This window comes from Dulcicalothrix desertica PCC 7102 (assembly GCF_003991905.1).
In the GTDB taxonomy this organism is placed as follows: Bacteria; Cyanobacteriota; Cyanobacteriia; order Cyanobacteriales; family Nostocaceae; genus Dulcicalothrix; species Dulcicalothrix desertica.
On sequence record NZ_RSCL01000031.1, the window covers coordinates 1 to 107485 of the forward strand.

Sequence of the window (107485 nt, forward strand, 5' to 3'; positions counted from 1 at the left end):
TATGTTTATTTACTAATGCCAGTACGTATTTATGTAATATTTTATGCGACATTCTGAAGTGCGGAATATGGGATATAACGATACTGTTTCGTACACGTAGTCATGAAGCTGCAAAAAACTGGCTTGATGCGACTTTTGGTGTGCAGCGTCAAAGCAATTATATAGATAACCGTATTATTTGGTATTTTGTGCAGTTAGTAGGTTGGTTAGTCGCACTCGGCGCCATTGCCCCTATTTTTCATATTAGCTTGAACGAGAAAAGTCCAAAAATACTTAATTGGGCAGGTTTATTGGCGGCGCCGTTTTTTGGCAGCGGTGCGCTAATGCTGTTTAATAACTTTGGTAATATCGACGGTTTGGGTGGAGTGTTGGTTGGTGGAGCAGTAAGTATTTGGTATGGTGTCGCTGGTATAACTTGGCTACTTATTATGGCACGTTTACCAAGACTGAGAATACAGGCATTTTTTGCTGGAATTGCTCTATTTGCCCTGCTGTGGATAGCTTTTGGAGCAATGGCGCAGGTCGTATGGTTACAATGGTTGTTGGCGCCTGTTAGGTTACAATTATTTCCCATTCTCACAATTACTTGTTTTCCTTGGTTTTTAGCATCGGGAATAACGCAGCAACATCTCACGTTTGGAAAACGAGTTTTATGGTGGTTAGGACAAAGCATAGTGTTAATAGGTGGATTTATTTTGGTGCTTTACCTCTTGCCTCAACTTAGTTTTATTGCATTATTACTACCCGTTTTCCCTGTGTTGCTGGCTATATTTTCTTTCACAGCTAGCGTACTGAACGAGGCTTGGAGTTATGCTATTGGTAATGCCTTGTTTTTTGGATGGGCACTAGCTGCTACTTTTCCTTTAGCGAGTTAAAGTATTATGTGCAGGTGTTAATTTATAAAGCTGGATTAACAAAATGATACCAGCAGATGGTCAAAATCTCCCTATTTGTGAAACCCAAGTGACACCAGAATGGTTGACCCCGGAGTCCATTCAGTACGTAGCTGAATGTATCAATGATTGCGAAAATGCCCAAATGCTAGCAGAATTAAGACATATCTTTCCACGGCAAGTTCTAACCGAGGCATCGCGATATGTCAAACCGCACCAACGTCAAAACATACGACTGTGGCTCACAGAACTTAATAAGTAAAAAAACCCGGTTTCTACGCATTCATTGTCGCAGACAAATCCTCGTTTTTATTACAATATGTCAAATAAGAAACCGGGTTTCTAAGAATTTATAAATACGTATAATAAAAGCTGATTTGAAACTTTTGATTAATAAATACCTTCCATAAGTCAGACCCAAAAATCAAGCACTAGATAGAGGCATCAGGCGCCTGTATTTATTTATTCTCAGCAATATACTAACAAGTTTCACATGAACAAGGCTACTATTACTCAACCACTACAAGATTTTGCCCTGGCTCAATGGCAAAGTCATAACATTACTCAAGTTCTCACACGCGCACAAGAAATTGCTGACTTTTGTGCAGCAAACGCAGCTAATGTAGATGTAAATGGCGCCTTTCCGCAACGCGAGTTTGAATTAATAGCGAATAAGGGTTTACTCGCAGCACCGTTGCAGCGAGAATTAGGTGGGTGGGGTGCTGGCTTTGATGCTTCTGTAACTCATGAAACATTAATGTTACTCAAGCATGTTGGACGCGGTAATTTAGCAGTCGGTCGAGTTTACGAAGGACACGTCAACGCACTGCAATTAATTCAAACTTTGGGCAGTAATGAACAAATACAAATGTATGCTTCAGATGCCCGCAATGGTAAAATATTTGGTGTTTGGAATGCTGAAGCCAACGATGGTGTAAAAGTAATTCCCCTTGATAACGGTAAATATAGACTATCCGGCTCTAAAACATTTTGTTCTGGCGCCGGTTTTGTAGAAAGACCATTTGTAAATGGCGCCTTACCAGATGGAACTTGGCAGATGTGTATTGTGCCAATGGAGGAAGTGTCCACTGTGAGTGACCCTAGTTGGTGGCAACCAAATGGAATGCGTGCGACTGCTAGTTATAAAATAGATTTTACTGGAGTTGAATTAGAACAAAGTTCATTAATTGCCAACCCAGGAGATTATTACCGTCAACCTTGGCTATCTGCAGGAGTTGTACGTTTTGCCGCTGTTCAACTAGGTGGCGCCGAAGCGTTGTTTAACCTAACGCGCGAATATCTTCAAAAATTGGACTATACAAACGACCCATACCAAAAAGAACGTGTGGGTAAAATGGCAATGGCTATTGAAAGTGGTAACCTTTGGTTGAAAGGCGCCGCACAGGTAATAGAAAACTATGCTCCAATTTTTGGCGGTTATCCAACACAACCACATCCGAAAGTGGATCAGTTGGTCGCCTACGCCAACATGGTACGAAGTACAATTGAACAAATCTGTATTGATGTAATTCAGATGTGTACACGTTCGGTTGGTACTCGTGGTTTACTACCACCGCATCAAATGGAACGGGTAATAAGAGATTTAACGCTGTACCTGCGTCAACCAGCATTTGATGCAGCAGTTTCCAGTGTTGGACAATACGTATTGAGTGATAATAATCCTGCCCATTCTTTGTGGTATGAATAATCAGGTTCTCGAAATATCCCCCCTGGCGAATCCTTATGTCTTATCTATAAAGACAATAGAGGAAATTGCCGCAAGTCCAGCATTAATTGTTGCACCTCACCCTGACGATGAGACGTTAGGTTGTGGAGGCGCCATTGCTTTATTACGTGCGCTAAATTACGATGTGCGCGTATTAATAGTTAGCGATGGTACATTATCGCATCCTAATTCTAAAAAATATCCGCCGCCAGAACTTAAAGCATTGCGAGAAAGTGAAACACTTGCAGCTTTAAATTTGTTAGGAGTGGAAAAAAAATCTGTAACTTTCTTAGGCTTACAAGACGGTTCAGTATCAAAACAGTATAAAAATATAACTGATACTTGTCGTATGTATTTAGCGGGATTAAAACCGCAAATTATATTTTTACCGTGGCGCCAAGACCCCCATCCAGACCATCGTGCGACTTGGAATTTAATTCATGACGCCACTAATGTACTTAAAAAACCACGTATAATTGAATATCCTATCTGGGACTGGGATCCATCTCAACGGGGATTTATGAGCCAAGTACAGTGCTGGCGCCTGGATATAAGTAAAATGCTGACATTAAAAGAAAAAGCAATAACAGCTTACCGTTCCCAAACCACAAACCTAATAGACGACGACCCCGAAGCATTTATTCTCACACCCGAAATGCTCTCAAACTTCACCCACCCTTGGGAAATGTATATAGAAGTAAGCAGTTAGCTTCTGAAATACATAAGAGTGGAATGGGCATTGTATTGTGGAATGGGCATTGTATTGTGGAATGGGCATCCTTGCCCGTTCCATTCTAAATTCAGGGGGCAGGCAGGGATGCCCGCTCCACAAGAAATAAAAAAATATGAAATTGATAGTATTCGATATTGACGGAACGTTGACCAAAACCAACGATGTAGACACAGAGTGCTTCGTCCAAGCTTTTAAAGATGTATTTGAAATCACCCAAATAAATACAAACTGGAGTACGTATGGACACACTACAGACTCTGGCATCACCTTACAAATATTCCATGAACAATTTGAAAGGGCGCCGTCTCAAGAAGAGTTATCAAAGCTTCAAGATTGTTTTGTTGAATTATTAAACCAACGTTATTCAACAAATCCAGATATGTTTGCAAAAATACCTGCTGCATCTGTAATATTACATAAAATATCTTCATTACCAGATTGGAAAATAGCACTTGCAACAGGAGGATGGCGCCTCAGTGCTTTAATGAAGCTACAAGCAGCAGGTTTAGACGTTACACAATTTCCAATTGCAACTGCTGACGATAGTTACTCGCGCGAAGTAATTGTTACAACAGCAATAAAAGCAGCCCAAAAAGCATATAATCAACAAGAATTCGAGAAAATCGTTTGTGTCGGTGATGGTATTTGGGATGTACTCACAGCTATACAACTACAATTACCTTTTGTAGGCGCCACAGATTTTCTGGATATTGAAGCATTTTTTGAAGCCTTAAATACAGCTACCGTTCCCAAACCGCATAAACCCGAAGAAGTACAAAAGAATTCCCTGCCACCAAGTTATTTTGAAACTCTATATACTACTAACCCTGACCCTTGGCAGTTTGAAACAAGTGAATACGAAGCTAAAAAATATACTAACACTATTAATGCCCTAGCTAAACCGCGTTATCAATCAGCATTAGAAATAGGCGGTTCTATTGGAATATTAACAGAGAAACTGGCGCCTTACTGTGATTCATTACTATCAGTAGAAGTATCAAAAATAGCACAAAAACAAGCACGTACACGCTGTAAAAAACTATCCCAAGTCCGCTTTGAACTTATGCGGATACCAGAACAATTTCCTCAAGAAACCTTTGATTTAGTTTTAATCTCAGAAGTTGGTTACTACTGGTGTCGCAAAGATTTACAGAAATCACAAACCCTTATTTTAAAAAATCTAGCTAAAGGAGGACATTTGCTACTGGTACACTGGACAGAATACGCGCGTGACTATCCTTTGAATGGTAATGAAGTACATGACTCGTTTTTAGAATTGGCGCCAACCCAACTAAAACACCTTAAAAGTCAACGCGAACAACAATATCGACTAGACTTATTTGAACGAGTATAGCGTTTCGTAGTTTCGTAGGTTGGGTGGAGGCTTTGCGGAACCCAACATAAATATTTATTGTTATATTGATATTAATTTTATTTAATTCTTAGAAATTTCCACTTCTGTGTTTGATTATCCCAGGATAATGTGTAGTTTAAAGAAATACGCATAGTGTTACCTGCCTTCATATTATAAGCAACACGAGTATTCACTACAGCATTATTAGAATTGGTTTTTATTACGTCTACCTGCTGCACATCAATTGATTTAACTGTTTTCCACCAATCTGCAAAGGATGCATATCCGTTTGGGTGTACTTTTGTATCTGACTGCAATGCTTTAGGTAATCTATCCCATGCAACTTCATAGTTACCGCTGTTAATATCATTATAGTAATTCACTACTTCAGTTTTTGGAGATGGTAAAGAAGTATTAAGACTTGTTTGATTGTTACCCAACTTGGTTTCTTGCTGTACAGAATTTGGTAGGGGTGATGGTGTTATTGCTGTTTTATTAGTCGTAGTGTTTTGAGTAGCTTGAGTTTGCTCAAGAGGATTTGGTACTGGTAATGATGTTGTTGCTGTTTGATTAGTCGTAGTGCTTTGAGAAGCTTGAGTTTGCTCAACAGAACTTGGTCGGGGTGATCGTATTATTGCTGTTTGATTAGTCGTAGTGCTTTGAGAAGCTTGAGTTTGCTGAGGATAATTTGGTACGGGTGATGATGTTATTGCTGTTTGATTAGTCGTAGTGCTTTGAGAAGCTTGAGTTTGCTCAGTAGTTTTTGGAGTGTTTAATGCTGGTAATTGGGTATTTTGAGAGGGTTGAGGGTTTTTTGTTGAATCTAATTCGCTTGGTGATTGTTGTACTACTGTCTGTGAGGTTTTTGTTAGCATCATGCTGGCAATAACAGAAGTACTAATTAAGGCGCCTGCACTCAAGATACCTATAATAATAGGATTTATTCCCTTTGATTTATTGACAGAAGCATAAATAGGATTCGGTTGAACTACGGCTGTTTTTACTACTGTTTGCTCAGGTAAGTGTACGTAACCATTCTGTAATGCATCAAGCATTTCTTTTGCAGTAGCAAAGCGCTCCCGTGGATGATAATATATTGCTTTATCAACTACAAATTTAAGTGTAGGGCTAACATTCAAAGCATGGTGATGCCAAATAATTTCGCCTGTGCGAGAATCTGTTTCTAATTCTTCTGGGTATTTACCAGTTAGTAAATAAATTGCAGTAATACCTAAACTATATAAGTCACTAGAAAAAACTGGTCTACCCATTGCCTGTTCACTTGGCATATATCCAGGAGTACCAATCACTATTGTACTTGTTGGATTACCTTGAGAGTTAACTGCTGTTCCCATAACTTCCCTTACCGCACCAAAATCAATCAGCACTGGTAAACCATCTTGATAGCGCAAAATAATATTATCAGGTTTAATATCTCGGTGAATAATTCGCCTGGAATGAATATAATCAAGTAATTGCAATAAGCTTAATAATATTTCTCGAACAATACTTTCACTTATAGTTCCTTGTTTTGATACTTTAGTCGCTAGAGTGTCGCCATCAATATATTCTTGAACTAAATAAAATAAGCCATTCGATTCAAAGTAAGCATATAAATTCGGAATTTGATTGTGCTTACCACCTAGCTCCTCTAATATTGCTGCTTCACGTTGAAAGCGCTCTTGAACTAGCTGATAAATTTGAGGATTATTTTGAATTAGTTTTAATTGTTTAATTACGCAAGAGCGATTTGAAGGCATTTGAATATCTTCGGCTAAGAAAGTTTCACCAAATCCCCCAGTTGCTAATGTTTTTTTTATTTGATAGCGATTGTTAAGTAGCATCTTTATAAATTTTTTATTTGTAATACTCGTATAGTTACATTTAGTTACTGTAGCTTGACGAAAACAATTAACCATAACAGTCGTGACAATATATTTAGCAATAATTTTAATTAGATAATTGTCACTAAAACTTTTAATCGCGCTGTCACTTATATAATTGCCGTATACCACCCATTATTAATACGCAAATCATTGACTACTGCCTTATTCTCAAATCTTAGCATAAATTTAACCTAAGTATCTGTCAAGATAAATTAGTAATTAAATTTACAATTAATCTACGTAAATATTTATTCTACATTTAACCAGTTATTATATCAAGTCAGGATGATTAGTTATAATACAATTAGTTCACGTAGGTTGGGTAAAAACTTATAGTAGTGAAACCTAACCTACATAAATTATAAGTATTTAGCGCGCACATCATTATTACTTGTCATAAGCGTCTTTGTCATATTCCACGGCGCCTAAAACTTTAAGATGCTACCATCCGGGAAAACTGCGCCCTTCGTACCTCAGCATGACATAAGTTCAAATTTTACTTGTTTGCAGTATAATAACTATTCAAATACTACAGTTCTATCACCATAAACCAGCACTCTATTTTGTAAATGCACCCGCACTGCTCTAGCTAAAACCATTCTTTCTAAATCTTTACCCTTACGAATTAAATCAGCTACATCATCACGGTGACTTATTCGCACTACTTCTTGCTCGATAATGGGTCCTTGGTCTAAATCTGCTGTAACATAGTGAGCAGTGGCGCCTATAATTTTAACTCCCCGTTGATACGCACGCTCATAAGGATTGGCGCCAACAAAGGCAGGTAAAAATGAATGATGGATATTAATAACCTGTGGAAATTTACTAACAAAGTCGAAGCTCAGAATCCTCATATACTTTGCCAAAACCACTAAGTCAATATTATATTGTCGTAGAAGTTCTAACTGTTTAGCTTCCTGTTCGAGTTTATTTTCGTTATTTATTGGAACATAATGATAATCAATACCAAACTGGTTTGCAATAATTTGTAAATCAGGATGATTGCTGATAATTAAAGGAATTTCTGCCGCTAACTCGGACGCGCGCTGGCGCCAAATTAAATCTAACAAACAATGGTCTTGACGACTTACCCAAATTGCAATTCGTGGTACAGTGTCAGAAAAATGAAGCTCCCATTTGGCATCTAAAGGTTGAGCAATCGCGTTGAAAGCTGGACTAATTAGTTCGCGGGGTAAGTGAAAACCCTCTAGCTGCCATTCAATTCGTGTCAAAAATAACCCGACGGCAAAATCTGTATGCTGGTCGGCGTGAACAATGTTACCACCGTTGGCATAAATAAAATTAGCGAATTTTGCTACCAACCCTCGTTGGTCAGGACAAGAAATGAGCAGAGTTGCAGTCGCGGTCATACAATTTTAAACTACATACGTTGTAGAGACGCGATGAAATAGCGTCTCTACGAGGATATATTTTTACATTATGTTGAAAAGGCGCCTTCCATTGCAATAGAAGTATGCCTTCATGCGTTTGTGCTTTGATTGCATTCCAAATTAGTGCATATGAACTATAAGCGCAGAAGTATTAAATCACAGGGATTTGCTTAACAAAATAATAACTCTTAAGTAAGATTATTTTGATTTATCTTTTAATTATTATAGGTTATTAAATTAGTGTAAACAAATACAAATATGTTTATTGTAATAATCCGTTCAGGAATTGTCAAAAGTTCCCAAATGTAGATGTTCCGTTATTGAGTGTTCTACATTTGGGAATTTTACGTTGAGTTATGCTGATTGCTATACAACCATTTTAAAAGCTAAAAAAGTTGATTTATATTGTCAACTTTCTTTTTTTGCTTAGAGTCAAATGATTCCTTTATATAAGACTTTGTGCTGTTTAATATGTCTAATAACCAAGGTGACGACTTTTTAACAGAAGTAACTTCTCTTCCCATTCACGAAATATCGCAAGATGTAGTAGTGATGGAAAAGGTACTTCCTGTAACTTCAAAACTACCTTTGAAAATTACTAAGCCGGAAATTCGGACAAGTCTTAAAGCGTTAACTGTCGAAAGCATCTTTGCTACTGTTTTTTACAGTATTATTGGTGGTGCCTTGCTGACTAATTTCTTGTTAGAGCAAGGTGCTGATTGTGTGCAAATTGGTCTGCTTGCTTCTATTCCTCAACTGGTGAATCTAGCCCAACCGTTGGGAGCATACTTGTTAGAGCGATTTACTAGCTTCCGCTGGTATACTTTAATCATTTTTGCTTCGTCGCGATTAATGTGGCTGATTCTTTTACCACTGATTTGGTTAGTTACTTCGTCTCGAATTACAGGTTGTCAAGTAGTGCAGTTGACGTTGGGAGTTGTCTGGATAACTAACATCATTGAAGCTTTTGGTCGCGCTCCCTGGTCAGGCTGGACAGCTATATTAGTACCACGACAGTTACGGGGACGGTACTTTGGTTTTCGCAATAGTCTTTTAAGCGGTTCAGGTCTTCTAAGTGTGCCATTGTTAGGTTTTACTGTGTCAGCTTGGCCTGGTGGAACAGCTCAAGGTTTCGGCGCCGTACTGACATTAGGAATTGTGCTTGGGGTTATCAGTCTGGCGAGTCAGTTCTGGATGAAAGATGTTAACCCACAGTTATTAAAAGCCAAACATGACAATACTTCATCGCAACCGAAGAAAATAGATACTACCGTTTTGAAAGATGGCAATTTTATGAAGTTTGCCTTCTACCTGGCTATATGGTGTTTTGCTGTTAATGTCAGCGCTCCCTTCTTTAACCTCTATATGCTTGATAACTTACATATAGATATTAGTGTAGTCACAATTTATAACGGTTTAGCAGGGGCAGCTAACATGCTGATGCTGCCACTTTGGGGCAAACTAGCCGACCGCACTGGGAACCGTCCGCTGCTATTATTGGTAGGAGTTTTGGTGGCAGTGATACCTGTGTTATGGCTCTTTACTGGAAAGCATGAAATGACTATGTGGGTATTGTTTCCTTTGTTGCATGTGCTTCACGGTGCAACGTGGGCAGCGATTGATTTATGTACTAACAATATCATCATGGGATTGGCGCCCTTACAACATCAATCGTCTTATTTTGGGCTTTCGGGCGCCGTTGCTGGTCTGACTGGAGCAGCGGGAATTACTGCGGGCAGCTTTTTTGCAACAGGACTTGGTGCTGGTGGTTTGTTAGTGCTATTCGCTATCTCCAGTGTTTTACGACTAGTTGCACTACTGCCCTTAATGTTTGTTGATGAACAGCGTTCTTTAGCTTTAGGTCAGTTTATAAAAGTTTTGTTTCCTGAGTGGAAAAAAGCAGAACCATTAGCGGCAAATGATTAACTGATAGTATGCAACGGATGCAACGGATGTAACGGATAAGTTATTGCTGTATCCGGGCTTGAAGTATCTGACGTGCTATCTCAAACAAAATCTACTTATTTAAGATCAACCATCCGTTACATCCGTTCATTATCCGTTGCCAAGTTAACCCCAAAGTCTTCTGCCTGCTTTGCCTTTGAGTTGTTCGTGAGTGTCGTATAGCAGGGTGGGAATATCTAAATTCTCTGGACACTTGGGTAAACATTCTCCACATTCTGTAAACTTGTTTGCTTTCATTCCTGGAAACCAGTGTCCAGCATTTTCAAACATGCCGTAGCGATATTGTCCATAATCGGTCATATCATACGCTACGGCTAAGTTTCTTAATCGCAATACTTCAGGAATATTAATGTTCTCAGGACATGGTAAACAAGCATAGCATTGACTACATTTGTCGGCGCCTAAGCTCAAGGAAAGTTGATTTTCCAAACGCTGCAAAGCTTCAATTTCATCTTGTGTAAGTTTATCTACGCTATCAGCAATACGCAACGGTTCGATTAACTCTTCTGGGGTTGCAGGTCCAACACTTAATGTCGTAATTCTCGAATTGCTAAGTAAAAAGCGGTAGTTTAATTCTAATGGTGTAAAAGGATGACAAATCTCTTGGAGCTTGGAAGGCGCCGTATATAATTTTCCACCTTTGTCAGCAGGTGAGATAATAAAAATACCCATATCTTTCTCTAGCGCGCGCTCAATAGCTGCTGCGTGACGTTGAAAAAAATAGTAATAATGTATATTGACAAATTCAAATAAATCTGTATTTATAGCGGCAAGAATTAGTTCGAGCGAACCGTGGGTAGAAAAGCCAACATGTCGAACTCGACCATCTATAACAGCTTCTTGTACCGCGTGCATACAACCGTCTTCAGCTTTTACCCAGTCAAGGTGTTCCCAAGTATTTAAACCATGAATGCCTAAACAGTCTAAATAATCAAGATTTAGCCGTTCTAAAGATTCGTTAATGTACCGACGCATCGAAGTCGCATCTGGTGTGGGTGGGATTTTGGTGGTGATATAAACTTGGTCGCGAGATACTGACCCAGAAGCAATAGCACCACCGAGATGCTCCTCACTACTACCGTAACCCCTGGCTGTTTCAATATGATTTATTCCCAACTCCACCGCTAGTGAGATAGTCTGCTGCGCGACTTCCTTTGAACCCAAGTAGCGCATAGTCCCTAAAGAAAAAACAGACAAACTAAGATTAGTTTTCCCAAAGCGTCGGTATTGCATGTTAAAAAGTTATGAGTTAAGAGTTAGGAGTTAGGAGTTAGGAATTAACAATTATAACTTTTCTTCTTACTCAACACCCAGCACAGACGCGATAAATCGCATCTCTACACTCAGCACTCAGCACTCAGCACTTTTAACTATTACTTCCAAAACGTTTAATTAAATCTTCGGGTCGGAGGTTAGAGACGAAATCGCGGAAAGCTTGCTGTTCAGCTTCGTCGGCATCTCGGTCTACGGGTATTGATGCATCAGCGACTACTTCCTCCATCACCCAAATAGGCGCATTTGTACGGAGAGCCACAGCAATTGCATCGCTTGGACGCGCGTCGATTTCTTTACGGGTTTCCCCTTGTTGCAAGATTAAAGACGCATAAAAAGTGTCTTTTTGCAGCGAGTGAATAATAACCTTTTCTAGCGTCATATTCAATGCTTCAATAATACTGACTATTAAATCGTGCGTTAAGGGTCGAGGAGGTTTCTGGTTCTCCAACGGCGCCATAATTGCTCGCGCTTGTTCCTGACCAATGTAAATGGGCAAAGCACGACGGTCTGTACTATCCTTGAGGAGTACTATTGGGCTGCGGGTGATGGCATCTAATGCTATACCAGCGACTTTCATTTCAATCATCTGTCAAGCCTCTACAATCCTTTGAGCGCTTCGTGAAGTATGTAACAAATCATACCCATTTCTAGGAATGATGAAGGTGAACGTAAACATAAGCTTTTACTCGCTATAATTGCTTCTATTAAACTCCCTATTTGATGTAAATACCAGAGTAAGTCTAGTTAGTTTAGTTTGACAATAATCTACTTACCCAAGTATGCCTTGAATTCCTTGTTCATGTATTGATAACCGTATACAAAATCGCGTTAGAAATTATACTTAAACAATTGAGCGCAACGCGATATTTACTAGTTTATAGCAGCTAGAATTCATAGTAAATCAAGTAAGAATCAAGAAAAGCCGTGTTTACAGGATTAATTCAAGCGTTAGGAACGATTAAGCCCCTAGGGGGGGATTTTTGGAAGGTATCATTTATCAGCCATTCGTTAGATGTTATTTTACAAGATTTAGCGTATGGCGATAGTGTAGCAGTTGATGGGGTCTGTTTAACAGTCGAGAAAATATCAAATGATGGATTTGTGGCAACTGCTTCACCTGAGACGCTAAAAAGAACAACTTTAGGTACTATGTCAACGCAAAACCGATACGTTAACCTTGAAGCTTCCCTAAAAGTTGGTAGTAAAATTGGTGGTCACTTTGTCATGGGACATGTTGATGGTGTTGGGGAGTTATTAGAGTCCCGGCAAACAGCTACTTCCTGGGAAATGACTTTTCAGGCGCCGAGTTCCATAGCTAGGTATATAGTGCCTAAAGGAAGTATTGCCATAAACGGTATTAGCTTAACTGTTGCTGAGTATGACAGTGAGACAATGCTGTTTAAAGTTGCTGTTATTCCAATAACCTACAAAGAAACCAATTTAAGCCAATTGGTGCCTGGTAGTTCAGTAAATCTCGAAGGTGATATTCTGGGCAAATACGTCGAAAAATTCTTGATTTCAGGCAGAAACACTCACAATTTAACCGAAAACGCCGACGATTATAACATTACGTCAGCGTTTTTAGCAGAAAACGGATATATGTAACAAATGTAGAGACGCGATTAATCGCGTCTCTACGACTACACTTTTTACTGTTGCTGCTGATTTTGAGGTACTTGTGCGGTACGTATGGACTGCATTAATTGCGTAAGAGCGTATTGTAAGTGTATACCTGGGTCTGTCGCTACCCAACCTTCGGGTGTAAGCTGACGAATTTCAAAGTGTAGGTGAGGACCCGTTGAAGCTCCTGTACTGCCAACTAAACCAATGACTGTACCTTGCTGTACCCATTGACCTGGTTGCACAAAGAGTTGCGACATGTGAGCGTAAAGTGTTTGTACGGCGCCGTTATGGTTCAGAACAGCAGTCAAACCGTAACCACCAACAAAGTCAGCGACTTCAACTTGACCTGTAAAAGCGGCAATTACTGGTGTACCCGTTGCAGCACCTAAGTCAGTACCAGAGTGGAATCTACTCTCGCCTGTAATTGGATGATTCCGCCAACCAAATATCGAGGTAATGGATGCTGGTATTGACAGAGGGAATATTAAGCCGTTGGGGTTGTAAGCAATTGTGGAACCCGAATAAGGTACACGAGGCAAAGTTGATTCTAAGGGAATGTTATATGCGACTCTACTTTCACGCGGCACCACGTTTACTGCGTTAACAGGTGGTGGTAGTGCTGCTCCATCTTGTGTAGGGGCGCCACCTAATGGCATAGGTGATGGAGCAAAATTATTTGGGGAAGGAATAAATCGATTTGGATGGTAAGCACTTTTGTTTGATGAAATTGCAGCGCTTGCTACAGATAATGGAGCGCGGGGTACACTGCGAGTTACATGAACAGTATTTACATTACTTACATTTTGATTCGTCGATGCAATTCGAGTTCGCCAACTAGCTTGCCCACTAGCTTGATATCTAGTTGTTAAGTTTGTTGTACTAGTAATAGTAGGGCGCCTTACGTTTACTGTGCTTGCAATGCTAACGTTTTGACTTTTTCTTATCCAGCTTGGCTTGCTGGCAGTTTGGGCATTATTATCGTTATCAACTTTAGAACCAGTTATACCTCTTCTTAACGAAGCAGCGATAGGTGTCTTGAGACAATCAGCACGCACTCCACCGGCTGCTAAAATGGCACGGCAACCACTGGAACGCTCGGTTAAAACTACTGTGTCTGGAGATTCGTATTTGGCTGTATTCCCTGTACTGTAGTCTGTAGGGTCAATATAAGCGTTGTTGTAATCTTTAACAGGTTTATCTGTATCAGCAGTATTAACTGGTTTGTTATTTCGCGATATCTCAGGTAACTTATTTGGCACTTGAGTATTTTGTTCGCGCTTCGATTCTCTGGGTTGCGATGTCGCTTCAATACTTCTACGAATACGTACTTCAGGCGCCTGATTGCGTGGAGACTCAGCAATTTTGGGTCTTAAGTTTCTAATTGGGGGAATTTGTTGTGCTGACTCGTTTTGGTTTGTTTTCCGGGCTTGGCGTAAACGTTGTATAGTTTCTGATGCTTGTTGTGAAGTACGTACTCTGGAACTATTGGAATTTTGTGCCTGTACTTTTCTTCTTAATCTGTCACGAAGCCTTGCACGACGAGAAGAAAAATCATTTTCATTTGATGGTTGTTTAGACGAAGTACTGCTACGTTCTATTGTGACTTTTGGCGCCGATTCTCTAGAGGATTGCGTATTTTCCGTAGTCGGCACAATATTATCAATTGCCGATTCGGTCTGAGCAAGCACCAACCCACTGCTCATTAGACTAATACTACTTAGCCAACAAAGGCTCTGGGCACCTAGAGAGCGATGCCATAAAATTTTTGAGTTACGGGCGTTTTTGCGCTGCGTCATGTGTCCTACTGGTATATTTCGAGTGATTACTTTTAACTGGTACTTCCGGAAATTTAATTAAAATTTATTCTTATTTGATTCAAATTTAATTCACAGCTTTTGTGAATTGCGATAACCCAAACTGATTGTACCTGGAGGCAAGAATAAATCTGGTGTATCTACTGATTTTGAATCAAAATTTAAGGTGCGAACATGGAGACATCCTGTAGATGTTACCCCAATTACAGTGCCTGAAACATTTTTCAAGTACACTCTTTCTCCAATATTTGTCAATAAACTTGTGTATTTCGGCAAGAGTACATCTACTCCATGTTGGCTAAGACATTCAATACCGGATTCTATACCAAGCAAAACCTTTTCGGCGAGTATTTCAATACTATAAATTGTTTGGGGTAATGCTTTAGTGGCGCCAACAAGCCAAGATTCCATATTAATTCCAGTTGTAGGAACTGGGTTTGAGTAGTTAATACCAACACCTATCACAGCTTGAGTGATTTTGCCATGACTAATTTTTGTTTCCGTTAGAATACCTCCCAACTTCAACTTATTTAAAAGTAAATCGTTGGGCCATTTAATCTCCACAGGAATATTCCAGTTTCGCAGTTGTTGAGTAATTCCCCAAGCAGTAGCAAAAGTTAACAGGTAACTATCACGCGCTTCAATATTTGGTGCTATTGCTACAGAAAGATACAAACCACCTTGAGATGAAACCCACTGTCGTCCCCACTGTCCGCGTCCTGCTGTTTGTTGTGTCGCAATTACTACCGTTCCAGCAGGCATACCTTCTTGCATTAATTGCCATAAAACTTGATTCGTTGAAGTGACACTATCATATATATGTAGCGAAAATGACAAAAAATGACTTAAGCGCGCGTCTAAAGCTGCTTCTATGCTTCGTTTATCAACCACAGCACGTTATACAATCAGGACGCTTGCTAAATTAGCATAGAATTTCATCATTAAAGACCCAAACAGTTCCATTTTATAAAGTGGGCGCCTAAATTAGTAGTCTGTGTCATAAAATTTGGTGTGTTGGTTTGCAACGGATGTAACGGATGTAACGGATGATTTATTTGCTACAAACTTGCGTCCAGTTATTTAAAATTACTTATCCGTTACATCCTAGAATCATCCGTTGCCAATTTTCTTACTCCCCAAAACTTTTGACATGAAGTACTAGTCTTTCATCAGCAGTGCAAAATTAAAGAACTTACCATTGGGAGAGTGTAAAATTTCCGACTATCAAGATAAACTGAGTTGGCGTAATTTTACTTGATTTTTGGGGTAAGTTAACGATGCATGAATGGCAGTGGCGTACTTGGCAAGAATTGCCTTATTTAACTTGTAGTTTACTAGAAGGCTTTCCACATGGTTTTTTTACTCAACAGTTTGTAGGAAGACCACCGTTAGAATTAACACATGTACTACACAGTGAAGCATCGGGATATCGACTTAAGCAAGTGCATGGCAATGTCGTCTTAACACCACAGGAAATTACTAGTAAGTTAGCAACAGGTGGCGATGATGTTGGAACAGATGAAAATTCAGCACTTGTAGATGGCGATGGTATAGCAAGTGACAACTCTTCTCAAGCAGTATGGGTAGCCAGTGCAGACTGTACACCAGCATTAATAGCGGATATAAAAACAGGCGCCGTTGCAGCAGTACACGCAGGATGGCGAGGAACATCGAAAAAAATTATACCAATTGCAATCGGGCGCCTAGTTTCGCAAGGTAGCTTCTTAGAAGACTTACGCATCGCACTTGGCCCAGCAATAGCAGGTGAAGTCTACCAAGTTTCAACGCAAACTGCTGCTGAAGTAGGCGCCACAATATCATCAGAAAATGAAGATAAAATTGTAGAAGCGTTACTAGAACAACCAAACTCACCAATACTAAACGACCCAGAACCAGGTAAAGTGCGTTTAGATGTGCGAAGAGTAAACGTACTACAAATGGAAAATATGGGAATAGACGCAGAACAAATAGCTATCGCACCCTACTGCACTTTTCAAACTCCCCAATACTTTTTCTCTTACCGTCGCGAAAAAGAAAAGAAAATCCAATGGTCGGGGATAGTTAGTAAATAGTTATGAGTGCTGAGTACTGAGTGCTGAGTAAATAAATTTTACTTCTTACTCAGCACTTTCTACTCAGCACTTTTTGTGAGCCAATTTCCTATTTCTTGCACTAACCATTTGCTTTCATAGTCACTTAAGTTAGTATGGTTATTAAAATTTAGTACTTTTATGCCAGAAACCATTAATAATAGTTCAAATTTAAATTGTTCATAATTTAAATTTGATATTATCTTGACTTCAGATTTTGTACTTGTGTTAACAAAATATTTACGGTGCCGTTTAAACCAAAGTATTTTATGAATTATAGTAACATCTTGTGCTGTTATTAATACATGTGTTTCCTTAAATAAAGCCACTAGAATTAAACGAACGAGTATTGCAAAGGTGAATAGTTGAAAAATTAAATATAATGAACCCCATACTGAAATACTCCTTTGTGTCATTAACAATTCAAATAAATTGAAAATATTAACTTCCTGAGAATGAATTCCGACACTAAAAGGTGTGAGTATAGAAATAAACGAAATTAAACCAACACTAAAGCCTTTTGGTTTTATAATAATTTCTACATTTTCATCTGTTTTCTTCAAGGCAATTTGTGTATTATATGGTTTATCTAATAATTGCTGTGTAATAATGGCTTGCATTCTTGGTGGTGGATTATTGATAACTTCGAGAGCTAGATGTGCTGATGAAAATCTTTTATTTAAACTTGGTTCTGTCAACCATTCTAACCAGTCAGCAAATTCTGGATTTATATCAGCAAATTTACGAAATTGAATTTGCAAGTCTTGTTGAGGTAGTTCGGTTGGATGCATTCCAGTTACTAAATATATCATAGTGGCGCCTAAACTATATAAATCTGAAGCTGGTTTGGTTCTACCACCAAACTGTTCAGGTGGCATATATCCATAAGTACCTACTACAGTAATTGTGCCACCTTCTTGTGCGGCGATATTTTGCACTGAGCCAAAATCAACTAAATAAACTTGACCAACACTGTTACCTGAACGGTTTGTAAGTAAAATATTACTAGGCTTAATATCACGGTGAATTATAGGCGGTTCTTGGTCATGGAGATAAGTTAAAATTTCTAATATTGTGCGTGCAAGCTCTTTGACTTCTGTTGTACTAAATCTTCTTCCTGCTTCCACATGTTGTTCTAACGATTTTGCATCAACATAAGTTTGAACTAATCCAAAACCTTTATCATTTAGTGTATCAAACTCAAAATAATCTAAATATTGAGGAATCGCTGGATGATTTAAAGTTTTTAATGTTTCTGCCTCACGTTGGAATAATTTTAATTCTTGCCAATCAAAATCTTTTCCTAGATATAAAACTTTCACAACAACTTGAGAATTAGATTCTAAATCTTGAGCAAGCAATGTGCGTCTACCAGTTTGTCTACCTAACTCATATATGATTTTATATCTATCGTTTAATACTTCGTTATTCATATATTTTTTTCTTTATCAAAATACTATCTCTAATAATTGTTATTGTTAATTTCTTTATGTTGTTTTACATAAAAATAAGCTATTGACCGGCTAGCTGTCGCCATACATAATCCGGTAATTACTGATGGCGCCACTATCCAAAATAATAAAAGTGAAATATTTATATTACTTGCATTAGAACTAATATTCTTGAAATAGATAAGCGCAACAGTAGTTCCAAGTATAGTGCTAGTCATAATGACTACACGTCGATACAAGTAAATATATTTTAGTCGAAAGAAAAATAATCTTGTAATTAATGTAATTAAAATTCCATTCACAAAACCCAAAGGAAAACCAAGTAAAGCACCCAAAAATCCCCCTAGAGCAGTTCCGAGAACTGGTATAACAGCTGTGCTGTACAACCCTGCGGTGAATGTAACCATTCCACCACCAATTACTGTACTACGCCATAAAGCTTCCCAAAATAACTTTGCTAAATTTACAGGTTGGGCAATAGCACTGTCATCATTACCACTTCGCATTTGTCCTGTAAGTAAAGCTTGTAGCGCTGCCATTGGGGTTTTGAGTCTGCGTTCAGCGCTTGGTTCAGTTAACCACTCTAACCATTCAAAAAATGGGGGTGCAAAGTTAACAAGCGATGCAAATTCTATACGCATGTCTTTTTGTGGTAGGTCAGCAGGGTGAGTTGCTGTTGCCAAAGCTATTAATGTTGCTCCTAAACCATATAAATCTGATGCTGGTGTTGCATAACCGCCAAATTGCTCAGGTGGCATATAACCATATGTACCCACAACGGTAACTGTTTTACCTGCCTTAGAAGCAAGTGTCTGTACTGAGCCAAAATCTACTAAATATACTTTTCCAACTTTCCCCTTTAAATTTTCAACCAAAATAATATTGCTCGGTTTGATATCACGATGAATTACAGGTGGGTGTTGTTCGTGTAAATATATAAGTATTTGAAGTAACTGTTCTGCAATATCTCGAAGTTCATCCTCTATAAATATCCTTCCAGTTTGCATGTACTGTTCGAGCGATTGACCCTCTATATAAGTTTGTACTAGCGCACAACTTCGATTACCTTCTTCAACCTCAAAATAGTCAATATAACTAGGAATAGCAGGGTGTGCGAGTGATTTTAAAGTTTCAGCTTCCCGTTCAAATAGCTTTAAGTCTTCCCAAACAAAATCGCTACTGAAATTTAGCAGCTTAATAATCACCATTTGCCCAGTTTGGGCATCTTGCGCTAGTACAGTTTTTCTACCAGCTTTTTTACCTAGCTGCTTCTGTACCTCATAGCGTTGCAAAATTTGCTCGCTCATTTGCTTTTCTGTTATCAGGTTATACAACAGTTGTATTACAATTTATATATAACTACCTACTAACGCTTGTAGATTCCCTGTAAAGTTGTGTTAAAGATTTACTTTATAAATGAGTTTTAAGTCTTTTTCAACCAATTTTTTATTTCTTGTGCTAACCATCCACGTTCAGATTCAGTTAAATTACTGTAGTTATTAAAATTTAGCAAAGTTATACCAGATGCTATTAACAATAGTTCTGGCTTTGATTTGATTTGCTTTAAATTTAACGTGATGTTGACGTGAGATATTGTACTTGTATCAAGAGAATATTTCCGGCACCATTTAAAGCAAAGTAGTTTATGAATTACAGTAATAGATTTTGCAGTCATTACTATCTGTGTGTTTTTAAACAAACCCCATGCAATTAAATAAATTAAATATCCAAGTGCAGATAATTGAAAAAGTAAGTATAATACATTCCCAAATGAAATATCTGTTTGTCTTAATAATGCAAATATATTGAAAATATTAATTTCCTGAGAATGAATTCCTAAAGTAAAAGGTGTAACTAGAGAAATAAGCGCAATTAAACCAGCACTAAAGCCTTTTGGAGGCATAATAATTTCTAATTTATCGTCTGTTTTATTTAAGACAATTTCTGTACTGGGTGGTTTATCTGGTAATTGCTCTTTGATAATAGCTTTTGTTCTCGGCGCCGGATTGTCAATAGCTTCGAGAGCTATATGTGCTGAGGAATATCTTTGGTTTAAACTTGCCTCAGTCATCCATTCTAGCCAGTCACCTAATTCTGAAGTAATATCAGCAAATTGGCGAAATTGAATTTGTAAGTCTTGCTGAGGTAACTCTGTTGGATGCATTCCAGTAACTAAAAAAATTAAAGTGGCGCCTAAACTATATAAATCTGATGCGGGTTTAGTTCTACCACCAAACTGTTCAGGTGGCATATATCCATAAGTACCTACTACAGTAATTGTGCCACCTCCCTGCGCTGCAATATTTTGTACTGAGCCAAAATCTACTAAATACACTTTACCAACGCTATTACCTGAACGGTTTGTAAGTAAAATATTGCTAGGTTTGATATCTCGGTGAATTATAGGCGGTTGTTGGGTATGGAGATAATCTAGAATTTCTAAAATAGCGTGCGCGAGTTCTTTTACCTCTTTTGTACTAAATCTTCTCCCCGCTTCGACATGTTGTTCTAAAGATTTTGCTGCAACATAACTTTGAACTAACCCAAAACCTTTATCATTTGCTGTATCAAACTCAAAATAATCTAAATATTGAGGAATTGCTGGATGATTAAGACTTTTCAAAGTTTCTGCTTCGCGCTGGAATAATTTCAATTCTTGCCAATCGAAATCTTTACCTAAATATAATATTTTAACAACAACTTGAGAATTAGATACTAAATCCTTAGCTAGCAGCGTGCGTCTACCAGTTTGCCTTCCTAGCTCACTTTGAATCTGATATCGGTTGTTTAATACTTCGTTATTCATATATAATTTAATATCTATTCTTCTTCTTGAGCTTGAAAGTAGCTATAAAACCTTTGACTCCTAATTTTTCGATGTCGATTCTCGTAAAAATTCACAATAGACCGACTAGCAACACCCATGCATAGTGCAGTAATTAGTGATGGTGCTACAGTCAAAAATAATAATTCTTGAATATTTACATTAGCATGATTATAAAGAAGAGCCTTAAAATAGTAAAGCGCGCTAGCAGTGCTAAATATAGCGCTAGTCATGTTAACTACACGTCGATACAAGTAAGCATTTTTAAGTGGAAAGAAAAATAATCTTGTAATTAATGCAATTAAAATTCCATTGACAATACCTAAAGGAATACCGAGTAAAGCACCAACATATCCCCCAAAAATAGTTCCAATACCTGGCGCCCAAATTGTAGTATACAATCCTGCTGTGAGTGTAACCATTCCACCACCATAGACTACACTACGCCATACAGTTTCCCAAAATAACTGAGTTGAATTTATAGGTTGAGCAATAGCACTGTGAGAAATTGTATCTATTGCTGTATAGTCACCATCGCTTCGCATTTGTCCTGTTAGCAAAGCCTGTAAAGCTGCCATTGGGGTTTTGAGTCTTTTGTCAGCACTTGGTTCAGTTAACCACTCTAGCCATTCTATAAATGCAGGTGTAAAGTTAACAAGCTCCGCAAATTCAAGTCGCATGTCTTTTTGTGGCAAGTCAGCAGGATGAGTTGCTGTTGCCAAAGCAATTAATGTTGCTCCTAAACCATATAAATCTGATGCTGGTGTTGCATAACCGCCAAATTGCTCAGGTGGCATATAACCATATGTACCCACAACTGTGACTGTTTTACCTGCCTTAGAAGCAAGCGTCTGTACTGAACCAAAATCTACTAAATATACTTTTCCAATTTCATCCTTAGAATTTTCTACTAAAACGATATTACTAGGTTTGATATCGCGATGAATTACAGGTGGGTGCTGCTCGTGTAAATATATAAGTATTTGAAGTAATTGTTCTGCAATATCATGAAGCTCATCTTCGGTAAATAACCGCTTGGTTTGCATGTACTGTTCGAGCGATTGACCTTCTATATATGTTTGTACAAGCGCGCAACTTCGACTGCCTTCTTCGACTTCAAAGTAGTCGATATAACTGGGAATAGCTGGATGCGCGAGTGATTTCAACGTCTCTGCTTCTCGTTCAAATAGCTTTAAATCGTCCCAGACAAAATCGCTGCTGAAACTTAGCAACTTGATAATTACCATTTGCCCAGTTTGGCTATCTCGCGCTAGTACAGTCTTTCTACCAGCTTTTTTACCTAGCTGCTTCTGTACCTCGTAGCGCTGCAAAATTTGCTCGCCCATTTGCTTATCTGTCATGTTTGTTATACAACAGTTGTATTCCAGTTTATATGTAGCTACCTACTGGCGCCGTTCCATTCCGTGTAAAGTTGTCTTAAAGTTTTGTAGATAAATACCTACCTTCGTTGAGTTAGGCAGTAAAAAGTAGGTGTGCAGATTGCGCTTACTAGGGATAAGAGCTTTAAATATAATACATGCCCTTTTCTTATCTGGAGCCTGAATGTCGGAACAGCAAAATACTCAACCTCGCTTGGGATGGTCATTACAGGAACGAGACACAAATTTTATTAAATTATTAATGCCAATTTGGGAGTTGCTGTACCGCTATTACTTTCGTGTACAAACGAGTGGTTGGGAAAATATACCTAGTCAAGACAAAGTTTTACTTGTCGGGTCGCATAACGGTGGAATTGCGGCGCCGGATATGCACATGATGATGTACGACTGGTTTCGTCGCTTTGGTGCAGAACGTCCGGTTTATGGGTTAATGCATCCTAAAGCTTGGCAAGTTAGTCCAGAAATAGGGCAACTAGCAGCAAAAGTTGGGGCAATTATTGCACGTCCACGGATAGCTGCTGCTGCATTGCGTAGTGGCGCCAGTTTATTAGTATATCCTGGTGGTCCTCAAGATTTATTTAGGCTACACTCACAGCGTCATCAAATATACTTTGCTGGCAGAAAAGCTTTTATTAAATTGGCACTGCGTGAAAATGTACCTATTATTCCTGTGATTTCTACAGGCGCCCATGATACATTAATTATACTTTCAGATATATATCCTTTCGTTGAGCAAATACACAAAATGGGAATGCCTTGGCTGTTTAATGTAGACCCCGAAGTTTTTCCTGTATATTTAGGCTTACCGTGGGGATTAAGTATTGGACCTTTACCAAATATTCCTTTGCCTGTAACTATTCATACTAGAGTATGTCCACCAATTGTATTTGAAAAGTATGGTGCAGAAGCAGCGTTAGATAAAATTTATGTGAATGATTGTTATGAGATGGTGGTTAGTAAAATGCAGTTTGAGTTGGATATGTTGGTGAGAGAAACTGTTGATCCCTCCCTAACCCCCCCTTAATAAGGGGGGGAACAAGAAACACAATCTAAAGCCCCCCGAATTTCGGGGGGTTGGGGGGATTTTATTATGATTTCAAACGTTTTTGCGCTGATACCATCAACTTTTGTGCATCAGTATAAGCAGTCGTACCAGGTTTAATAGTTTTTAACTGTTTAATCAAATCTTGTAACTCTAATATATATGATTCTCTATCAGTCGGTGGAGATTGTGCTAAAGATTCAGCACGGTTATAAATATCATCTAATGTATCTGTGGCATTTGCCTCAAGTTGCATACGATATTGAATAACTTTAAGATTATTTTGATAAGTTGGAAGTAGCTTCTGTGCCTCAGCATAACCAGGTTCACCCTGATTAATTCTTTCTAATTCATTTGTTGCTTTATACCAAAACTGTTCAATAGCTTCCCAAGTTTCAACAGGATGCGGTGGTTTTTGTGAAGCTTTGGCAGCAGCAAATGCATATTGCTTCGCTTGCCCAATACGCGCGACATTTTCCGTTACCCATTCTTTTTTGTTTTCAAGCTGTTGATTCAAATCTTCCGCTTTTGCACGCAAGTGAGCATATTTATCATCATAAACCGTTTCAGTTTCAACATCGACATCATAATGCTTAGTTCTAGAACGTGAACGTTTCGATGAAGAACGGCGCCTTCGCGATGATTTTCTCTCAACTTCTACACTAGTTGTAGTATATGAAGTTGGTAGATACTCCAAATGCGCTTTAATTTCATTCAACTTAGTTTCGCTTAACTGTAAATGCTGTGTGCTTGTACCGTTCACAATTAATTGTTCTGTTTCTTTTAATAATGCAGTAACTTTTTGCGCGCGTTCATCTACACTCAAGGCGCCGGACTGTTGCGCGTCAGTTTTGCTAATAACAGACGCATCAAGCAGCGAACAACCACTGCTCAATAAAGCAATAGACAATAAAGGGATAATTCCCACGGTTGATATAAGCTTTTTAAAATTGAACATACACCCAACTGGTACTTGGCTGCCCTTAGTATTCCCAGATAATGCCAGAGCAGTTATAGTAAGATATACGGATTTTTATTTGTAAAAATTATATTCGCTGTATAATTATAATCATTATTAATCCGTTACCCTCAAGGGTGCGGCTATACGAGCGAAGCCCGCCTTCGCGGGCTAAATGGGTAAATGTTATTTATTTGTATTATTAGGGAAATATAAAATTAGCATCTTTGAAATTAATTAAAACAAATATGACAAGAAATTTTACGCAATTATACTTACATTGCGTTTGGGGAACATGGGATAGACTTCCGTTGGTTACTCCAGATATACAGAATATTATTTATAACGCTATTGTTAAACAATGCAATGATTTGGGATGTACGGTTATAGCTATTGGTGGCGTAGCAGACCATGTACATCTTCTTACAGGTTATCCACCTAATCTGACAGTATCAGAGCTAATAGGTAAAGCGAAAGGAAGTTCATCGCATCTTGTTACTCATGAAATTAAGCCAGGTACATTTTTTAAATGGCAAGGAGGCTACGGCGCCTTTACCGTTAGCGAGCGCGGTATTGATACAGTAGCAAACTATATCAGAAATCAAGCTCAACACCACAGTGGGAAAAACTTAGTCTCTGACTGGGAAATATAACTAAATTAGCCCGCGCAGGCGGGCTTCGTTCGTCTAGTCCACCATGCACGGGTGTAAATACTCACCGAAATATAAAATTATGAAAATTGAATTTCGTCTCACCTTAAAAGATGTTCAAGAAGCAATCAAAATTCGCAATAAGAAGATTTTGATGATATGCGATGGGGAGCATCCACTTTTGGAAGAAACATAATTATCTGGTGCCAAAAACCTTACTATACGCTTAGTCTAAAAAAGTCGATCTGCCAAAACTGGATGCTCCCTATGCGATGTGTCAATTGGAGCAAGTATGTTATTTGTGTTACTACGATTTGCTCAAATTGTAATAACGAATGTTAACGCTCCAATAATTAATATTTTTATAGCAAAAATAGTTCCGCATATTATTGAATGTATAAGTTTATATATACTTGCTCGTGTTATTCAGTATTTTTTGATCCGCAGGGCATGGGAAAATAGCCATCATTGGAAGTATGATTTTTGCGTAGAAACTATAGAGAAAGGACTATTAATAAGCACTTCTGGTGAAGAGTCAAAAATTCAGTGGTCAATGTTTACGCATTATAGAGAAACAAATAATTTGTTTCTACTTTATTTCTCATCAAACTACTATAACTTATTTCCAAAACGTGCTTTTGAAAATCAAGAAGTTAATCAATTCAGAGACTTGTTGCGTCAAAATATTCAACAAATCAAGTAACATTATTATACATTTCACATTTAATGCAGGTAAAATCATACATACAGGCTAATACACAACATTATAGACCTAAAAAGAAACATAAAAAATAGCCCGCGAAGGCGGGCTTTGTTCGTGTAGCCGCACCCTTGAGGGTGACGGATGATGTATGACCGATAATGTGTGACGGGTTCTACCCAACCAACTCCATCCCCCGTTTAACCAAAGCATCAGCAGTCAACCCATTAAACGCCATCAACTCACCTGCACTAGCGGTAGTTTCCCCACGCTTCCAAGCAAAAGTATCCCGCACACAATTACTGCGTAACATAATAGGTTCCAACATAGCCGAGGCGCCACCAGTAACACCAATTAAAGCATCTCCTCCAAACAACTGATTAAATTTTGCATCATCAATAAACCCACCATCAGCTTCAGAACATGTATCCCAAGCTACATCCGAAGCACGATACAAACGACGAGGATTAATTACAGAAACAATACGACTTCCTACACCTTGTGCTTGAAGTGACTTAGCAGCTTCGTAAACAGGAATTAATGTCATATCACCGATAACTGCAAATACCACTGTCTTATTTCCAGAAGTTTCTTGTAAAACTACGGCGCCATTTTCTAAACCTTCGCGTGTTTGTGCAAAAGTAGTTCTAATTGCCAAAGGTGATTTACTAGCAGTAATTACAATTCCTTTATTCTTAGTAGTTAATGCCCAGTCGTAACAAACCTGGATACTATTAGCATCAGGTGGGAATACAGGGAAAACGTTTCCATTACGCATCATCGAGGCAAAGTAAGCTTCGATTTCGGGACGTTGGTGAGTCCAACCGTTACGTCCTTGTTCTAAGGCGCCTGCTGTATATAAAGTAATTGTAGACGGTGTTTGGCGCCGTAATTCAGCCATTGCTTGCGTAACTGTCTGAAAAATGGGCAACCCATTAATTGCAAAGGACTCGTAAGAACACCATAATGTTCTGGCGCCCATTAATGCCAAACCTACTGCTAAACCTGCACAAGCGTCTTCACTCAATGGTTCATAAACTTGACCACCAGGTGCTTGGTTATACAAATCATCTTTGACAGGGTGATTAATTTTTAAAGCTTGGTTGATATTGGCAATACCTGATGCTTCGTTACCATCAGCGTTAGTGACAAGGAAGTTTTTGTCTTTTTGTCCAACTATACCTACTAATCTTCCCATTGCTGTAGTAGAAACTTTCGCTTCGCCACCTACTTCATATTCTTCTAAAGGTAAGGCGCCGATATCAGCTAATGGTAACTCAAATTCGGTGACAGCAGTCTTGGATGCTGGCCCACCACCTGCTTTTTCAAGGTTGGTTCTAACTAACTGCCAAGCTTCCTGAGTCAGCGCGCGTTCTTTAAGCGCACTTATAATATGTGGAGCATCAAGTGTATCTTTAGCATACAAGTTGTGTGACTTGGCGCCACGTGCGTGAACTCCAGCACCTTTTAATTGTTTAATAATAAAGACGGTTAATTTGCCACCAAGTGCTGACTTCGCTGCTTTATCGACATTTTCTAAAATAGCTTTAGTAAACTCAATCCTTTTAGAGAACGAAAAAGCTGTACTATCAACATAATCACCAGGCTGGTTTTTATCGTCAAAGTCCTTTGCGTCAACTAATATAACTTCCTCAAAACCATTACCTTGCCAGTACGCTATCATCTCTGCGTTAGATTTAGTTGAGACCATACTGTGGTGTTCTTGGCTAAAACCATTCCATACCAACACGGGTAAGAAATTTGTCACATCTGGGTATGCAGTATGAAAATGACTCATCGAACTCATAATGTAAGGTTCACCCAAACCACCATCACCCACAGTGAACGGGAAAAGCTTATCACGATGAAGTAATGCTGCTGACATTGCAAAGTGTTGCCCTTGCCCTAATGGCCCAGCAGGCGCCAAAATACCAGGAATATATCCAGAAAGGTGTCCGAGAAGTCCATGCTTTTCACGGAAACGGTCGCGTAGTTGCTGCACAGTGGAAATGCCCATATCTTCGAGCGAACGGTCGAGGAACATGGCACTATAAAAACCGGGAGCATGGTGTCCGACTTCGGTAACAATATTTTTGTGACCAAGCATGACTAAAGCAGCATAAGCTTCAGCTTGACTTGCGAAACCACCTGGGTGCCCTGAAGCTTTGGAACCAGTGACTTGTAAAGTTAAGTAACGGAGTGCATCGGCATAGAGAAGTGTCTGGTATACTGCCGCATCATCACTGGGGTTAACGACATTACCAGTTAATGCACTTTCTTTTCCATACTTATCAAAGTCCGGCAAAGGTTCCCCAAAATATTGTATGCCTTCACAAAAATTGGGAATAACTGAAGTTGGCTTTGGGGTTGTTGCTGTCATGCTAGGTACCTTAAAGATGCTTATTACAAAGAGAAGCCGATCATAAACTCACCATCGGGAACCGACTGGTGCGCTTGTCCAATTTAACAAAGATTTTACAACTTCCCGGTTCCCTCAGTTATTTGTTTTCCGCAATACAATAATAAGTAAGCTTGAGGAATACATGTATTTGCTAGCTACATACAAGCTCTTGCGGGATAGGGGTCTCGCCTGTCCCTACATAAAGATACAATAAACGTACATTTGTACCTTTACCTATGACAAATACTATCACCACAACAGAAGCGCGGGCAAACTTCCAAGACGTGCTTAACCGAGTCGAGCATGGAGGTGAACGCATCGTAATTGAGCGACATGGTAAAGCAGCAGCTGCCATTGTGACGGTAGAAGACTTCAAGCGACTAGAAGACCTAGAAGATGTTATTGCATCCAGACAATTACAACAAGCAGTCGAACAAAACAATGGTTTTACGACTTTAGAGGCAATTGTTGCTCAAAGAGGTTTATAAAAACCTGCAACCACCACGTAGAGACGTTACATGTAACGTCTCTACTACATAAATTATTAATTTCAGAGTTAGAATTGATTATATATATCAATATCTAGGTAAAAGCGATGACCTACGGAGACATCATTACTATTGAACCAGGTAAGCGTGGTGGTAAACCCTGTATTCGAGGAATGAGAATTACAGTGTATGATATTTTAGAATATCTTGCAGCAGGAATGTCTCATCAAGAAATTCTTGAAGATTTTCCGTACCTAACTGAGGACGATATTCGAGCTTGCCTTAGTTATGCTGCTGATAGAGAAAAAATGTTAATGGTTGTAAAAGTGTGAAGTTGCTCTTTGATCATAATTTATCCCCAACATTAGTAAATCGTTTGCAAGACCTTTATCCTGATTCCAATCACCTTTACAGTTTAGGTCTTGATCGAGTACCAGATACAGAAGTTTGGGAATATGCACAACAAGAAAACTTTTTAATTGTTACTAAAGATGCTGATTTTAGCGACCTCTGTTTGCTTCGTGGCTTTCCACCCAAAGTTATTTGGATTCGACGGGGTAATTGTAAAACAGCCGATATTGAAGCAATACTGCGAAGCCACTATGATGATATTACTAAATTGAATAATGAAGGAACAGTTGGTGTACTGACATTATTTTAGTCAAAAAGAAGTCTTAATATAACAGAGGTAAAAAAAGGCTTCGGTACATTGAATTTCAAACCAAAGTCAAAAATGGCTGAATCCAAGTTACTGATGAGTATAAACAAGAACTTAATAAGTTAGACGATATTAAAGTCATAATTTTAGTGAATAATAAATTACATAGGCAAAAAGATATTATTGATGAGTTAACAGAAAATCCCGTTCCAGTTGATGGTTTTCTTAGCCGCGAAGAAGTTTACAGTAAATAGTTATGACTAATGGTTATTTGTGCCATAAAGTACTAACTATTAGAACTTACGATACTATTACAACTATAAGTTGGTGCGTGACGCTACAAGTCTTATAACTACGTTGAAATCTTTTCGTAGCGTCACGCACCCTACTAATTACCAAGAACATAGGTTAAATTGGCTACTTTTTAAAAATATTGTAACAAAACTTAATAATTAATTTGGGGTTTCAATGGCACAACAGAAGTAATACTTCTCTACATACAAGTATGAAACTTCCAAACGGTCCGCAAACTCCTGCAATTGTACAAATGCTTCAATGGGTTGCTACTCCCATGTGGTTTATGGAAGATTGTGCAAAGCGTTATGGTGATATTTTTACGCTACAGTTAAATATGCCACTTGTATTGATTAGTAACCCGCAAGCGCTACAGCAAATTTTAACAGGTGATGGTAAAGAATTTGCGGCGCCTAGCAATTTAAATTCGGTGTTTGAACCACTTCTAGGAAAAAACTCTGTAATTACAGTTAGCGGTGAAACGCATAAACGTCAGCGACAGTTATTAACACCACCTTTTCACGGTGAACGAATGCATAATTATGCTCAAACTATTAGTAATATTACCCAAGAAGTTATTAAAAGCTGGCAAGTTTCGGAAGTTGTTTGTATTCGTTCGGTGATGCAAACTATAACTTTACGGGTGATAATGCAAGCTGTATTTGGATTATATAACGGTGCCCGTGCCCAGGAACTTGAGAAAGTTATTAGCATTATGATGGATGCAGGTGGAAGTTCACCTTTACGCGCGCTTATGTTATATTACCCTGCTCTGCAACGCGATTTGGGTAAGTTAACACCGTGGGGGATTTTTTTAAGGCGCCGGGAAATGGTAGATAAGTTAATATACGCCGAAATTGCCGAACGTCGAGAAAACCCTGACCCATCATGTACTGATATTTTAAGTTTATTAATGGCAGCGCGCGATGAAAACGGTGAACCGATGACTGATGTGGAGTTGCGTGATGAGTTGATAACACTGTTAAGTGCTGGACATGAGACAACCGCAACAGCTTTAACTTGGGCATTTTACTGGATACATAAAACACCATCGGTACGTTATAAGTTATTAACTGAACTTGATGGTTTGGATAATATGGACTTTAATGCTGTTAATAAGCTGCCGTATTTAAGTGCTGTTTGTAACGAAACCCTGCGAATTTATCCTGTAGGAATGCTGACTTTTCCGCGCGAGGTGAGAGAACCTGTAAATTTGTGTGGCTATGATTTAGAACCAGGTACTTATATTATGGGTTCGATTTATTTAACTCATCGACGTGAGGATATATATCCAGAAGCAAACCAATTTAGTCCAGAAAGATTTTTGGAGAAACAATTTTCTCCGTATGAATTTTTACCTTTTGGTGGTGGTGTACGTCGATGTATTGGTAATGCTTTTGCAATGTTGGAAATGAAGGTTGTTTTAGCTACGGTTATGAAGTTGGTAGAGTTGGAGCTTGTTACTACTGAGGATGTTAGACCACGACGACGCGGTTTGGTAACGGGTCCAAATCGTGCCATTAATATGAGTGTTAAAGAAATGAGGGAAGCGCGCGTGCTTAGTACGAGCGTTTAATTGGGTTAATTTTGATAGGGGTATGTTTACTTGTGTAAAATTGAAATGTAGCTTAATATCCCTAAACCCTAATTTTACCAGATATGCATTTACCACCATCACCTCGTACTCCTGGCGCCATACAGTTGTTACGCTGGATATTTACACCGATGTCTTATATGGACGAATGCGCTTCTGCGTATGGTGATATTTATGGTTTGAATATACGTCCTGATTATCCATCAGTTTTAACGAGCAATCCTAATGCCTTGCAAACTATTTTGACTAGTGATACAAAAGAATTATCATCTCCTGGTGAGTTAAATGGGATATTTATACCCATATCGGGAACGCAGTCGCTAATTACTGCTAGTGGAAAACAGCATCAGCGTAAAAGACAGTTAGTTATGCCCGCATTACATGGTGAACGTATGCGCGCGTATGCAAATATTATTAATCAAGTTACAGATGAAGTTATATCTACATTACAAATTGGTGTTTCTTTTTCGATTCGCAACGTAACGCAAACCATTACGCTCAAAATTATCATGCAAGCTGTGTTTGGACTATATAATAGTCCGCGCGCTATAGAGTTAGAACGGGTATTAAGCTATATTTTAGAATCTACAAGTTCACCATTATCTCTTGCTGCTGGCGTTTTTCCAATTTTAGGCAAAGTATTAGGCAAATTAAACCCTGCCCGCGACTTTGAGACCTTGCTACAACAAGCCGATAAAATAATTTATGAAGAAATTCAAGAACGACGCAATAACCCAGACTCAGAGCGCGTCGATATTTTAAGCTTATTAATGTCGGCACGCGATGAAGACGGACAAGGAATGACTAATGTCGAACTGCGTGATGAACTTATGACATTATTAACAGCAGGTCACGAAACAACAGCAACCGCTTTGGCATGGGCAGTATATTTCATTTATAAAGATGAGACCATCAAAACCAAATTACTGAACGAACTTAATAGCTTAGGAAAAAATCCTGATTCAAACACTATTTTCAAACTACCTTACCTTACTGCCGTTTGTAACGAAACACTCCGTATTTATCCTGTAGCACTGACGACTTTTCCTCGTCAAGTAGAAAAACCCATATCCCTATGCGGTTATGATTTAGAACCAGGAACATTAGTTTACGGTTCCATATACGACACTCATCGTCGTCAAGATTTATACCCAAATCCAGAGCAATTTAAACCAGAAAGATTTTTAGAACGGCAATATTCAGCTTATGAATTTTTACCATTTGGTGGAGGCGCCAGACGTTGTATTGGACTAGCATTTGCCCAGTTTGAAATGAAACTAGTACTAGCGAGAATTCTTACATCAGTACAATTAGAACTAGTCACAAAAACCAAAGTAAACGCCAAACGTCGAGGTTTAGTTTCGGCTCCCGACCGTCCTATCTACATGAGTAGGTTAAACTAGTACAGGGCAGTTTTTATTACAATTCACTGAAAACACATTCAGTATTCAAACCCGCCCCTACAAATGTTTTTGTCTTTTGGGGTAAATATAAGTTATGTTTTCCACCGATACCGCCTATTTCATAAATTGTAATTTGTTCTTTAATTCCCTTCGGTTGTACTTGCATTTCTCCATCGACCCGCACTATTTCTTTTAGTGATTTTAAAGTATCAGCGGAAATCAGAATTTGTCCGCCTGCTGTGTACTTTTCGATACGAGCAGCTAAGTTCACATTACTACCCATCACTGTATATTTGGCATACTTTTGGGAGCCAATATTGCCAGCAATAACGGCGCCTGTATGTATACCAATACCCATTGCCAAAGATGGAAATCCTAAAATGGTTAGTTGCTTATTAATATCATCCATCGCTAATTGCATTTCAATTGCACAGCTTACTGCCTGTTCTTCAGAATTCGCAATCTCTACAGGGGCGCCGAACATCACAAAAATTCCATCCCCAATCAAATCATTTATAGTTCCATTGTACTTGTGAATAATACTCGTCATTACCTCAAAATAAAGATTGATAATTTCAACGATTTGTTCTAAAGATAATTGTTCCGATAATGCTGAAAACCCACGTAAATCGGAAATAAGTAAAGTTACAATTCGCTTCTGTCCACCTAATTTTAAACCTTCTTGCGTCTGCAATAAGGTAGTTACTACTTCGTCAGTCAAATAACGTCTAAAAGTTTTCCGCATTCTTCTGTTGCTGTGAACAGCATATGTCGTTACCGCAATTACACCACCATATAATGCCAAAATTGATGGTAGCACTTGACTCAAATACCCACATATAAATGCAAAATAGCTAGAAGCCACGCTTACACCTCCCATAGTAATTAAAATTGTGGTGTAAGTTATTTCTGCCGTTATTCTTAGATTATTTTCTTGTATCGAACTGAACATATAGCCACCTATTATTCTAAGTAAAATATATTTTAAGTAGAGTGACGGAAACCAACACTTTTATACTAATTAGCGAGAAGACTCATAGATAATGGCAACGCCAAAGAAACAAAAGATGAAAACTGCCGCACGTCCTAGCCACTCCCACAAACTTAAACTTGAAAGTATCTGAACAATAGCAGAAGCTCCAAAAACTTGAGATACTACACAGGCAATTACAAAACCAAACAGAGTTAACAGAAAATATTTCAGGTTTCTACAAGCCCATCGAAATAACAGGTTATGGTTGTCAGGTAAATTATTTTTCATGGCTTTGTCCTTTTTGACACTTAAATAGAGAAGTAAACAATGACACAGACAGCCAGTACTAAAGAGTGCAACTTCCAACAAAAAAGCTGGTCGCGCAAAAACAGAGCGCGAACCAGCATGTGATTAGTGTGTAATCCTCGAAACGCTAGTTGGATAGTTAATCAAAACCTATTCAATTGTTTATAGTGTCAGCTGTGTAAGCTGCTCAAATTAAAAACTTAGAAATATAACAGGTTGTTACAGCTTCTTTCGTCGCTGCCCTCTGTAAGATATTTCGACTGTGCCAATAAATGATTTAGAGTCACAGTATTCCACTCTCACGTTGCCAAAACCACTGATTATTGCGACAACAATAACTCTAGAACGAAAAAAATCAATAGGGTTATGTAGAGGTTGCGGCAACAACAAGGTTGTCATTTCAGAAGGTGATAAAGGGAGACTATACTCAGAAGCTATATCTAGCATTTCCTTACAAGAACAAGTAATTAGGCAACCATTTGGAAAAATTATCCTTTGGTTATCTCTTCCAACTCTTTCCAGAAAGGCATAATATGAACTTCCTTCAATTAACTTGGACAAACTCTCGAAATATGTTTTTAACGACAGTTGTGTCATAAATTTGACGTTGCCCTTGCCTAAGCGAGTATAACTCACCTTTATGGCTTATTTTTTAGTATATTAGCGTACTGCTCTTTATTTTGCAACTATGCTAGCTTATTCGTTAATTATGTCTGTTTATCATAGCATAAGCTGGTAAAAAAAACTAGCATGTTCGTTTATTGTTGCTTATAATTGCAGAATGTACCCCCCTAACCGTTACCGCAATGGCCAAACCCTCTCTAAAAGTTTCTCAACAAGGACAAAAGCTTGCACACGAGGCTTTTACTAAGAAAGGATTTACGCAGGAGTCCTTAGCTGCTAAACTCGGTTGCAACCGCTCTGTTGTCAGCAAGTTTTTCAACGGTGAGAACGTCTGGGAGAAGTACTTTACAAGCATTTGTGACTCGTTAGGCATTAACTACAAAGAAGTTTCATACGGATATATTCCCCCTGAAGTTAAGTCCTCTGTTGACAAGGTACGCAATAAGGTCAGAGAACTTACCCAAGAGTTATGCGGAACGATGCGTATATTGGATATGACGCAACCAATTGAGTTAAGTCATATATATACCGATGTCAATATTTTGGAAAAGCTAACAGCACTTAGACGCAGAACAATTGACGAACTGCTCTCTGAATGTGGATATGATGACTTTGACAGGTTTGGATTGGGTAAGGTTGTAGAGAAGCGAATTTTTGGTACACAAGCAGTAGAAAAATATAAAAAGTTAATTGTATTAGGGAAACCTGGTGCTGGGAAAACTACCTTTTTAAGATACCTAGCAATTCAATGTAACCAAGGGAGTTTTCTCTCGAACCTTGTTCCTATTTTTATTCCTCTGAAATATTTTGCTGAAGACCCAAACCGACCTATTTTATTAGAATATATTAGTCAGCAGTATTCTGGATGTGATGTTACAGAAGACGAACTAACTGAGTTATTGAAGCGGGGTTCTGCTCTAATTTTATTTGATGGATTAGATGAGGTTAGTACTGAATATCAAGAATACACATTAAAAGAAGTTAGGAGTTTTTCTAGAATATATTTCGATAATCATTTTGTTATTGCTTGTCGTATTGCAGCATGGGAATATACCTTTGATAAATTTACAGAAGTTGAAATAGCTGACTTTGATGATAAACAAATTCATGAATTTGCAAATAATTGGTTTAAAAATAAAGATATCAAATCAGATGAGTTTATTCGGCGCCTAAAACAAAACAACCGTGTCTACCAGCTTGCGGTTACTCCTTTATTACTAACTCTTTTATGTCTAGTATATGAAGAATCTGGTAGTTTACCACATAACCGTTCAGAATCTTATCACGAAGGGTTAGATGTTTTATTAAAAAAATGGGATGCAAAACGAGGAATTAATCGAGACCCAATCTATGAAAAACTATCATTGAAGCGTAAGAAAGATTTACTCAGGCAAATTGCTTATAGTAGTTTTGAAGAAGAAAAATATTTTTTTACAATTTTAGAAATTAAAAGTATTATTAATAATTTTATTAGCAAAATTATAAATCAAGACGATGATTCAAATATTTCACAAGAAGAGATTGAAAAGCTTTTAAAGTCTATGGAATCTCAACATGGTATTATTATTGAGCGAGCCAAAGGAATTTTTTCATTTTCTCATTTGACTTTTCATGAGTACTTTGTTGCAAAAAGAATCGTAAGCTTAATCCCTCAAAAAGAAGAAGACTGTAACCCATCAGTTAGTAAAGACAATCAAAATTCACAAAGAATTAAAGAATTAAGAAAACTAACTGAGCATTTAACCAATTATAAATGGAGAGAAATATTTTTACTAGTATCAGAAATTTTACTTGATACTAGCGAATTATTTAAATTAATGCAAGAAAAAATTGCTAATATTTTAGATAGCAAAGAACATTTACAAGAATATGTAAGAAGCGCAAATAAAAGTTCTCAAGCAATGTTAGGCTTATTTGTAATGAATAGCAATCTGGAAAATAAAAAGTTTCAGGCTGCTGTACGTGCATTTTTTTTTGATATCGATTATGATATTGATTCAGAAAGAAAACTTTGCTTTGTATTAGAACCACGTACCAAATATTTAACTTGTGGTAATTGTTTTACTCGTATATTTAAAGATGTGAATACTTTGGAAGAAGGAGTGATTTTAGCTCAACAATACGATAATATGATAACTGATTCAAATCTAAAAATAATTAATGCAAAATCTACTGACCAAATTATGAGAATAGCTGTTAATTATGGCATTCAAACTAAAAAACTTATCAAAAGTAATAAAAATGAACTAGAGGAGATTAAGAATAATTTTTTTGAAGAAGACAATTTTGAAGAAGATAAATTGAAATATGGGGCCAATGAAGTGAGAAAAATAGCAAGTAAAAAACTATTATCTCATCAGTTACTAGGAATCAGTTTTAAAGATTTTAGTAAGGAAGACCAAGAAATACTTAAAAGCTACTATTATGCAAATAACTTATTAATAGATTGTTTGCTTCAAACAGATTGTGTCACAAGCAGTCAATTACGTAATGAAATCTTTGACACATTATTCATACAGTAATCAAAATAAAAATATTAATCTAAATGTTTTTAAATACACAAGCAAGTTCCAAAAGCGAGAAATTAATTAATCAAACCTCATCTGATAAAAATATAAGCACACTGTCACAACAAGTTGCTTATCTTCTTTCTGATAACCATCAAGCATTACCTTTATCGGAGACAATCCTCAATGATTTATACCAAGAATTGCCTACAATTATATATTCAGCATTTCAAGACGAAGATAAATTAGCCTTGTTAGAAATTCATAAAACTCTTTATACTATCTATGAAATAAACTTTAGTCATCCTTTATCACCAGTTTGCTTACACGAGCATAGTTCTTGGCTCTTAAGAATTCGTAATCAACTTGAAAGTGCATGGCTAAATTACGAAATAGCACGTATTCAAAAACAATTACCTTCCTATTCTGAAGCAGAAGACCCAAAATTACTTCGTGATTGGTTTATTGAACAGGCACTTTTAGAGTCAAAGATTGATAAAAATGTATTAGGATTTTTAAAAAACCAGGCATCCATTGAGCAATTCAATATATTTATACTTTCAGATGCGACTTTAAACTATCGCTTTTGCGATGCTTTAGCTCTATCATTACCCTACTCTTCAGAAAAAGTAAAAGCAGAAATTTCTCAAAATATATGGGATGAGTGTGGTCATGGAATAGCTGAAAAATCACACGTTAGACAATTTGTGCGGATGCTTACTGAACTAGGTTTACAACAACCAACATACCCTATTTGGCAAGATTGGCGCCCTTATGCAGGTCATAATATATACTTTTGCTTTGGTTTGAACCGGAAACATTACTTCAAAGCAATTGGAAATTTAGCAATGCCTGAAATTTTCGATTCAAGTCGCAATCGTAAAGTTGTTGCTGGTTTAGAGCGCTTATATTCAGATGCGCGGGTAAAATGCGAATATTTTTATAATCATCTAGAAGCAGACGAAAAACATGGTTTAGATTGGTTGAATAATGTAATTACTCCTATTGTTGAAGCACAACCAGAAGCTGGAATTGAATTAGCAATTGGCGGCGCCATTCGCATGGAAGCAATGAGACGCTATAATGAGTATCTAGCAGACAGGTTTGGCTTATTGTAATATAGTAAAATGCCATTCATAACATAACATAACCAGAATATTATTAAATTATTATGGCAATAATACAAGCTAGAGACATCACCTTACTAGAGTTAAAAACAAAATTTGGACTGCGACTACTCGAAGACGAACAACTGTTTCGGGAATGGCAAGACGACTTACCAGAAATTACAGATAGTGAAAAGCTACGACTTGATCGGGCAAAAGCTGGTTACTCAAATTTACTCGAATACCCTCCGTTGCTTGAAAACACGGTCAAGATGGTAGTCTTATCATCACTTTTGGATTTAGCTGACTTTTATTTATCTCCATTCCACGTCAAATCTGAACAGTCAGTGCAAATATCTGCTGAGGACGAAGGAGTAATATTTAAAGGAAATATAGACGTATTAGTTTTATTAGACGAGTTAACAGTAGCGGTAATTGAGTCGAAACAAGCGGCTTTTTCTGTGGAAGTTGCAAAACCACAACTTTTGTCTTATATGCTAGCAGTTTCTAATTCTGATAAACCAGTATACGGATTAATCACTAACGGCGCCAGTTTCTTGTTCGTAAAACTGATTAGACAGGAGGCGCCTAGATATCTATTATCTAGATTATTCTATATTTTCAATCCGGGAAATGATTTGTATATAGTTCTTAGTATTTTAAAACGCTTAGGACAATTAGCAACTGGTGGCGCCACAGCAAAGGTAAACTAACTTTAAGCACAATTAACGATACTTCGTTGGAAAGACGTAATATTGACGCTCCTTTTTTAGAATTGTAAGCGTTGTTATATGTAGAAGTATAAAATAATGAATTCATCAATTATACCTTTGGCTGTTGTAACTGGCGCCTCTAATGGTATAGGTTACGAGCTTGCGAAACAGTTCGCTAAAAATGGTTATGATTTGCTGATTACTGCCACAGGTTCAAATATAGAGGAAGTTGCAAAAGAAATCGCTCAAACTTCAAAGGCTGAAATTGAGACGGTGCAAGCTGACCTTGCGACTTATGAAGGTGTTGAGACTCTTTATAACAAGATAAAAGCGCTTAACCGACCTGTGGATGCTATCGCTATTAATGCGGGTGTCGGTGTTGGTGGTGACTTTGCGCGCGAAACTGACCTACAAGACGAACTTAATCTTATCAACCTGAACGTTGTATCGTCTGTTCATCTTGCTAAAAAAGTAGTAAAGGATATGCTCGAACGTGGCAAAGGTAAAATTCTCTTTACTTCATCGATTGCTGCTATAATGCCCGGACCATTCGAGGCAGTTTATGCAGCTTCCAAGGCGTTTATACAATCTTTCTCACTGTCGCTACGTAATGAGTTGAAAGATACAGGTATAACCGTTACAGCACTTCAGCCCGGTCCGACCGATACCAACTTCTTCCACCGCGCGGATATGGACGATACAAAAGCAGGTGCAGGTCCAAAGGATGACCCGGCAGAAGTGGCAAGACAAGGTTTTGAAGCTTTAATGGCTGGTAAAGAAAGTGTTGTTGCTGGTTCAATTATGACAAAAATTCAAGGTGCAGTAGCTAAGGTTCTACCCGATGGCGCTAAGACTGAAATGCACCGTCAGATAGCTGAACCAGGTTCTGCTAATTAAGATTGAACCCCCTAGAGGTATCTCTTTCGGGATAATTTTGTAGGATGATCTTGTGGGGTGGGCATCCTTGCCCGCCCACTCATCAGGAACAGATGAACATGAGTATACTTAATCGGCAGAAGTGGTTACTGACATGATGTGCGACCAAAGGTTATCGGCATTTACGAAAAAGACAACGGTATACTTTGGAAACACGACGAATATAATACAAAGCGTAATGATGTTCGTCGCAGTCGAGAACTAGTAGTGACGACAACAACAGCGTTGGAAAACTATGATTACGGCATTAGCTGGATTTTTCACCAAGATGGAACTCTAGAACTGCAAAGCGATTTAACAGGTATTGTACTGCCACAGGGAACAGCTTCTATAAACCAATCTGAAAGTCAGCCTTACGGTAAATTGGTCGCAAAAAACATCATAGGGGTAAATCATCAACACTTCTTTAACTTCCGTTTAGATATGGATGTCGATGGTCAGGCAAATGAGGTAATGGAAATGAATGTAAAACCCTTACCTGTAAATGAAAATGCTTTAGGAAATGCATTTGTAGCTCTTGAAACTCCACTGACAACAGAAACGGTTGCTGTGCGTGATTTAGAAATGAAGCAAAGTCGTAAATGGATGATTATGAGTGCTGATAAAAAAAATGCTTTGGGCGCCGCAACTGCATATATGCTAATGCCGGGAGGCAATGCTGTATTTTTACCTACAGAGTCAGCAGAAATTCGCTCCAAAGCTGCCTTTGCAACTTATCATGTTTGGGTAACTAATTATAATGCAAGTGAATTATATGCTGCTGGAAATTATCCCAATCAAGCTAAACCCGGAAAAGGTTTACCAGAGTATATTTCAAATGATGAGTCTTTGATAGGTAAAGATATTGTATTGTGGTATTCAACTATGTTGGGCAATATTCAGTTGAAGATTAATCTTGTCGGATAATCTTGTAAAATAATCTTGTAAAATAATCTTGTGGGATGGGCATCCCTGCCCGTCCCAACAAGCTTAAAAAGCATATTATAATGACTTCTTTAATACAAACTCTTCAACTAATCGCTAACCCTACCAATTTCCTAGATAAATGCGCCACAAAATACGGCGATACTTTTACAATCAGGGTACTAGGTATAAACTCTCCACCAGTTGTATTTTTTGCTCATCCGCAAGCTATATCTGAATGTTTCGCTATTCCTGCACAAAAATTAGACTTTAAAAAAGCAACCCACGTCTTTAAACCATTGTTCGGCGCCAATTCGATTGTCCTTCAAGAAGGTCAACAGCACAACCGTCAGCGTAGTTTACTAATGCCACCTTTTCATGGTGATAGGATGAAGTCTTACGGTGACACTATATATAGTATTACTCAAGATGTCACCAAAAACTGGCTTGAAGGGAGAGTAGTGTCAATGCAGCATGTAATGCCCGATATTACTTTACAAATTATTTTACAAGTAGTATTCGGTATTAGCCCAGGCGTCAGGTATAAAAAGCTCAAGCAACTTCTCAGTGCTTTGTTAGATGATATTACTACACCTTGGTACTCTAGCTTATTTTTCTTTCCACCGCTACAACAAGACTTAGGCGCCTGGAGTCCTTGGGGAAATTATCTAAAACGTAAGCAAGATATAGATAATCTTGTCTATGCTGAAATTTCTGAAAGACGAAGCGTAGAAGATAATTCACTTACTGATATTTTAAGCTTATTAATGTCCGCGCGTGATGAAGACGGACAAGCGATGAGTGATGAAGAGTTAAAAGACCAACTCATATCGCTTCTACTTTTAGGCTATGAAACAACTGCTGGGGTTTTACAGTGGCTATTTTATCTCATTCATGCACATCCGAATGTAAAAGCAAAAATTGTTGATGAACTCAAAGGTGTAGCAGTAAGCGAAATTACTAAATTGCCGTATCTTTCTGCTGTTTGTCAAGAAACAATGCGACTCCACCCCATAGCATTAATTTGTACTCCACGTATGACAAAAGAAACAGTAGAAATAAGTGGTGTTGAATATGCAACTGGTACTGTTTTAGTTCCTTGTATTCATTTAGCGCATCATCGTAGTGAAACTTATATAGAACCAGAAAAGTTTAATCCTGATAGATTTTTACATCAAAAATATTCTGCAACTGAATATTTACCTTTTGGAGGTGGGTATCGGGGATGTATAGGTTCTGCTTTTTCTATGTATGAATTAAAGCTAGTAGTCGCACGAATTTTATCTCAATTTGACCTTGAACTTGTTGATAGGCGCCCTGTTTCACCAGTGCGTCGCGGTATTACTATTGTTCCATCTTCAGGTGTACCAATGAAAATAAAACAAATAAACTCTTGTGGAGCGGGCATCCTTGCCCGCCCTTAATGTAGAGAAGAAACAGGCAGGGATGCCTGTTCCACAAGATAATTGCCTGTTTTACAAGATAAAAATAAGGCGCCTTCTATCAATTGGTAGAATAAGCAAAATAATATATTACCTTCGCAATGTAGATTAATTTTAATTTCATAGCGTCTAGATTTACAGAGTTGACGAAATCTTAAGGGTAAAATTGTGAAAACTGAACAAAATATCGAAGGAACGCTAGTCTCTAAAGCGATTGAAACAAGTGTGGGTCTTGCGTTTGATAATGTTGAAGAAATTGACGTTGATATTCAAACTGATATATTGAAACTTCTTCAAGGACAAGTTGATGGAGTTGGGGTACAGGGACAGGGTTTGGAAATACAAGGTGTTCGCATACAAGAACTTCAGTTGCAAACCGATACTGTTTCAGTTAATCCTTTAAACGCTGTTTTTGGTAAAGTCGAATTTGATCAACCTGTTAATGCTAATGCCCGTGTGGTATTGACCGAGGATGATTTAAACCGTGCGATGACTACTGACTGGGTTCGTAGCTTCCTACAAAAGGGACTAGCTTTAAATTTGAACGGTGAAGATATAACCTTTAAACCCCAACTTATCCGTATTCATTTACCTGAACCAAACAAAATAAAGGTTGTCGGTAAAATTTTACTCGAACAAGGTGGCGCCACACGCCCATTAACGTTTCAATCTATTTTTTGTCCTCGCACTGAAACCTCACCAATTATACTCGAAAGCTTTGTCTGTGCTGAAAATGAAGGTGTTACCCTTGATTTCGTCACAGCTTTTATCAAAAAAATTAAAGAATTGACAGAAGCACCTCATCTAGAAATAGATGGGACTGCTTTTCGTGTTAAAAATATGGAGGTAGAAAAAGGCACTATGACCTTAATAGTACAAGTGCATTTACGCAAAATCCCTTCGTCTAATAAAGTAGAATCATGCAACTAGATGTAAAATTATTTACCCTAACAAAACGTTTCCCGCTCAAAATTAGTTATGGCACAACGGCGCAGACAACGAATGCATGGGTAAAGATTTTACATGATGGTATTGAAGGTTGGGGTGAGGCATCACCATTTAGTGCTGGAGGTGATGCTTTAACTACCGACATGATTCACTCTTCTTTACTTAAGCTGGCGCCAACTTTAGAAAAATTTACTCCCTATGAGCGTCAGCGTATAGAACAAGTTTTAATTGAAGCTAATATTATCAGCCCAGTACGCACGGCAATAGATATCGCTTTACACGACTGGTTTGGCAAAAGTGTTAATTTACCCCTTTGGAAAATATGGGGTTTAGATAGAAGTTCTATTGTTCCAACTTCCGTAACAATTGGTATAAATACACCTGATGGTGCAAGAGAACGAGTTAAAAAATGGTTGGAATATGCTGATATTCAGGTTTTGAAAGTAAAGCTTGGCAGCAAAGAAGGCATAGAAGCTGACAAACAAATGTTACTTGCTGTACGTGATGAGGTGCCAAATCTTGAGATATTTGCCGATGCCAACGGTGGTTGGAGTTTGGAGAATGCCATTATAATGGGTAAATGGTTAGCAGATTTAAATATTAAGTATATTGAACAACCACTAGCAAAAGGAAAAGAGGCAGAATTACCGGAATTGAAAGCTAAACAGCCATTACCGATATTTTTAGACGAAAGTTGTTTTAATAGTCTTGATGTTCCTGACTTGGCAAATAGCATCGATGGTATTAATATCAAGCTGATGAAGTCGGGTGGCTTAACCGAGGCAATACGGATGATACATGTAGCGCGCGCCTATGAATTACAAGTTATGTTTGGTTGTTATTCAGATAGCGCATTAACTAATACCGCTGCTGCACAAATTTCTCCGTTAGCAGACTATCTAGATTTAGACAGTCATCTTAATCTTATAGATGACCCTTTTTGTGGTGCGGTTCTGCAATCTGGGCGCCTGTTTCCTAATGATTTACCAGGTTTAGGAGTAGAATATCGTGCGGTTAGCGCTTAATCAAAGGGTTGCAATTCTTTTACACGGTGGAATTACTGGAACGATTGGAAAAACTGGGCTGTCGCTTTTGCGATATAGCGAAGCTCCGATAGTTGCCGCAATTGATAAAGAATGTGTTGGTAAATCAGTAGTTGAGTTAACGGGTATCAAACGCGATGTACCAATAGTCGCTTCGGTTGCAGAGTCTTTGAAATATCAACCCGAAGTTTTAGTCATTGCTATTGCTCCTAAAGGTGGCGCCTTACCAGATGATTATTGGCACGAATTAAAAGATGCTATTAAAGCAGGAATGTCTATAGTTAATGGGTTACATACTCCTTTAGAAAATATCCCTGAACTCAAAGCACTCCTCAAACCTGGTCAGCTAATTTGGGATGTGCGAAAGGAACCATCTAATTTAGGTATAGGAACAGCACAAGCACGCAATTTACCTTGTCGTCGTGTATTAACGATTGGCACTGACATGGCTGTAGGCAAAATGTCTACTAGTATCGAATTACACCATGCATCTCGATTAAGAGGTTGGCGTTCTAAGTTTTTAGCAACCGGGCAAACTGGGTTAATGCTCGAAGGTGACGGAGTTCCTTTAGACGCTATACGGGTAGATTATGCAGCCGGCGCCGTTGAACAAATGGTAATGCGATATGGAAAAAATTATGATATTTTGCACATCGAAGGACAAGGTTCGCTATTACATCCAGCATCAACGGCAACATTACCTTTAATACGAGGCTCACAACCAACGCAAATGATTCTCGTACATCGGGCAGGGCAAACCGAAGTAATGGAAGGTATACCGATTCCTCCGTTGAACGAAGTTATCAAGCTGTACGAAATAGTCGCAAAAGGTGCAGGAGCATTTACAGGCGCCTCTGTTGTAGGTATTGCTTTGAATACAGCACATCTAGATGAAGCCACAGCTAAACAAGAAATAGCTAAAGTACAAACAGAAACTGGTTTACCTTGTACTGATGTAATTAGATATGGTGGTGCTAAGTTATTAGATGCCGTAATGCGAAGTTAGAAACCCGGTTTCTACGCTAAATCCTTATTTGTATTACAAGATATCGACCAAGAAACCGGGTTTCTTATGTGTGTCGTAAGTTAGAGATAGTGAACCTACTGAGTTTCTATAATAGAATTTATGTTCTTAGAATATAACAGTTGGTTAAGAATGCAGATTTTTAAATTTTTTAAGCATATCAAGCAACGGCACTTAAATTTTGTAGTTAACCCATTGGTAATTTTAGGAGCCAGTGCTGGTGTTCTACTTTTTAGCACCAATGCGAATGCTGCCGAACAAGTGATTTTAAAATACGGCTCCTTCCAAGGAAAAGTCTCTACCAACGAATTGAATCAGTTTGTACAAACTGGTCAGACTACACCTGTACTAAAAGCTTATTTACAAGCATCTCAACAAACTCCTGCGGTTGCTCGTAAAGCACTAACAGCAGGTATAAAAGCCGACCCAGCGTTTTTAGATAGCTTATTATCAAGCTGGGCAGGGCCAGTTTTGGTAGACCAAATTGGCTCAGTAGTTAGTCCTCCTGGAAAAGAATTAGACCAACGCACACTGCGAACAGCTTTGAGTGAGTCTATAAAGCAAAATGGTGAAGTAACTTTGCTAGGAGCTATTCGGAACTATCCCACTGCTGCTGTTGAACTTCGTGGAGATAGACTCGTCTCTGTTTATGAACGTTTAAGCACGTTTGCGAAATTGTTCTAATCTATAGTAACTGTAAGGTGGGCAGTGCCCACCCTACGTACTATTTTTATTTATATTATCCGTTTCATCCGTTCTATCCGTTGCCAATTTTCACAATCTACAGCCAATTGTAAAAACTATCACGCTTCAAACCCAGAGGTAATTGCAAACTACGTAATTAATAATGTAACTCCAGGCGCCATAAATTCCAAACAGTGTCACAAATGCTCAAATAATCTACACTCGAAAGGTAAGACCCGATTATTTGATGCCGTTGCTATGTCGTTTTCGATAGAATCATTGCCACCGTCCTTGGCGAAAATCGTCCAACGTTTCCAACGCGCGACAGACCAAAAGCGACGGTACGAACAGTTAATTTGGTACGGAACCAAGCTCAACCCACTTTCTGAAGAAGATAAAGTACCAGAAAATAAAGTCCCAGGTTGTGTCTCGCAAGTTTTTATTACTGCTGCACTCGATGATGGGAAGGTTACATATAGTGGTGACTCTGACTCACAACTCACCAAGGGTTTAGTTGGTTTATTGGTTGAAGGACTCAACGGACTGACCCCAGCAGAAATTATTCAACTGACTCCCGACTTTATTCAAGAAACTGGTTTAAACGTTAGTCTTACCCCATCGCGCGCTAATGGTTTTTACAATATTTTTAAAACCATGCAAAAAAAAGCTTTGGAAACAGGGAGCAATAACTGATGACAAATTTATTATCTCAAGACACCGCAGTTAAATTTAATATTGGTGGCGCCGTTCACGAATACACGTGGAACTACCAAAACCAAAGCGTTCGCGTAGTTTACGAAATTCTCGGCAACGGGACTCCAGTACTGCTATTACCAGCATTTAGCACCGTCTCAATGCGTTCAGAAATGAGTGGTATAGCCAAGCAGCTATCACCCCACTTCCAAACTATCGCAGTTGATTTTCCTGGTTTCGGTGATTCATCGCGACCTGCTTTTGACTATCAACCAGCAATTTATCATCAATTTCTTCGAGACTTCATTATAAATTGCCTACAAACTCCTATTGCCGTTGTTGCTGCGGGACATAGTAGTGCTTATGTTTTAGAACTTGCCAATAAACAGCCAAGTTTATTTTCGCGGATTGTATTAGTGGCGCCAACTTGGCGTGGACCTCTACCCACAATGGGGTTAAGTCGCGACCAAGCTGATATTGGTAAAAATTTAGTGCGTTCTCCAATTGTTGGACAACTATTATATAAACTCAACACCGCACCATCTTTTTTAAGCTGGATGTATCGGCGCCATGTATACGTTGATGCAAATAAGCTTACACCCGAATTTGTAGAACACAAGTGGCGTAACACTCAGAAATCAGGAGCGAGGTTTGCACCAGCAGCATTTGTTACAGGTAATCTAGATGCAGTTCATAGTCGAACAGAATATTTAGAATTAGCAAGTCGTTTAAATATACCTTTAATGGTAATAATTGGAGAATCGTCTCCACCAAAATCGCGTGCTGATATGGATGCACTAGCAGCATTGCCCAATGTTATTAGCGTCACCCTTCCGGGTACACTAGGAATGCACGAAGAATATTCCCAAGAAGTTGTTGAAGCAATAACTCCATTCTTGTAGGTTGGGTGGAGGAACGGAACCCAACAAAATCTTAAATTATCCAGAAAAAATGCCCATCGACTTGAAAATTGTATTTGACTAACAGGTAAACTTCTCACTCCCCACTCTGCAATATTATGACAACAACTGATATTACTCCCTCAGTCCCTGTAACAGTTTTAACTGGCTACCTAGGCGCCGGCAAAACAACACTCTTAAACCGAATACTCACGCACGAACACGGTAAAAAAGTTGCCGTTATTGTGAACGAGTTTGGAGAAGTAGGTATTGACAACCAATTAGTTATCGATGCTGATGAAGAAATCTTTGAAATGAACAACGGTTGTATTTGTTGTACAGTGCGTGGTGACTTGATACGCATTATCGGCAACTTGATGAAGCGTCGTAACAAATTTGACCACCTCGTCATTGAAACTACTGGATTAGCAGACCCGGCGCCTGTAATTCAAACTTTCTTTGTCGATGAAGACATGAAAGAAAAATTAGAACTAGATGCAGTCGTTACAGTAGTAGATGCGAAGCATATTTGGCAACATTGGGATGCAGATGAAGCGCAAGAGCAAATAGCATTTGCCGATGTTATATTATTAAATAAAACCGATTTAGTCGAACTCGAAGAACTCGAAGAACTCGAAAAACGAATTCGGTCGATGAACATCATGGCTAAAATTTACCGCACCCGCAACTCCGAGTTAGAAATGGATGCACTGTTAGGTGTAAAAGCGTTTGATTTAGAACGTGCGTTAGAAATAGAGCCAGAGTTTTTAACCGAAGAACACGACCATGAACACGATGAAACAGTAACATCAGTCGCACTCGTCGAAAAAGGCGCCTTAGATGGAGAAAAACTCAACGCTTGGTTAAGCGAATTGTTACAAACTCAAGGAACTGATATCTTTCGGATGAAGGGGATATTGAATATTGAGGGTGAAGATGAGCGCTTTGTTTTTCAAGGAGTACATATGTTGTTTGAAGGCAAACCAGACCGTGCTTGGAAAGAAAGCGAAACTCGCAAAAATGAATTAGTTTTTATTGGACGTAACCTAGACGAAGCCAAATTAAAACAAGACTTCTTAAGCTGCCTCACCTCTAACTAAAATATTACCCTTCTCTTGTGGAGCGGGCATCCCTGCCCGCCCTTGTAGATTTTATTTACAATTTGATGTTAAACGGGCGGGTTTAGATGATTGTAATTTAGTTTTAGGTTACGGGTTAACCCGCCCCTACGGTATCACGATTGTGCGGCGCCTCGAAATCTATGTTTGGTCCTTTGGGTACGATGCGGGTGGGGTTGACTTTGGGATGGCTTTTGTAATAATGGCGTTTGATGTGGTCGAGGTTACAGGTTACTTTGACTCCTGGATATTGATATAAATCTTTAAGATAGTTCCATAGATTTGGGTAGTCGATAATGCGGTTGATATTACATTTGAAGTGGACGTAATATACTGCATCAAATCTAAATAGCGTTGTGAACATGCACCAGTCTGCTTCGGTAATTTGGGCGCCACATAAATAACGCTGTGTTTTTAGTAATTTTTCCCAATGTTCTAATGCTGTAAATAATTCATTTACGGCTTCGTCGTATGCTGTTTGAGATGTAGCAAAACCCGCGCGGTATACACCATTATTTATCGGTTGATATATTTTATCGATGGTTTCGTCTATTTTGTCTTGTAAATGCTTCGGGTAAAAATCAACGTCTTGGTGCGCGAACTCGTTAAATTCGGTGTCTAACATTTTGATGATTTCGCGTGATTCGTTATTTACTATTGTCGAAGTTTGTTTATCCCATAAAACGGGTACTGTAACACGACCGCTGTAATTAGGGTCAGCTTTAAGATAAATTTGCCATAGATACTGGGCATTGTTTACAGTATCGGGAATGCTACCTGGTTCGTCTGTAAATTCCCAACTGTTATCTTTTATTTCTGCTCCTACTACTGACATACTAACAACGTCTTGCAGTCCCTTGAGTTCTCGTAAAATAGCTGTGCGACAAGCCCACGGACATGCCCAAGATATATATAAGTGATATCTTCCTGGTTCTGCTTTAAATTTACTTGAACCATCTGCGGTGATTTTGTCGCGGAATGTGGTAGATGGACGGATAAATTTACCTTCTGTGTCTTCTTGCTCCCGCTCTGGTATCCATTTACCGTCTTTGAGAATTCCTAAACCCATGATTTTTAACCTACATGCAAATATATTAGTCTGTTATTCATTGATGCAGGTTGTAGTATTTAATTCATCTTTCTGTGGGTTAGTTATGAAACAGTTCGTGATGCCAGAAACCGGGTTTCTGTTGCTTGATGTTGATGATTGTGATGTTTAGTGACAAAGAAACCCGGTTTCTAAGATGAATATTTTTTAATATTTCTTTCATGAATGGTTTATTAATTTTGCAGAGTATGAATAAGAGCGCGTTCATACGGTAGGTTTACGGGAAGAACGATGTGGTATCAACAACGGGTAGGTTTACAAGTTCTAAAACTTAAAGTTTTTATTATTACTGTATTAGTAAGTGTTTTTACTTTATTACAGTCGGCGCCAGCTTGGGCAAACCCAGCTAAAACAGCGAATGTACAAATACAATTAATAAGTGAGATTAGTAATATTCAACCTCAAACGCCGTTTTGGGTGGGGTTTAATTTTAAAATTCGCCCTGGTTGGCATACTTATTGACGTAACCCTGGTGATTCTGGCGCCGCTTTCAAGGTAAATTGGAAGTTGCCAAATGGGTTTACGGCTAGTGATATTATTTATCCGTATCCTGAAAAGTTTGCTGTTGGCCCATTGATGAATTATGGGTATAAAAATGAAGTTACTTTACTTAGCCAAATTACTCCTGGGAAGATAGCTGCTGGTAGTCCAGTTGAAATACAAGCGTCGGCTGAGTGGTTGGTATGTGAAAAAGAGTGCATTCCAGAGGAAGCAAGTCTAAGTCTAAAATTACCTATCGGCGCCACAAGCAATACTAATACAACTTGGACAAAAGTTTTTGAACAAACTCGACGAAATATACCAAAATCTTCTCCGTGGCAAGCGCAGGCTAATATTAATGGTGAAACGCTAAGTTTGCAACTTCAGGCGCCACAGTTAAAAGGTACAAATAATCAAATCGAAGAAATATCTTTTTTTCCCGATGAAGATGGTTGGATAAATAATGCTGCCCCTCAAAAAGTATCTTTTAATAATGAAGGATTAATTTTACAATTACAGCGCGGGAATCGTAGTGATATTAATAAACTTAGTGGTGTGCTGGTTGTTCGCGAAAAACTAGATACTTTGGTAAACCAAGCTTTTAATATAGAGGCGCCTGTTAGTAGTCAACCTATACAAACGACTCAAGCTTCTACACCACTTGCTCAAGTACTGCTACTAGCGTTTATAGGAGGAGTAGTTTTAAATTTAATGCCTTGCGTTTTTCCTGTTTTATCTATTAAAGCTTTGGGTATCGCGCGAAAATCTCAGGCAAGTACCCAGGAAGTACGCTTACAAGCATTGGCATTTATGGCAGGAGTGTTAGTAAGTTTTGGTGTTGTTGCCGGAACTTTATTAATATTACGTAGTTTGGGTGAGCAAATTGGGTGGGGTTTTCAGTTACAGTCCCCTGTATTTGTAACTTTAATGGCTTACTTAATGTTTGCCGTCGGACTAAGTTTATCTGGAGTTTTTATATTTGGCGCCGCATTAATGGGTGTCGGGCAATCTTTAGTATCGCGTTCAGGTTATTTAGGAGAATTCTTTACAGGAATTTTTGCAACATTAATTGCCACACCATGCACTGCTCCATTTATGGCAACAGACATATTGCTGCACAAGCTTACCAAGTTACTTTTTAGCAATTTGCAATACATTTAAATACGCTATATAAATTTTGTCACATTTTGTAGCATTGTAGTTATATTACAATCGGATATGGCTTCAACCTTCCGATAGCGAAAATCAAATGAAAGATAGTCTTATTTTATACTCAGGGGGCATGGATTCTACTGTACTTCTCTATGATAAAAGAGAGGAGATAGCTCTTGCCGTGAGTTTTAATTATGGAAGTAAGCATAATGAACGTGAATTATATTTTGCTTCGTTAAATACACAAAAATTAGGTATTGAACAATTCAACGCATGACTTACAGGTACCATTGGGTCTTGTTTTCCCCATATAATTAATGTAGACGCAGTAATTTTGTTCAAGTTTTCAACGATTGGCTGATAAAATTGTCCCCAAATGTTAAAATTAGAGCTACCAACATTAAGCATGGCTTGTGTTGCTCCAGGAAGTGTTGCCATTTGATAAAATTCTTCTACTAGTTCCGGAGTAATTACTTTTGAGTTATAAACAGCTTGCTTACATAGCATTGTTAGACCAGATTTACTAGGCTTACTAAATAGCTTACCCAATATTGGAATCGTTCGAAGTCGCAATAATAAACTTACCTCTTTTCCTAAGCCTGCACTACCAACTATTACAAGCTTATCTACCAACTCAGGAAACTTTAATGTAACAGTAAGCGCTACGCCTCCTCCAGCAGAGGCGCCAACCAAACTTGCTTTTGAGATATCTAGAGCTTGCATAAATTGGCGTGTAAAATTAGCCATGAAGTCGAAGGTATACTTGCTGCCAGGTTTATCAGACAGTCCGGCGCCAACCATATCAAAAGCATAAACACGATGATGCTTGGCTAGCTCAAAAATATTATGCTTCCATAATTCAATATAACCACCACCGCCATGAAGCAAAATAACTATGCTTCCGGAATTACCAAGTTGCCAATATCAGGTGTTAACGTTATCAACTTTGACATATTTATTTGAATATTGCTCGGTATAACTCATTTTATATACCTATTATTTATATACATAACTTTATAATAAAACCAAGCTATATAAGCGATTTACCAAATATATGAGCAACACAGTCAGCAATAAGCAATAAGCCAAGGATAATCAAAATAAATTTCATGACCTTCGGAAACCATTTCGTTACTGATTGATGAATTTTTTGTAGTAAAGTTGCTGCATTATTGCGAAATATTAAATAAATTACCAGTAAAGTGATTAAAGGCAAAACGAAAATCAAGTTGTAAAAAGCAATAACACTCATTAGCTGTGGTAATCTAAGATTTTCACGGGTAATTCTTTCTATCGCAGCTAAATATGGTAAAGCAGTTGGTGCTTCTACAAATGCGATTGTCCCCCCTAGAATAAATGCACTACCTGGGGACAATGATTTTGGACGTTTTGTTTGTGATTGGTTCAAGAATCTATTGAGGTTGCAACCCAAGTAAATGAGTGCGACACCAATCAACAATTGTAGTACATATATTACACTACCTAATTGCGTAAATACAAAACGAATAACCTGAGAGATTCCAAGACTAAGCAAAATTCCCGCAATCCAACTTGCTGTAAAATCTCCAGCGATAAATGCCAGAGCGCGAGCAACTGGTTTTGGTGTGCTTAATAAATAAATGTGTACTGCCATTGCATTTGGGTTGATGCTATCAACTAATGCAATTGTGGCAATCGAAATCAGAAGGTTAATCATTATATTGACGCTTCGCTGAGTTCTTGGAGAGCGCTTATCAATCTCTTAAATATAAATATAATTCAACTTTCAAGTTTTACATAAGTTTCTGTAGGATGAGATTGTGCCCATTACAACTCCACTGGTAGCATTTAACAACATTTGAAACGTTAAAGCAGCTAATTTACCAGCAGCGAGACTTTCTTGTCCCAACCTACCCATCATAATTGTGTCAACAAAACCTGTCGCAGACTGAGCAACTTGTGCTGATGCTAAAGGTATAGCAAGTTGAAGAAATCCTTTTACTTCGCTGCGGATATGATATTTGACAAATATTGAAGTCATAATTAAATTTGATGATTTTTTGTTTACTTACGCTATATAAGTTAAAGGTAGCAAGTCTGAAAAATCTCCCTGAAACTTGCGACATTATCAAAATCTTGCTGTTTAATAAGAGGCGCCTTTTACTTGACTAACAGCAAACAATCGTACTATATTGACCTTGTTAGTTTTCTGTTGGAGAGGAAAAGCGATGAAACTCTCGTATACAATTCTCTATGTCAAAGATGTATCTTCTTCAGTCACTTGCTCTCATAAGTGGCTCTAATGCCAACCTTAATGCAGCCAAAGATATTTTTATAGATTTTTTAAGATATAACCATTTAAAAAGACGAATATTGGATTTGTAGAACTAAAAAAAGTTAAAAAATAGATGCTGATTTTATAATTATCAAATTTTTATATTTTGTAATAATCATTATTTCCAATTAAGATACAATTATTATATTGTCCATAACATAATTTTTTTGGATTTGATTTTCATGAAAACTCAATACTACACAGCTACTAGTTTGGATGGGTTTATTGCTGATTCAAATAACTCCCTAGATTGGTTATTTCAATTTGGCGAGGTAACAGGAGATAGCTATTCTAATTTCATTCGAGAAGTTGGCGCCATTGCAATGGGTTCAACCACTTATGAATGGATTTTAGCTCACCATATTAATCAAGATGCCGAGCGTCCTCAAGCATGGCTCTACGAACAACCAACTTGGGTTTTTTCCTCTCGTATTTTACCTGAAATTGATGGAGCAGATGTGCGATTTGTAAAGGGGGATGTTCGACCTGTTCATCAGGAAATGCTTGCAGCAGCAGGGAATAAAAATATTTGGCTAGTCGGTGGTGGTGATTTGGTCGGGCAATTTTACGATTGTGGGTTACTCGATGAGATAATTGTCTCGATAGCATCAGTAACGCTTGGCAGTGGGGCGCCATTATTACCACGTACAATTGCCACACCTCCATTAAAACTATTAACTGCAACAGTGTATGGAGATAGCTTTGTGGAACTGCATTATCAAGTTCGTTATGCCTCCGAATAATAAAATTATGTCATACATGATTCGTTCTCTTATGCCCAGTGATGAAGCTTTATTGTGGGAAATGTTATATCATGCACTTTACGTTCCGCCGGGAGCTAAACCTTTAGCAAAAGAAATTATTTATCGTCCAGAATTAGCAAGATATATTGAAGGTTGGCAAACAGATGATATAGGTTTTGTTGCAGTTTTAGAATCTAGCTTTATACCGATTGGAGCCGTATGGATTCGTCTGTTTAATAGTCAAAATTCAGGTTACGGGTATATTAATGATGAAACACCTGAATTATCAATTGCTGTACTACCTGAATACCGAAATCAGGGTATTGGTACACAATTAATTACACATCTATTAAACAATACCAAAAATGTGTATTCCGCAATTTCTCTAAGTGTATCTTTGTCAAATCCTGCCTTGCGGCTTTACCAACGTTTGGGATTTGAGGTTGCTGCTCAATTGAATGATTCTTTGATAATGAAAAAAGAGCTTATATAAAGCCATGCAATACCCTGACCCAAAATTAACTCATCCTATGGAAGGATTTCCACAAGTTTGTTTCATCAAAAACACTGTTACTAACCCAAATATAATAATTGGAGATTACACTTATTACGATGACCCTGAAGACTCAGAGAATTTTGAGCGCAATGTGCTTTATCATTTTCCTTTTATTGGTGACAAGCTTATAATTGGCAAATTTTGTGCTATCGCTAGAGGTGTAAAATTTATTATGAACGGCGCCAATCATAAAATGTCTGGCTTTTCAACTTATCCATTTCAAATTTTTGGTAATGGGTGGGAGCGTGTAATGCCTGAATCAGATGAATTTCCTTTTAAAGGGGATACTATAATTGGCAATGATGTATGGATAGGGTACGAAGCCCTAATAATGCCGGGAGTTAAAATTGGCGATGGAGCAATTATTGCTGCCAAGTCTGTTGTAACTAAGAATATACCACCTTACACTATTGCAGGAGGGAACCCTATTAATATACTACGGCAGCGTTTCCCTGATGAAACAATCAAAATTTTACTCGATATTGCTTGGTGGAACTGGGATATTGAAAAAATTACCAGGAATTTAGAGAAAATTGTTGGCGCCGATATTGAAGCATTAAAAACCTGCATGTAAACTTACTTTCTTGGAAAAAACGATTTAAATAAAGGAATTCCTCCTATCGCTACTGCGACTGACCCTACTCCAGTAAATATAATAGGGAACAACCACATCTCCAACCAAGAGTAAATTGTAGCTGATTCTGGCTGTTGAGGATTATATAAAACTTCAACTTGCTGACCTTTGGTGTATGCTGGTGGACGACCTGTTGCGGACGGAGCAGCAAGCATTGTCTGGGCAGCGACCCTTCCTAATGATAGACCAACGGGTGGTTTGTTTAGAGACGGCAAGCCACTGCCTTGGTAAATTATTTTGGAAAGTGAATGTAAATGAGACAGGCGCCCTAATTTTGTGTGAGGAAGTTTCGTATCCTTCAGGTTATTATTCCACATTTCAACAAAGAAGTCTTGCATTAGGGTAATAATACTGCGGTATTTGACGATTTAAATGAGACGCGATATATCTCGTCTCTACATTTACTCCACGATTCTACTTCGCTTTAAATCTTGCATTAGTATTTTCATGAATTCTACAAACACACGAACCAAAGCTTGTCAATACTGTTTTTGTGCGTACAATATGGTGATGGGTACACCTGGAGGTCTCTTTTATATTACAATACATATTACATTAATAATACTCTGAGCTTATTCAATCGGGCTTGAACTATGCGAACAATTGTAGTTGGCGATATTCATGGTTGCTATACAGAACTGCTTCAGCTATTAGCTAAAGTAGAAATTACAGAGGAAGATTGCTTAATTTCCTTGGGAGATTACCAACCCAAGACTTATGGTTACAGGTAATGACCGATTTGGGAATTCACCTATTTTCAAATCTGTAAAAGGATCGTCTAATATGCTAATATCTATAAAATAGATACATAAGAAGGCAATAGCTCAATGGCTATTATTGTTACCCTTAATCCAGAACTAGAAGCCCTATTGCGTAGTAAAGCAGCGCAGCAAGGTCAAGATGTTAATTTGGTAGCATCTGAATTACTAGCCGGTGTATTAGAGTTGGAAGCACAAGAAACTCAAAAAGCTGTACAAGGAATTCAGCAAGGTTTAGATGATTTTGAAGCAGGCAAGTTTCGTTCTTTTGATGAATTTGCTTCAGAACAGCGTCGTAAATATAATCTACCAACCGATTTATGAAGTATCGCGTCGATATTTCTAGTGTGGCAGAGGTTGAAGCTGACGATGCCTTCTTAAGGTTGTCTCAAATCACATCTCCGACAACAGCGAGTCAGTGGTATGCAGGATTGTTGCAGGCAATTGAGTCTTTATCACAAATGCCGAAACCTTGTTCCATAGCACGTGAGAATGAGTTTTTTAGCCAGGAAATTAGACAACTTCTTTATGGTAAAGGGCGCAATTTATACCGTATCATCTTCACGATTATTGAGGAAGAAGAAGTTTCTACAGTTCGTATTTTACATATTAAGCACGCTGCACAGCAAACCATAGGTGAAGAACCAGAGTCATAACGCCATTAGTATGGAGAACTTTATTACATAATCAAAGTTATTATGATTATGTAATATATCTTTACATTTTGAGTAGATGCAGACTACACGTTTGTTTTCAAATATAGAATTTAATGGTGATAAGATACTTCACCAACCAGGTAGTGTGTTGGGGAGTACCGCGTTAATTGCTGGAACAACAGTTGGCGCCGGAATTTTGGCTTTACCGACAGTAACTTTGCCTTCGGGAGTGGCGCCTTCGACGGTATCATTAATCGCTGTATGGTTATATGCTTTAGTATCTGGGTTATTAATTGCTGAAGTTAGTTTAGATGGGATGCGGAACTCAGGCGCCAGTAGTAGTTTTTTAGCGATGGTGGAGAATATATTAGGAAAACCGGGAGCAATATTAGCTGGTGGTGCATATTTATTCTTGCATTACGGGTTGCTGGTTGCGTATATTGCTCAAGGTGGAGAAATATTGCTGGTCACGTTGCCAGTTGATTTACCAAACTGGGCAGGGACAACGATATTTGGGCTGTTGTTTGGTGGAGTTATGTATTTTGGGCATCCAAAGTTAATTGAAAAATTGAATAACGCTTTAGTATTTGTAGTAATAGCTTCATTCACTGGCCTATTGTTTTTGGCAAGTAGACAGGTTCATTTATCACAGTTTGCTTTTCAAGATTGGACTAAGTTAACTGCTGCGATTCCAGTTATGTTAGTCGCATTATTTTATCATAATGTGATTCCAGTAATTGCAATTCAATTAGAAGGAGACGCAAGAAAAGTTAAACAGTCAATTTTTTTTGGCTCATTAATTCCACTTTTAATGTTTATTGCGTGGAATGCTGTAATTTTAGGTAGTGTAGATTCGGAATTACTAAAAAACTTTACTGGTGCAGAAAAATTTGACCCGCTAGAAAATTTACGAGGTGGAAGTGGGGGAAATTTGCTGGAAATAATGGTTTCAGTCTTTTCTGAAGTTGCAATTATTACTTCTTTTATAGGCTTCTTTTACGGTCTGCTGAATTTTCTCGATGTAGTAAAATTATCAACTGCACGCCCATTAACATATGGTTTGGTTTTATTTCCACCAATGTGTTTAGCTGTATTGAATCCGAATATATTTTTAAATGCACTCGAAACTGCTGGCGCCTTTTGTATTTCAGTTTTAGGAGCTATTATTCCAGCGTTAATGGTATGGAAGCGGCGCCGTGATAATGAAAATATTCATAACTATCGTAGATTAGTTCCAGGCGGTAAAACAACTCTAGTTATTGTCATTAGCATAGCAATTTTAGTCATCTTTAATAAAATATTGTCATTCATAAAATAAATTCATATAAAAACCTCTACGGAAAAGCCTCTGGTTTACGCACGTTGTAGAGACCGTACATGAACGGTATCTACATAGATACAATTTATACAAAAAAACAGATTTTTTACTTATATCAATGCAATGCTGGTAGCTCAAAAATGAAAACATACCCATTATTTTTTCATTGCTACAATGCCGTACATCAAGGGTATATTTGGTATATTTTCGAGGGAAAACCATCTTCTTCCTGGTTCTTCTCTCATGTTTTCAAAAGGTTTCCAACCATTTGAGTAAGGATATTCTTTAAAAGTAACCAGTATTAATCCAGCTTGCAATAATGCTGTTATTATTTCGCCAATTCCCCACTGAAATTCGTGTGAACGATATAGGTTGCGAAAATTTTGTACTCCTGCTTGATAATTATCAGGCGCCAAACCCGTGTTAGACTCAGCAACATAATCACTAACACCATCAACACATGTCAGTGGTTCTCCATTTTGGAAGTAAGGAAACTTGTGGCTCCAATCAATATCAAACATCATTGCTACAGGGTGGAATTCCATCATAATCAAGCGTCCACCTTGTTTAAGAACAGAAGCAATCCTATACGCCCAAAGATTTAAATCAGATAGCCAACAAATTGCACCATAAGAAGAGAATACAATATCATACTCAGTTTTGTTTGCAGTTTTTTCTAACCAATCAAATACATCTGCTCTTTCAAAACCCACATTAATACCAGAATCCTGCGCCAATTTCTGAGCAAAATCTATTGCTTCATCACTAATATCTACACCAGTTACATTGGCGCCTAAGCGAGCTAGTGATAATGTATCTTGTCCAGCGTTACATTGAAGATGAACCACAGATAAATCAGCAATATCTCCTAATAATTCTACTTCTTCAGGAAACAAAGTGCTACCACCTTCAAGGAAAAACTTTGCTTGATTACCTTTATGACTGTTATGAGCTTTTGTAGCTTCGTTCCAAGATAAACGATTTTCCTCATGAAGTTCTTTTCTAAAAGGAGAATTAGCCATAATTGATATTTACTTCACTGTTTGCCCTTCTGAATCACAAATGTATTGTAATGCGTTATTCATAGCAGCCAACATAACTTATTATATTGCTAATAACCGCAAAAGTTTTTATGAGCTATTTGCGCTCGCACTTCCTTTTTAGATGCCCTTACGCTGGGTTTCAATACGGCTCGCGCGCTAATCCAGCAATTAAAGTACGAGTAACAAATTCTGATAATGCTTGAATATCCTGAGCTTGAGTAACTGGTAATCGCCCATCAATTAGCAACATTGCTAACCCATGCACCGTTGACCAAGCAACCCACCCTAGTTGCATTGTATCTCCTGCTCTCACAGCAAGGGCAGATTGCCCTGCTTCAATAGCATTAAACAATACCTGAAACGCCTGCCATCCTGCCTGCGCGCGTTCTGGATGAGATGCTTGCTCTCCCTGATAACTACCAAACATCACCCTGTAATGAGATGGATGAGCTACAGCAAACTGTACATATGCTACTCCAGTTGCTTCTAAACGTTTCAGGGGTTCATCCGGCGCCTGCTCTATCCCCCTATTCATTGCTTCTGTTAAGCCAATAAATCCTTCTTCTGCGACTGCTGCTAATAAGCTCTCCTTATCCTGAAAGTGTCGGTAAGGCGCCGCATGGGACACTCCCACCCTTCGCGCAACTTCCCGCAGCGACAAACTACTTACATCCTGTTCTGCAATCAGTGAGATGGCGCCATCAATTAACGCCTGTCGTAAATCTCCATGATGATACGCAGTTTTCTCAGCCATACTCTCCTTTCTTCTTAGCCCTTAATAAAAGTTTACACTTGCTTTGTTTACACTGTCAACATGTTTAGTTATTATTATGTTGACGATGTAAACATTCAAGGAGAATAGTTATGCAAGCTAAATCAATTGAGGATTCCGCTTACGACTTGATATTGATTGGTTCTGGTATGGGCGTCCTCACAGTTGCCAGCTTGATGGCACAACTACGGGGCAAACGAGTGTTGGTGTTAGAACGTCATTTTAAAGCAGGTGGTTTTACCCATGATTTCAAGAGACAGCAATTTCATTGGGATGTAGGAATTCATTACATTGGGCAGATGAATGAAGGCTCGTTGATGCGTCAACTGTTTGACTTGGTTACACAAAAGGGTGTGCAATGGAATAAGATGCCAGAGCCGTTTGAGCGGTTCGTCTACCCAGAATTGACGTTTGATTTGTATGGTGATCCAAGACGCTTTCAAGATGATTTGATACGAGTATTCCCAAAGGAAAAACGAGCGATTCAGCAATATTTCCGAGATTTGCAAAAAGCTGCTGCTGCTTTATTTCTGCACAATATACGTATAAATGGCAACTGGATATTTAAGACGATAGGACATCTAGGCAAATTATGGAGCGGTATTAAATTAGACTTGACGACACAGGAATATTTCGATAAGCATTTCACAAATCCCCAATTAAAAGCATTGCTAGTTTCGCAATGGGGTGACTATGGTTTGCCTCCTTCTCAAAGTCCATTCGCAGTTCATGCCACCATTGCAATGCACTATTTAAATGGAGCTTATTATCCTGTCGGAGGCGCCGGGAAAATCGGCCAGAGTGTAAAAGATATTGTAGAAAAAAACGGCGGGCAATTCTTGTTAAATCGGGAAGTTACCCAGATTTTAATTGAAAAAGGTCGAGCGGTTGGGGTGAAGGTTCGCAAGGTAAATGCCTCAAAAGTGACTAAAGAGACTTACTATGCTCCAGTGATAGTTTCTAATACAGGCGCCGCAACTACCTACCTTAAACTAATTCCAGCAAATTATCCCATTCCATTTAGGGAGCCATTACGGCAGTTTGTTCAAAAGCATTCATCAATTACAAACGTAACGTTGTATTTAGGTTTAGCAGATGACTCAAGAAAGCTTGGTTTTCGGGGCGAAAATCACTGGATTTATGAGAATATTGACCACAATGTCACTTATAAACGGCGCCTTCATTGGATATGGGATAATCAACCTCCACAATCCTATTTATCTTTTCCATCACTAAAAGACCCTAACGCAACAGCACACACTGCTGAAATTGTTGCCTGGGTAGATTATGACGCATTTACAAAGTGGAAAACTCAAACCTGGCTGCATCGAGACACAGATTATCAGCAATTAAAAGAACGTATTAGCCAAGCATTGATTCAGCAAATAGAAAAACACTATCCTGGCTTTGCCAATTTAGTTGCATATTACGAACTTTCAACTCCTCTAACTAATGAACATTTCACTGGACATAACAAAGGTGGAATTTATGGTTTGCCTGCCATTCCAGAACGGTTTGCACCCCAAAATGCTGCTTGGACAAAAGCTGAAACCCCTGTTTTTGGACTTTACCTGACAGGCGCCGACTTGTATATGGGTGGTATTGTTTCTGCAATGTTGGCTGGAATTACAACTGTAAGTTGTCTCCCTGATGGCATCTCGATACCACAAGCATTTGCAACAGCAGCAAAGCAGCTTTGATAAGATTATGTAGCCAGATTGTTGCAATTTTGAGAATGATTATACTACTATTAACAAATTCTCAGGCAACTAAAAGATTTTACGTACAACACTTTATAAGGTTGTAACTATATGTCAATAGATAGTTTACTTTGCACTATTCCCGGAGAAAACACGCCTTTACCAGTTTTTGAGAAGATTGTGCGATTACTGAAGGGTGGTGTTTCTTATGGTTGTAGTAATCCTGCACATTTTGCGGAACACACCGACCCTCATTTTAAAATTGCGATTCCGTTTGAAGGAGCATCGATTCATACTACTTGGCAAACAGCATCAGGACAACGTAAACAAAATCATGTTAGGCAAGGTCATGTTTCTATTCTTCCAGCAAACTTACCTCATGAGACAACTTTAGAAAATCGGTTAGAAATGATTATTGTAAATTTAGAAGCATCGTTAATTGAAGAAGTCGCTGAGGAATTAGTTGGAACTGTTGAAATTATTGAAAATTGGACTGCGCGCGATGTATTGATTCGTCAATTAGGCTTAGAACTGCGGCAAGAATTTCAACATGGTTCACCAAGGCTCTTGTATGTAGAATCAGCCGTTAATATTTTAGCAACACATTTAGTTAGACATTATTCAGCTAATCGCGCTGATATCAATGATTTACACCAAAGACTTTCAGCGCAGAAGCTAAAACAGGCAACTGATTATATAAGCGAACACCTGGAAGAAAATATAACCCTTGCTGAACTAGCTTTTGTAGTACAAATGAGTCAATATCGTTTTGCGCGCGCATTCAAGCTATCTACGGGATACTCACCACATCAATATTTAATGCAGCAACGTATCGAGCGAGCGAAACATCTTCTTAGTCAAACTAAAATACCAATTGTAGAAATTAGCTACAAGCTAGGTTTTTCCAGTCAAAGCCATTTTACTTCAGCATTTCATCGCTTAGTTGGAGTGACACCAAAAAATTATCGAAGTAAATTGTAATTTTTTTGATATGGGCAAGTTTTTGATAAAGCGGCAAGAATTTAAAAGACTGGTGAGTAATGAAACAAATATTCTGAAGTAAATCACAACATCATTCTTGCAAAAACTATGGATTTCAATAAAGTTGCTTTTCTCCCAGAAGCCGAACAATACCACGAGACGGCGGCGCATCTTGTCCCAGGTTATGCATCGTTGTATGAAATTGCTGGCTGCTATCTTAGTTTAAATATACCTGATAATGCCAATATATTAATTGTCGGCGCCGGGGGTGGGATGGAGATTAAAACTCTTGCCAAATTTTCCCCCACATGGCAGATGACAGGCGTTGACCCATCGTCAAAGATGCTTGAAGCTGCAAAATTCTGGGTAGAACACGCCAATGTCACAAATCAAGTTAAATTGATTGAAGGCTTGATATCAGATGTATCAAATGAGACTTTATTTGATGCAGTTACGTGTATTTTAGTAATGCATTTCCTTGATGAAGCAAAAAAAATACAGCTTTTACAAGATATTTATACCAAACTTAAGCCCAATGGGATTTTAGTTTTAGCAGACATGTCTATATCTAAAAACACAGAAGAATTTGACATATTTATTAATCTTTATTGTCAACATGCTAAATTTAAGGGAGAGTCTGAGGAAAAGCTTCAACAACTTCTAGATGCATTAAATACTTCGACTTTCCCAATTTCAGGAGAAAAAGAAGCCGAATTAATCACAAAAGCTGGATTTACAAAACCAATAATGTTCTTTTCTTCACTTTGGTTTAAAGCTTGGTTTGCTAGTAAAGTGGTAAGTTAACACAAAGGACATAGGCGCCTATAATAATTATAAGTATAAATACTGATGTCAAGGCTAATACTAACACCAACAATATAGGCGCCGCGCATCATTTATAAAATCCGCACGTCTTAGAGACGCGATGTTCCTCGCGTCTCTACATGGATATAATTTTTTATAAATCATGTAAGACTGTTATAGTATCTAAAAACTTATGTAAGATCGCCGATGTTTCATGCCGGCGCCAAATCATTGCCAATTCGACTTGTGGAGTTTCTTCTGCCAAATCTTTATATATTACTCCAACTCGTTGAATATTTTGCATAGAAGAGGGAACTATCGCAACTCCTAACTCTGCTGCGACTAAGCTAACGATTGTTTGCATTTGCACTGCTTCTTGTGCTACTTGAGGACTGAAACCTGCTTTTTGGCATATGGTGATAATTTGATCATAAAAGCCCGAACCCAAATGACGTGGAGATAAAATAAATGGTTCATCTGCAAGCATTTTTAGAGATACTTTTGTTTCTTGAGCTAGGAAATGAGATTCTGGTAACGCTACAATAAATGATTCTTTTAGTACTGATTCCATTATTAGTTCCTCATCGTTCACGGGGGGACGAACAAAACCAAGATGAATTCGTTTCTCGTGTAAAGCTTGGACTGTTTCTGCTGTTGTCATTTCATGCAGGGTGAGAAGAATGCGCGGAAATCGTTTGCGAAAAGCTTTTAAAGCGTCTGGAAGAATACTGTAAGTTGCAGAGCCTACAAAACCTAATATTAAACGACCTACTTCTCCTTCATAAGCCCGTTGAACAATTTGAACTGCTTGATCTGCTTGTGTAAGAATTTGACGAGCTTCTTCTAAAAATAATTGCCCTACTTCTGTTAATTTAACACTGCGTTTTGTGCGATGAAAAAGCTCGACACCTAACTCATCTTCTAATTGGCGTATCTGATAACTGAGCGGTGGTTGAGCCATTTGTAATTTTTCTGCGGCTCGACCAAAATGTAGTTCTTCTGCCACTGTTACAAAGTACCGTAAATGCCGAAGTTCCATCTGATTTATTCTTATATCCTAAAATATTTCATTTTAATACTTTTTAAGTATTATTCTAAGACAAAAATTATATTGGACATATTTATCGAAAGTTTTTACTCTAGGAAATAAGGCTGCGCGTTTACCAATGTCCACACGTAAACAAATAATAATTGTAATTTTTATTACTGAAACCCTTTATATTGGAGAAAACAAATGAACTCAGACAAAAATCGTATTGCTCCTAAAGTTTGGTTGATTACAGGATGTTCAACAGGGTTTGGGCAAGCTCTAGCAGAAGCTGTTTTGAAGAAGGGCGACTACCTGCTTGCTACTGCTCGCAAACCAGAGCAACTTCGCGCTTTGATTGAGCAATATCCAGAGACCGCAAAGGCTGTACGTCTAGATGTAACGTTATCCCAAGACATACAAGCAGCGGTTGATACAGCAATCGCCACATTTGGTCGAATTGATGTGCTGGTCAACAATGCTGGTCATGGACTAATTGCCGCACTCGAAGAAGTCAGTGATGTTGATATTCACCAATATTTTGAAACCAACTTCTTTGGGGCACTCCGTCTGATGCGAACTGTCTTGCCTGTGATGCGTCAGCAAGGCAGCGGTCACATTGTAAATATGTCATCCACAGCAGGATTAGTGGGATTTGGTGGAAGCAGCCTCTACTGTGGCGCTAAATTTGCCCTGGAAGGTACGTCTGAAGCCTTGGCTAAGGAGGTTGAAGCCTTTGGAGTTAAAGTTACTTTAATTGAACCTGGGGCATTCCGCACAGATTTTAACGGACGCTCTCTAGCAGCAGCCCAACAATGCATTGATGCCTATGCGACCGTGAGCGGTGCTTCATTGCAGTGGTTCAAACAGATGGATGGTAAGCAACCCGGCAATCCACGATTAGCGGCGCAAGCCATCATTCAAGCTGTGGAAAGTCCTCATCCACCGATGCGACTGGCATTAGGCGCCGATGCCATGAGCCTAATTCAGGAAAAATTGGAATGGCTCAAAACGGATTTGGATGCTTGGCAGCAGGTTACTATAAGTACGGATTATACAGATAGTAATAACTGAGGTAATCGTTGGGTAGCTAAAAGCCTTACAAAGTCCCCCGAATTCGTGCGAGATTTAGGGGGATCTATTTTAACTTATATATCAAAACCTACGCAGTATTTACAGCTGAGGTACCTAAGCATAGCTAGGTTAAGTTCATCTGCACGAAAATTCATCAGTAATTACAGATTACGACCAGGCGTGTTGTAATTTTTTGATATTATCATATGCAGTGCTTATAATATAATATGATGAATAAGTAAGACAAAATAGTAAGACCAAGGAGGTATACCTTTGGCTAAGAAAGTAACAATTACACTTGATGAAGATATTTTGGCTTTTATAGATAAGCGTGCTGCTAATAATGAAGAAACTTCTAACCGTAGTAGGTATATCAACGATGTTTTGAGTCAACATCGTCGTAAAGTTTTAGAAGCAGAGATAATTGCAGCGCTTACCGAAGATGCTAATGATCCAGAGTACCAGAAAGAAATCGCACTTTGGGATTGTGTCGCCTCTGATGGAATTGAATAATGCCCAAAGGTAACTTAACTTATCGACGTGGAGAAATACGTTTTTGTAAACTTGACCCAACAGTGGGTACAGAATTGCAAAAAACACGCTCTTGCCTAATTGTTCAGAACGATATAATGAATCAGCACGGTTCATTAACAATCATAATGCCATTTAGACCAGGAAGCAAAAAGGCGCCTTACATTGTTAATGTTGTAGCATCTGCTATGAATGGTTTAGACCAAGACCGTTACATTGATGTTGGACAAATTCGTAGTATTGATAATAGCCGAGTTCTTGGCTTAGTAGGAGTGTTGGAAGAAGAATATTGGGAATCGATTCGTACTGCATTAAATATAGTACTTGAATTTTCTTGATAGATTAATTATGCTCAACAGTAGAGAGTAATAAAAGATGTATTAAAAAACGCTAAACCATCCAATATATAGAGGCAAGTGCGTAAAAAATATTGAGGCGGCAGCAAACAAAAACGAACTCAGTACTAATAGCTCTCGTTTGTACGCCGCATTTGAATTGTTATGCCGCAAGCGCATCAATCCTCAGCAGATTGCTTGCTGCTCCAAAAAAGTTGAAGCGCTGACTCATCAAGTATGTAAGCTGACTCACTATCACGAATCACCCGTTTACCAAGCCTAGGAAAAACGCCAACATCTAAGCGTCCTGCTTCTCCACCTATCAGGTATACAAGGTCTTCATTGAAGGGATTACGAAGGTGATGGGGTTGTTGGGGTAGCCCAAATCCCATGAAGTCTCCTGATTCAACTTCGTATTCTATATCTCCAATTTCCGCAATACCTCGACCTGACAAGATGTAAACCCATTCCTCTTCATTTTGGTGAGCGTGATAAATGAAAGATTCCTTGCCCGGAGGCACACGAGCAATCGTTACACCAATGCGTTTAAGACCGACAGCACGCCCAAGAAACCGTAAATAAATTTCTGAATTAGGATTAAGCGGATGATGAAACTCAAACGCATCCATTGAATTAATCTCAGATGCTTTCAGCAAAGAATGTTGTTCATCAGTCATTTTGATGTCCTCCTATTAAGTTGGCAAATATTCTGACCTTATTACTGTATGCTTTATTTCTCTAACGTATCATATTTCTGTTTTCGTCATGTACCTTTTATTTGACTGTTTGACTTTTGTAATCCAATTCTGATAAGTATTCAAAATTTCTGAGTAGGGGAGAGTTGTTTCTGATACAAGTTGCAATAGTGACTTCGAGAAGCGTTTAGGAAAAAGTTGATGCAAAATTTGAGCAGACCGTAGTCTAATGAAAAACTCGAAAAACAGTAGTTTATCAGACATAGGGAAAGCATTATCACTTAGCTCAACTAAAGCATGAGCATCTGGTTTACGACGTAGGGTAAATTGTGCAAGTGCTTCTGCCCAATTATCTGAATACTCATTAAGTAAAGTATTAAAAATTACTACATCTTCAAATGCCGCATTACAACCTTGACCCAAGGAAGGAGAAGTTGCATGAGCCGCATCGCCAATCAGCAGTACGCTATCACTATAGTGATAATGACTACAGCGAATTGTTAAAATATTTGAAATTGGACGATTCAGAAACGCTTCTGCCTCTTCTAATGATAAAAGCTGACTTATTTCTGGAAAATTATATCGAAAAAATTGGACAACATCCTCTGTGGTAGAAAAATTTGCTATAGCGTTATTTTTGCGTGGAAAGTTAATAGTTCCACTGATTGTTCCATCTCGTAGAGGTACCAGTGTTGCTGCAATACCGTTGCCTGCTCTCCAAGTATGGATGTAACCTGGTTGTAAAGATGGTGGTTCGTCAGTCGTCAAAAAAATTGATTTATAAGCATAGGGAATATATTTTTGCTCAAACTCAAATAGGTCTTGTGAAAGAAACTTCTCTCTAACCCGTGATTTTGATCCATCGGCGCCAATCAACAAGTTATAATTAGCACAAACTTCTGCTGTAGATGCCACATTTTCAAATGTTACAATATTAGCCTCAAAATCCAGAAGCTTGCATCGATGGTCAAAATGAATATTGAGACGACTACTATCATATTTTTTAGTCAGTGTTTCAAGCAAAGTAATTACTAAATGAGTGCGGTCAAGAATGTAAATTGGTTTTTCCCTTGGTAGAACGCGCGTTTTAGCGTCTTTCAGATGAATCATCGAACCAACACTTTCTACACTCGTTGCCTTAAGTGCTTCAAAAACACCTTCAATATTGCTTAAAGCTTCGATTCCTCGTTGGTTAATTACGACGGGATAGCTTCTGGATTTTGAGAATGAAACCGTTCGCGGGTCACTACGACGTTCATAAATATCAATTTGATATGAATCACGACCTAACAAATAATGAGCCAAAAGTAGTCCAACTGGACCTGCACCTACAATTACAACTTTCTTGTTCATAACTAATTATCGTTTTGTTATAGTTTTGCAATATTTATCAGTACAACATTTGTACGTAGATGAATAAATTTTACTCCTCAGTACTTAGTCCTCCTATCAAGACGTTAGGTCTATTTATTTAATGGGTAGAGGTTTAATGAAATTATGCATTTGTCAGGTTGTTGCCATTTTGATAATGATAATATATTACTACTGACGCTTAGGTAACTAAAAGATTTTACATCCAACACTGTATGAGGTTGTAAGCACATGTCAATCGATAGCCTACTTTGCACTATTCCCGGAGAAAATACACCTTTGCCAGTTTTTGAAAAGATTGTGCGATTACCTTCAGGTGGTGTTTCTTACGCTTGCAGCAATCCTGGGCATTTTGCAGAACACACCGACCCTCATTTTAAAATTGCTATTCCGTTTGAAGGAGCATCGATTCATACTACTTGGCAAACAGCATCGGGACAACGTAAACAAGATCAAAACAAAGTGTGTATTCCAGAGTCAAGGATAAATTTAAAAGTTTAGTAGGAACACTGAAGAGCAATCATTAATTTAATGGATGCTTTTGGACAAATCTACTTAGTCGCATCAATCACGAAAACGGTAACTGCCAACAAATAAAATTTGCTTAGTTCAAAAGATTAAATTCTGTTTGTAGTCGCAAAAAGCTTTCCAACCATTTCCGCGCGCGATGCAACGTCAAGTTTACGAAACATTCTTTTTAAAGCTTGCTTGACGGAATTTTCTTGAATCCATAGCTTGGCGCCAATTTCTGCATTAGTTAATCCTTGTGATACTAATTCTGCAATTTGAACTTCGCGCGCTGTTAGTTTGTTTATTGCTATATAATTTGATGGATTATAATTTTTTGTTTCTAATTGTTTTGTTGTAAGCCAGGTTGACAAATGTAAACTCATAGCTGTCAAATCAGCAATATTTCTAGAATCAAAAGGAGAGTCTTCGCGATTACGTGTAAAACCAACACCTCCAATTAAATGACCATTGCTAATAATTGGCCCTGCCATAACATGCCCGTGGTCGCCGCGCGGGCATATATTATTCCATGCTCCAGGTGGTAACAACAATTCTTCGTGAACTGGTGCGTGATTCTCAACCAAGTAGCGTAAAACAGGGTTATGTTCTACAGATAAAGCTAATTTGATAATCTTAGGAGTATTCTTATTAATTAAAGGCATTTCGCTCAAGAAAAATAAACTTGAACGTTTTGCTGCAAAATATTGACCTGCTCTTATTTTGACGTACTGCTTTAACTCATACTCGTCGCTGGCATTTTGAATCTCAGCTAGTAAAGACTGCAACGTATTAGGTGCCATAGGTCAAACTTTGTACACTTTCGAGGACTAGGCAAGGTTTATTAGTCAACACTATATTAGCTTTAACTCACCAATCTTACAACTTTCCATCTCAGCACAACTTTAGATATGACTATTAATCTTACTAGTAACGTCCAGACTACTAACTGGCGCCAGTTTGGTTTTTATGCTATGGCTTTACTTTTGAATCTTTGCTTAGTTGCCCAAGTCTTAACTGTTGGACTTGCATACTTTTACAACCCTGAGTGGTGGAATATACATGTCTTTCTAGTGCATGAATATAGTGTACTGGTGCCAATCATGCTTTTGTGGGTCTTTATCAGCCCTTTCCCCCAACGAGTGCGGAAACTAGTAATAAGTACTTTAGTACTTCTAGGACTACAATTTATAACTATCCACCTGAAGTCACCTCAAGGAGAAAACTAATGTCTGAATACGCTCACCCTGAAGTTCTTATTGATACGCAATGGTTAGAAGATAATCTCAACAATCCCAATGTTCGCATTGTGGAAGTAGATGCTAGTCCAGACCCATATAAAGATGCTCATATTCCCGGCGCCATCTTTTGGAATTACATGACTGATTTACTACAGCCAAACTTCAGTATGAATTTAGAAACAAGTAATATAGAGAAATTACTTTCACACTCAGGTATTACAAATGACACAACTATAGTTGCTTATGGCAGTTACCCTGGAACGGGCGCCTGGATATTTTGGCTATTAAAATTATTTGGACACAAAGATGTGCGCGTTCTTAACGGTGGACATCAAAAATGGGTAGCATCCGGGCGCCCTGTCACCAAAGATTTGTCAACTTTCACACCAACTCAGTACCGCGCAACTGCTCCTGATAATAGCTTAAGGGTTTTTTATGAAGAGGTTCAGTCATCAATTGATAAAAAAGAACGAGTATTATTAGATGTGCGTACACTTCAAGAATTTAAGGGTGAAGTTTATATGATGAAACCACCTGAAGGAACAGAGCGTGCAGGACATATTCCAGGTGCTGTGCATATCGAGCATATACAAACCTTGAATGAAGACGGAACTTTTAAATCCTTCGATGAACTGCAAAGTATTTTTACAAGTAAGGGAGTTACATCTGATAAAGAAATATTTCCTTACTGTGCCATTGGTGGACGTTCTGCATACGCTTGGTTTGTTCTGAAATATTTACTGGGTTTCAAGAACGTTCGTAATTTTGATGGTTCATGGAATGAGTGGAGCCAACATTCTAATAATACTATTGATGTAGATGTATAAATCTTGTAGGACAAGCAAGAAATCTATTCTATTTCATTGCTGTTAGTAATTGCTTGTAAAAATTCAGGACTGTATTCGGCTTTATCCCAATTACTAGCAGCTTTGACTTGTTGTGTAGTTAAATTTTGTGCATTTGTAAAGTTTGTATTTGTCAAGTCAGCACAACTAAAATCTGTGTGATTACAATTGGCGCCTTTAAATCTGGCATAATTAAGCGTTGCACTACAGAGAGTTGCGCCACTGAAGTTGACTTCATAGCAACTTGCAGCGTAGAGGTTTGCACTTCTGAGGTCTGTATAAGTAAGTTTGGCGTGGTTAAGTTTAGCGTTGCTTAGATTTGCATTGCTTAGATTTGCGTTGCTTAGATTTGCGTTACTTAAATTGGCACCATCAAGATTTGCGTTGCTTAGGTTTGCGTTACTTAGATTTGCATTACTTAAATCTGTAGAACTAAGGTTGGCGCCACTTAGGTCTGCAAAACTCAGGTTGGCATCACTGAAATTTACATCACTTAGGTTTGCACTACGAAATTGTACACTACTAAGGTTTACATTACTAAGCTGGGCGCCGCTAAGTTGTGCATTATTAAGAAAGTATCCCAGTGTGTCTAAAAAAGTATGTGCATCAATACTATTGCTATAGCTGATTATACAAAAGAATAAATCATCTTCAAAATAATCACTATCTTTTTGTCCACAAGGATAAAAAATAATTTTATCCTTTAAAGCATCTTGTACTTGAGCATAACGATATAATTCTGAAAGCAGAATCATCACATTTAGCCCAGTATATATATCTATTTCTCTCAGTCCAGAGAAACTTAGCGCTTTTGTGTGTAATATTTTATTTTGAGGAAAGTTTTGGGGATAAGCATTGATAAACCTTCCTTTACACCAGTAAGTATAAAAGTGTTTTAAGCGTTTAAATAATGTATCTATTAAATTTATCTGATTACAATCATAATCAAGCAAAGCTATTAAATATTCAACAATTTCTGGTGTGAGACCGGAGTAATACAATAAATCATAAACCTCCTCTGTTAGCTGGTTATCAGTAATCAGAGGTTGTTGGTCTTTACTGAACAGGTTGACTTGCGTCCATTTCCTCAAACTTTCAGCTAACCTTTTGGCATATAAAAATTCGCTAAAGCTTTTATGAACAAATTTTATATATCCTGCGTTTGTTTCAGAATCTGGAATAAGTTGCAGGTTATATACTATAGCATTATCTAAAAAATTTTCACTTAGGCGCCATCCAGCTTTATCTAATTTTTTATTTATGGCACTACCTTTCAAACGTTCCTCAATCATTGTAATTGAAACTATTTCCCTACCAGATTGGATAGCACATAATCCAGCTTCGGTTAAAATACGTCGCAAGTCGTTAATATTCAATTTGTTACTAAGGCTATAATTATTTTCTTGAACTTGTATTAATACTGAATTTAAGATAGTCTGATAAATCAAGATTTTGGCACGAACACTGCTACTAACTCCTTCAAACATCTTGGAAACTAATTTTCCATCCCGATGCATTACTGCCAAAAGATGTAATGATAGTGGTTCTCGTGACAACTTCCATATGTGTGGACAGTTTTCTAGTTGTAAAAAATCTTTAAACGCTTTAGCTTTGTCTTGCCCGACTAATTTACCCCATTTATTTAGCCATTGCTCTTGAAGACGGTTATCCATCAAAGCAATTTCTACCCGTTCTAAATTATTGGGCATAAATTCTTCGATACTATGCAAAGCTGATTTTTTACCTGTAATTAAAAATCTGTGTCCAAGATTCGTGCGTGTTTGACACTCTTCTTGATAGTTTCCTATTTCTCTAATAAACTTTTCAATACTTCCAGAATTTTTTCCTTTCAAACGCAATTCATCAAAACCATCTAATATAAACAAAAATCTTGTATGACAATTAGTTAACCAATCATCGTGATGTTGAACAAAATCTTCTTTAATAGCCATGCGGAGAATATTCTCAACATCAATATCAAAAGTATCAATATCTTGTAGTCGAATTAATATAGGTGTATAAATAGGATGCAAATGTTCTTGTAACCAACTCGCAAACATTTTACAGAAGACAGTTTTTCCTCGTCCTGACTCAGCTTGAATAAATATTACTTGGTTATTTCTGTTTGGGTCTGTAAGCTGTTCAAAAACCCAGGTATTTAAATCAACTGATTGTACATGTTCCTTTTTTTTGCCATTGGAATTGAGCAGATGACATTTAAGTGGTATGTAGATATCAGGAATTTTTACTTTATCAAAAACTTGCCACGAGTCGCCATCACCAGTACAGATATGTTCAGTTAGGTAAGATTCAATACTCTCAAATTTTTTATTTATTTTGCTTTCCTGTGCTGCTATTATGTATAGCTTGGCTTGCGCGGCAAAATTCTCTTGCTCATCGCATAACAGTGATTTAACAAGTTTTTGAGTTTCCCAAGTTACCCATCCTGTTATAATAGAAAGAATATATATATCGAGTTTGGTTTGCTCAAGATAAATTGACAGTAGATTAGTTAGTGCGCTTCCTAATGGCGATTCTGAAAAGTTTGTTAGAGCTTCTTGAATTAACTCATGATTATAATTAATTCGTTCTATTTTAGTAACTGCGTTTTTAATTTTATCTTGCCACTGCTTAATTTCATGCTGAGTTTCTTCTCTTAGCTGATTAGATTCTTTACATATATCTGGGTAATTATTTAAATTTTTATATTTATAAAATAATTCTTGGTATGAAACCATTTCACTAATTTTTACTTTCAACCAATCATTCTTTTGAACTAAAGCTTCAAAACTTTCTAAGTAAGCCAAAGTAAAGGCAATTTCTACCCATTCTGCGATGTCAAGTTGCTTTCGTATTTTGTTCTGATAAAGTTTTAACCCTTTTTTTGTTAATCCAACAAAAGATAGTCTTGCTGTAACTGGATTTATAGAAGAATTTAGCCAACCTAAAGCAACCGCTAACTCAAAGCTAGCTTTTGACAATTGTGCTTCAGATTCAAAAACATTTCCTGATTTATCAAGTAATTTTTTAAGCTGCTTAATTTTCGTCATAGCTTAGTTCTTCCTCTGCAACAAATAAACACAACAGCGAATGCCATCTCATGAATGCAAGGTTGAAACTTATTGTTTTATAAAATTTAAAATATCTATTTTACTAATAAGAATCTACTATAGTATGTATCATTAACCAGGCAGCTTCTCAAGTATACTTGCACACTATTTTTATTAGAAATTAGCAAATTTATTACTGCTGTGATTGCAAAAATACTTATGCAATTCTTTTATATACAAGAGTCAGAAATTCTTTGTAAAAATGATGTTTATTTTAAAACTTTATTCTTGTTGAGAGCCAATCTGGCACTGAATCTAAACCAATGCGCCTTAGAGGTTGTTTGAAAAGTGTCCGTGAATGTCATGCTGAGGAACGTTAACGCAGTTTTCCCGCAGGGTAGCATCTCAGTATATGTTCAAAACCCTAGATTCTAGCCTGCGGCAAATGCTCCGCATTACGTTCCGTAAGACTCCACTCGCTTGGGACAATTTATACCTGAGCCGACTTTTCAAACATCCTCTTAAAGTGGTACAGTAAATTGACTGTAATATAAATCAAGATGTGATTAATTTAATTTTTCAGGTATCAAAACTTGAAACCCCCCAGAGGTAGAATTACCTTAATGCTCTTGTGTTGTATAAGTTATGGGTTAGGCGAAGTTTAATAGCAATCAATTGCCACGCACGGAGAAATATTTTATGCTCGTTGTTCATCATCTCAACAACTCAAGGTCACAGCGTGTGCTATGGCTGCTCGAAGAATTAGGCATCGAATACGAAATTAAATACTACGAGCGTGATGCACAAACTATGCTGGCGCCTGCTTCACTACGCCAAGTTCATCCACTCGGTAAGTCCCCAGTAATTACAGACGGAGATATTACAGTCGCTGAGTCGGGTGCAATAACCGAATATATAGTAAATCATTACAGTAATGGTAAATTAATTCCGGCGCCTGATACTCCAGAACGTCTACGTTATACCTATTGGCTACATTATGCTGAAGGCTCTGCAATGCCACCACTGCTTATCAACCTAGTTTTGAGCCGTTTTGGACTAGGAGATAGTGATGCAATAGGCGCCTTTGTTGCACCTCAAATCAAGCTTCATTATGACTTTATAGAAAGCGAACTTCAAAAAAGTACATGGTTTGCAGGCGAGGAATTTACTGCTGCTGATATTCAAATGAGTTTTCCTCTCGAACTGCTAGATGCCCAACTCAAACAAATAGAAAACCGACCAAAAATTAAAGAGTTTGTCAAGCGTATTCATGCACGACCCGCTTATAAACGCGCGCTTGAGCGTGGAGGCCAATATGACTTTGCCAACAATATTTCATAAATAACTAAAAAATTTAAAGTTCTCTTTTGGACAATCCACTGAATTGTATAGTATTAATTTTTTGTAGAGACGTTACATGTAACGTCTTTACATGTAACTGAAACATCATACAATTAATAATAATTTATTGGTGACTATAAATGCTTTGGCTAATTATCATCATTACATTAGTTGCGTTGGTAGGTGTAGGCGCCGCGTTTCAGAAAATTTTTACGCTTCGTGAATATCAGCAATTTAACGCGCCAGGAAAGTTAGTTGATATTGATGGTTATCACTTGCATTATCAAGTAATGGGTAAGGGAAGTCCAACAGTAGTTGTCGAAAGTGGTCAAGGAGCAACTAGTTTAGATTGGCAATTAGTCCAATCTGAAGTAGCAAAGTTTACTAAAATATTGACTTATGACCGTGCTGGTTACGGATGGAGTGATTTAAGTACCAAACCTCGTACTAGCGCACAAATTGTTGATGAACTAAGGCAGTTATTAAAACAAGCAGAAATTAAGCCACCATATATTTTGGTTGGTATGTCTTTTGGAGGATTGCCAGTTCGTTTGTTTGCTTACGAATATCCTGAAGAAGTCGCTGGAATGGTTTTGGTTGACGTGACTCATGAAATGCTTTATGAGCGATTTCCTCCTGCAATGGTGACACTAAATGAGCAATTTGACTGGTTAGCAATAAATATTTTACCCGTTGCTGCTCGCCTTGGTTTACTACGCTTACTTGTATTATTAGATTATTTACCCTTGGCGCCTGGTTTATTTAAAAAGTTTCCTGTCTCCTCTCAAGCACAAGCAAAAGTAGTTTACGCTCAAACTAAGTTTTGGCGTGCTTTTTAGTCAAGAGTCTGCTGGATTTAATACTACTATAATGCAAGTTCAACAGGCACGAGCCGCAAAACCTTTTCCTGCAATTCCTTTAGTAGTAATAAGTGCAGGAAAACAAGATTTTGGAGTCTCGCAAGAAGTTATGCAAATTCAACAAGAATTACTTGTAGACTTAGCAAATCAATCTCCATATGGAGTTCACATTGTCTCTGAAAAAAGTGGGCATCTCATACAGCTAGATGACCCAGAGCTAGTTGTTAATGCAATTCGTCAGGTTGTTGATGAAGCTCGTTGTAAAGGCGCCGGACGTTATGACCAAAGCTTCAATAATTATAATATTCAAGAAAAACTTCTTTAGATGTATCCATTTTAAATTGGCTAGATAGACTGAATTTTTCTAAAAACCAGTTGAGATAACCTCTGAATATTAGTCGAGCGTTGCAAATCGTAATTAACTCTATAACACTATCACTTTCAAATGTCAAGTATTTTGGGACTGTAACTTTACGAAATTCAATACCGTTGCACATTAGTTCGCTCTCTGCTTCAATCAGTGTTAAACCATTCCAAATTATCCAAGGGTCAATTGCTTTCGACCCTACACTAGGTAAATCAATATTATAAGTGAGATGATTAGGCACCCAACAAATTTCGGACAAAACTTGACCTCTAAATGAGAATTGAATATTTCCGTAAAATAATTCTAAATGCTCTGTACAGTATTGATACTCAAAAGTTGGTTCTCCAAGTAATGCACGAACCTGAGTAAAATTCATTCCTAAGCTAACTGCTCCAAAAAAGCCGTTACTAAATAGATTTTTAAGATAAATTAAATTGTCCTGATTCATTCTCTCTTACTCATTACGTTAAAAATGTAGTATTTTCTTTCAGCCAATCTTCTAACTGCAACATTTTTATCACTCCATCTAGTACATTTTGATGAGTAACTTTCTTTTCTATAAACCATCCTGTCCAATAAACTATACAACTAGCTTGCTGTAATCGCCATGTTAATGTTAGCTCCTCTATTTCTAATTGTGAAAGAGAAAGGTGTTTAGCATACCCTGCGCTAAAAGCTTCTATTCTCTCCTTCTTAGGAACTTGCTTTGGTGGACGAGTAAAATGGTCTAATGCTGCAACATAGTCTAGTAATCTTAAGTCGTAAGTTGCAAACTCGAAGTCTAAAATTCCAACTACTCGATTTTCAGAGATTAAAACATTAGGACAAAGATAATCAGCATGGGTAGTTTGAATTGGAAGTGTTTTATATAAATCCGGCGCCACTTCAATTAATTCTGTTAAACTTTTAATAATCCGCTGTTTTTGTGAGTACTCTAATCCAAGTATTCGCGGTACTTCTAACGGTGCTACTAAATGATGAATATTCTCAAGATTGCCCCATGTTGGTAATTGAGACAATTTACTATAAGTATCAAATTTTGCTAATGCATTATGTAATTCTCCTAATGCTGAACCTGCGGCGCCAATATGAAGAATATTTTCACATTCGGCAGTTTGACCAGAAATAAAAGGAAGTAAAGCCACACGTAGTATTTTATCATTTTTATTAATTGTGATTAATGTTTCACCTGAGTTACTTGGTACAGGAGTTGGGACAGCAAACGACAAGTGACATGATTGTAGATGCTCTAATAATAAGTGTTCGTAATTAATTTGTGCAGTTGTTGTAGTGTCATCGTATATCTTGAAAACAAATTTACCTTGAACTGGCGCCTCTACAAAAAAAGTTGTGTTGACTGTACCCTGGTTTGTTGGTTTAACAGTTGGATTATCAAGAGACCAAGGTAAAAGTATTTCAGTTATATCTTGCTCTGATAGTTGTAAGTTTTTAATATTTGACATATTAGTATAAATAATAACTCTATTTACTGAGCTTCACTTATATTAAATACTGAGAATATTTATTTGACTATACACGTGGTATTATAAATTGTAGATGTGTATTATGAGTGTGTATTAAAATATGTATCATCGATTGAACATTACGTTACCGGATAAAACATTAAAAATGCTTAACCAGTTTGCACCCAAGGGAGATAGAAGTAGCTTTATTGACGAAGCCATCCAAAATTACATTGCCCAGATACAGAAACAAAGGCTTAGAGAACAATTAAAAGAAGGCGCTATTCGTCATGCAGAACGAGACCTTGGTATAACGGATGATTGGTTTGCTCTTGAGGAAGAATCATGGCAGCAAAACGTACAGTAACTCATCCGAAGCGTGGAGAAATATACTTAGTTAGCTTTGACCCTACTATTGGTGCCGAAATTCAGAAGACTCGTCCAGCATTAGTGTTACAAAATAATGTTTCTAATGAGTATAGCCCAATTACTATTGTAGCTGCGATTTCTTCTAAGTTTGACGAAACGCTTTATCCTACCGAAGTTTTGATTCAACCACCAGAGGGTGGAATGACGGTAAATTCTGTTGTATTATTAAATCAAATTCGTTCGATTGATAAACAAAGGTTGATTAGAAAGCTGGGAGAACTTACTTTTGCATCAATGGAACGTGTGAATGAAGCTATTCAAATTAGTTTGGGTTTAACTGAGATTGAATGAATATTAACAACTTTTAGCCCACCAAAAAGTTGTGATCTGTATTATTCAAGTTTTCCTTAAGTAAACTCCATTTTCGTTTTTCTCCATTATCCCAACTGCTTTATCTATATAATTATCAACAACAAATTTGCTTTTTGCTGCAATTGAGAGAAAAAAAAGCATGTGACAACTTGACAATGAAGCCACAAAAGCTTCTTCTGGGTCGATGCAAGCAGGATTAGAATATGGAACAGGAACGACATGCGGTGAAGCAGATGCAGCAATTTCAATTCCACCATCAAATCTCCAAGTGTGTTCTCGACTGTATTTGTTGTCGGTAAACTTTGCTTGACTGCGCTTCCATTCAACAATTGCAATATGTTCAGACATTTTTACCTACCTTGATTGCTAAATCTACCCCTGGCGGTAGATGCTTGATAAGTTAATAATATTACTGATATAATAAATAATTATTTATTGGATGCTTCCTTATATTAATGTAGGTGGGTAATGGCGCCATTACAAAAAATATGCAAACACAGCAACTAAAGGCAGCCACTCTAGATGAGATTGTGATTACGGAGGAGTTGTCCCATAGAGCGACTCGTCTGCCTAATTTACATTCAGAAAATCAAGCACTACATGCTCTGGCACGGCAACTTGTTAAAAAGCCTGAAATAATGCTTCAAAATTTAGTTGAGCTTGCTTTAGATTTGTGTCAAGCAGGAAGCGCAGGAGTTAGTTTACTTGAACAAACACCCAGCAATGAACAAGTTTTTCGTTGGGTCGCGTTAGCAGGAGCGTTAGCAGCTAATAAAGGTGGTACGGCGCCCTGTCATTTTAGTCCATGTGGAATTTGTCTTTCACGCGGCGCCGCTCAACTTTTTTCTTACCCACATCGATACTTTACTTATTTTGAAGAAGCTAAACCGCAAATTGTCGAAACCTTAGTTTTACCTCTTTTCGCTAGTGATGACCAAGCACTTGGCACAATTTGGATTGTGTCCCATAACGAGCAGCGAAAGTTTGACCTAGAAGATGTACGGGTAATGATGAGCCTAGCAGATTTTACGGCTGCCAGCTTGTTACAAAAACGAACATTAGAATTGCTTACTACTAATAATGTGTTGCAAGCTGAAATTACTGAGCGCAAACGGGTAGAAGCAGCGTTGCGCGAATCGGAAGAAAAATATCGTAGGCTGTTTAATTCGATGGGTGAAGCCTTTGCGCTGTGCGAACTTATTTTAGAGGACAGCAAACCCTTTGATGTGCGGATACTCGAAGTTAATCCTGCTCATGAGACAATGACTGGACTTACAGCAGAGAAAACAATTGGAAAAACCATCCGCAATCTGATTCCAGAGATTGAGGATTGGTGGTTTGAAATATACGGACGAGTGGTAATTGGTGGCGAGACGGTTCGATTTGAAAACTTTGTTCCGGGTTTAAATCGCTGGTTTGATATTTACGCTTATAAAATTGAAGAAGACAACGACAGAAAGTTCGCGCTGATTTACAGTGATATAACTGGGCGTAAACAATCACTTGTAGAACTGCAACAATCTGAGGAACGCTATCGAACGCTGTTTGAGTCTATTGACGAAGGCTTTTGCGTTATCGAAATGCTTTTTGATGAAAATAACAAGCCCTTTGATTATCTTTTTTTGGAAGTTAACCCAGCATTCGAGAAACAAACGGGACTTAGAGAGGCGCCTGGTAAAACAGCGCGTCAACTCGTTCCAAATCTTGAAGAACATTGGTTTGAAATTTATGGTAAAATTGCGATGACGGGCGAACCCCTTCGTTTTGAAAATGGCGCCGAAGAAATAAACCGTTGGTTTGATGTTTATGCTTTCCGCGTTGGACAGGAGTCGAGCCGAAAAGTTGCTCTAATTTTTAAAGATATTAGTGAAGCAAAGCGTATTGAAGCCGAACGAGAAAAAATTCTGCAAAGAGAACAAACTGCACGGGAAACTGCTGAACACGCAAACCAAATTAAAGATGAGTTTTTGGCGGTGTTGTCGCATGAGTTACGGTCGCCGCTTAACCCGATTTTAGGATGGACGACATTATTACGCAGTGGCAAGTTAAACGAAGCAAAAACAGTTGAAGCACTTGCTACGATTGAGCGCAATGCCCGACTGCAAACTCAGTTAATCGATGACTTGCTCGATATTTGCCGCATTATGCGCGGCAAACTCACCCTTTCGCCGGCGCCTGTAAATTTATCTTCTGTGATTTCAGCGGCACTCGAAACCGTTCGCTTGTCAGCAGAAGCGAAAGCAATTCAAATTGAAGTTATTGAAACTAATGCTCCACAAGTTTACGGCAATGCGGGTCGCTTGCAACAAGTAATATGGAATTTGTTATCAAACGCAGTCAAATTTACACAAACTGGGGGAAAAGTCGAGATCTGCCTTACACAAGCAAACGATTTAGCCCAAATTAAAATTACCGATACGGGTAAAGGAATTAACCCTGAATTTTTACCATACGTATTCGAGCATTTCCGTCAAGAAGATTCTGCCATTACACGCAAGTTTGGTGGGTTAGGACTTGGGTTAGCAATTGCCCGTCAAATTACTGAGTTACATGGTGGTAGAATTTGGGTTGAGAGTTTGGGTGAAAACAAAGGCGCCATATTTACGGTTGAACTACCTTTGTTAAACACAGTTGATACTAATAATAAAGAAACAATAGATTTAAATATCCCTTTATCTTCTCTTCCTCTAACCAACAAAAAGATTTTGGTTGTTGACGATGAAGCAGATTCACGCGACATCGTAGCCTTTGCAATGGAACAAGCAGGAGCAGAAGTAATTGCCGTTTCTTCAGCATTTGCCGCTTTACAAATCCTCTCCACCATACCATTTGACATTTTAATTAGTGATATTGGAATGCCAGAGATGAATGGATATGCATTAATGCGCCAAATTCGCCAGCTTCCAACTTTTCAAGGAGGAAAAATTCCGGCAATCGCACTAACTGCCTACGCTGGAGAATATGACCAGCAACTAGCTTTAAGTGCTGGTTTTGAACAGCACCTTTCCAAACCTATTGACCCTATTAAGCTCGTTCAATGCATCATAAAAATGCTTGACTCTAATAACTAATAAAATAATACAAGTAATTTCTTTGCCTTTTGGTAGTTAATTTAATTACCCAGCATCAGCAATAACTTGTCCTATTTCTTGAACTGTTGCACCTGTTGCCAATATCGCACGTATTAATAATTCAATCGAAACTGAAGCATCAGCATTTTCAGCATTAGCAACACGAGGCTGGCTAGACTGAATTTTCTCAGCTAGCTCTGATTGTGTCATAATTTTTTGCCGCCTTTGCTTTAAATTACGGCTCAGAGCTAATTTAATTTCAACTAAAGCATTTTCTTCAGGTGTAAGTCCTAAAAACTCTTCAACACCACCAACTTTCCAACCTTTTGCTTCTAAGCGTTCTTTTTTCTTTTCATCCATAAAATTAATCCTGTGTGTTACTATCGTATTTACTAAGTCGTTTTTGACATTTCTCGATTACATTATCGGGTGTTGATCTAGTAGTTTTATTAAAGACTTCAATAACAAAATCGCATCATCATCAATCCGATAGATAATTCGCCAATTTTGATCAGCATCCCTAACTCTTAATTCATGACAATGCGCTCCAATACTTGGCATCGGTCTTGAGTGTGGCATTCCTAGATTTTCACCTTGCTGTAATCGTCTTAGTAGTACACCTACTTCAATACGTGCATCTTGGCTAAATGGGGGAGTTTTGATTTCACCATGCAACCATACTAAAGGTTTATCATTTCCATCCATAGCAACATTTATATCATATCTGATATATTAACTCAATAGTCGAATAATAACCAGTTGTCCGCTATGTGATTTCGCTTAACAAAATTTAATAATTGCTGTTGTGTCTGTCCAACCATAAGCAACTTCAGTGAGCATAGCTCCACCCCTTTCAAGCTGCTTTGAATAAATTTGTTTTCCTCCAAGTTTTTCATAAAATCGACATGCAGGATTATTTTCTAACACCCAAACTAGCATTGAATTGATATTTGCCTGACTAAGTTTAAGAGCTACATTTTGAACCAAACGGCAACCAATCCCCTTTCGTTGACTGTTTTGTAAAATATAAATGGCTTTTAACTCACCTTTATATATAGAGTCCCCTGAGCGCTCTAGTCCTCCATTAGCAAAGCCAATTACTTCTCCTAATTCATTTTCTGCAACATATATAAAATCCCCATTCTCTGGTGCGCTATTAAGAATTTGATACCAACCGCTTTCTCTCTTCTCATATAAAAGAGTTGCTAAATACTCATCTGGAATAATACCTCGATAAGTTGTTCGCCAAGTATCTACGTGAATTTGTGCAATTGCAGGCACATCGTTAAAAGTAATCTCTCGTATAATCATGAGCTATTTTATGATTAAAGATTATTTTATAAATTATCAGGAAGGGGTCAGATGATAAATATACTCATCACTAGAAACTCCTTTAAAAAAATCTGCATCTTTTCGTGTCTCGATACGTATAAATCCCAAACGTTCCAGCAATCGAAATGATGCTAAATTGCGTGTGTCTACTTCGGCTATTATTTCAGTAATATTATAATCTCTCCATAAAATAGATAGTAAAAACTTACATGCTTCATATGCATACCCCTGCTTCCAAAATTGAGGCGCCAACACATACGCAATCTTTGCAACTCCTGGTAGTACAGTTGCTTCGATATAACCAGCGTAAGCTTTATACTCTTTAATATAAACCACCCAGTTTAACCAAGCTTCAGTACCATCTGGTGATAGACGTGTTTCTAATTTCTGATAGCGTTGCTCTAATACTTCGAGTGAAGCAGGCGCCAATGTAGGAATATATTCATAAATACGCTCATCTTGAAGTAAATAATACATATTTACTGCATGAGATAGTTTCAATGGTTCGAGAAGCAAGCGTTGTGTTTCTAATATGGTTTCTGTATTGATAAGTTTCATTTTGACGCTTCGCGCCTGCGTGCATAAAGTTGGATAATTATTGCAAAGGTTAAAACAGCAATGCCTGTTCCCCAAGCTGTAATACTTGTTGGTAGGTTATTCTTGAAAATTGCAAGCAACACCACCAAACCAAGCAATATGGTAGGCACTTCATTTAGGCGCCGCATTTGTAAACTGGTAATAGAACAAGTCTCCATCTCCAACTTACCAATTAACCATCCATAGTAAAAATGAAAAGCTATTAACAAAGCCACAAATAAAAGCTTTACATGAAGCCATGTTTGCTTTAATACATCTGGTTCAGTAGAAATAATCCCAATCGCCATCGCAATTGTAAATAACATTGCTGGCATCATAATTAGATTGTAGAGCAGCTTTTCTATACGGCTGTACTCTTGTTTAAGTGCAGTTTTGACAGGCTCTTGTCTTTCAAAGGCTTCAATATGGTATATAAAAAGACGCGGTAAATAGAATAAGCCAGCAAACCACGCAACAAAACCAATTATGTGAAATGACTTAAACCAGAGGTATGCCATAACTTGCTCAGTGGGAGTTATATCTAGACATTAAAAAAAAATAGTAACTAAAGTAAAGTAGCTACCATTTGGTAACTAACTAACAAAAAGAAACTATTAGGCATTTTATGACTGAGCCAAAATGTTGCCCCCTAGAAATACTTTTAAGCCAACTTGCTGGACAATGGACGCTGTACATTTTATGGGTTCTGTACACAAACGGTTCTTTGCGTTTTGGCGAACTAAGACGTAAAGTTGACGGGATATCAACAAAGGTTCTTACAGATAGACTGCGAATGCTCGAAGAAATTGGTATGCTTCACCGTCACCATGAACCAACAATTCCACCGCAAGTAACCTATACCTTGACAGAACGCGCAAATGAGTTATCAGGAGCGCTAGATAATCTCTATGAAATAGCTGTGCGTTGGTATGGTAATAGCAGTCAGATAACTTGACTATTAATGGCGCCGATTTTAATGAAGCAATTGTTACAATTATTATTATAATACAGGGCAAAAACGTTAATGTTGGATTACGCCCAGTATATCCAGCCTAATGCTGCCATTGCTTTACAGGCATCTTACTTGCAGGTTACAAGTAAGGCGCCTGTTTAAGTTTAAAGTTGAGGTTTGGTTAATTTTTATGCATCTGCTCTAAAATTTCCAAACCCTTGTCTATTTTGGGCTGGTTAATAAGCTGCCGACATTTGCGACCAGCTTCGACAGCTTGATGCATTAAAGCGTGCCCTTCCTTATATTTACCTTGTTGAATAAGCTCGTTGGCTTGCTTACTTAAGTCTCTAGCCTGTTTCGACAACGTTTTTATTTCAGTTCTATCCATCTTCTTGCTCCGAAATTACAGAACTTATGGCTTCTGCTCGTTCAAATACTTGTTCAGCTTGTGCCCCAAGTAGACTAGCATCCGCATCTTCTCCATTTTCTATTGCTTTATCAGATGCAAGGTACAAATCTTCAACTATTTTCTGAAGATTTATATACGCTTGAAGCAATGCATTTTTGGTCGTTTGGTTCATCGGCACTCCTGTACTACACTTGTGTTTCTACACTTGCCGCCCTTCTTAACGCTCTTCTATTACTCTCGCTAGATAAAAATTAAAACCCTTGTTTTTCCGTACTTGGTCAAAAATCAGAATTTTTAGCCTCGACGTGGAAACAAGATTTAGAATCAAGGATTTAAGACAGATTCAAGGTTAGCATATTATTTTTCTCTCGCCAGATACATAAAAGGGCGTTAATAGTGATGAGTTGTCTTGTGTAACCGTACATTGGGAAGAGGGTTTATTTTTACTACATCCCAATGTTATCACATATGCATCCCATTCACGAGACTAAATATCGAGATTACAATACAGTTGTTATCCCAGAGGTTAAATTGATAGTCTTAAAATGTGATATGGGAAAAAGCTTATGAAAGAAACTAGAATCAATGTACGCATTTCTCCTGAAAAGAAAGATGCGCTTGTTAGAAAAGCAGAGCTAGAAGGTAAAGGCATCACAGACGTAATACTTAACCTGATAGACGATTATTTGGGCGATGGTAGCAATGTACGAGTTGTTGACCTTGCAAAACGTATAGAAGCATTGGAGAAGAAGGTGGGGGAATCAGTAGCCTAAGAAGCGAAAACGAGTTTCTTAGGCACGAAAATAAATCTCTCAATCTTTTTAAAAAGCAACTTGAACAACTTCTTCAAGAGTCATATGTTGACCTGCCAACTAGCCAGACTGGGGGGTTTTGATTTGAATTTGACTTAGTGGGATAATAATGTGCGAGTTTTTGGGATGATAAAGAATAATTTTGTCATCCCAAAACTCAAAGGAAGTATCGGGAGTGCTAGATAATCTCTATGAAATAGCTATGCGTTGGTATGGTAGTGGCAGTCAGATAGCTTGACTATTAATGGCGCCGAGTTTATAAAGTTATTATGATAATGATTATTGTTATAGTAAAGTTTTATGGAACTTGCTCCACCTCACTTACCTAGAAAAACAAGCCTTGCGATTATTGGGGCTGGTCCTCATGCGTTAACATTTGTTACCCATTTGCTGCAAAAGCGCGCAAAAATGCGTTCTAAATTTACAGTGTTTGACCCCAGTGGCAGATGGATGAGTCGATGGCGCCAGCAATTTGCAGCATTAGAAATACCTCATTTGCGTTCCGCAGCGGTTCACCATCCAGACCCGAATGCTTTCGGATTGCGAAAATTCGCTGAGTCCCGTTCGAGTGAACTTTTTGCTCCTTATGATTTACCAGGAACTAAGCTATTTGATGATTTTTGTACTGATGTTATTTCTCGGTGGGATTTAAATAATCAAGTACACCAGAATGCAGTAACTCAGATTATTCCAGGTGTTAACTGCTTTCGTATACACTTACAAGACGGGCAATCAATTACTGCAAAGCGAGTAGTACTTGCAACTGGTGGCGCCAAATTGCAAATACCTGATTGGGTAAAACAGATTAAATCAGGGTATCCACAAAATAAGCTTTGCCATTCAACAAGTGTAGATTTGCGTTCAAAACACCTTGCTGGAGAAAAGGTATTAATTATTGGTGGTGGTCTAACTAGCGGACACTTAGCAGTTGGCGCCATTTCCAGAGGTGCAAAAGTCCACCTAATGATTAAAAGACAACTACAAGAAAAGTTATTTGATGCTGAACCAGGTTGGCTCGGACCAAAGTATCTCAAAGGATTTTTTGCTTGTTCAGATTATAAAGAGCGCTCCAAAATGATTCAGCAAGCACGAAATGGTGGTTCGATAACACCAGAAATAGGTATGCAACTACGGCGCCTAGTACGTAATGGTAATCTCAAAATTGATGAAAATTGCCAAGTGGTAAAAGCTGAGTGGTTAGGAAATAGTTGGTTGATTAAATGCAGTGATGATAGTACACACGAGTTTAGCCAGATTTGGTTATCTACTGGTAGCCAATTTGATGTTACAACTGAACCATTACTTAAAGATGTTTTAGCAGCTTATCCAATGAACATAGTTAATGGTTTACCTGTGCTAGAAGAAAATTTACGATGGCATGGTTGTGATTTATTTATCATGGGAGGATTAGCTGCTTTACAAGTTGGCCCTACCGCACGAAATTTATCAGGCGCCCGAATGGCATCTGATAAAATTGTACCAGCTATTATTAATTAATATTCAGCGCTTAGTGTAATAATTGTGGTCGGAGAAACTGCCGACAAAATCTTATCCAGGAACAGCAGGTACCTCTTGGAGCAAGTCGGGTTCATTGTTTATAAATGTAATTTGCAATGTCCCTACTAGCTCTCTTACAGCATAATTAAGTTTTATTAAACTGTTTTTACTAAAATTACAAAAGCTACTCCTTGTAACTTAGCCTCAAAGATGTTAACAGGATGAAAACCAGCTTTAGACCAAACCCGAAGCGCGCGTTGATTAAATGCTGCTATCGTGACTCGATACATAGGAGGGTCAAATTCTTTACAAGCAAAATTTAAAACTGCTTCTACATAGTCAATACCTCTACCTTTTCCGATTAAATCTGGGCAAACACCCATTCCAATATCTAACGCAGGTACGTTGTAATCACCTCCGTTTACCTGCCCATCTTCCCCAAAACTACAAAAACCCGCAAATTCTTGTTCTTCAAAAATACCGTAGAAGTGATTGCTCGAATCTAGAAAATATTGAACGTTTTTTTCAATTTCGGTAGGATTAAAATTGTAGAAATCAAGCGGTGTCTCATAACGCCACGTAGCACATGCACGTGCGTTAGCTTCATTCAAAGGCAGAATACTCAAGGGCATAAACTTTAATTAAAAATCGTAATTTTTGTGGTTGGATATTACAACTATATTTATAATATATTTTTAATTTATTTATTATTAACTTAATTTTTGACATGTCAGAAAATAAAACTGTTCTATACACTTTATCACGTTCTAAATTTCTACGCTTAGGGTTTCTGTTTATTTTTTGTGAGTTTGTTGTTGCTAACTGTAGCATTGTGAAGGCAATAAGTCAGTCTCAGCCTACACTCAAAGCTAGCCGATTCAAGACACTATCTAAAGGTTTTAATTTAGAGCATTGGCAGCGAAATGAGCTAAATGACGGGCATTATACAGAAGCAACTTTATTGCAGTATAAAAGCTTGGGTTTAACTTATACTAGGCTACCAGTTGTTTTATCTAAGTTTTTAGATGATAGTAATCCAAGTGTTTTGAAAAAAGATTTTCTTGTGGCTTTAGATGCAATTATTCAAATGCACGTTAAAACGGGATTAGGAATTATTTTATCTCCTTTCAATCATCCTCCTGAATTACATACTGACCCTGCTGTACTTGCAAAATATGTATCTTTCTTCAAAGCTTTTGCTACTCATCTTCGTAACACAAACCCAGAAAAAGTTTTTTTAGAAGTAATGAACGAACCTTTGGCAGATACACCTGAAATTTGGAATAAAATTCAGCCTAAATTAATTGCAGCTATTCGTTCAGGCGCCCCAAATCATACAATTATTGCTAGTTCAAACATGAAAGTCAGCGCTAACGACTGGAGTAATGTTCGAGCGATGCCAAAGACTCAAGTTTTCAAAGACAAAAATGTAGTATATAATTTTCATCTTTATGACCCGTTTGTTTTTACCCATCAAGGAGCAAGCTGGGGGTGGCGTGCTTCGCAATACATGAAAAATATTCCTTACCCTTCAACTCCTCAATTAGTCGCACCTTTGCTTGCACAAATTCAAGATTCTGAAGCAAAATCCGCAGTAGAAAGATATGGTCAGGAAAAATGGAATAAAGCTAAGTTACTTCGCGAATTGGCGCCAATAGCGGCATGGGCAAAAAATAATAGAGTGAATGTAACATGTAATGAAATTGGAGCTATACCTTGGACAACTCCTAGAGATTCAATGCTTCGCTATTTAAAAGATGTTAGAGAAGCTTTAGAAACATATGGAATTCCTTGGGGGCACTGGTTTACATTAGATATAAATGATAAAGAAGTTATGCAAGCAGTTGGGTTGAAAGTTTTATGATATTTGGAACGGGCAGGGATGCCCATTCCACAAGAGGCCATTCCACAAGAACTTATTCTACAAAATAGGGATTTAGGATTCTAAATTTTGTAGTCCAAGTGATATTTTACTGTGCTGTTCAATTTGTCCCATAACTTGTTTTGCGCGCTTAATCACTACAGGTGGTAAACCTGCTAACCTGCCAGCTTCAATACCATAAGACTTTTGGGCACCACCAGGTTGAACTTGGTGTAAAAAGATAATTTGGTCGGGCATTTCTTTTACAGTTACTTGATAGTTAGCAACATTAGGTAAAATACTTGCCAATTCATTCAACTCATGATAGTGGGTAGCAAAAATAGTACGTGATTTAATTTCGGCGCCTAAATATTCTGCAACAGCCCAAGCTATAGAAAGACCATCAAAAGTTGCCGTTCCCCGACCTATCTCATCCAGCAACACTAACGACCTATCAGTAGCATGATTAAGAATATTCGCCGTCTCATTCATCTCCACCATAAACGTAGACTGACCCGTTGCTAAATCATCCACGGCGCCAACACGAGTAAAAATTCTGTCACAAACCCCCAACTTCGCAGATTTTGCAGGTACAAAACTACCAATTTGTGCCATTAATTGAATTAACCCAACCTGACGCAAATAACAACTCTTGCCACTCGCATTAGGTCCCGTCAAAATTATTAAATCTGGAGAACCCTCTTCTTCTTCTTTGCGTCCTTCGCGTCCTTTGCGGTTCATACCTCCCAAATGAATCGAATTAGGAACAAAAAACCCAGCAGGAATAGACTGTTCCACCACAGGATGGCGCCCATTCACTACATTTATTTCTCTACCTTCCACCATCTCCGGACGGCAATAACCTTGCATTACAGCCAACTCAGCCAACCCGCACAACACATCAGCAGCAGCAACCGCGCGTGAAATATTGCGAATTGACTCAGCATAAGCAGCAACCTCATCACGCAACGCGACAAAAACCTCATACTCCAACTTATACAAATCATCTTGAGCATTAAGAATCCGCGTCTCCCGTTCCTTCAACTCTGCCGTAATATAACGTTCCTCATTCGTCAGCGTTTGCTTACGAATATAATTACTTGGCACCTGGTCAGCCTTAGCACGCGAAATACTAATATAGTAACCAAAAGTCTTATTAAACCCAACTTTCAAATTTGGAATACCAGTGCGCGCACGTTCATCAACTTCCAAATTAGCAATCCATCTTTGGTCTTCCTCAACCAAAGCTTTCCTTTCATCCAATTGAGGATTAACACCCGAACGAATTAAATTACCTTCCTTAATAATAATCGGCGGCGCCTCTACAATATGAGCGCTAATTTTTCGACCAATCACTTCAAGCTCAGGAGGAAACTTTTGCAGCGCTTTCAAAAAAGGCGCCTTAGCATCAGCCACCAAGTAAGCTAACTCAGGCAATATAGCCAGCGAATCAGCCAAAGCCTTTAAATCGCGAGCATTCGCCGTTCCCGACCCAGTACGTCCCGTCAACCGTTCTAAATCATAAATTCGTTTTAATAACTGCCGAATATCATGACGCAAAGCAGTATTTTCAATTAACTCCTGAATTGTATCTTGACGCGCATTAATTCCCTTAATATCTAGTAGCGGTTGTAACAACCATCTTCGCAGTGCGCGTCCACCCATAGATGTAGAAGTTCTATCAAGCGCCCATAATAAAGAACCATAATAAGTACAATCGCGTACTGTCTGCGTAATTTCTAGGTTACGTCGAGTTTGATTATCTACGATTAAAAAATCAGTTAAAGTATACGAACGTAGCGGTTGCAAAGGAACCAAATTATGTTTCTGTGTCTCTTCTAAATATTGAAGCAACCCACCTGCCGCGCGTGCAGCCAAAGGCAAATGTTCACAGCCAATACCTTCTAAAGAACGTAGCTTAAACTTTTGTAATAAACGACTACGTGCTTCACCTAAAGAAAAAGGAATTTGAGAACGAAAACTATAGCAAAAACTTGGTGGTAAACATTCTGGCAAACTCGAAGACTTTTCACCAGGACGTAATAAGGCGCCTAAATCAGGAGCATTTGTAGGTATTAACACCTCCGCAGGTTGCAACCGCATAATTTCCTGCGTCAAGTGTTCTAAATTACTAGCTTGTGTTGTTAAAAATTCTCCTGTAGATATATCTGCATAAGCTAATCCCCAAGAATCCACGGCAATTACAACCGCAGCAAGGTAATTATTGCGACTAGCTTTGAGCATTCCATCTTCAAGCAGCGTACCAGGAGTAATAATGCGCGTTACTTCCCGACGTACTAATCTTCCTGCTGCTTCCGAAGCATCTTCTACTTGGTCACAAATTACAACAGCGTAACCTTTCTCTACCAAATCTGTAGCGTGACGTTCCCAAGCATGATGCGGAACACCAGACATTGCGACTCTTCCTTGTTCTCCTGCTTGCTTGCTAGTGAGTACGAGTTCCAATTCCTGTGCTAATACAACCGCGTCACCGAAATAACATTCAAAGAAATCACCTACCCTATAAAAAAGCACCGCATGGGGATGCATTTCTTTGACTTCGACGTAGTGCTGGTACATTTGACTGAGCTTGCTAACATCTACCTTACGGTGGTCTGTAATGAAAGCAGCAGAAGCATTAGAACCTGGTTGGGATGCAGAGTAAGAAGCTGTCATAGTATCTAGATTACAAAAGTCAACCTGCCAATATCCGATAATAGCTTGTTGTTGCAGTTACTTGAACTTTGTTCAACGATTATTTATTTTTCGTATGATTTTGTTTAAGCAGCTAGTTTTCGGATATAGTACATAAAGTCTAGTATAAATAGAAAAAATTGGCAACGGATACAACGGATGTAACGGATGGTTTATTAGTTTTACTCAAGCACTACTCTGGGCGCCGCAAAATGAAGTTAGATAAAGCATCTAAAATAATTTTATAGATTTAAATCAAATTTGATACGTAGCCATGCTAGATTACAAATTGCCGCGAAATCTACCTTCTGCGGAAGAACTATCCGACTCGGACGAGACACCCGTGGATAACGAGCTGCAAGAATTAATACCAGGACTTTTAAAAGCAATCTTATTGATGCTATGGTCTGAACGGATGGACTGGTTCTTCGGTATTGATATGGGTATTTATAGTCACCCTGATAAACCGCCAATTGTGCCAGATGGTTTTTTGAGTTTGGGGGTTGAAAGGTTTTATGATGAAGAATTACGTCCAAGTTATGTACTTTGGGATGAAAATGTAGTACCAATTTTGGCGTTAGAAGTAGTATCACAAACCTATCGCAAAGAATATAGTGCTAAAAAAGACGAGTATGCATCGTTGGGTGTGCTGTACTATGTAATTTATTCATCACGGCGCCGTCGTAAACCTCGCTTAGAAGTACACAAACTAGTAAACGGAGAATATGTATTACAGCAAGGCAACCCAGTTTGGATGCCAGAAATCGGGTTAGGAATTGGTTGTGAAAGAGGAATTTATGCAGGAGTTCCTCGCGAGTGGCTATATTGGTATGACCAAAACTCAAAGCGATATCCAACACCCCAAGAACAGGTCAAAATAGCCGAACAACAAGCACAAGCAGAAGCACAACGCGCAGAAAGACTTGCAGCAAAATTACGCGAGTTAAATATTGACCCTGAAAGTATTTAGCTTTAACGCAAATTCTCTAACAATGTTTCCAGCACTTGATAACCCCATTTGAGTGTTATTAATCCGCAGATACTTCCTAGTACTAAACAGCCTATAATGCCTCTAGTTAAAGTTAGTGGATAATCAAAATAGTAGGTTGTACCCCAATATGTTGCAGCAATTACGAGTCCAATTGTTGCCCCAGCGCTAAAGCGTTTAATCGATGACATCATTTTTCTCCTTTCATATTTAATTTAAAAAATTATTTGACAAAAAAAGCTGGTATCACATGAAGTACAATATCGGCGACAAAGTGAGCAATCACTGCCGCTAAAATACCGCGTTTCCAATATAACCATCCAAATAAGGTTCCAGCTAAGGTATTTAGAATAATTATATTGAGAACGATTATAGGTATTAATTCCTTATATATTTGTGCTGTTAGCGGTAAGTGTAAGGCGCCGAAAAGTAATGCCGCAATAATATTTGCCGCCCAAATCATGCCATTGTTTGGCTGTGGTCTTCGCAATATTTTAGTAAAAAGCCATATGAAAAAGCTCATTATAAACAAGCGCATTATAATTTCTTCGTTAATACCTGCGCTAATTGACCCAAGAAACCCCGCTATGGCTTGTGGTGATTTAATATCTCTGGCTATATTAGCAACATCTGGTGGTAAAATAAAAGATGATAAACGACTGAGTAATAATAATACGGCACCTGTGATTAAACCAATAATAAAGGCATAGCGTGCGGATTTGAGAAAGTTTTGTAATGCTTTCGGTTCGCGTGCGAGTAATGCTCGTAAATCGCGCGTTCCTAATCCAACTTTAGCCCCTAAATGCAGTCCTAGTAAAATAACTGGAATATTGATAAGCGTTTGTAGCAAAGAACCAATTAATACTTCTCCTAAGCTAGGAATTGGTAATTTCAACAAGTCACTAACATAAGGGATGCCCGCTAGGAAAGCAATGAAAGATGCTAGTACAATAATTGTAAAGATTAGTAAATTTAATTGCTGGTGCCTATTTTTACTGGTTGCTGATATATTATTTGAGGATTCCATAAGATTAACCTCACTTTTAATGTGTGATTGACTACCTATACAATAGCTATAAGCTTATACACAATTTTCTTACTAACCGCACATCTTTAATATGACTTTAGTCATGTTGCTTTTGGCGCCAGTACTGGAAAATATAAGTTATAACCTCTTACCTCTGTGCCCTCTGTGTCTCTGTAGTGATATAAATAATTATTACCACAGACACACGTAGAGAGGAGAACTTTACTTATGCTATTATCACGTCGATTTATTTGGATATTTCGCGGTGCCGAATGGTTAGTGCTACTATCTTGGATTTTATCGGCAAATGTATATAAGCAGTTTAAAACAACCCCAGAATTACTATTGCCTTTTGTTATATTTGGCATTGGTTTTTTTGGGCTTAGTTTTATTTTCCCTATAAATCGTTTGTTGTGGCAACGGCGATTGTATTTATATGTACAAATGGGTTTGCTAGTGGCAGCACAAGTAATTTTTGTAGGTTTTAGTACGTTGTTTTTAGTATTTATAGTCAAAGCTTGTTTTTTATTGAGGTTTAAAGAACTAATATTATTTACTTGTATATCAGGTTTAGCATTTGTACTAGGACAAACTTGGGGAGTATCAACGTCAACGTTTGCTCAAGACATGCTAACCAAGCTAAAACAATGTGAGTTGGTTTCTGCTGATTTTGGTTCGTTTTCTGATTTGGCGCCTGGTTTAGCAGATTTTATTGCTTTTAATGCCCTAATTGTTTTGCTTAATTATATACTACGCGCAGAACGTAAAAGTAGACTAAAAGCAGAAGCCTTAACGCAAGAAGTGGAAGCTTTAGCGACAAAATTAGAACGAACTCGTATTGCCCGTGAGATTCATGATTCGCTTGGTCATACTTTAACTACATTGGGTGTTAAAGCCGAACTAGCGCAAACAATTCGTGATAGTAACCCAGAAAAAGCGCTTCAAACATTAGATACAATCAAGCAATTAGTTGATATTTGTCTTCAAGACGTGCGTCGTGCAGTAAAAACAATGCGTGAAGAAGATTTTGATTTAAATGTAGCACTACCAACGTTATTTAATGAGTTTCAAGTATCCACACGCGCTCTTCAAGTTCGCTATTCTGTCGAATTACCCAGCTTATCTTTACATATAAGTCATCAACTTTACTGCATTGTCCAAGAAGGTTTAACTAATATTCGTAAACACGCAGGCGCCAAAAATATTAATTTACGTGGTTATGCTACTACTGAATATATAATGATAGATTTAGAAGACGATGGAAAAGGTTTTAATGATAACGAAGAACATTCTAACGGCTTTGGGTTGTGTGGAATGCGCGAACGGGTAAAGTTACTTAACGGAGAAATTCAAATTCATAGTATCCTTAATCAAGGAACTTCAATTCACGTGAGGATTCCGCGATGATACGCTTGTTATTAGTAGACGACCAACCCAATTTTCGCTCTAGTCTTGCCGAATTATTATCGTTGCAAGAAGATTTAGAAGTAGTTGGGCAAGCAAATCATGGACAAGAAGCAATTACCCTTACCCATCAACTTCAACCCGACGTTATATTAATGGATGTACGAATGCCTGTTTGTGATGGAGTTACCGCAACCAGAGAAATTCATCAAACTTATCCTTGGATACGTATACTAGTACTAACTACCTTTGATGAAGACGAGTACATTCAAAAATCACTGCAAGCAGGCGCCTTGGGTTACTTACTCAAAAATACACCAGCAAAACAGCTAGCAGAATCAATTCGTGTATTATACCAAGGATACGGACAACTTGGCCCAACGATAGCACCAAAAGTCTTCTCACAAATAACTTCAACCTCTATACCACGTAAACCAAATTACGAACAGATTCTCAGCGCGCGGGAAATAGAAGTTCTAAAACTTGTTGCCCAAGGTAAAACCAATCGAGAAATAGCTACATTACTTTATATTACGGAGGGAACCGTAAAGAATCATATTACCCACATCTTAGGTCAACTTGGATTAAACAGTCGTACTCAAGCAGCACTTTGGGCACAAGAAAATATCAAGATTTATTGATAAGTTATGTATGCAAAAAGTAGCTATAAATAGTAGACTGAAGCTCGTTAACTTTTATATAGCAGCATTCTCAACAAGCTTAAAGAAACCGGGCAACAGTCACGAAAAATTAACGTTTTATAGCAAAGTCTTTGTCAAGAAGCCCGGTTTCTAGGCGTGCATTCCGGTGAGTTAACAGCTTGTGGTGGTAAACAAAGATAACTTGTAAAATCTGTATCAATAACAAATCCTATTTATCGTCCCAGAATTTTCCTGGCTTCTTGTTCAGCATTCTCAGTGATGCGGGGAATTAAAGTATATGTAGTAGTTAAATCCATTTTTTGCCCGACTCGCAGTGTTTTTAGCGGACTGAGAAATTCAAGCTCTACATAAGCCTTTGGGTCTAAGTTTGTATAAATTTCAGCACTACTGTTATTATCAGGATAACTTGCTCCAGGTACTCTTGGTGAGTCGATGCGGACTGCAACTTTTTTGCCCATCCATAATAATGTACTAGCATCACTGCCTATTTTGTGAGATTTATTGCGGTCGCGCGTTAAAGATAATAAGCCGTTATTAACCTTTAAGTTAGCTGGTAAATTTTCAGATCGCTTGTTATAACCTTCAGGAAAAATCGACGGTTGGGGTAGCGCTGCGTAGACTGTAACTGGGTCGTGTAGCTGTGTAACTATCCATACAGAAACATTTTGCGGCTTACCCTTAACTTTTTCGTAAGTTGTGGTAATTTTCATTACAGGTTTGCGCGGTTCAAGTGTAATTTTACGGTAGACGCGGATGCCATAGAAGGGGTCAATGGGGGAAATTAGAGTCACTTCGCGGCGATTAACTTTTGCAGTAAATGGTACAGAATCAAATGTAGCTGGTGGAGGCCAACCTTTTCCTGTGATTTTTTCCCATGCAGACTGAGGTGCAGGCCAGGTTTTATCACCCCCGGCGCCGAAATAACCCCATTCTTCAGATTTAACATTAGGCGCCTTACCATATACCGGGTCATTTTCCCAAAATGTAGCTTCTCCACCTTTGAAGCGAAACTGCATTATCCGTCCAACTTTTGGAACTATAACTGCTTCTACTTGACCGTTACTTAAAATATAAGAATCTTGCCAACCTTGGTAATTAGTTTTTGTGACTGTAATTGTTGCTCTTGTATTTGCAGTTACTTCTAAACAACAAAAAACTGTAATAAATAATGCTAAATAAAATAATCGCAACCTTTTAATCCAAGCATTAGAAGAAATATTTTTTATCATTTTTGATGGTTACAAATTATTCTGACCCGGTTTAATTCCTGCAATATTCAAGCGAATGCGGTAAATACTATTACCTGCTGTAATATAAAGTGTTTTGTAGTCTTTATCGCCCCAAGCCAAATTTGTTACGGACTGAGGTACCGCAATTTTGTTTAAAAGTTGACCTGTGGGTGAGAAAATCCATATTCCTCCAGAACCGCTACAGTAGATATTGCCCTTAACATCCACCTTCATACCATCAGGTACACCTTTATCTGTGAGTCCAGCTAACTCTGCAAACACTCTACTGTTTGCTAATGTCCCATCTGGTTGAACATCAAAAACGCGGATATGTAATTTTTCGGAATCACTGACGTATAATTTTTTTCATCTGGTGAGAAAGCGATTCCATTGGGACGCACCATCTCTTTGCTCAACAAAGTTAGGATTCCATCTGGTGAAGAGCGATATATACCATAAAAGCCAAGTTCTTCCTGTTCTTTTTTTATACCGTAGGGTGGGTCAGTAAAATAAATGCTACCATCCGACTTAACTGCAATGTCGTTAGGGCTATTGAGGCGTTTTCCTTGGTAGCGTTCAGCCAAGATTGTAATTTTCCCGTTTTTCTCTGTGCGTGTTAGTTGGCGGTTATGTTGAGCAGTAATTAATCGTCCTTCTTTATCTAAGGTATTACCGTTGGGATTTCCCGCAGGACGACGAAATATAGAAGGTTTGCGGTTAGGCGCCCATTTATAGATTGTATCGGCAGGGATATCACTAAACAGTAAAAAGCCGCTTGGATTCCAAACTGGACCTTCTGTAAATTTGAAACCATCAGACAACTTTTCTACCTTGGCGTTGCTATCTATAATAGCTGGTGGCAGAGCGTAAGTGTTTCCGCAGCTTTGCTGTACCATTAACAAGCTTATTAATAAACTACACACTCTTAATTGTTGTAAAGCCATTTTTCTCATACAAACTATATTTTTGGTACAGGAACAACTTTTCTCACTTTACCATCACTCTTGGATGTAACATATATTTCCCCCTCTTCATCTATTCCGAACCGGACATCAGAACGTTTGCTACCAATAATTTGGAGGAAAGTAGCTTCTTTTTTCCCATTAAAAAGCCTAAGTTCTTTTATCTTTGCCTGTTTACCGTTTACAAGTTCATCTACAGGTACATGAAAAAAACGCGCGTCATTGCCAAAATCAGCAAAAATATATTGACCAACTAATTCAGGGATTGCTTTACCCCTATAAACATAACCACCTGTAATTGCAATTCCATAAAAACCTGGATAGTTTTTTGGTACATGATGACTATATTGGGCAACGGGATAGGTATAACCATACTTGGTGTCATCTTTGGGTAGAGAAAAGAGAATATTCTCATTTTTTTCATTTATTACCCAAGTTCCTGGGAGCATCCAGTTTTGGCAGATCGACTTTTTTAGACCAACCATATAGTAGGGTTTGTGGCGCCAAATAATTATGTTTCTTCCAAAACTGGATGCTCCCAAGTTCCTTCTCGGTTTCCCCATCCATAATTGGCGCCTTTAATTCCAAGATTTACTTCTTCTATTAAAGCCTGACCTGTATCAACAATTAGCATTTTTTGCTCACCACCTGTATCCCAGCTAAAACGATGAGGATTACGCAACCCATAAGCCCAAATTTCCCCTAATGTCTTTATACTTGCATCATTAGCAAAAGGATTATCTTGAGGAATGCTATACTTGCCATTGGCACTATTTTTACCAAAAGGATTTATCCGAATAATTTTACCTAAAGGTGTACTTAAGTCTTGCCCATTATTAAGGGGGTCTGTATCGCTGACTGGAAAACCATCACTACCTCCATCAGCAACCGCAATATATAACATACCATAATCAGTCTTTCCCGGTTTTGCATTAGGGTTAAAACCTAATTGACCTGTATTATGGTCTTCATAGGGCTTCTCAATACGCATTATTTCCCTAAATGTTCCTGTAAAAGTATTTGCTACAGGCTTATCGGCTTTCCATTCTATAATTACTTCATGGTGAGAGCTTTCTATAGTATTGCCTTCGCTATCAATAATTTTTTTGACAACAGGAAAATCAGGAATATGATTATTTTTTTCTTCACTATGTACAGTGTAAAAAATTCCATTTTTAGCAAATTCTGGATGGAACACAAAATAACCAAAACCCTGTTGTCCAGTATCATAGCTGAATCCTGAAGATACTAAATTTTTAAAATTCATATATAGAGAAGCTTTGCCATTCATAATTACATATAGCTTTCCTCGCATGTCATTAACAAATAACCTGCCACTACCGTCACCTGCGTAGGTTAAAAAGTTCAATCGTGCTACTCTTTCTCTCGCGGTTCCACTTTTAGGAATTTGTACAATTTCTTGAAGCGCTATAGCTAATTTTGATTTTTCTATTTTTTCAGGAATCGGGTTAGTTATCTGGGCATGAGAAATACTGGAAAAAGCTATACTTGAAACAATAACTAAGCAAATACAAAAAATAATGTATAACTTTTTCATTCACGTGAAGATGCTGATGTTAATATTATAACTACGTGTAAGAATAATTGTAGCATGAGATGTGCGCGAAAGCGGGAAAACTGCGCCCTTCGTGCCCGACTCATGACATGAGTTGAATCATTTGCAGGCAGTTAGAAGCTACATCATTTTGTGGGTCAAGCTTGAGTGCTTGTTGCCATTCGGAGATTGCTTTTTTAAATTCTCCTTGCAATGCCCATAATTTACCTGCTAAGGCATGAAAGTTTGCATTGCTGTAATGTAAAGCAATAGCGTTGTTGTTATACGCTACTGCTTCGGAATGGCGCCCTTGTGAAAATAAAGACAGCGCTTGTCTGTGATGCCAAATAGCTTGGTCATGAAGACGAATTAAATCAGATAAATCTGTTTTGCAACGTCTACAAGTTGAAGATGGGGGAGATAATGGACGATAAACGGCGCCACAGACAGGACATTTCATAATTTTTTATTCTTCCTCATTATTATTGGCGTAGTAAAGAAAATCTTCCAGTTCTTCTTGTAGCTCTAATAACTCTGTACTATTTTGAGAAATTGCATCTTCAATTTGGTCTAATAAATCTTGTAATTCTTCTGCTTGTTCTGAGTCTAAGGTTTCTAGTAGTTTTTGGGCGCCTTCTAAAAGTGTTGCTAGTTCTGTGTCGATTTCTGCCTTATCTACTATGCTTTCTGCGGAGACTTCAATTGTTTCATCGCTTTCAAATTCAAACAATGATTCTAAATCTGCCCTTGCTTTTGTTAGTTCATGACTAGATAGTTTTTGTATACCTGCATTATTTACTACTAGTGTTCCTTGTTGACCTTTACCTTTTTCGGTGGTGGTGACGGTGAGAATACCATTTAGGTCAAAGTCAAAGTGAACTTCAATTTGAATATCTCCTGCTGGTTTGGGTGGTAAGTTCTCTACTTTATAGGAACCTAGAGGAACATTTTCTTCAGCGATTGTATTTTCACCTTGAAAAACTTCAATTTCTACTATTTCTTGCTTGTCAAATGCGGTGGAATAAACATGGGAGCGAGAAACAGGAACAACGCTATTGCGGGGAATAATTACACTAAAGTAACCCGGTATAAGACCCATTGGTGTAGTTACAGCCGCAGCAACTCCCAACGAATGGGGAATTACGTCTACAAGAATAGCATCTACAGATTCGCCTACTAGTACACCTGCTTGTAATGCGGCGCCTAAAGCTACACAAAGGTCTGGTTGAATGCCATCTGTAGGAGCTTGACCTAAATGTTCTTCAATCATTTGTTGCACTAGGGGAATGCGTGTAGAACCACCAACTAAAATAATTCGGTCAATTTGTTCGGGTTCTAATTTTGCATCTGTAAGGGCACGGTCTATTGCCTGTAACGTTTCTTCTAATAGTGGACGAATTAATTTTTCAAAATCTGCTCGCGCAACTTCTGTCTCTAAATGTAGTGCAGTTTTGCCTTTATTACCCAAATAAGCTTCTCTAACTGTAGCAAAAGCATGGGAACTCAATTCAATTTTTACCTGTTCTGCTGCACTTTGAAGACGTGCCTGGGTGGCGGCATCATCTGGCACATCTACATTATGCTGTTTCTTAAATAGACTTCCTAAATGAAGTTGCAAAAGCCTATCAAAATCGTCTCCACCCAAGCGGTTATTACCATGACTTGCTAATACTTCTGTGACTTCGCCCGTAATTTCCACAACCGATACGTCAAAAGTACCACCTCCTAAGTCATAAACTACAACCCGTTCAGTTTCTTCTGAGCGTAAATCATAAGCTAAAGCTGCTGCTGTTGGTTCGTTGATAATTTGTAATACTTCTAAACCAGCTATTTCGCCAGCAGTTTTAGTTGCTTGTCGTTGAGCATCTGTAAAATAAGCTGGAACTGTTATAACCGCTTGGCTGATTGTTGAGCCTAAAGCATTTTCTGCTCGTTGTTTCAGTGCGCGAAGAATAATAGCAGAAACTTCATGAGGTAGGTACTCTTTATCTCCTAAAGTGGTTTTATGGTCGGTTCCCATCCAGCGCTTAATTGATTTTACAGTGCGCTCTGGCGCCGCAGCGTACTGACGGAGTGCTTCGCGTCCTACCAGCAACTTACCTGTATCACTAAATCCCACACACGAAGGTAATATTAAGTCTCCATCTTCTCCAGGCAATACACGCACTTGTCCGTTTTCGACAATTGCCACTTCCGAATTTGTTGTGCCTAAGTCAATACCAACTGCTTTCATAGTTTTTAAAATTGAAGAAATATTTAAAAGTTATTTGCCCGTAGTTCTCAGCCGCTTCACAATAAGGATACAAGATAATGTACTTTTAATTAATAGCGTGTTTAAGTTTTAAGACTATTTGTTTCTTGTGTTGCAACAATTACTTGTGCTTCTCTAAGTACAATATCACCCCATAAATAACCCCGCACTACTTCTTGAATTACCGTATTGTCTGTAACATCAGCTTTTTGTTCACGACCAATAGCATACATTTTCTGAGAATCAAAAGCTTTTCCTATACATGTAATAGGAATAACACGGCGTTGCCGTAGAATCTCTAAGAGCGAGCGTCTAATTAACTCTACCCCTTCTTGATTACTGGTGATAATTTCGCTTAATGACTCTGATGTAGGTGTTTCTTTAGATACTTCCGATTGCCTTTCTGACCCAAAAAACCACGCTCCAAATTTTTCCCAAAGGCTTTTTTGTGGAACATCTTTTGGCGCCGAGGCAACAGATAATGTTTCTAATTCTCCTTTCCAGTAAGTACAAGCTCTATCTAAAGCATCTAGGATACCCAATAAATCTTTTAGCAGTTTTTCTTGCTGTTGCTCAAATTGACTTAATGCCTGTTTTTGGGTCTCCTCTAGACGTATTTGAAATTGTTCTTTATCTTTTGCATTTACTTCTAATGCTTGCTGAAGAGTATCTTGACTCTTGAGCAATAATTTAGATTGTTGCTTGACTTCATGGCGTAAAGCTGTCCATTCTGCAACCATTTGATAGGTATCAAAGGAGTTTGTGTTCGGTTCTTCTCCTAAATAAGGCTGAGGCGCCTGTTCTGATTGTTCTGATTGTTCTGAGTGCAAATAATCTAGAAATTTGGCAAATAAAGCTTCTTTGTCTGTTGTCATTTGTGATTACTAAAAAGTAGTTAAAAAATTAAAATGTGGCACGAATTAAATCATTAAGGCTAATTTCTAATTGGGCGATTGCTTTTTCTTCCACTTGTTTTAATATTTCTTGATTTAGTTCTGCTTGCAAGGGGCGAACTTTCAAAAAATCTCCAGGTTGAGTTGTCTCTCCTTTGCGAAGTGCCTCATAAGCTTCTCGAACTGCTTTAAACTCTTTTGGATAAGTATGAGCAGGAAATTCACGCAGTTTTGCATGATACGCCGCTTTTATTTCGGCGCCTGTTGCTCCTGGAGATATACCTAATTGTTCGTAGTGTGATGTCATAATTTATGAAAAACTCATGTATTAAAGACGGTTGATTAATTATTCAAATAATTCCTGAAAACCACCTCTTGTTCTACCTTTTAGTTTTTTACGCTTAGGAGGCGAGTTTCTAAACATAAATTCAAAGTCATCTTCATCGTCATCCTCATCATCTTCATCGTCATCGTCATCAAAATCAGGCATCCTATTTAACATCATTTGCTTAAGTTCTGGAAGCATCCGCTCAAACTCAGCTTTAGGAACTTTATTGCCAACTAATTTTCTCAGCATCTTTTCTATTAAATCATCCATATCTGACATATCTAGATTGTCAAAGTCCTCTGGGTCTGGTATCATGCTTGCCGTTTCTTGATTTGAGAGAAAGGCCTGTTCTTCTCTAAATGCTTGTAAGGCTTTCGCATCTTGAAGGCGCCGAGCTATTTCAAATCCTTGTTGCTTCAATTCTTCATATTTTGGATGTTCATCATCGTAGGTAGTAGCTCTAGCTAAAAGCAGTAATGGGTTTTGCGGTTCCCGACGTAGTGCTTCGTCCAGGGCAGGTACAAGGGTTTCAACGGCGCCATAACGACGTGCTTTGAGTTGAATATTTGCCAGTGCATTTCCTGGTTGGGGTATAGTGTCGAGATAGGCACGTACAGGAAGTTCTAATTTTTGAGGACTATTTTCTTTGACAGCTAAGACAACTAAATGGGTAGTTCTAGCTTCTGGGTGTTCTGCTGATAAGTTGAACAATTTTTGTAAATACTGATTTATTAAAGCTGCGATACCTTTTTCACGTTTGGCGAAGAGGTGAATAGAAAGGGTTATCGCCTGTAATACATGAATTTGCTCACTTCCAGATACTTTTTGCAGGAGAGTGTCCCATGCTTTGGTGGCTGCTTTTTGGTCTAATACAACTTTACCGCCAGAATTGGGCGGACTTTTAACTGCATCTACAAATATATGACAAGCACGTATTGCCGGGTCTTTTTGGTCTTCGCCCTTTAATAAACGGCTAAATAATGGATAGCTCTTTGTAGATAATGCATCTATCCAAGGTAATATTTCTATTTCTGTATCAACACTAAGGTCGTCAAAGTGCTTACCAAAACGGCGCCGAGCTTCATTCAGTGCTTGTTTATCTCCTACTTCTTCCCAACAACCCAGCAAGGTTTCGTAAACTTCTTCATATCGACACCCACCTTCAATGGCTTGGGTCATTAGTTCTATTGCTTCTGTATAATTATCGTCACTAGCTTCTAATAGTCCCTTACGTCCCAATACTTCTGGCGATGTGGGACATATGCGTTCTGCTTGTTGCAAAGCTCCTAAAGCGGCACGTCCGCGATCTAATGCAACATAGGCATCTGCCATCCAGCAGTGGAGGTGAGCTAAGGTTGGTTTTAAGCGTGTATCTGGCCATTCTTGGGGTTTTTGTTTCCCTTCCTGCTCCAACCACCGCAAAAATTGTGTTAAAACACGTGGGCGTTCTTGGTCGGAATCATTAGCATCCAACACTTCTAGTAGATTGACTGCCAACTGTGGGTTAAAGGGTTTTTCTGCTAATAAAGGGCGCCAAAAAAGTTCAGCACATTCTGCTTGTCCTTGATTAAATGCTTGTTGACCAGCAAGAGTAAATAATGGCGAACGCAGGTTTTTTAGTTCAGGGAAGCGAGTTAAAACTTTGGATGTTAACAAGACATGGGCAGCATCATGGGGGTTATCTTTATTGATTAGCTGTACAATCATCAACGCTGATAGCGCATCTTGGAGCGTCGGTTCTTCTCTCTCCAACTTCTGGGGATCAAAGGGTGGCTCTCCAGTTTTTGCTCGTTGAGCAGTTGCTAATCGCGCTAAAATTGGATGCTGCAAATACTTTGGTGTCATGGCGGTGTATTTAGATGACTCCAACCCCAAAAGATTCGCGGATGCTTCCCAATCACCGTTTGCTTGGTGGCTGTAAATAGTCCAAGCAGTTGGTAAATCTCCTGGTGTGATAGGCGCCTTAATTTTTTGAAAAGATGTCAAAGCTGCTTCGGGTTGTTCATTTTTAAGAGCGAGTACCCCACGTACCCAATGGAGTTGGGCAGCGCTAAAAGCTTTGGATTGTTGGTTGATTAACTGCTCGACTGTAGCTACATCTCCTTTGAGCAATAGAAGTTTGAGATAACAAATGCTGTATTCTTTAGTAAGTTTACCTGCATCAAAAGCGTCACGGAGCAATTTTAGGGCTGCATCTAATTTATTCAACTCCAGCAAACACTTGGCTTGCCAGTAGTACACCTCTCCTACCAAACCCAATTCCAAAGAGCGTTCAAAAGATTTTTCTGCCTGTTTAAAATCTTGCTTTTGCAATTCATGTTGACCTCGCAAAAACCATATCTCTGATTCTTTGGGACTGAATTTAATCTCAGGGTGCAAGCGTTGAATTTTTTTGATTTCTTCCAATGCGTGTCTATATTTTTTCAGGTCAAGCAATTCTTGTAGTTGCATCCCAAAGGATTTTTCAGTAAGCTCTGTTCCTATACTAGATGCTTGTGGTTGTGAGCGATGTTTGGACTGATGTTTAGCCACTGGATTTTCTTCCTGATTATCTTTACAATTCCCCCTCGCGCGGAAAGGGTGGCTTTAATTAATCTCTTGCTTTCAATATTAGTATGAGAATATTAGTATGGCAATCACATAAATTTTTATAGCAAACACACTTTATTTTTGAATGCTTACGGCACAAAGCTTCTGTTCATTGTTTAATTTTATTAATAAATTTTTTGTGAAGTGGGTATGTCTGTCCGCAACCTGTTTCCCACAGATTACAGACACAGGGAAGATATCTTTTTGACATCAACTCCAATACATTAATTATTACGAAGTGATAAAAAGTACTAGATTTACGCTTGTACTGATAGGTTGAATTGCAGATATGAAAAAGGCGCCGTAACGGCTTGTAAATGTTCATAATCAAATTTGGATATACTTTGAAATTAAGGGACTTGCAAAAATTTAATTCTCTATATTGCGGAACCTAATGTGGAACCTAATGTGGAATGGGCATCCTTGCCCGTTTCAACTGTAGGGGCAAGGGAATGATCACCGCACAAGAAGTAAGTGGATGTTTTTTCATTTGCAAATCCCGAAGTGAAGCTTTTTAGTAATACACATGCTCTACTTGCTACGTGCTGCTGGTAGACCTATCTATATATGTAAGATACAGAATATATATGTAAGATACAGAATATATATGTAAGATACAGATGAAATCACTCGAAGAAACTGAATAAATAGCGGAAAAATTCTCCATCTCATTAATTTTGAGAAGTTGGTGCCTGTCCATGTCATTAAATTTGTTAGGTTCATATCTTAATAATTCTTCTTTTGTGCCCTTTGTGCCAAGTATGGTTGATTCCTCCTATATGGCATAAAGCACCAATACTCCATGTCATAAAATTTGCGAGTTAGGCGCCTGAAACTACCTCTCTTAAGTCTTATCTCCATAAACTACGTAGTTATGTAGTAACAATATTTACTTTCAGTAACCATCACACGCAAGACTAAGCTGATTAAGTGCGTTTGTAGGATTTTGAGTCTTGATAAGAACAATTGTTTTATTAGTCTTTGCTAAACAATGCTCAAAACCTGAAAGCTTTGCTAGGGAGGGATTTAGCTTTTTTTTTAAGCTGACTTATCCATAAAGAAAAAAAATTTCTAAAAAAGCTTGACATTCTCTTGTGGACTCGTTATCTTAGATAAGTCGGCGGCGAGAAAGAAACCGCAAACAACCGAACCGAGAAAAAGTAATAGTTTGAAAGCCAAGTAACAAGTCAATCCTCGTCAAAGCAATGCATTAAATGAGTTTTGCTTCGGCAAAACAAGATGAGGATTCTTCAAAGAATTTTCACAAAAGAGCTAAACAAACAAGTGCCTAGTAATAACTGATTCATCAGTTTCGCAGACACTAAATCCAAAACGGAGAGTTTGATCCTGGCTCAGGATGAACGCTGGCGGTATGCTTAACACATGCAAGTCGA

109 protein-coding genes, 1 rRNA gene and 4 pseudogenes are annotated in these 107485 nt (G+C 38.1%); 64 read left to right on the plus strand and 50 right to left on the minus strand.

What is annotated here, in order from left to right:
• The 5 genes and pseudogenes from DSM106972_RS54300 to DSM106972_RS42200 form a co-directional block, all read left to right on the plus strand.
• A pseudogene (locus DSM106972_RS54300) lies at nucleotides 1-875 on the plus strand (alpha/beta hydrolase); the annotation flags it as partial.
• Nucleotides 876-918: 43 nt separating this feature from the next.
• A complete protein-coding gene (locus DSM106972_RS42185; RefSeq protein WP_127086313.1) occupies nucleotides 919-1155 on the plus strand; it encodes a hypothetical protein in 237 nt (78 codons plus the stop codon).
• A 231-nt stretch (nucleotides 1156-1386) separates the two neighbouring features.
• Nucleotides 1387-2601 carry an acyl-CoA dehydrogenase family protein gene (locus DSM106972_RS42190; protein ID WP_127086314.1) on the plus strand — a complete coding sequence of 405 codons (1215 nt, stop codon included), beginning with the start codon at nucleotides 1387-1389 and terminating at the stop codon, nucleotides 2599-2601.
• Complete coding sequence (locus tag DSM106972_RS42195; protein ID WP_127086315.1) at nucleotides 2594-3328, plus strand: PIG-L deacetylase family protein; 735 nt, start codon at nucleotides 2594-2596, stop codon at nucleotides 3326-3328. The genes DSM106972_RS42190 and DSM106972_RS42195 overlap by 8 nt, the downstream gene beginning before the upstream one ends.
• A 136-nt stretch (nucleotides 3329-3464) precedes the next feature.
• Nucleotides 3465-4706, plus strand: a complete 1242-nt coding sequence (locus tag DSM106972_RS42200; protein ID WP_127086316.1) for an SAM-dependent methyltransferase — start codon at nucleotides 3465-3467, stop codon at nucleotides 4704-4706.
• 77 nt (nucleotides 4707-4783) lie between these two features.
• Here DSM106972_RS42200 and DSM106972_RS42205 read toward each other — a convergent pair whose 3' ends face one another.
• Both DSM106972_RS42205 and purU read right to left on the minus strand, forming a co-directional pair.
• Nucleotides 4784-6550 carry a serine/threonine-protein kinase gene (locus tag DSM106972_RS42205; protein WP_127086317.1) on the minus strand — a complete coding sequence of 589 codons (1767 nt, stop codon included), beginning with the start codon at nucleotides 6548-6550 and terminating at the stop codon, nucleotides 4784-4786.
• 560 nt (nucleotides 6551-7110) lie between these two features.
• Entirely contained in the window at nucleotides 7111-7962 is an 852-nt protein-coding gene (gene purU / locus DSM106972_RS42210; RefSeq protein ID WP_127086318.1) for a formyltetrahydrofolate deformylase, read from the minus strand.
• Between the two features lie 492 nt (nucleotides 7963-8454).
• On the opposite strand from purU, the gene DSM106972_RS42215 reads away from it, so the two are divergent.
• A complete protein-coding gene (locus tag DSM106972_RS42215; RefSeq protein ID WP_127086319.1) occupies nucleotides 8455-9909 on the plus strand; it encodes an MFS transporter in 1455 nt (484 codons plus the stop codon).
• Between the two features lie 144 nt (nucleotides 9910-10053).
• Here the strand turns inward: DSM106972_RS42215 and DSM106972_RS42220 are convergent, their stop codons facing one another.
• Together DSM106972_RS42220 and DSM106972_RS42225 are read right to left on the minus strand one after the other, a co-directional pair.
• The gene (locus tag DSM106972_RS42220; RefSeq protein ID WP_127086320.1) at nucleotides 10054-11181 is read right to left on the minus strand and encodes an aldo/keto reductase; all 1128 of its coding nucleotides are present in this window, start codon (nucleotides 11179-11181) and stop codon (nucleotides 10054-10056) included.
• A 133-nt stretch (nucleotides 11182-11314) separates the two neighbouring features.
• A complete protein-coding gene (locus DSM106972_RS42225) occupies nucleotides 11315-11809 on the minus strand; it encodes a bifunctional nuclease family protein (protein WP_019491301.1) in 495 nt (164 codons plus the stop codon).
• Nucleotides 11810-12147: 338 nt separating this feature from the next.
• Here DSM106972_RS42225 and DSM106972_RS42230 point away from each other — a divergent pair, with 338 nt between their 5' ends.
• Nucleotides 12148-12828: a riboflavin synthase gene (locus DSM106972_RS42230; protein ID WP_127086321.1), complete on the plus strand. Its 681-nt coding sequence runs from the start codon at nucleotides 12148-12150 to the stop codon at nucleotides 12826-12828.
• A gap of 44 nt (nucleotides 12829-12872) precedes the next feature.
• Here DSM106972_RS42230 and DSM106972_RS42235 read toward each other — a convergent pair whose 3' ends face one another.
• Entirely contained in the window at nucleotides 12873-14642 is a 1770-nt protein-coding gene (locus tag DSM106972_RS42235; protein WP_127086322.1) for a peptidoglycan DD-metalloendopeptidase family protein, read from the minus strand.
• Nucleotides 14643-14732: 90 nt separating this feature from the next.
• The gene (locus tag DSM106972_RS42240) at nucleotides 14733-15551 is read right to left on the minus strand and encodes a biotin--[acetyl-CoA-carboxylase] ligase (protein WP_127086323.1); all 819 of its coding nucleotides are present in this window, start codon (nucleotides 15549-15551) and stop codon (nucleotides 14733-14735) included.
• Nucleotides 15552-15937: 386 nt separating this feature from the next.
• Here DSM106972_RS42240 and pgeF point away from each other — a divergent pair, with 386 nt between their 5' ends.
• Nucleotides 15938-16732 (plus strand): peptidoglycan editing factor PgeF, encoded by a 795-nt coding sequence (gene pgeF, locus DSM106972_RS42245; RefSeq protein WP_127086324.1) that lies wholly within the window; start codon nucleotides 15938-15940, stop codon nucleotides 16730-16732.
• Nucleotides 16733-16791: 59 nt separating this feature from the next.
• Here pgeF and DSM106972_RS42250 read toward each other — a convergent pair whose 3' ends face one another.
• The 4 genes from DSM106972_RS42250 to DSM106972_RS42265 all read right to left on the minus strand — a co-directional run bounded on the left by DSM106972_RS42250 (nucleotide 16792) and on the right by DSM106972_RS42265 (nucleotide 22386).
• Nucleotides 16792-18183, minus strand: a complete 1392-nt coding sequence (locus tag DSM106972_RS42250; protein ID WP_127086325.1) for a serine/threonine protein kinase — start codon at nucleotides 18181-18183, stop codon at nucleotides 16792-16794.
• Nucleotides 18184-18212: 29 nt separating this feature from the next.
• On the minus strand, nucleotides 18213-19508 hold the full coding sequence (locus DSM106972_RS42255) for a serine/threonine protein kinase (protein WP_127086326.1): 1296 nt from the start codon (nucleotides 19506-19508) through the stop codon (nucleotides 18213-18215).
• Nucleotides 19509-19624: 116 nt separating this feature from the next.
• Complete coding sequence (locus DSM106972_RS42260; protein ID WP_127086327.1) at nucleotides 19625-21007, minus strand: serine/threonine protein kinase; 1383 nt, start codon at nucleotides 21005-21007, stop codon at nucleotides 19625-19627.
• Between the two features lie 14 nt (nucleotides 21008-21021).
• Complete coding sequence (locus tag DSM106972_RS42265) at nucleotides 21022-22386, minus strand: serine/threonine protein kinase (protein ID WP_233787961.1); 1365 nt, start codon at nucleotides 22384-22386, stop codon at nucleotides 21022-21024.
• A gap of 202 nt (nucleotides 22387-22588) precedes the next feature.
• Here DSM106972_RS42265 and DSM106972_RS42270 point away from each other — a divergent pair, with 202 nt between their 5' ends.
• Nucleotides 22589-23449, plus strand: a complete 861-nt coding sequence (locus DSM106972_RS42270) for a 1-acyl-sn-glycerol-3-phosphate acyltransferase (RefSeq protein ID WP_127086328.1) — start codon at nucleotides 22589-22591, stop codon at nucleotides 23447-23449.
• A gap of 64 nt (nucleotides 23450-23513) precedes the next feature.
• On the opposite strand, the gene DSM106972_RS42275 is transcribed toward DSM106972_RS42270, so the two are convergent.
• Nucleotides 23514-24425, minus strand: coding sequence for a hypothetical protein (locus DSM106972_RS42275; RefSeq protein ID WP_127086329.1), 912 nt, complete (start codon nucleotides 24423-24425; stop codon nucleotides 23514-23516).
• A 248-nt stretch (nucleotides 24426-24673) separates the two neighbouring features.
• Between DSM106972_RS42275 and tnpA the strand changes: the two genes are divergently transcribed.
• On the plus strand, nucleotides 24674-25078 hold the full coding sequence (gene tnpA / locus DSM106972_RS42280; RefSeq protein ID WP_127086330.1) for an IS200/IS605 family transposase: 405 nt from the start codon (nucleotides 24674-24676) through the stop codon (nucleotides 25076-25078).
• A gap of 271 nt (nucleotides 25079-25349) precedes the next feature.
• A complete protein-coding gene (locus DSM106972_RS42285; RefSeq protein ID WP_127086331.1) occupies nucleotides 25350-25778 on the plus strand; it encodes a YcxB family protein in 429 nt (142 codons plus the stop codon).
• A gap of 172 nt (nucleotides 25779-25950) precedes the next feature.
• Here the strand turns inward: DSM106972_RS42285 and DSM106972_RS42290 are convergent, their stop codons facing one another.
• Nucleotides 25951-28155: a phosphoketolase family protein gene (locus DSM106972_RS42290; RefSeq protein ID WP_127086332.1), complete on the minus strand. Its 2205-nt coding sequence runs from the start codon at nucleotides 28153-28155 to the stop codon at nucleotides 25951-25953.
• Between the two features lie 257 nt (nucleotides 28156-28412).
• Here DSM106972_RS42290 and DSM106972_RS42295 point away from each other — a divergent pair, with 257 nt between their 5' ends.
• The 5 genes from DSM106972_RS42295 to DSM106972_RS42320 all read left to right on the plus strand — a co-directional run bounded on the left by DSM106972_RS42295 (nucleotide 28413) and on the right by DSM106972_RS42320 (nucleotide 32613).
• The gene (locus DSM106972_RS42295) at nucleotides 28413-28664 is read left to right on the plus strand and encodes a type II toxin-antitoxin system Phd/YefM family antitoxin (protein ID WP_127086333.1); all 252 of its coding nucleotides are present in this window, start codon (nucleotides 28413-28415) and stop codon (nucleotides 28662-28664) included.
• 107 nt (nucleotides 28665-28771) lie between these two features.
• Nucleotides 28772-28996: a DUF433 domain-containing protein gene (locus tag DSM106972_RS42300; protein ID WP_127086334.1), complete on the plus strand. Its 225-nt coding sequence runs from the start codon at nucleotides 28772-28774 to the stop codon at nucleotides 28994-28996.
• On the plus strand, nucleotides 28993-29325 hold the full coding sequence (locus tag DSM106972_RS42305; RefSeq protein ID WP_127086335.1) for a DUF5615 family PIN-like protein: 333 nt from the start codon (nucleotides 28993-28995) through the stop codon (nucleotides 29323-29325). The genes DSM106972_RS42300 and DSM106972_RS42305 overlap by 4 nt, the downstream gene beginning before the upstream one ends.
• A 502-nt stretch (nucleotides 29326-29827) precedes the next feature.
• Complete coding sequence (locus DSM106972_RS42315; protein WP_127086336.1) at nucleotides 29828-31192, plus strand: cytochrome P450; 1365 nt, start codon at nucleotides 29828-29830, stop codon at nucleotides 31190-31192.
• A gap of 83 nt (nucleotides 31193-31275) precedes the next feature.
• Nucleotides 31276-32613, plus strand: coding sequence for a cytochrome P450 (locus tag DSM106972_RS42320; RefSeq protein WP_127086337.1), 1338 nt, complete (start codon nucleotides 31276-31278; stop codon nucleotides 32611-32613).
• 16 nt (nucleotides 32614-32629) lie between these two features.
• On the opposite strand, the gene DSM106972_RS42325 is transcribed toward DSM106972_RS42320, so the two are convergent.
• The 3 genes from DSM106972_RS42325 to DSM106972_RS42335 all read right to left on the minus strand — a co-directional run bounded on the left by DSM106972_RS42325 (nucleotide 32630) and on the right by DSM106972_RS42335 (nucleotide 34489).
• Nucleotides 32630-33565 (minus strand): adenylate/guanylate cyclase domain-containing protein, encoded by a 936-nt coding sequence (locus DSM106972_RS42325; RefSeq protein ID WP_127086338.1) that lies wholly within the window; start codon nucleotides 33563-33565, stop codon nucleotides 32630-32632.
• A gap of 69 nt (nucleotides 33566-33634) precedes the next feature.
• Nucleotides 33635-33874: a hypothetical protein gene (locus tag DSM106972_RS42330; RefSeq protein ID WP_127086339.1), complete on the minus strand. Its 240-nt coding sequence runs from the start codon at nucleotides 33872-33874 to the stop codon at nucleotides 33635-33637.
• A 237-nt stretch (nucleotides 33875-34111) separates the two neighbouring features.
• A complete protein-coding gene (locus tag DSM106972_RS42335) occupies nucleotides 34112-34489 on the minus strand; it encodes a hypothetical protein (protein ID WP_127086340.1) in 378 nt (125 codons plus the stop codon).
• 209 nt (nucleotides 34490-34698) lie between these two features.
• Here DSM106972_RS42335 and DSM106972_RS42340 point away from each other — a divergent pair, with 209 nt between their 5' ends.
• From DSM106972_RS42340 to DSM106972_RS42400, 13 genes and pseudogenes are all read left to right on the plus strand, one after another.
• Complete coding sequence (locus DSM106972_RS42340; RefSeq protein WP_127086341.1) at nucleotides 34699-37038, plus strand: NACHT domain-containing protein; 2340 nt, start codon at nucleotides 34699-34701, stop codon at nucleotides 37036-37038.
• A gap of 23 nt (nucleotides 37039-37061) precedes the next feature.
• Entirely contained in the window at nucleotides 37062-38141 is a 1080-nt protein-coding gene (locus DSM106972_RS42345; protein ID WP_127086342.1) for an iron-containing redox enzyme family protein, read from the plus strand.
• Nucleotides 38142-38194: 53 nt separating this feature from the next.
• Nucleotides 38195-38842 (plus strand): restriction endonuclease subunit R, encoded by a 648-nt coding sequence (locus tag DSM106972_RS42350; RefSeq protein ID WP_127086343.1) that lies wholly within the window; start codon nucleotides 38195-38197, stop codon nucleotides 38840-38842.
• A gap of 96 nt (nucleotides 38843-38938) precedes the next feature.
• Nucleotides 38939-39739: an SDR family NAD(P)-dependent oxidoreductase gene (locus DSM106972_RS42355; protein WP_127086344.1), complete on the plus strand. Its 801-nt coding sequence runs from the start codon at nucleotides 38939-38941 to the stop codon at nucleotides 39737-39739.
• A 138-nt stretch (nucleotides 39740-39877) separates the two neighbouring features.
• Nucleotides 39878-40639 (plus strand): annotated as a pseudogene (locus DSM106972_RS42360) (copper amine oxidase); the annotation flags it as partial.
• A 125-nt stretch (nucleotides 40640-40764) separates the two neighbouring features.
• Nucleotides 40765-42105: a cytochrome P450 gene (locus tag DSM106972_RS42365; RefSeq protein WP_127086346.1), complete on the plus strand. Its 1341-nt coding sequence runs from the start codon at nucleotides 40765-40767 to the stop codon at nucleotides 42103-42105.
• A gap of 186 nt (nucleotides 42106-42291) precedes the next feature.
• Nucleotides 42292-43053 (plus strand): LmeA family phospholipid-binding protein, encoded by a 762-nt coding sequence (locus DSM106972_RS42370; RefSeq protein WP_127086347.1) that lies wholly within the window; start codon nucleotides 42292-42294, stop codon nucleotides 43051-43053.
• Nucleotides 43044-44096, plus strand: a complete 1053-nt coding sequence (locus DSM106972_RS42375; protein WP_127086348.1) for a dipeptide epimerase — start codon at nucleotides 43044-43046, stop codon at nucleotides 44094-44096. Before DSM106972_RS42370 ends, DSM106972_RS42375 begins: the two co-directional genes overlap by 10 nt.
• A complete protein-coding gene (locus DSM106972_RS42380) occupies nucleotides 44080-45120 on the plus strand; it encodes an N-acetyltransferase DgcN family protein (RefSeq protein WP_127086349.1) in 1041 nt (346 codons plus the stop codon). The genes DSM106972_RS42375 and DSM106972_RS42380 overlap by 17 nt, the downstream gene beginning before the upstream one ends.
• Nucleotides 45121-45240: 120 nt before the next feature.
• The gene (locus DSM106972_RS42385) at nucleotides 45241-45822 is read left to right on the plus strand and encodes an alpha/beta hydrolase (RefSeq protein WP_233787962.1); all 582 of its coding nucleotides are present in this window, start codon (nucleotides 45241-45243) and stop codon (nucleotides 45820-45822) included.
• 258 nt (nucleotides 45823-46080) lie between these two features.
• Entirely contained in the window at nucleotides 46081-46515 is a 435-nt protein-coding gene (locus tag DSM106972_RS42390) for a SufE family protein (RefSeq protein ID WP_127086408.1), read from the plus strand.
• Complete coding sequence (locus DSM106972_RS42395) at nucleotides 46512-47417, plus strand: alpha/beta fold hydrolase (RefSeq protein ID WP_127086350.1); 906 nt, start codon at nucleotides 46512-46514, stop codon at nucleotides 47415-47417. Before DSM106972_RS42390 ends, DSM106972_RS42395 begins: the two co-directional genes overlap by 4 nt.
• 116 nt (nucleotides 47418-47533) lie before the next feature.
• The gene (locus DSM106972_RS42400; RefSeq protein WP_127086351.1) at nucleotides 47534-48514 is read left to right on the plus strand and encodes a CobW family GTP-binding protein; all 981 of its coding nucleotides are present in this window, start codon (nucleotides 47534-47536) and stop codon (nucleotides 48512-48514) included.
• 115 nt (nucleotides 48515-48629) lie between these two features.
• Here DSM106972_RS42400 and DSM106972_RS42405 read toward each other — a convergent pair whose 3' ends face one another.
• Nucleotides 48630-49601, minus strand: a complete 972-nt coding sequence (locus DSM106972_RS42405; RefSeq protein ID WP_127086352.1) for a glutathione S-transferase family protein — start codon at nucleotides 49599-49601, stop codon at nucleotides 48630-48632.
• Here DSM106972_RS42405 and DSM106972_RS54305 point away from each other — a divergent pair.
• The 5 genes and pseudogenes from DSM106972_RS54305 to DSM106972_RS42415 all read left to right on the plus strand — a co-directional run bounded on the left by DSM106972_RS54305 (nucleotide 49600) and on the right by DSM106972_RS42415 (nucleotide 51549).
• Nucleotides 49600-49752: a hypothetical protein gene (locus DSM106972_RS54305; RefSeq protein ID WP_186538426.1), complete on the plus strand. Its 153-nt coding sequence runs from the start codon at nucleotides 49600-49602 to the stop codon at nucleotides 49750-49752. The two genes, DSM106972_RS42405 and DSM106972_RS54305, sit on opposite strands and share 2 nt — an antisense overlap.
• Nucleotides 49753-49871: 119 nt before the next feature.
• Nucleotides 49872-50102 (plus strand): hypothetical protein, encoded by a 231-nt coding sequence (locus DSM106972_RS54310; protein WP_233787132.1) that lies wholly within the window; start codon nucleotides 49872-49874, stop codon nucleotides 50100-50102.
• Nucleotides 50103-50141: 39 nt separating this feature from the next.
• Nucleotides 50142-50354, plus strand: a pseudogene (locus tag DSM106972_RS56170) (protein-disulfide reductase DsbD domain-containing protein); the annotation flags it as partial.
• Between the two features lie 141 nt (nucleotides 50355-50495).
• Nucleotides 50496-51281 (plus strand): cytochrome c biogenesis protein CcdA, encoded by a 786-nt coding sequence (locus DSM106972_RS42410; protein WP_459178370.1) that lies wholly within the window; start codon nucleotides 50496-50498, stop codon nucleotides 51279-51281.
• An 88-nt stretch (nucleotides 51282-51369) separates the two neighbouring features.
• Nucleotides 51370-51549 (plus strand): 7-cyano-7-deazaguanine synthase, encoded by a 180-nt coding sequence (locus tag DSM106972_RS42415; RefSeq protein WP_127086353.1) that lies wholly within the window; start codon nucleotides 51370-51372, stop codon nucleotides 51547-51549.
• Here DSM106972_RS42415 and DSM106972_RS42420 read toward each other — a convergent pair.
• The 3 genes from DSM106972_RS42420 to DSM106972_RS42430 form a co-directional block, all read right to left on the minus strand.
• A complete protein-coding gene (locus tag DSM106972_RS42420; protein WP_201800853.1) occupies nucleotides 51465-52160 on the minus strand; it encodes an alpha/beta fold hydrolase in 696 nt (231 codons plus the stop codon). The two genes, DSM106972_RS42415 and DSM106972_RS42420, sit on opposite strands and share 85 nt — an antisense overlap.
• 142 nt (nucleotides 52161-52302) lie before the next feature.
• On the minus strand, nucleotides 52303-52968 hold the full coding sequence (locus DSM106972_RS42425; RefSeq protein WP_127086354.1) for a GAP family protein: 666 nt from the start codon (nucleotides 52966-52968) through the stop codon (nucleotides 52303-52305).
• 69 nt (nucleotides 52969-53037) lie between these two features.
• Nucleotides 53038-53292 carry an MATE family efflux transporter gene (locus tag DSM106972_RS42430; RefSeq protein ID WP_201800854.1) on the minus strand — a complete coding sequence of 85 codons (255 nt, stop codon included), beginning with the start codon at nucleotides 53290-53292 and terminating at the stop codon, nucleotides 53038-53040.
• A gap of 476 nt (nucleotides 53293-53768) precedes the next feature.
• Between DSM106972_RS42430 and DSM106972_RS42435 the strand changes: the two genes are divergently transcribed.
• The 3 genes from DSM106972_RS42435 to DSM106972_RS42445 are packed head-to-tail and all read left to right on the plus strand — an operon-like array spanning nucleotide 53769 to nucleotide 55459.
• Entirely contained in the window at nucleotides 53769-54329 is a 561-nt protein-coding gene (locus tag DSM106972_RS42435) for a dihydrofolate reductase family protein (RefSeq protein ID WP_127086355.1), read from the plus strand.
• A gap of 7 nt (nucleotides 54330-54336) precedes the next feature.
• The gene (locus DSM106972_RS42440; RefSeq protein ID WP_233787963.1) at nucleotides 54337-54822 is read left to right on the plus strand and encodes a GNAT family N-acetyltransferase; all 486 of its coding nucleotides are present in this window, start codon (nucleotides 54337-54339) and stop codon (nucleotides 54820-54822) included.
• 4 nt (nucleotides 54823-54826) lie between these two features.
• Nucleotides 54827-55459, plus strand: a complete 633-nt coding sequence (locus tag DSM106972_RS42445; protein WP_127086356.1) for a Vat family streptogramin A O-acetyltransferase — start codon at nucleotides 54827-54829, stop codon at nucleotides 55457-55459.
• A 2-nt stretch (nucleotides 55460-55461) separates the two neighbouring features.
• Here DSM106972_RS42445 and DSM106972_RS42450 read toward each other — a convergent pair whose 3' ends face one another.
• Entirely contained in the window at nucleotides 55462-55857 is a 396-nt protein-coding gene (locus DSM106972_RS42450; RefSeq protein ID WP_127086357.1) for a DUF3592 domain-containing protein, read from the minus strand.
• A 255-nt stretch (nucleotides 55858-56112) separates the two neighbouring features.
• Here DSM106972_RS42450 and DSM106972_RS42455 point away from each other — a divergent pair, with 255 nt between their 5' ends.
• From DSM106972_RS42455 to DSM106972_RS42470, 4 genes are all read left to right on the plus strand, one after another.
• A complete protein-coding gene (locus tag DSM106972_RS42455) occupies nucleotides 56113-56250 on the plus strand; it encodes a metallophosphoesterase (RefSeq protein ID WP_233787134.1) in 138 nt (45 codons plus the stop codon).
• Between the two features lie 96 nt (nucleotides 56251-56346).
• Nucleotides 56347-56601, plus strand: coding sequence for a hypothetical protein (locus DSM106972_RS42460; RefSeq protein ID WP_127086358.1), 255 nt, complete (start codon nucleotides 56347-56349; stop codon nucleotides 56599-56601).
• A complete protein-coding gene (locus DSM106972_RS42465) occupies nucleotides 56598-56933 on the plus strand; it encodes a type II toxin-antitoxin system RelE/ParE family toxin (RefSeq protein ID WP_127086359.1) in 336 nt (111 codons plus the stop codon). The genes DSM106972_RS42460 and DSM106972_RS42465 overlap by 4 nt, the downstream gene beginning before the upstream one ends.
• Before the next feature lie 76 nt (nucleotides 56934-57009).
• A complete protein-coding gene (locus tag DSM106972_RS42470; RefSeq protein WP_127086360.1) occupies nucleotides 57010-58251 on the plus strand; it encodes an amino acid permease in 1242 nt (413 codons plus the stop codon).
• Between the two features lie 155 nt (nucleotides 58252-58406).
• On the opposite strand, the gene DSM106972_RS42475 is transcribed toward DSM106972_RS42470, so the two are convergent.
• Nucleotides 58407-59273, minus strand: coding sequence for a class I SAM-dependent methyltransferase (locus DSM106972_RS42475; RefSeq protein ID WP_127086361.1), 867 nt, complete (start codon nucleotides 59271-59273; stop codon nucleotides 58407-58409).
• Between the two features lie 160 nt (nucleotides 59274-59433).
• Nucleotides 59434-60048 (minus strand): TetR/AcrR family transcriptional regulator, encoded by a 615-nt coding sequence (locus DSM106972_RS42480; protein WP_127086362.1) that lies wholly within the window; start codon nucleotides 60046-60048, stop codon nucleotides 59434-59436.
• A 110-nt stretch (nucleotides 60049-60158) separates the two neighbouring features.
• On the opposite strand from DSM106972_RS42480, the gene DSM106972_RS42485 reads away from it, so the two are divergent.
• From DSM106972_RS42485 to DSM106972_RS42495, 3 genes are all read left to right on the plus strand, one after another.
• On the plus strand, nucleotides 60159-61766 hold the full coding sequence (locus DSM106972_RS42485; RefSeq protein ID WP_127086363.1) for a phytoene desaturase family protein: 1608 nt from the start codon (nucleotides 60159-60161) through the stop codon (nucleotides 61764-61766).
• Nucleotides 61767-61877: 111 nt separating this feature from the next.
• The gene (locus DSM106972_RS42490; RefSeq protein ID WP_127086364.1) at nucleotides 61878-62747 is read left to right on the plus strand and encodes an AraC family transcriptional regulator; all 870 of its coding nucleotides are present in this window, start codon (nucleotides 61878-61880) and stop codon (nucleotides 62745-62747) included.
• Between the two features lie 108 nt (nucleotides 62748-62855).
• Nucleotides 62856-63551 carry a class I SAM-dependent methyltransferase gene (locus DSM106972_RS42495; protein ID WP_127086365.1) on the plus strand — a complete coding sequence of 232 codons (696 nt, stop codon included), beginning with the start codon at nucleotides 62856-62858 and terminating at the stop codon, nucleotides 63549-63551.
• Between the two features lie 154 nt (nucleotides 63552-63705).
• Here DSM106972_RS42495 and DSM106972_RS42500 read toward each other — a convergent pair whose 3' ends face one another.
• Entirely contained in the window at nucleotides 63706-64590 is an 885-nt protein-coding gene (locus DSM106972_RS42500; RefSeq protein ID WP_127086366.1) for a LysR family transcriptional regulator, read from the minus strand.
• A 195-nt stretch (nucleotides 64591-64785) separates the two neighbouring features.
• Here DSM106972_RS42500 and DSM106972_RS42505 point away from each other — a divergent pair, with 195 nt between their 5' ends.
• The 3 genes from DSM106972_RS42505 (at nucleotide 64786) to DSM106972_RS42515 (ending at nucleotide 66521) form a co-directional block, all read left to right on the plus strand.
• On the plus strand, nucleotides 64786-65652 hold the full coding sequence (locus DSM106972_RS42505; RefSeq protein WP_127086367.1) for an oxidoreductase: 867 nt from the start codon (nucleotides 64786-64788) through the stop codon (nucleotides 65650-65652).
• Nucleotides 65653-65925: 273 nt separating this feature from the next.
• Complete coding sequence (mazE, locus tag DSM106972_RS42510; protein ID WP_127086368.1) at nucleotides 65926-66165, plus strand: type II toxin-antitoxin system MazE family antitoxin; 240 nt, start codon at nucleotides 65926-65928, stop codon at nucleotides 66163-66165.
• Complete coding sequence (locus DSM106972_RS42515) at nucleotides 66165-66521, plus strand: type II toxin-antitoxin system PemK/MazF family toxin (protein ID WP_127086369.1); 357 nt, start codon at nucleotides 66165-66167, stop codon at nucleotides 66519-66521. Before mazE ends, DSM106972_RS42515 begins: the two co-directional genes overlap by 1 nt.
• Nucleotides 66522-66697: 176 nt before the next feature.
• Here the strand turns inward: DSM106972_RS42515 and DSM106972_RS42520 are convergent, their stop codons facing one another.
• Both DSM106972_RS42520 and DSM106972_RS42525 read right to left on the minus strand, forming a co-directional pair.
• Entirely contained in the window at nucleotides 66698-67195 is a 498-nt protein-coding gene (locus DSM106972_RS42520; protein WP_127086370.1) for a cupin domain-containing protein, read from the minus strand.
• A 69-nt stretch (nucleotides 67196-67264) separates the two neighbouring features.
• On the minus strand, nucleotides 67265-68566 hold the full coding sequence (locus tag DSM106972_RS42525) for an FAD-dependent oxidoreductase (RefSeq protein WP_127086371.1): 1302 nt from the start codon (nucleotides 68564-68566) through the stop codon (nucleotides 67265-67267).
• A gap of 249 nt (nucleotides 68567-68815) precedes the next feature.
• Between DSM106972_RS42525 and DSM106972_RS42530 the strand changes: the two genes are divergently transcribed.
• A complete protein-coding gene (locus tag DSM106972_RS42530) occupies nucleotides 68816-69085 on the plus strand; it encodes a hypothetical protein (protein ID WP_127086372.1) in 270 nt (89 codons plus the stop codon).
• Nucleotides 69086-69201: 116 nt separating this feature from the next.
• Here DSM106972_RS42530 and DSM106972_RS42535 read toward each other — a convergent pair whose 3' ends face one another.
• A complete protein-coding gene (locus tag DSM106972_RS42535) occupies nucleotides 69202-69894 on the minus strand; it encodes a LuxR C-terminal-related transcriptional regulator (protein ID WP_127086373.1) in 693 nt (230 codons plus the stop codon).
• Nucleotides 69895-70002: 108 nt separating this feature from the next.
• On the opposite strand from DSM106972_RS42535, the gene DSM106972_RS42540 reads away from it, so the two are divergent.
• Together DSM106972_RS42540 and DSM106972_RS42545 are read left to right on the plus strand one after the other, a co-directional pair.
• The gene (locus tag DSM106972_RS42540) at nucleotides 70003-70320 is read left to right on the plus strand and encodes a DUF6220 domain-containing protein (protein WP_127086374.1); all 318 of its coding nucleotides are present in this window, start codon (nucleotides 70003-70005) and stop codon (nucleotides 70318-70320) included.
• Nucleotides 70320-71159: a sulfurtransferase gene (locus tag DSM106972_RS42545; protein ID WP_127086375.1), complete on the plus strand. Its 840-nt coding sequence runs from the start codon at nucleotides 70320-70322 to the stop codon at nucleotides 71157-71159. Before DSM106972_RS42540 ends, DSM106972_RS42545 begins: the two co-directional genes overlap by 1 nt.
• A gap of 23 nt (nucleotides 71160-71182) precedes the next feature.
• Here DSM106972_RS42545 and DSM106972_RS42550 read toward each other — a convergent pair whose 3' ends face one another.
• The gene (locus tag DSM106972_RS42550) at nucleotides 71183-74227 is read right to left on the minus strand and encodes a pentapeptide repeat-containing protein (protein ID WP_127086376.1); all 3045 of its coding nucleotides are present in this window, start codon (nucleotides 74225-74227) and stop codon (nucleotides 71183-71185) included.
• A gap of 699 nt (nucleotides 74228-74926) precedes the next feature.
• Here DSM106972_RS42550 and DSM106972_RS42555 point away from each other — a divergent pair.
• The 3 genes from DSM106972_RS42555 (at nucleotide 74927) to DSM106972_RS42565 (ending at nucleotide 76753) form a co-directional block, all read left to right on the plus strand.
• A complete protein-coding gene (locus DSM106972_RS42555) occupies nucleotides 74927-75568 on the plus strand; it encodes a glutathione S-transferase family protein (RefSeq protein WP_127086377.1) in 642 nt (213 codons plus the stop codon).
• Nucleotides 75569-75708: 140 nt separating this feature from the next.
• Complete coding sequence (locus DSM106972_RS42560) at nucleotides 75709-76407, plus strand: alpha/beta fold hydrolase (protein ID WP_127086378.1); 699 nt, start codon at nucleotides 75709-75711, stop codon at nucleotides 76405-76407.
• 31 nt (nucleotides 76408-76438) lie between these two features.
• Nucleotides 76439-76753 carry an alpha/beta fold hydrolase family protein gene (locus tag DSM106972_RS42565; protein WP_127086379.1) on the plus strand — a complete coding sequence of 105 codons (315 nt, stop codon included), beginning with the start codon at nucleotides 76439-76441 and terminating at the stop codon, nucleotides 76751-76753.
• On the opposite strand, the gene DSM106972_RS42570 is transcribed toward DSM106972_RS42565, so the two are convergent.
• On the minus strand, nucleotides 76719-77243 hold the full coding sequence (locus DSM106972_RS42570; RefSeq protein ID WP_127086380.1) for a hypothetical protein: 525 nt from the start codon (nucleotides 77241-77243) through the stop codon (nucleotides 76719-76721). The genes DSM106972_RS42565 and DSM106972_RS42570 overlap by 35 nt on opposite strands.
• Before the next feature lie 13 nt (nucleotides 77244-77256).
• Complete coding sequence (locus tag DSM106972_RS51815; RefSeq protein WP_158632966.1) at nucleotides 77257-78258, minus strand: phosphotransferase; 1002 nt, start codon at nucleotides 78256-78258, stop codon at nucleotides 77257-77259.
• Between the two features lie 166 nt (nucleotides 78259-78424).
• On the opposite strand from DSM106972_RS51815, the gene DSM106972_RS42580 reads away from it, so the two are divergent.
• Both DSM106972_RS42580 and DSM106972_RS42585 read left to right on the plus strand, forming a co-directional pair.
• Nucleotides 78425-78625, plus strand: a complete 201-nt coding sequence (locus tag DSM106972_RS42580) for a hypothetical protein (protein ID WP_233787135.1) — start codon at nucleotides 78425-78427, stop codon at nucleotides 78623-78625.
• Nucleotides 78604-78978, plus strand: coding sequence for a type II toxin-antitoxin system PemK/MazF family toxin (locus DSM106972_RS42585; protein WP_127086382.1), 375 nt, complete (start codon nucleotides 78604-78606; stop codon nucleotides 78976-78978). The genes DSM106972_RS42580 and DSM106972_RS42585 overlap by 22 nt, the downstream gene beginning before the upstream one ends.
• A 45-nt stretch (nucleotides 78979-79023) precedes the next feature.
• Here the strand turns inward: DSM106972_RS42585 and DSM106972_RS42590 are convergent, their stop codons facing one another.
• Nucleotides 79024-79347 carry an OsmC family protein gene (locus DSM106972_RS42590; RefSeq protein ID WP_201800856.1) on the minus strand — a complete coding sequence of 108 codons (324 nt, stop codon included), beginning with the start codon at nucleotides 79345-79347 and terminating at the stop codon, nucleotides 79024-79026.
• A 140-nt stretch (nucleotides 79348-79487) separates the two neighbouring features.
• Here DSM106972_RS42590 and DSM106972_RS42595 point away from each other — a divergent pair, with 140 nt between their 5' ends.
• Nucleotides 79488-82070: an ATP-binding protein gene (locus DSM106972_RS42595; protein ID WP_127086383.1), complete on the plus strand. Its 2583-nt coding sequence runs from the start codon at nucleotides 79488-79490 to the stop codon at nucleotides 82068-82070.
• Nucleotides 82071-82115: 45 nt separating this feature from the next.
• On the opposite strand, the gene relB is transcribed toward DSM106972_RS42595, so the two are convergent.
• The 5 genes from relB to hemJ all read right to left on the minus strand — a co-directional run bounded on the left by relB (nucleotide 82116) and on the right by hemJ (nucleotide 84496).
• The gene (gene relB / locus DSM106972_RS42600; RefSeq protein ID WP_127086384.1) at nucleotides 82116-82430 is read right to left on the minus strand and encodes a type II toxin-antitoxin system RelB family anti-toxin; all 315 of its coding nucleotides are present in this window, start codon (nucleotides 82428-82430) and stop codon (nucleotides 82116-82118) included.
• A gap of 57 nt (nucleotides 82431-82487) precedes the next feature.
• Nucleotides 82488-82775, minus strand: a complete 288-nt coding sequence (locus DSM106972_RS42605; RefSeq protein ID WP_233787136.1) for a type II toxin-antitoxin system RelE/ParE family toxin — start codon at nucleotides 82773-82775, stop codon at nucleotides 82488-82490.
• 75 nt (nucleotides 82776-82850) lie between these two features.
• The gene (locus DSM106972_RS42610; RefSeq protein ID WP_127086385.1) at nucleotides 82851-83381 is read right to left on the minus strand and encodes a GNAT family N-acetyltransferase; all 531 of its coding nucleotides are present in this window, start codon (nucleotides 83379-83381) and stop codon (nucleotides 82851-82853) included.
• Between the two features lie 36 nt (nucleotides 83382-83417).
• A complete protein-coding gene (locus DSM106972_RS42615; RefSeq protein ID WP_127086386.1) occupies nucleotides 83418-83960 on the minus strand; it encodes a GNAT family N-acetyltransferase in 543 nt (180 codons plus the stop codon).
• Nucleotides 83957-84496 (minus strand): protoporphyrinogen oxidase HemJ, encoded by a 540-nt coding sequence (gene hemJ, locus DSM106972_RS42620; RefSeq protein ID WP_127086387.1) that lies wholly within the window; start codon nucleotides 84494-84496, stop codon nucleotides 83957-83959. The genes DSM106972_RS42615 and hemJ overlap by 4 nt, the downstream gene beginning before the upstream one ends.
• Before the next feature lie 107 nt (nucleotides 84497-84603).
• Here hemJ and DSM106972_RS42625 point away from each other — a divergent pair, with 107 nt between their 5' ends.
• Complete coding sequence (locus tag DSM106972_RS42625; protein WP_127086388.1) at nucleotides 84604-84933, plus strand: winged helix-turn-helix transcriptional regulator; 330 nt, start codon at nucleotides 84604-84606, stop codon at nucleotides 84931-84933.
• Nucleotides 84934-85111: 178 nt separating this feature from the next.
• On the opposite strand, the gene DSM106972_RS42630 is transcribed toward DSM106972_RS42625, so the two are convergent.
• Nucleotides 85112-85318, minus strand: a complete 207-nt coding sequence (locus DSM106972_RS42630) for a hypothetical protein (RefSeq protein ID WP_019491496.1) — start codon at nucleotides 85316-85318, stop codon at nucleotides 85112-85114.
• Nucleotides 85311-85511 (minus strand): hypothetical protein, encoded by a 201-nt coding sequence (locus DSM106972_RS42635; RefSeq protein WP_127086389.1) that lies wholly within the window; start codon nucleotides 85509-85511, stop codon nucleotides 85311-85313. The genes DSM106972_RS42630 and DSM106972_RS42635 overlap by 8 nt, the downstream gene beginning before the upstream one ends.
• Before the next feature lie 394 nt (nucleotides 85512-85905).
• Between DSM106972_RS42635 and DSM106972_RS42640 the strand changes: the two genes are divergently transcribed.
• Both DSM106972_RS42640 and DSM106972_RS42645 read left to right on the plus strand, forming a co-directional pair.
• On the plus strand, nucleotides 85906-86112 hold the full coding sequence (locus tag DSM106972_RS42640; RefSeq protein ID WP_127086390.1) for a type II toxin -antitoxin system TacA 1-like antitoxin: 207 nt from the start codon (nucleotides 85906-85908) through the stop codon (nucleotides 86110-86112).
• A 339-nt stretch (nucleotides 86113-86451) separates the two neighbouring features.
• Entirely contained in the window at nucleotides 86452-87648 is a 1197-nt protein-coding gene (locus tag DSM106972_RS42645; RefSeq protein WP_127086391.1) for an FAD/NAD(P)-binding protein, read from the plus strand.
• 155 nt (nucleotides 87649-87803) lie between these two features.
• Here DSM106972_RS42645 and DSM106972_RS42650 read toward each other — a convergent pair whose 3' ends face one another.
• Complete coding sequence (locus tag DSM106972_RS42650; RefSeq protein ID WP_127086392.1) at nucleotides 87804-88280, minus strand: GNAT family N-acetyltransferase; 477 nt, start codon at nucleotides 88278-88280, stop codon at nucleotides 87804-87806.
• A gap of 95 nt (nucleotides 88281-88375) precedes the next feature.
• Here DSM106972_RS42650 and DSM106972_RS42655 point away from each other — a divergent pair, with 95 nt between their 5' ends.
• Nucleotides 88376-89512, plus strand: coding sequence for a glycoside hydrolase family 5 protein (locus DSM106972_RS42655; protein WP_127086393.1), 1137 nt, complete (start codon nucleotides 88376-88378; stop codon nucleotides 89510-89512).
• Between the two features lie 72 nt (nucleotides 89513-89584).
• Here the strand turns inward: DSM106972_RS42655 and mutS are convergent, their stop codons facing one another.
• Nucleotides 89585-92185 carry a DNA mismatch repair protein MutS gene (mutS, locus tag DSM106972_RS42660; RefSeq protein WP_127086394.1) on the minus strand — a complete coding sequence of 867 codons (2601 nt, stop codon included), beginning with the start codon at nucleotides 92183-92185 and terminating at the stop codon, nucleotides 89585-89587.
• A gap of 292 nt (nucleotides 92186-92477) precedes the next feature.
• On the opposite strand from mutS, the gene DSM106972_RS42665 reads away from it, so the two are divergent.
• Complete coding sequence (locus DSM106972_RS42665; protein WP_127086395.1) at nucleotides 92478-93173, plus strand: Uma2 family endonuclease; 696 nt, start codon at nucleotides 92478-92480, stop codon at nucleotides 93171-93173.
• 2 nt (nucleotides 93174-93175) lie between these two features.
• Here the strand turns inward: DSM106972_RS42665 and DSM106972_RS42670 are convergent, their stop codons facing one another.
• A complete protein-coding gene (locus DSM106972_RS42670) occupies nucleotides 93176-93385 on the minus strand; it encodes a hypothetical protein (RefSeq protein WP_233787137.1) in 210 nt (69 codons plus the stop codon).
• Nucleotides 93386-93414: 29 nt separating this feature from the next.
• The gene (locus DSM106972_RS42675; RefSeq protein WP_127086396.1) at nucleotides 93415-94218 is read right to left on the minus strand and encodes a CPBP family intramembrane glutamic endopeptidase; all 804 of its coding nucleotides are present in this window, start codon (nucleotides 94216-94218) and stop codon (nucleotides 93415-93417) included.
• Between the two features lie 228 nt (nucleotides 94219-94446).
• Here DSM106972_RS42675 and DSM106972_RS42680 point away from each other — a divergent pair, with 228 nt between their 5' ends.
• Together DSM106972_RS42680 and DSM106972_RS42685 are read left to right on the plus strand one after the other, a co-directional pair.
• Nucleotides 94447-95625, plus strand: a complete 1179-nt coding sequence (locus DSM106972_RS42680; protein ID WP_127086397.1) for a sensor histidine kinase — start codon at nucleotides 94447-94449, stop codon at nucleotides 95623-95625.
• Nucleotides 95622-96263 carry a response regulator gene (locus DSM106972_RS42685; protein WP_127086398.1) on the plus strand — a complete coding sequence of 214 codons (642 nt, stop codon included), beginning with the start codon at nucleotides 95622-95624 and terminating at the stop codon, nucleotides 96261-96263. Before DSM106972_RS42680 ends, DSM106972_RS42685 begins: the two co-directional genes overlap by 4 nt.
• A 233-nt stretch (nucleotides 96264-96496) precedes the next feature.
• On the opposite strand, the gene DSM106972_RS42690 is transcribed toward DSM106972_RS42685, so the two are convergent.
• The 9 genes and pseudogenes from DSM106972_RS42690 to DSM106972_RS42730 form a co-directional block, all read right to left on the minus strand.
• Entirely contained in the window at nucleotides 96497-97513 is a 1017-nt protein-coding gene (locus DSM106972_RS42690; protein ID WP_127086399.1) for a DUF4380 domain-containing protein, read from the minus strand.
• A 9-nt stretch (nucleotides 97514-97522) separates the two neighbouring features.
• Nucleotides 97523-98466 (minus strand): annotated as a pseudogene (locus DSM106972_RS42695) (SMP-30/gluconolactonase/LRE family protein).
• Between the two features lie 5 nt (nucleotides 98467-98471).
• Nucleotides 98472-98960, minus strand: coding sequence for a PQQ-dependent sugar dehydrogenase family protein (locus DSM106972_RS42700; RefSeq protein WP_233787139.1), 489 nt, complete (start codon nucleotides 98958-98960; stop codon nucleotides 98472-98474).
• A gap of 26 nt (nucleotides 98961-98986) precedes the next feature.
• Nucleotides 98987-100033 carry a PQQ-dependent sugar dehydrogenase gene (locus DSM106972_RS42705; RefSeq protein ID WP_127086400.1) on the minus strand — a complete coding sequence of 349 codons (1047 nt, stop codon included), beginning with the start codon at nucleotides 100031-100033 and terminating at the stop codon, nucleotides 98987-98989.
• 100 nt (nucleotides 100034-100133) lie between these two features.
• Nucleotides 100134-100490 (minus strand): tetratricopeptide repeat protein, encoded by a 357-nt coding sequence (locus DSM106972_RS42710; protein WP_127086401.1) that lies wholly within the window; start codon nucleotides 100488-100490, stop codon nucleotides 100134-100136.
• A 6-nt stretch (nucleotides 100491-100496) separates the two neighbouring features.
• Nucleotides 100497-102263: an Hsp70 family protein gene (locus tag DSM106972_RS42715; RefSeq protein WP_127086402.1), complete on the minus strand. Its 1767-nt coding sequence runs from the start codon at nucleotides 102261-102263 to the stop codon at nucleotides 100497-100499.
• A 101-nt stretch (nucleotides 102264-102364) separates the two neighbouring features.
• Nucleotides 102365-103156 (minus strand): nucleotide exchange factor GrpE, encoded by a 792-nt coding sequence (locus DSM106972_RS42720; RefSeq protein ID WP_127086403.1) that lies wholly within the window; start codon nucleotides 103154-103156, stop codon nucleotides 102365-102367.
• Between the two features lie 28 nt (nucleotides 103157-103184).
• Nucleotides 103185-103481 carry a J domain-containing protein gene (locus DSM106972_RS42725; protein ID WP_019491579.1) on the minus strand — a complete coding sequence of 99 codons (297 nt, stop codon included), beginning with the start codon at nucleotides 103479-103481 and terminating at the stop codon, nucleotides 103185-103187.
• 39 nt (nucleotides 103482-103520) lie between these two features.
• The gene (locus tag DSM106972_RS42730) at nucleotides 103521-106034 is read right to left on the minus strand and encodes a tetratricopeptide repeat protein (protein WP_127086404.1); all 2514 of its coding nucleotides are present in this window, start codon (nucleotides 106032-106034) and stop codon (nucleotides 103521-103523) included.
• A gap of 1386 nt (nucleotides 106035-107420) precedes the next feature.
• Here DSM106972_RS42730 and DSM106972_RS42735 point away from each other — a divergent pair.
• Nucleotides 107421-107485, plus strand: a 16S ribosomal RNA gene (locus DSM106972_RS42735); the annotation flags it as partial.

Bases quoted from the DNA above. Each gene is read 5' to 3' on its own strand.
- DSM106972_RS42375 (WP_127086348.1), top strand. From the start codon at position 43,044: ATGCAACTAGATGTAAAATTATTTACCCTAACAAAACGTTTCCCGCTC.
- DSM106972_RS42585 (WP_127086382.1), top strand. From the start codon at position 78,604: ATGGCAGCAAAACGTACAGTAACTCATCCGAAGCGTGGAGAAATATAC.
- DSM106972_RS42440 (WP_233787963.1), top strand. From the start codon at position 54,337: ATGTCATACATGATTCGTTCTCTTATGCCCAGTGATGAAGCTTTATTG.
- DSM106972_RS42470 (WP_127086360.1), top strand. From the start codon at position 57,010: ATGCAGACTACACGTTTGTTTTCAAATATAGAATTTAATGGTGATAAG.
- DSM106972_RS42565 (WP_127086379.1), top strand. From the start codon at position 76,439: ATGCAAGTTCAACAGGCACGAGCCGCAAAACCTTTTCCTGCAATTCCT.
- DSM106972_RS42720 (WP_127086403.1), bottom strand. From the start codon at position 103,156: ATGACAACAGACAAAGAAGCTTTATTTGCCAAATTTCTAGATTATTTG.
- DSM106972_RS42535 (WP_127086373.1), bottom strand. From the start codon at position 69,894: ATGGCACCTAATACGTTGCAGTCTTTACTAGCTGAGATTCAAAATGCC.
- DSM106972_RS42415 (WP_127086353.1), top strand. From the start codon at position 51,370: ATGAAAGATAGTCTTATTTTATACTCAGGGGGCATGGATTCTACTGTA.
- DSM106972_RS42450 (WP_127086357.1), bottom strand. From the start codon at position 55,857: ATGCAAGACTTCTTTGTTGAAATGTGGAATAATAACCTGAAGGATACG.
- mutS (WP_127086394.1), bottom strand. From the start codon at position 92,185: ATGACAGCTTCTTACTCTGCATCCCAACCAGGTTCTAATGCTTCTGCT.
- DSM106972_RS42595 (WP_127086383.1), top strand. From the start codon at position 79,488: ATGCAAACACAGCAACTAAAGGCAGCCACTCTAGATGAGATTGTGATT.
- pgeF (WP_127086324.1), top strand. From the start codon at position 15,938: ATGCATGAATGGCAGTGGCGTACTTGGCAAGAATTGCCTTATTTAACT.
- DSM106972_RS42250 (WP_127086325.1), bottom strand. From the start codon at position 18,183: ATGAATAACGAAGTATTAAACGATAGATATAAAATCATATATGAGTTA.
- DSM106972_RS42590 (WP_201800856.1), bottom strand. From the start codon at position 79,347: ATGTCTGAACATATTGCAATTGTTGAATGGAAGCGCAGTCAAGCAAAG.
- DSM106972_RS42680 (WP_127086397.1), top strand. From the start codon at position 94,447: ATGCTATTATCACGTCGATTTATTTGGATATTTCGCGGTGCCGAATGG.
- DSM106972_RS42200 (WP_127086316.1), top strand. From the start codon at position 3,465: ATGAAATTGATAGTATTCGATATTGACGGAACGTTGACCAAAACCAAC.
- DSM106972_RS42400 (WP_127086351.1), top strand. From the start codon at position 47,534: ATGACAACAACTGATATTACTCCCTCAGTCCCTGTAACAGTTTTAACT.
- DSM106972_RS51815 (WP_158632966.1), bottom strand. From the start codon at position 78,258: ATGTCAAATATTAAAAACTTACAACTATCAGAGCAAGATATAACTGAA.
- DSM106972_RS42260 (WP_127086327.1), bottom strand. From the start codon at position 21,007: ATGAATAACGAAGTATTAAACAACCGATATCAGATTCAAAGTGAGCTA.
- DSM106972_RS42265 (WP_233787961.1), bottom strand. From the start codon at position 22,386: ATGACAGATAAGCAAATGGGCGAGCAAATTTTGCAGCGCTACGAGGTA.
- DSM106972_RS42550 (WP_127086376.1), bottom strand. From the start codon at position 74,227: ATGACGAAAATTAAGCAGCTTAAAAAATTACTTGATAAATCAGGAAAT.
- DSM106972_RS42385 (WP_233787962.1), top strand. From the start codon at position 45,241: ATGTTCTTAGAATATAACAGTTGGTTAAGAATGCAGATTTTTAAATTT.
- purU (WP_127086318.1), bottom strand. From the start codon at position 7,962: ATGACCGCGACTGCAACTCTGCTCATTTCTTGTCCTGACCAACGAGGG.
- DSM106972_RS42685 (WP_127086398.1), top strand. From the start codon at position 95,622: ATGATACGCTTGTTATTAGTAGACGACCAACCCAATTTTCGCTCTAGT.
- DSM106972_RS42715 (WP_127086402.1), bottom strand. From the start codon at position 102,263: ATGAAAGCAGTTGGTATTGACTTAGGCACAACAAATTCGGAAGTGGCA.
- DSM106972_RS42315 (WP_127086336.1), top strand. From the start codon at position 29,828: ATGAAACTTCCAAACGGTCCGCAAACTCCTGCAATTGTACAAATGCTT.
- DSM106972_RS42340 (WP_127086341.1), top strand. From the start codon at position 34,699: ATGGCCAAACCCTCTCTAAAAGTTTCTCAACAAGGACAAAAGCTTGCA.
- DSM106972_RS42490 (WP_127086364.1), top strand. From the start codon at position 61,878: ATGTCAATAGATAGTTTACTTTGCACTATTCCCGGAGAAAACACGCCT.
- DSM106972_RS42500 (WP_127086366.1), bottom strand. From the start codon at position 64,590: ATGGAACTTCGGCATTTACGGTACTTTGTAACAGTGGCAGAAGAACTA.
- DSM106972_RS42455 (WP_233787134.1), top strand. From the start codon at position 56,113: ATGCGAACAATTGTAGTTGGCGATATTCATGGTTGCTATACAGAACTG.
- DSM106972_RS42635 (WP_127086389.1), bottom strand. From the start codon at position 85,511: ATGAACCAAACGACCAAAAATGCATTGCTTCAAGCGTATATAAATCTT.
- DSM106972_RS42390 (WP_127086408.1), top strand. From the start codon at position 46,081: ATGTCGTTTTCGATAGAATCATTGCCACCGTCCTTGGCGAAAATCGTC.
- DSM106972_RS42215 (WP_127086319.1), top strand. From the start codon at position 8,455: ATGTCTAATAACCAAGGTGACGACTTTTTAACAGAAGTAACTTCTCTT.
- DSM106972_RS42365 (WP_127086346.1), top strand. From the start codon at position 40,765: ATGACTTCTTTAATACAAACTCTTCAACTAATCGCTAACCCTACCAAT.
- DSM106972_RS42605 (WP_233787136.1), bottom strand. From the start codon at position 82,775: ATGGATGGAAATGATAAACCTTTAGTATGGTTGCATGGTGAAATCAAA.
- DSM106972_RS42345 (WP_127086342.1), top strand. From the start codon at position 37,062: ATGTTTTTAAATACACAAGCAAGTTCCAAAAGCGAGAAATTAATTAAT.
- DSM106972_RS42225 (WP_019491301.1), bottom strand. From the start codon at position 11,809: ATGATTGAAATGAAAGTCGCTGGTATAGCATTAGATGCCATCACCCGC.
- DSM106972_RS42570 (WP_127086380.1), bottom strand. From the start codon at position 77,243: ATGAATCAGGACAATTTAATTTATCTTAAAAATCTATTTAGTAACGGC.
- DSM106972_RS42560 (WP_127086378.1), top strand. From the start codon at position 75,709: ATGCTTTGGCTAATTATCATCATTACATTAGTTGCGTTGGTAGGTGTA.
- DSM106972_RS42465 (WP_127086359.1), top strand. From the start codon at position 56,598: ATGAAGTATCGCGTCGATATTTCTAGTGTGGCAGAGGTTGAAGCTGAC.
- DSM106972_RS42205 (WP_127086317.1), bottom strand. From the start codon at position 6,550: ATGCTACTTAACAATCGCTATCAAATAAAAAAAACATTAGCAACTGGG.
- DSM106972_RS42615 (WP_127086386.1), bottom strand. From the start codon at position 83,960: ATGAAACTTATCAATACAGAAACCATATTAGAAACACAACGCTTGCTT.
- DSM106972_RS42700 (WP_233787139.1), bottom strand. From the start codon at position 98,960: ATGGTTGGTCTAAAAAAGTCGATCTGCCAAAACTGGATGCTCCCAGGA.
- DSM106972_RS42430 (WP_201800854.1), bottom strand. From the start codon at position 53,292: ATGACTTCAATATTTGTCAAATATCATATCCGCAGCGAAGTAAAAGGA.
- DSM106972_RS42255 (WP_127086326.1), bottom strand. From the start codon at position 19,508: ATGAGCGAGCAAATTTTGCAACGCTATGAGGTACAGAAGCAGCTAGGT.
- DSM106972_RS42235 (WP_127086322.1), bottom strand. From the start codon at position 14,642: ATGACGCAGCGCAAAAACGCCCGTAACTCAAAAATTTTATGGCATCGC.
- DSM106972_RS42555 (WP_127086377.1), top strand. From the start codon at position 74,927: ATGCTCGTTGTTCATCATCTCAACAACTCAAGGTCACAGCGTGTGCTA.
- DSM106972_RS42295 (WP_127086333.1), top strand. From the start codon at position 28,413: ATGACAAATACTATCACCACAACAGAAGCGCGGGCAAACTTCCAAGAC.
- DSM106972_RS42725 (WP_019491579.1), bottom strand. From the start codon at position 103,481: ATGACATCACACTACGAACAATTAGGTATATCTCCAGGAGCAACAGGC.
- DSM106972_RS42425 (WP_127086354.1), bottom strand. From the start codon at position 52,968: ATGATTAACCTTCTGATTTCGATTGCCACAATTGCATTAGTTGATAGC.
- DSM106972_RS42270 (WP_127086328.1), top strand. From the start codon at position 22,589: ATGTCGGAACAGCAAAATACTCAACCTCGCTTGGGATGGTCATTACAG.
- DSM106972_RS42350 (WP_127086343.1), top strand. From the start codon at position 38,195: ATGGCAATAATACAAGCTAGAGACATCACCTTACTAGAGTTAAAAACA.
- DSM106972_RS42670 (WP_233787137.1), bottom strand. From the start codon at position 93,385: ATGATGTCATCGATTAAACGCTTTAGCGCTGGGGCAACAATTGGACTC.
- DSM106972_RS42520 (WP_127086370.1), bottom strand. From the start codon at position 67,195: ATGACTGATGAACAACATTCTTTGCTGAAAGCATCTGAGATTAATTCA.
- hemJ (WP_127086387.1), bottom strand. From the start codon at position 84,496: ATGGCATACCTCTGGTTTAAGTCATTTCACATAATTGGTTTTGTTGCG.
- DSM106972_RS42540 (WP_127086374.1), top strand. From the start codon at position 70,003: ATGACTATTAATCTTACTAGTAACGTCCAGACTACTAACTGGCGCCAG.
- DSM106972_RS42710 (WP_127086401.1), bottom strand. From the start codon at position 100,490: ATGAAATGTCCTGTCTGTGGCGCCGTTTATCGTCCATTATCTCCCCCA.
- DSM106972_RS42690 (WP_127086399.1), bottom strand. From the start codon at position 97,513: ATGATAAAAAATATTTCTTCTAATGCTTGGATTAAAAGGTTGCGATTA.
- relB (WP_127086384.1), bottom strand. From the start codon at position 82,430: ATGGATGAAAAGAAAAAAGAACGCTTAGAAGCAAAAGGTTGGAAAGTT.
- DSM106972_RS42475 (WP_127086361.1), bottom strand. From the start codon at position 59,273: ATGGCTAATTCTCCTTTTAGAAAAGAACTTCATGAGGAAAATCGTTTA.
- DSM106972_RS42290 (WP_127086332.1), bottom strand. From the start codon at position 28,155: ATGACAGCAACAACCCCAAAGCCAACTTCAGTTATTCCCAATTTTTGT.
- DSM106972_RS42525 (WP_127086371.1), bottom strand. From the start codon at position 68,566: ATGAACAAGAAAGTTGTAATTGTAGGTGCAGGTCCAGTTGGACTACTT.
- DSM106972_RS42300 (WP_127086334.1), top strand. From the start codon at position 28,772: ATGACCTACGGAGACATCATTACTATTGAACCAGGTAAGCGTGGTGGT.
- DSM106972_RS42515 (WP_127086369.1), top strand. From the start codon at position 66,165: ATGCCCAAAGGTAACTTAACTTATCGACGTGGAGAAATACGTTTTTGT.
- DSM106972_RS42190 (WP_127086314.1), top strand. From the start codon at position 1,387: ATGAACAAGGCTACTATTACTCAACCACTACAAGATTTTGCCCTGGCT.
- DSM106972_RS42655 (WP_127086393.1), top strand. From the start codon at position 88,376: ATGTCAGAAAATAAAACTGTTCTATACACTTTATCACGTTCTAAATTT.
- DSM106972_RS42405 (WP_127086352.1), bottom strand. From the start codon at position 49,601: ATGGGTTTAGGAATTCTCAAAGACGGTAAATGGATACCAGAGCGGGAG.
- DSM106972_RS42530 (WP_127086372.1), top strand. From the start codon at position 68,816: ATGTCAATCGATAGCCTACTTTGCACTATTCCCGGAGAAAATACACCT.
- DSM106972_RS42460 (WP_127086358.1), top strand. From the start codon at position 56,347: ATGGCTATTATTGTTACCCTTAATCCAGAACTAGAAGCCCTATTGCGT.
- DSM106972_RS42625 (WP_127086388.1), top strand. From the start codon at position 84,604: ATGACTGAGCCAAAATGTTGCCCCCTAGAAATACTTTTAAGCCAACTT.
- DSM106972_RS42355 (WP_127086344.1), top strand. From the start codon at position 38,939: ATGAATTCATCAATTATACCTTTGGCTGTTGTAACTGGCGCCTCTAAT.
- DSM106972_RS42325 (WP_127086338.1), bottom strand. From the start codon at position 33,565: ATGTTCAGTTCGATACAAGAAAATAATCTAAGAATAACGGCAGAAATA.
- DSM106972_RS42580 (WP_233787135.1), top strand. From the start codon at position 78,425: ATGCTTAACCAGTTTGCACCCAAGGGAGATAGAAGTAGCTTTATTGAC.
- DSM106972_RS42610 (WP_127086385.1), bottom strand. From the start codon at position 83,381: ATGATTATACGAGAGATTACTTTTAACGATGTGCCTGCAATTGCACAA.
- DSM106972_RS42650 (WP_127086392.1), bottom strand. From the start codon at position 88,280: ATGCCCTTGAGTATTCTGCCTTTGAATGAAGCTAACGCACGTGCATGT.
- DSM106972_RS42185 (WP_127086313.1), top strand. From the start codon at position 919: ATGATACCAGCAGATGGTCAAAATCTCCCTATTTGTGAAACCCAAGTG.
- DSM106972_RS42665 (WP_127086395.1), top strand. From the start codon at position 92,478: ATGCTAGATTACAAATTGCCGCGAAATCTACCTTCTGCGGAAGAACTA.
- DSM106972_RS42640 (WP_127086390.1), top strand. From the start codon at position 85,906: ATGAAAGAAACTAGAATCAATGTACGCATTTCTCCTGAAAAGAAAGAT.
- DSM106972_RS42445 (WP_127086356.1), top strand. From the start codon at position 54,827: ATGCAATACCCTGACCCAAAATTAACTCATCCTATGGAAGGATTTCCA.
- DSM106972_RS42320 (WP_127086337.1), top strand. From the start codon at position 31,276: ATGCATTTACCACCATCACCTCGTACTCCTGGCGCCATACAGTTGTTA.
- DSM106972_RS42705 (WP_127086400.1), bottom strand. From the start codon at position 100,033: ATGAAAAAGTTATACATTATTTTTTGTATTTGCTTAGTTATTGTTTCA.
- DSM106972_RS42330 (WP_127086339.1), bottom strand. From the start codon at position 33,874: ATGAAAAATAATTTACCTGACAACCATAACCTGTTATTTCGATGGGCT.
- DSM106972_RS42645 (WP_127086391.1), top strand. From the start codon at position 86,452: ATGGAACTTGCTCCACCTCACTTACCTAGAAAAACAAGCCTTGCGATT.
- DSM106972_RS42195 (WP_127086315.1), top strand. From the start codon at position 2,594: ATGAATAATCAGGTTCTCGAAATATCCCCCCTGGCGAATCCTTATGTC.
- DSM106972_RS42505 (WP_127086367.1), top strand. From the start codon at position 64,786: ATGAACTCAGACAAAAATCGTATTGCTCCTAAAGTTTGGTTGATTACA.
- DSM106972_RS42435 (WP_127086355.1), top strand. From the start codon at position 53,769: ATGAAAACTCAATACTACACAGCTACTAGTTTGGATGGGTTTATTGCT.
- DSM106972_RS54305 (WP_186538426.1), top strand. From the start codon at position 49,600: ATGATTTTTAACCTACATGCAAATATATTAGTCTGTTATTCATTGATG.
- DSM106972_RS54310 (WP_233787132.1), top strand. From the start codon at position 49,872: ATGTGGTATCAACAACGGGTAGGTTTACAAGTTCTAAAACTTAAAGTT.
- DSM106972_RS42545 (WP_127086375.1), top strand. From the start codon at position 70,320: ATGTCTGAATACGCTCACCCTGAAGTTCTTATTGATACGCAATGGTTA.
- DSM106972_RS42495 (WP_127086365.1), top strand. From the start codon at position 62,856: ATGGATTTCAATAAAGTTGCTTTTCTCCCAGAAGCCGAACAATACCAC.
- DSM106972_RS42485 (WP_127086363.1), top strand. From the start codon at position 60,159: ATGCAAGCTAAATCAATTGAGGATTCCGCTTACGACTTGATATTGATT.
- DSM106972_RS42335 (WP_127086340.1), bottom strand. From the start codon at position 34,489: ATGACACAACTGTCGTTAAAAACATATTTCGAGAGTTTGTCCAAGTTA.
- DSM106972_RS42630 (WP_019491496.1), bottom strand. From the start codon at position 85,318: ATGGATAGAACTGAAATAAAAACGTTGTCGAAACAGGCTAGAGACTTA.
- DSM106972_RS42675 (WP_127086396.1), bottom strand. From the start codon at position 94,218: ATGGAATCCTCAAATAATATATCAGCAACCAGTAAAAATAGGCACCAG.
- DSM106972_RS42275 (WP_127086329.1), bottom strand. From the start codon at position 24,425: ATGTTCAATTTTAAAAAGCTTATATCAACCGTGGGAATTATCCCTTTA.
- DSM106972_RS42480 (WP_127086362.1), bottom strand. From the start codon at position 60,048: ATGGCTGAGAAAACTGCGTATCATCATGGAGATTTACGACAGGCGTTA.
- DSM106972_RS42220 (WP_127086320.1), bottom strand. From the start codon at position 11,181: ATGCAATACCGACGCTTTGGGAAAACTAATCTTAGTTTGTCTGTTTTT.
- tnpA (WP_127086330.1), top strand. From the start codon at position 24,674: ATGACAAGAAATTTTACGCAATTATACTTACATTGCGTTTGGGGAACA.